Origin of the sequence: uncultured Rothia sp. (genome assembly GCF_963544205.1) — a bacterium.
Taxonomy (GTDB): Bacteria; Actinomycetota; Actinomycetes; order Actinomycetales; family Micrococcaceae; genus Rothia.
Genome location: NZ_CAUUDY010000002.1, coordinates 1 through 115,343, shown reverse-complemented (window position 1 = coordinate 115,343; position 115,343 = coordinate 1). Strand labels below are relative to the sequence as shown.

Annotated in this window: 83 protein-coding genes, 5 tRNA genes and 1 other RNA gene; 52 read left to right on the top strand and 37 right to left on the bottom strand. The window is 59.5% G+C overall.

The genetic code is table 11. The features are described from left to right. Positions 1-91 precede the first annotated feature (91 nt). Positions 92-1,558 (bottom strand): NCS2 family permease, encoded by a 1,467-nt coding sequence (locus tag RWZ58_RS02425; protein WP_314657133.1) that lies wholly within the window; start codon positions 1,556-1,558, stop codon positions 92-94. Between the two features lie 348 nt (positions 1,559-1,906). Here RWZ58_RS02425 and RWZ58_RS02420 point away from each other — a divergent pair, with 348 nt between their 5' ends. The 3 genes from RWZ58_RS02420 to RWZ58_RS02410 all read left to right on the top strand — a co-directional run bounded on the left by RWZ58_RS02420 (position 1,907) and on the right by RWZ58_RS02410 (position 4,578). Continuing rightward, positions 1,907-2,296 carry a DUF2218 domain-containing protein gene (locus RWZ58_RS02420; RefSeq protein WP_314657131.1) on the top strand — a complete coding sequence of 130 codons (390 nt, stop codon included), beginning with the start codon at positions 1,907-1,909 and terminating at the stop codon, positions 2,294-2,296. 358 nt (positions 2,297-2,654) lie between these two features. Further along, entirely contained in the window at positions 2,655-2,816 is a 162-nt protein-coding gene (locus RWZ58_RS02415) for a DUF1440 domain-containing protein (RefSeq protein ID WP_399549382.1), read from the top strand. Between the two features lie 358 nt (positions 2,817-3,174). After that, on the top strand, positions 3,175-4,578 hold the full coding sequence (locus RWZ58_RS02410; RefSeq protein WP_314657129.1) for an FAD-dependent oxidoreductase: 1,404 nt from the start codon (positions 3,175-3,177) through the stop codon (positions 4,576-4,578). Between the two features lie 351 nt (positions 4,579-4,929). Here RWZ58_RS02410 and RWZ58_RS02405 read toward each other — a convergent pair whose 3' ends face one another. Continuing rightward, positions 4,930-5,511 (bottom strand): hypothetical protein, encoded by a 582-nt coding sequence (locus RWZ58_RS02405; protein WP_070691791.1) that lies wholly within the window; start codon positions 5,509-5,511, stop codon positions 4,930-4,932. Positions 5,512-6,527: 1,016 nt separating this feature from the next. On the opposite strand from RWZ58_RS02405, the gene RWZ58_RS02400 reads away from it, so the two are divergent. The 7 genes from RWZ58_RS02400 (at position 6,528) to RWZ58_RS02370 (ending at position 10,475) form a co-directional block, all read left to right on the top strand. Beyond that, positions 6,528-6,600 (top strand) — tRNA-Glu (locus RWZ58_RS02400). A 67-nt stretch (positions 6,601-6,667) separates the two neighbouring features. Continuing rightward, a tRNA-Asp gene (locus RWZ58_RS02395) sits at positions 6,668-6,741 on the top strand. A 73-nt stretch (positions 6,742-6,814) separates the two neighbouring features. Continuing rightward, a tRNA-Phe gene (locus tag RWZ58_RS02390) sits at positions 6,815-6,887 on the top strand. Positions 6,888-7,078: 191 nt separating this feature from the next. Continuing rightward, complete coding sequence (locus RWZ58_RS02385) at positions 7,079-8,026, top strand: ATP-binding cassette domain-containing protein (RefSeq protein ID WP_314657126.1); 948 nt, start codon at positions 7,079-7,081, stop codon at positions 8,024-8,026. Beyond that, entirely contained in the window at positions 8,023-8,802 is a 780-nt protein-coding gene (locus RWZ58_RS02380) for an ABC transporter permease subunit (protein ID WP_314657124.1), read from the top strand. The genes RWZ58_RS02385 and RWZ58_RS02380 overlap by 4 nt, the downstream gene beginning before the upstream one ends. 3 nt (positions 8,803-8,805) lie before the next feature. Further along, positions 8,806-9,504 (top strand): ABC transporter permease subunit, encoded by a 699-nt coding sequence (locus RWZ58_RS02375; RefSeq protein WP_314657122.1) that lies wholly within the window; start codon positions 8,806-8,808, stop codon positions 9,502-9,504. 5 nt (positions 9,505-9,509) lie between these two features. Further along, a complete protein-coding gene (locus tag RWZ58_RS02370) occupies positions 9,510-10,475 on the top strand; it encodes an ABC transporter substrate-binding protein (RefSeq protein ID WP_314657217.1) in 966 nt (321 codons plus the stop codon). A 144-nt stretch (positions 10,476-10,619) separates the two neighbouring features. On the opposite strand, the gene RWZ58_RS02365 is transcribed toward RWZ58_RS02370, so the two are convergent. Next, a complete protein-coding gene (locus RWZ58_RS02365; RefSeq protein ID WP_314657120.1) occupies positions 10,620-12,440 on the bottom strand; it encodes an alpha,alpha-phosphotrehalase in 1,821 nt (606 codons plus the stop codon). 414 nt (positions 12,441-12,854) lie between these two features. Between RWZ58_RS02365 and ilvD the strand changes: the two genes are divergently transcribed. Together ilvD and RWZ58_RS02355 are read left to right on the top strand one after the other, a co-directional pair. Beyond that, positions 12,855-14,699, top strand: a complete 1,845-nt coding sequence (gene ilvD, locus RWZ58_RS02360; RefSeq protein ID WP_311654996.1) for a dihydroxy-acid dehydratase — start codon at positions 12,855-12,857, stop codon at positions 14,697-14,699. A gap of 254 nt (positions 14,700-14,953) precedes the next feature. Beyond that, positions 14,954-15,988: a 2-oxoglutarate dehydrogenase gene (locus RWZ58_RS02355; protein WP_314657118.1), complete on the top strand. Its 1,035-nt coding sequence runs from the start codon at positions 14,954-14,956 to the stop codon at positions 15,986-15,988. 130 nt (positions 15,989-16,118) lie between these two features. Here RWZ58_RS02355 and RWZ58_RS02350 read toward each other — a convergent pair whose 3' ends face one another. Next, complete coding sequence (locus RWZ58_RS02350) at positions 16,119-16,397, bottom strand: putative quinol monooxygenase (RefSeq protein ID WP_005509231.1); 279 nt, start codon at positions 16,395-16,397, stop codon at positions 16,119-16,121. A gap of 294 nt (positions 16,398-16,691) precedes the next feature. Here RWZ58_RS02350 and RWZ58_RS02345 point away from each other — a divergent pair, with 294 nt between their 5' ends. Together RWZ58_RS02345 and RWZ58_RS02340 are read left to right on the top strand one after the other, a co-directional pair. Continuing rightward, positions 16,692-17,888: an RNase H family protein gene (locus RWZ58_RS02345; RefSeq protein ID WP_314657115.1), complete on the top strand. Its 1,197-nt coding sequence runs from the start codon at positions 16,692-16,694 to the stop codon at positions 17,886-17,888. 236 nt (positions 17,889-18,124) lie between these two features. Continuing rightward, positions 18,125-19,225, top strand: coding sequence for an ElyC/SanA/YdcF family protein (locus RWZ58_RS02340; RefSeq protein ID WP_314657113.1), 1,101 nt, complete (start codon positions 18,125-18,127; stop codon positions 19,223-19,225). 142 nt (positions 19,226-19,367) lie between these two features. Here RWZ58_RS02340 and RWZ58_RS02335 read toward each other — a convergent pair whose 3' ends face one another. Continuing rightward, entirely contained in the window at positions 19,368-19,925 is a 558-nt protein-coding gene (locus RWZ58_RS02335) for a hypothetical protein (RefSeq protein ID WP_314657110.1), read from the bottom strand. Positions 19,926-19,985: 60 nt separating this feature from the next. Further along, positions 19,986-21,464 (bottom strand): cardiolipin synthase, encoded by a 1,479-nt coding sequence (gene cls / locus RWZ58_RS02330; RefSeq protein WP_314657109.1) that lies wholly within the window; start codon positions 21,462-21,464, stop codon positions 19,986-19,988. A 164-nt stretch (positions 21,465-21,628) separates the two neighbouring features. Here cls and RWZ58_RS02325 point away from each other — a divergent pair, with 164 nt between their 5' ends. The 11 genes from RWZ58_RS02325 to RWZ58_RS02275 all read left to right on the top strand — a co-directional run bounded on the left by RWZ58_RS02325 (position 21,629) and on the right by RWZ58_RS02275 (position 41,303). Then, positions 21,629-22,300 (top strand): TetR/AcrR family transcriptional regulator, encoded by a 672-nt coding sequence (locus tag RWZ58_RS02325; RefSeq protein ID WP_294642553.1) that lies wholly within the window; start codon positions 21,629-21,631, stop codon positions 22,298-22,300. A gap of 123 nt (positions 22,301-22,423) precedes the next feature. Next, positions 22,424-24,151 (top strand): MDR family MFS transporter, encoded by a 1,728-nt coding sequence (locus RWZ58_RS02320; protein WP_314657108.1) that lies wholly within the window; start codon positions 22,424-22,426, stop codon positions 24,149-24,151. 529 nt (positions 24,152-24,680) lie between these two features. Next, the gene (locus RWZ58_RS02315; RefSeq protein WP_314657107.1) at positions 24,681-25,676 is read left to right on the top strand and encodes an ABC transporter permease; all 996 of its coding nucleotides are present in this window, start codon (positions 24,681-24,683) and stop codon (positions 25,674-25,676) included. Continuing rightward, positions 25,673-26,650: an ABC transporter permease gene (locus RWZ58_RS02310; RefSeq protein ID WP_314657105.1), complete on the top strand. Its 978-nt coding sequence runs from the start codon at positions 25,673-25,675 to the stop codon at positions 26,648-26,650. The genes RWZ58_RS02315 and RWZ58_RS02310 overlap by 4 nt, the downstream gene beginning before the upstream one ends. Next, the gene (locus tag RWZ58_RS02305; protein WP_314657104.1) at positions 26,650-28,743 is read left to right on the top strand and encodes an ABC transporter ATP-binding protein; all 2,094 of its coding nucleotides are present in this window, start codon (positions 26,650-26,652) and stop codon (positions 28,741-28,743) included. Before RWZ58_RS02310 ends, RWZ58_RS02305 begins: the two co-directional genes overlap by 1 nt. Before the next feature lie 430 nt (positions 28,744-29,173). Continuing rightward, positions 29,174-30,874 carry an ABC transporter family substrate-binding protein gene (locus tag RWZ58_RS02300; RefSeq protein ID WP_303970200.1) on the top strand — a complete coding sequence of 567 codons (1,701 nt, stop codon included), beginning with the start codon at positions 29,174-29,176 and terminating at the stop codon, positions 30,872-30,874. Between the two features lie 369 nt (positions 30,875-31,243). Next, the gene (locus RWZ58_RS02295; protein ID WP_303970201.1) at positions 31,244-32,977 is read left to right on the top strand and encodes an ABC transporter family substrate-binding protein; all 1,734 of its coding nucleotides are present in this window, start codon (positions 31,244-31,246) and stop codon (positions 32,975-32,977) included. A 406-nt stretch (positions 32,978-33,383) separates the two neighbouring features. Then, positions 33,384-35,084: an ABC transporter family substrate-binding protein gene (locus tag RWZ58_RS02290; RefSeq protein WP_303970203.1), complete on the top strand. Its 1,701-nt coding sequence runs from the start codon at positions 33,384-33,386 to the stop codon at positions 35,082-35,084. A 440-nt stretch (positions 35,085-35,524) separates the two neighbouring features. Next, a complete protein-coding gene (locus RWZ58_RS02285; protein ID WP_314657103.1) occupies positions 35,525-37,234 on the top strand; it encodes an ABC transporter family substrate-binding protein in 1,710 nt (569 codons plus the stop codon). Positions 37,235-37,641: 407 nt separating this feature from the next. Next, positions 37,642-39,342 (top strand): ABC transporter family substrate-binding protein, encoded by a 1,701-nt coding sequence (locus tag RWZ58_RS02280; protein ID WP_314657102.1) that lies wholly within the window; start codon positions 37,642-37,644, stop codon positions 39,340-39,342. 257 nt (positions 39,343-39,599) lie between these two features. After that, complete coding sequence (locus RWZ58_RS02275; protein WP_314657101.1) at positions 39,600-41,303, top strand: ABC transporter family substrate-binding protein; 1,704 nt, start codon at positions 39,600-39,602, stop codon at positions 41,301-41,303. Between the two features lie 175 nt (positions 41,304-41,478). Here the strand turns inward: RWZ58_RS02275 and RWZ58_RS02270 are convergent, their stop codons facing one another. The 7 genes from RWZ58_RS02270 to RWZ58_RS02240 form a co-directional block, all read right to left on the bottom strand. Next, positions 41,479-42,507: a dihydrodipicolinate synthase gene (locus tag RWZ58_RS02270; protein WP_314657099.1), complete on the bottom strand. Its 1,029-nt coding sequence runs from the start codon at positions 42,505-42,507 to the stop codon at positions 41,479-41,481. Between the two features lie 180 nt (positions 42,508-42,687). Next, positions 42,688-44,763, bottom strand: coding sequence for a glucose PTS transporter subunit IIA (locus RWZ58_RS02265; RefSeq protein ID WP_314657097.1), 2,076 nt, complete (start codon positions 44,761-44,763; stop codon positions 42,688-42,690). Between the two features lie 520 nt (positions 44,764-45,283). Further along, positions 45,284-47,842, bottom strand: coding sequence for an HAD-IC family P-type ATPase (locus RWZ58_RS02260; RefSeq protein ID WP_314657096.1), 2,559 nt, complete (start codon positions 47,840-47,842; stop codon positions 45,284-45,286). A gap of 241 nt (positions 47,843-48,083) precedes the next feature. Then, complete coding sequence (locus tag RWZ58_RS02255; protein WP_314657094.1) at positions 48,084-48,854, bottom strand: heme ABC transporter ATP-binding protein; 771 nt, start codon at positions 48,852-48,854, stop codon at positions 48,084-48,086. After that, complete coding sequence (locus RWZ58_RS02250; RefSeq protein ID WP_294642527.1) at positions 48,851-49,930, bottom strand: iron ABC transporter permease; 1,080 nt, start codon at positions 49,928-49,930, stop codon at positions 48,851-48,853. The genes RWZ58_RS02255 and RWZ58_RS02250 overlap by 4 nt, the downstream gene beginning before the upstream one ends. After that, entirely contained in the window at positions 49,930-51,093 is a 1,164-nt protein-coding gene (locus RWZ58_RS02245) for an ABC transporter substrate-binding protein (protein WP_314657092.1), read from the bottom strand. Before RWZ58_RS02245 ends, RWZ58_RS02250 begins: the two co-directional genes overlap by 1 nt. Positions 51,094-51,280: 187 nt before the next feature. Further along, positions 51,281-53,611 (bottom strand): HtaA domain-containing protein, encoded by a 2,331-nt coding sequence (locus RWZ58_RS02240; protein ID WP_303983413.1) that lies wholly within the window; start codon positions 53,609-53,611, stop codon positions 51,281-51,283. 237 nt (positions 53,612-53,848) lie between these two features. On the opposite strand from RWZ58_RS02240, the gene RWZ58_RS02235 reads away from it, so the two are divergent. Beyond that, a complete protein-coding gene (locus tag RWZ58_RS02235; protein WP_294639674.1) occupies positions 53,849-54,511 on the top strand; it encodes a heme oxygenase (biliverdin-producing) in 663 nt (220 codons plus the stop codon). A 124-nt stretch (positions 54,512-54,635) separates the two neighbouring features. Here RWZ58_RS02235 and purL read toward each other — a convergent pair whose 3' ends face one another. The 8 genes from purL to RWZ58_RS02195 all read right to left on the bottom strand — a co-directional run bounded on the left by purL (position 54,636) and on the right by RWZ58_RS02195 (position 65,581). Next, positions 54,636-56,954, bottom strand: a complete 2,319-nt coding sequence (gene purL / locus RWZ58_RS02230; protein ID WP_303983409.1) for a phosphoribosylformylglycinamidine synthase subunit PurL — start codon at positions 56,952-56,954, stop codon at positions 54,636-54,638. Between the two features lie 25 nt (positions 56,955-56,979). After that, positions 56,980-57,792: a phosphoribosylformylglycinamidine synthase subunit PurQ gene (gene purQ / locus RWZ58_RS02225; protein WP_303983406.1), complete on the bottom strand. Its 813-nt coding sequence runs from the start codon at positions 57,790-57,792 to the stop codon at positions 56,980-56,982. Between the two features lie 5 nt (positions 57,793-57,797). Beyond that, a complete protein-coding gene (purS, locus tag RWZ58_RS02220; RefSeq protein WP_005507194.1) occupies positions 57,798-58,049 on the bottom strand; it encodes a phosphoribosylformylglycinamidine synthase subunit PurS in 252 nt (83 codons plus the stop codon). A gap of 122 nt (positions 58,050-58,171) precedes the next feature. Next, a complete protein-coding gene (locus RWZ58_RS02215; protein ID WP_314657090.1) occupies positions 58,172-59,122 on the bottom strand; it encodes a 3-methyladenine DNA glycosylase in 951 nt (316 codons plus the stop codon). Between the two features lie 52 nt (positions 59,123-59,174). Beyond that, entirely contained in the window at positions 59,175-59,636 is a 462-nt protein-coding gene (locus RWZ58_RS02210; RefSeq protein WP_314657089.1) for an excisionase family DNA-binding protein, read from the bottom strand. Positions 59,637-59,864: 228 nt separating this feature from the next. After that, positions 59,865-61,160 carry an aspartate kinase gene (locus RWZ58_RS02205; protein ID WP_314657088.1) on the bottom strand — a complete coding sequence of 432 codons (1,296 nt, stop codon included), beginning with the start codon at positions 61,158-61,160 and terminating at the stop codon, positions 59,865-59,867. A 188-nt stretch (positions 61,161-61,348) separates the two neighbouring features. Next, the gene (gene recR / locus RWZ58_RS02200) at positions 61,349-62,449 is read right to left on the bottom strand and encodes a recombination mediator RecR (protein WP_314657085.1); all 1,101 of its coding nucleotides are present in this window, start codon (positions 62,447-62,449) and stop codon (positions 61,349-61,351) included. Between the two features lie 180 nt (positions 62,450-62,629). After that, on the bottom strand, positions 62,630-65,581 hold the full coding sequence (locus tag RWZ58_RS02195; protein WP_314657082.1) for a DNA polymerase III subunit gamma and tau: 2,952 nt from the start codon (positions 65,579-65,581) through the stop codon (positions 62,630-62,632). 204 nt (positions 65,582-65,785) lie between these two features. Here RWZ58_RS02195 and ffs point away from each other — a divergent pair. The 3 genes from ffs to RWZ58_RS02180 all read left to right on the top strand — a co-directional run bounded on the left by ffs (position 65,786) and on the right by RWZ58_RS02180 (position 66,737). Next, positions 65,786-65,882: signal recognition particle sRNA small type (gene ffs, locus RWZ58_RS02190), an RNA gene on the top strand. 323 nt (positions 65,883-66,205) lie between these two features. After that, positions 66,206-66,294 (top strand) — tRNA-Ser (locus RWZ58_RS02185). Between the two features lie 119 nt (positions 66,295-66,413). Beyond that, positions 66,414-66,737, top strand: coding sequence for a type II toxin-antitoxin system VapB family antitoxin (locus tag RWZ58_RS02180; RefSeq protein WP_005507186.1), 324 nt, complete (start codon positions 66,414-66,416; stop codon positions 66,735-66,737). 110 nt (positions 66,738-66,847) lie between these two features. Here RWZ58_RS02180 and RWZ58_RS02175 read toward each other — a convergent pair whose 3' ends face one another. Next, positions 66,848-67,543 (bottom strand): TetR/AcrR family transcriptional regulator, encoded by a 696-nt coding sequence (locus RWZ58_RS02175; protein WP_005509262.1) that lies wholly within the window; start codon positions 67,541-67,543, stop codon positions 66,848-66,850. A 123-nt stretch (positions 67,544-67,666) separates the two neighbouring features. Beyond that, positions 67,667-68,755, bottom strand: a complete 1,089-nt coding sequence (locus RWZ58_RS02170) for a hypothetical protein (protein ID WP_314657080.1) — start codon at positions 68,753-68,755, stop codon at positions 67,667-67,669. 291 nt (positions 68,756-69,046) lie between these two features. Between RWZ58_RS02170 and RWZ58_RS02165 the strand changes: the two genes are divergently transcribed. The 6 genes from RWZ58_RS02165 to RWZ58_RS02140 all read left to right on the top strand — a co-directional run bounded on the left by RWZ58_RS02165 (position 69,047) and on the right by RWZ58_RS02140 (position 76,089). After that, positions 69,047-69,775: a queuosine precursor transporter gene (locus RWZ58_RS02165; RefSeq protein ID WP_314389812.1), complete on the top strand. Its 729-nt coding sequence runs from the start codon at positions 69,047-69,049 to the stop codon at positions 69,773-69,775. Positions 69,776-69,882: 107 nt separating this feature from the next. Continuing rightward, entirely contained in the window at positions 69,883-71,337 is a 1,455-nt protein-coding gene (locus RWZ58_RS02160) for an amino acid permease (RefSeq protein ID WP_314657079.1), read from the top strand. A gap of 234 nt (positions 71,338-71,571) precedes the next feature. Further along, on the top strand, positions 71,572-73,077 hold the full coding sequence (locus RWZ58_RS02155) for an amino acid permease (RefSeq protein WP_314657078.1): 1,506 nt from the start codon (positions 71,572-71,574) through the stop codon (positions 73,075-73,077). 361 nt (positions 73,078-73,438) lie between these two features. Further along, a complete protein-coding gene (locus RWZ58_RS02150) occupies positions 73,439-73,972 on the top strand; it encodes a thioesterase family protein (RefSeq protein ID WP_314657077.1) in 534 nt (177 codons plus the stop codon). 105 nt (positions 73,973-74,077) lie between these two features. Next, complete coding sequence (locus RWZ58_RS02145; RefSeq protein WP_314657075.1) at positions 74,078-75,199, top strand: phosphoglycerol transferase; 1,122 nt, start codon at positions 74,078-74,080, stop codon at positions 75,197-75,199. A 188-nt stretch (positions 75,200-75,387) separates the two neighbouring features. After that, entirely contained in the window at positions 75,388-76,089 is a 702-nt protein-coding gene (locus RWZ58_RS02140; RefSeq protein ID WP_298699425.1) for a hypothetical protein, read from the top strand. Between the two features lie 118 nt (positions 76,090-76,207). Here RWZ58_RS02140 and RWZ58_RS02135 read toward each other — a convergent pair whose 3' ends face one another. The 5 genes from RWZ58_RS02135 to RWZ58_RS02115 all read right to left on the bottom strand — a co-directional run bounded on the left by RWZ58_RS02135 (position 76,208) and on the right by RWZ58_RS02115 (position 81,783). Further along, positions 76,208-76,717, bottom strand: a complete 510-nt coding sequence (locus tag RWZ58_RS02135) for an SRPBCC domain-containing protein (protein ID WP_314657073.1) — start codon at positions 76,715-76,717, stop codon at positions 76,208-76,210. A 32-nt stretch (positions 76,718-76,749) separates the two neighbouring features. Next, a complete protein-coding gene (gene tgt, locus RWZ58_RS02130) occupies positions 76,750-78,060 on the bottom strand; it encodes a tRNA guanosine(34) transglycosylase Tgt (protein ID WP_044150805.1) in 1,311 nt (436 codons plus the stop codon). A gap of 124 nt (positions 78,061-78,184) precedes the next feature. After that, positions 78,185-79,123: a Dyp-type peroxidase gene (locus tag RWZ58_RS02125; protein ID WP_314657071.1), complete on the bottom strand. Its 939-nt coding sequence runs from the start codon at positions 79,121-79,123 to the stop codon at positions 78,185-78,187. A gap of 127 nt (positions 79,124-79,250) precedes the next feature. After that, positions 79,251-80,513 (bottom strand): glycoside hydrolase family 76 protein, encoded by a 1,263-nt coding sequence (locus RWZ58_RS02120; RefSeq protein WP_314657070.1) that lies wholly within the window; start codon positions 80,511-80,513, stop codon positions 79,251-79,253. 163 nt (positions 80,514-80,676) lie between these two features. After that, positions 80,677-81,783 (bottom strand): pseudouridine synthase, encoded by a 1,107-nt coding sequence (locus RWZ58_RS02115; RefSeq protein WP_314657069.1) that lies wholly within the window; start codon positions 81,781-81,783, stop codon positions 80,677-80,679. Between the two features lie 608 nt (positions 81,784-82,391). On the opposite strand from RWZ58_RS02115, the gene RWZ58_RS02110 reads away from it, so the two are divergent. Next, positions 82,392-82,976: a TetR/AcrR family transcriptional regulator gene (locus tag RWZ58_RS02110; RefSeq protein WP_303973533.1), complete on the top strand. Its 585-nt coding sequence runs from the start codon at positions 82,392-82,394 to the stop codon at positions 82,974-82,976. Between the two features lie 290 nt (positions 82,977-83,266). On the opposite strand, the gene RWZ58_RS02105 is transcribed toward RWZ58_RS02110, so the two are convergent. After that, positions 83,267-88,750, bottom strand: coding sequence for a DEAD/DEAH box helicase (locus RWZ58_RS02105; RefSeq protein ID WP_314657068.1), 5,484 nt, complete (start codon positions 88,748-88,750; stop codon positions 83,267-83,269). 136 nt (positions 88,751-88,886) lie between these two features. Here RWZ58_RS02105 and RWZ58_RS02100 point away from each other — a divergent pair, with 136 nt between their 5' ends. Next, a complete protein-coding gene (locus RWZ58_RS02100; RefSeq protein ID WP_314657067.1) occupies positions 88,887-89,474 on the top strand; it encodes a malonic semialdehyde reductase in 588 nt (195 codons plus the stop codon). Between the two features lie 136 nt (positions 89,475-89,610). Here the strand turns inward: RWZ58_RS02100 and RWZ58_RS02095 are convergent, their stop codons facing one another. The 5 genes from RWZ58_RS02095 to RWZ58_RS02075 form a co-directional block, all read right to left on the bottom strand. Continuing rightward, positions 89,611-90,564: a DUF4232 domain-containing protein gene (locus RWZ58_RS02095; RefSeq protein ID WP_314657065.1), complete on the bottom strand. Its 954-nt coding sequence runs from the start codon at positions 90,562-90,564 to the stop codon at positions 89,611-89,613. A gap of 2 nt (positions 90,565-90,566) precedes the next feature. Continuing rightward, on the bottom strand, positions 90,567-90,887 hold the full coding sequence (locus RWZ58_RS02090; protein WP_005509285.1) for a 2Fe-2S iron-sulfur cluster-binding protein: 321 nt from the start codon (positions 90,885-90,887) through the stop codon (positions 90,567-90,569). A gap of 290 nt (positions 90,888-91,177) precedes the next feature. Next, complete coding sequence (locus RWZ58_RS02085; RefSeq protein ID WP_314657063.1) at positions 91,178-92,437, bottom strand: cell wall biosynthesis glycosyltransferase; 1,260 nt, start codon at positions 92,435-92,437, stop codon at positions 91,178-91,180. Beyond that, positions 92,437-94,071 (bottom strand): DNA repair protein, encoded by a 1,635-nt coding sequence (locus RWZ58_RS02080; RefSeq protein WP_314657061.1) that lies wholly within the window; start codon positions 94,069-94,071, stop codon positions 92,437-92,439. The genes RWZ58_RS02085 and RWZ58_RS02080 overlap by 1 nt, the downstream gene beginning before the upstream one ends. Before the next feature lie 326 nt (positions 94,072-94,397). Further along, a tRNA-Arg gene (locus RWZ58_RS02075) sits at positions 94,398-94,473 on the bottom strand. A gap of 500 nt (positions 94,474-94,973) precedes the next feature. On the opposite strand from RWZ58_RS02075, the gene RWZ58_RS02070 reads away from it, so the two are divergent. The 3 genes from RWZ58_RS02070 to RWZ58_RS02060 all read left to right on the top strand — a co-directional run bounded on the left by RWZ58_RS02070 (position 94,974) and on the right by RWZ58_RS02060 (position 99,462). After that, positions 94,974-96,824, top strand: a complete 1,851-nt coding sequence (locus tag RWZ58_RS02070; protein ID WP_314657060.1) for a phosphoenolpyruvate carboxykinase (GTP) — start codon at positions 94,974-94,976, stop codon at positions 96,822-96,824. Positions 96,825-97,198: 374 nt separating this feature from the next. After that, positions 97,199-97,669, top strand: a complete 471-nt coding sequence (locus RWZ58_RS02065) for an Rrf2 family transcriptional regulator (protein WP_049327323.1) — start codon at positions 97,199-97,201, stop codon at positions 97,667-97,669. A gap of 611 nt (positions 97,670-98,280) precedes the next feature. Continuing rightward, positions 98,281-99,462, top strand: a complete 1,182-nt coding sequence (locus tag RWZ58_RS02060) for an FAD-binding oxidoreductase (protein WP_314657058.1) — start codon at positions 98,281-98,283, stop codon at positions 99,460-99,462. Between the two features lie 155 nt (positions 99,463-99,617). Here RWZ58_RS02060 and RWZ58_RS02055 read toward each other — a convergent pair whose 3' ends face one another. Further along, entirely contained in the window at positions 99,618-101,024 is a 1,407-nt protein-coding gene (locus RWZ58_RS02055; protein WP_314657057.1) for a phosphomannomutase/phosphoglucomutase, read from the bottom strand. 137 nt (positions 101,025-101,161) lie between these two features. Here RWZ58_RS02055 and manA point away from each other — a divergent pair, with 137 nt between their 5' ends. From manA to RWZ58_RS02040, 3 genes are all read left to right on the top strand, one after another. Continuing rightward, a complete protein-coding gene (gene manA / locus RWZ58_RS02050) occupies positions 101,162-102,349 on the top strand; it encodes a mannose-6-phosphate isomerase, class I (RefSeq protein WP_314657055.1) in 1,188 nt (395 codons plus the stop codon). A 282-nt stretch (positions 102,350-102,631) separates the two neighbouring features. Next, on the top strand, positions 102,632-102,901 hold the full coding sequence (locus RWZ58_RS02045; RefSeq protein WP_294641240.1) for an ACT domain-containing protein: 270 nt from the start codon (positions 102,632-102,634) through the stop codon (positions 102,899-102,901). A gap of 9 nt (positions 102,902-102,910) precedes the next feature. Beyond that, positions 102,911-104,266 (top strand): PFL family protein, encoded by a 1,356-nt coding sequence (locus RWZ58_RS02040; protein WP_314657054.1) that lies wholly within the window; start codon positions 102,911-102,913, stop codon positions 104,264-104,266. Positions 104,267-104,380: 114 nt separating this feature from the next. Here the strand turns inward: RWZ58_RS02040 and RWZ58_RS02035 are convergent, their stop codons facing one another. Further along, positions 104,381-105,520 carry a DNA polymerase III subunit delta' gene (locus RWZ58_RS02035; protein ID WP_314657052.1) on the bottom strand — a complete coding sequence of 380 codons (1,140 nt, stop codon included), beginning with the start codon at positions 105,518-105,520 and terminating at the stop codon, positions 104,381-104,383. Next, positions 105,517-106,233 (bottom strand): dTMP kinase, encoded by a 717-nt coding sequence (gene tmk / locus RWZ58_RS02030; protein ID WP_314657050.1) that lies wholly within the window; start codon positions 106,231-106,233, stop codon positions 105,517-105,519. Before tmk ends, RWZ58_RS02035 begins: the two co-directional genes overlap by 4 nt. A gap of 160 nt (positions 106,234-106,393) precedes the next feature. On the opposite strand from tmk, the gene RWZ58_RS02025 reads away from it, so the two are divergent. The 9 genes from RWZ58_RS02025 (at position 106,394) to rlmB (ending at position 114,879) form a co-directional block, all read left to right on the top strand. After that, the gene (locus tag RWZ58_RS02025; RefSeq protein ID WP_314657049.1) at positions 106,394-107,596 is read left to right on the top strand and encodes an aminotransferase class I/II-fold pyridoxal phosphate-dependent enzyme; all 1,203 of its coding nucleotides are present in this window, start codon (positions 106,394-106,396) and stop codon (positions 107,594-107,596) included. A gap of 48 nt (positions 107,597-107,644) precedes the next feature. Next, positions 107,645-107,962 carry a DUF2516 family protein gene (locus tag RWZ58_RS02020; protein WP_314657047.1) on the top strand — a complete coding sequence of 106 codons (318 nt, stop codon included), beginning with the start codon at positions 107,645-107,647 and terminating at the stop codon, positions 107,960-107,962. Between the two features lie 220 nt (positions 107,963-108,182). Then, entirely contained in the window at positions 108,183-108,920 is a 738-nt protein-coding gene (locus tag RWZ58_RS02015; RefSeq protein ID WP_294642459.1) for a phosphoglyceromutase, read from the top strand. A gap of 194 nt (positions 108,921-109,114) precedes the next feature. Further along, positions 109,115-110,242, top strand: coding sequence for a cell wall metabolism sensor histidine kinase WalK (locus tag RWZ58_RS02010; RefSeq protein ID WP_070833235.1), 1,128 nt, complete (start codon positions 109,115-109,117; stop codon positions 110,240-110,242). Positions 110,243-110,283: 41 nt separating this feature from the next. Further along, positions 110,284-110,967 (top strand): response regulator transcription factor, encoded by a 684-nt coding sequence (locus RWZ58_RS02005; RefSeq protein ID WP_005507150.1) that lies wholly within the window; start codon positions 110,284-110,286, stop codon positions 110,965-110,967. A 15-nt stretch (positions 110,968-110,982) separates the two neighbouring features. Further along, a complete protein-coding gene (gene ispD / locus RWZ58_RS02000) occupies positions 110,983-111,726 on the top strand; it encodes a 2-C-methyl-D-erythritol 4-phosphate cytidylyltransferase (protein ID WP_314657046.1) in 744 nt (247 codons plus the stop codon). Between the two features lie 88 nt (positions 111,727-111,814). After that, on the top strand, positions 111,815-112,297 hold the full coding sequence (ispF, locus tag RWZ58_RS01995; protein WP_049354501.1) for a 2-C-methyl-D-erythritol 2,4-cyclodiphosphate synthase: 483 nt from the start codon (positions 111,815-111,817) through the stop codon (positions 112,295-112,297). A gap of 82 nt (positions 112,298-112,379) precedes the next feature. Continuing rightward, positions 112,380-113,798, top strand: coding sequence for a cysteine--tRNA ligase (cysS, locus tag RWZ58_RS01990; protein ID WP_314657044.1), 1,419 nt, complete (start codon positions 112,380-112,382; stop codon positions 113,796-113,798). A 94-nt stretch (positions 113,799-113,892) separates the two neighbouring features. Further along, the gene (rlmB, locus tag RWZ58_RS01985) at positions 113,893-114,879 is read left to right on the top strand and encodes a 23S rRNA (guanosine(2251)-2'-O)-methyltransferase RlmB (RefSeq protein ID WP_070593018.1); all 987 of its coding nucleotides are present in this window, start codon (positions 113,893-113,895) and stop codon (positions 114,877-114,879) included. Positions 114,880-115,343: the final 464 nt, after the last annotated feature.

Sequence of the window (115,343 nt, the reverse complement as noted above, 5' to 3'; positions counted from 1 at the left end):
TCAGGGCGGGGTACCGGCAGCCCGAAGGTGCCGGTACCCCGCCCTGCCGGTGCCCGCGCCTCCACGTGGGAGGGTGAGGCACCCGATGTATTTAGTGCATCCAGCCGGTAATCAGGCCGTTAGCGAAGAAGATGAGGAACACTGCGGAAACCACGTACATGAGCCAGTGAACTTCCTTGCCGCGACCCTGCACCAGGCGGATGAAGACGTAGGACAGGAAGCCTGCGCCGATACCGTCCGCGATGGAGTAGGACAGGGGCATGAAGATGATGGTCATGAACGCGGGGATACCGAGGCCCCAGTCGTTCCAGTCGATGTTCACTGCCTGGCGGATCATCAGGAAGCCAACGAACACCATTGCGGGTGCAACAGCTTCGAAGGGCACGATGGTGACCAGCGGGGTCAGGAAGATCGCGGCGAGGAACAGTGCGCCGGTGACGACGTTCGCGAAGCCGGTGCGTGCGCCCGCGCCGATACCGGTTGCGGATTCCACGAAGATCTGGCTTGCGGAGGAGGAGGTGCCACCGCCGGCTACGGAGCCGAGGGCGTCCACGAGCAGGACCTTGTCGACGTTCTCGATCTGGCCGTCCTTGATGGTGCCTGCTTCGGTTGCGAGACCGACGGAGGTGCCCATTGCGTCGAAGAACGCGGAGATGAGGATGGTGAAGATCAGCAGAACGGCAGCCATGCCGCCGAGGGTGCCGAAGGCTGCGAACAGGTCAGCGGAGCCGAACAGGGAGAAGTTGGGCAGCTTGCTGGTGTTGGAGTCCCAGACGGGGACGTTCAGGGACCAGCCGGTGGGGGATACCTGCGAGCTGCCGGAGGGCACGACCTTCTCCAGGATGATGGAGAGGGCGGTGGAGGCGAGCACGCCGTAGAGGATTGCACCCTTTACGTTGCGGATGAACAGCGCAATGGTGAGGAACAGGCCGAAGAGGAAGACGAGGGTGGGCCAGCCGAGCAGGTGGCCGCTCACGCCGAAGGAGACGGGCACGGTGGTGCCTGCTGCGTCGGGCATGCGGCGGATGATACCCGCGTTGACGAGGCCGATGAAGGCAATGAAGAAGCCGATACCGACGACGATTGCGACCTTGAGCGATTCGGGGACCGCGTTGAACACTGCGGTGCGGAAGCCGGTCAGCACGAGGATGGTCATCAGCACACCAGCCCAGACGACGAGGCCCATGATGGCGGGCCAGGTCAGGTTGGGGGTGGAGGCGATGGTGGTTGCCAGCAGTGCGTTCACGCCGAGGCCTGCTGCCATGGCGAAGGGCTGCTTGGCGATGACGCCCATGAGGATGGTCATGACGCCTGCGACCAGTGCGGTCATTGCTGCGACCTGCGGTACGCCGAGCGCGTTGCCGGATGCGTCCTTGCCGAGGCCGATGATGAGGGGGTTCAGCACGACAATGTAGCTCATCGCGAAGAAGGTGGCGAGGCCGCCTCGGAATTCTGCTGCGATGGTGGAGCCACGTTCGCTGATTTTGAAGTAACGGTCCAGTGCGCCCTTGGCTTCTGCCTTGGGGTTCTGGGGAGCCGCGGTGTTCTCAGAAGACATTCGTGAAAATCCGTAGATACTCTTAGTAGGGGCGGGCGCCGGGGTTCCGGACCCGCATAAAAAAGTGCCACTTCCCGGTGTGTTGGGGAGGTGACACTGTTGTTACCGAAATATTCTACGTTTAAAGTTTCTCTAAGCGTTAATCCAGGAAATTCCCAGCTTTCGTGCGGCGGGTCTGTCTTGGACGGCGTTATAGGCGGTAATTATCTCTCACCCTGCGCGAACAACGAGGACATATTAAGTTAGTGAACCCTAACTGCCTGTTATATTCGAGGTGAAATATTGTGTCGCCGGATGCAGGGTCTCAGTGTGGTGAGCCTTTTCGGCATAGATGAGAAGGAGTCCACCGTGACTGAAACTCCGCAGGAAAACACTGCTGCCCCCACTGAAAACCAGTCTGCCGAGAACTACCCCGCTGCAGAATCCCTGCCGGTACGCCAGCGCGCCGTCGTAGCAACCGACCGACCCGCCCGCTACATCAAGCAGCTCGGCTCGCACATGGGCCGCAAGCTCGGCACCGCAGAACTGCCCGACGGACTGCGCCTCACCTTCAACCGCGACGGCATTTTCCGCGGCTACGGTGACCTGCGCGCCACCGACGGCGCACTCATCATGGAGGTGCGCGCCGATAGCGACGAGCAGGCGGTTCACCTGGCGGGTGTGCTGGATCGCCACCTGGTCCGCTTCGGTGAGCGCGACGAGCTGACCGTGAACTTTGAGGCGGTACCCGCCTCCTAACGACCGCCCGCAGTCTTCGTTTCGGGTCGCACACGAATGCTTTATGAGCCCCCGGTACGGTGAGTTTTTCTCGCCGTGCCGGGGGCTTTTGCGCGCTCAGGTGGCTTTAGGGGGAGTGGTATTGAGACGCTTTCAAGCTATACATGAGGCAATGTGACATTTTGTGTGAAATCTGTCAGTAAAAATTTTGTGGACTGCATAGAAAATAAAAACACTAGTCAGACTGCTATAAAAATAAAGGTATTTTTGGCTTTAAGTGGGTTTATGTGAGAAAACCCTAGGAATAATAGTGGGATTGCGGTAGGGTTGAGGCACCACACACACCATATATACAGCTCAGGAGCATCATGCCCCCCCAATGGGCATTGTGCCCGCCCCCTGGAACCAGCCCTTCGGTGAGCACTTCTCCGAATTCTTCGGCCACATCATCTGGCTCTGGTCCATCGAACTGGTTCGCCGCGACCTGCGTAACCGCATCACCGGTGAGCCGGACGCCGAGTACCCCGTCGAGGCGCGCTAAGCTTCGACTCTACTAAGCTTCGGCCCTTCAACTCCTCGCCCGCACGCGGTTGAGGTAGCAAAAACCCACGCGGATGCGTGTTCCACACCCTGCCCCGCCCTCCTGCACCTCGGAGGGCGGGGCAGTTTTTATGCCCGCCGCGTGCGCAGGGTTCCGGAACCGACCGTGCTGCCCCTCCCGGATTAGGTGACATCCCCGGATTAGGTGACAGAAAATTGTCCTATTTAGTGGGCGAAGACATATAAGCCCCCGAACACCCGTCAATCCCCGGTAAAATAGGCAGGAAGTGAACACTAAGCTCACCGCCTGTTCGCGCCGCACCGGGCGCCTGACGGTGAACTTCGAAAGGAAGATTTTCGTGTCTGAAGCAGCACGCCCCCTGCGCGTCGCCGTTATTGGTGCAGGTCCCGCCGGTATTTACACCGCCGACATCCTCACCAAGTCTGAAGAGGTCCGCACCGGCGCCGTCGAGGTCGCCATCGACATCTTCGACCGCTACCCCGCCCCCTTCGGCCTGATCCGCTACGGTGTGGCACCGGATCACCCCCGTATTAAGGGCATCATCACCGCACTGCACAAGGTCCTGGACCGCGGTGACATCCGTTTCTTCGGCAACGTCGAATACGGCAAGGACCTGACCCTCGCCGACCTGCGCGAACACTACGACGCCATCATCTTCGCAACCGGCGCGATTTTCGATGCACCCCTGAACATTAAGGGCATCGACCTGGACGGCTCCTACGGCGCAGCAGACTTCGTCTCCTGGTACGACGGCCACCCCGACTACCCCCGCACCTGGCCGCTCGAAGCTGAGCAGGTTGCAGTGCTCGGTAACGGTAACGTCGCCCTGGACGTCTCCCGCATCCTCTCCAAGCACGCTGACGACCTGCTCGTCACCGAAATCCCCGACAACGTCTACCAGGGTCTGAAGGCTTCCCCCGTGACCGACGTGCACGTCTTCGGTCGCCGCGGCCCCGCACAGATGAAGTTCACCCCGCTCGAGCTGCGCGAACTCGCACACTCCCGCGACGTGGACATCGTCCTGTACGAAGAGGACTTCCAGTTCGACGCTGCTTCCGAGGAAGCAATGGAGAAGAACGCCCAGACCAAGGTCATGATGAAGACCCTGCGCGGCTGGCTGGAAGACCAGAAGAACAACGAGCAGACCGCATCCCGCCGCCTGCACCTGCACTTCCTGCAGTCCCCGCACGAAATTCTGGGTGAGGACGGCAAGGTTGTGGGTCTGCGCATGGAGCGCAACAAGCTCGACGGCAAGGGCGGCATCATCGGCACCGGCGAGTACGTGGACTACCCCGTACAGGCTGTCTACCGTGCAATCGGCTACTTCGGTTCCGAACTGCCCAAAATCGGTTACGACGACAAGCGCGGCGTCATCACCAACGTTGAGGGTCGCGTCGTGGACGAGAACGGCGAGGTCGTTCCCGGCCTGTACGCATCCGGTTGGATCAAGCGCGGCCCCGTCGGCCTGATTGGCTCCACCAAGTCCGACGCACTGGAAACCATCACCCACCTGCTTGAGGACCGCGAGAACCTCTACACCGCACCCGAGCCGGACGCAGAAACCTTCAGCGCATACCTGGACTCCAAGGGCATCAAGTACACCACCTGGGAAGGCTGGCACCGCCTGGACGACCACGAGAAGGCACTGGGCGCAGCATCCAAGGACGCAGCCGGTGAGCCTCGCGCCCGCGTGAAGGTTGTGGACCGCGACGAGATGATCAACATCTCCCGCGGTGAGTAATCTTCTAGTACGTAGAACATAGAAATCGACCCCGTACCGTGAGCCGGTGCGGGGTCGATTTTTGTCTATATATAAGAAGGTATATAAGGAGGCGGGGGAGCGGCTGGGAGGAAACTCGAGAAGCGCTCGCCCAAAAGAAGAGTTAAAGAAACCCACCCCGCACCATGAGGTCATGCGGGGTGGGTTGGGTAGGTGCCGAAGACACTCGAGGACATACCCTCCGGCTACCCGGACGCGCAGCGAGCCCATGCAGTGACTCCACGTGCGGCGCATCCCTTAACGGGGTCTAGAAAGCTAAAGAAACACCAAGATTAGCTCTCTAAACACGCGCATAGCCGTACGGTGTGTAGACTATGCACACTTTTTGAGGACGTCTTCAATGCCCAGAATGGCCTTGAGTACGGTTTCAGTTTCAGTACCCAGCTTCTTGCGGGCTTCACCAGAAATGACAGCCTTCACGATGTTCTTGAAGGTCTTCCACTGCTTGAAGGCGTTAACGAGTGCCTTAATAAGCTTGTAAATGGCGATGCCCAGCTGAATGACAAACTTTGCAATACTGACAACGCAAGCGATAACACCAACGGGGGAGAGCGCTGCGTGGGCACGTCCATCAGACTTGCGGACAGCGGCCTTGGCGCTTGCAATCTGACGGCCTGCGTCAGTGCCCTGGACGGTGGTCAGGTTGCCCAGTGCGCTCTCAATGCCGCTATTGACGCGGTTGGAGGATCCAGGCTTCGCATACTTCAAACGGGCAGGTACCTGCTCCAGGCGGCGCAGAATCAGCTTGAGCTGCTGGTCGGCAGTCATTGCCTTCTGCGGATGTGCCATCTGCTGCGCCTGCGCTGCGGGTGCAACTGCACAGCCGAGAGCGATGGTTGCGGTGCCTACGCCCAGTGCACGGAATGCCGTGCGACGGTTCATCGTTGCGGACACTGGATCCCCCCTTGGATCTCTATGCGGTTTATCGGTGCTGTAATGTGCGGTGACTTTACGTCTGGGGCTCCGGAAATGGCCCCGTGCAAGGTCCGGAAGTGACCTCACGTCCTCTATAGTACGGTGCTCAAAGAGGGGGCTTCAAGCCATTTCAGGGGGTATTTTCAGCTGGCTTTTATCAGTCCTTGTCAATCGCTAGAGGTTTATCAAATCTTTATATTTCTGTGTCGTCATAATTCCGTATTTACCTGCACGGAGAGAAAAATACGCATCTGACAAGCCGGTTTATTGTATTCCCTGGAGTGAATATTTTCATTTAGGTGCACTCTCTGGGGTATTTGCTTTACGGGGCACCTTTTTGATGGCTTCGTGGGGGCTAAGGCGGGCCTTGCTAAAGGTTGCATTGTAAGCTCTTTGCAAGGGGTGCTCTGAGTGGGGGGGGGTACTCCTTTTCAAGTTTCTGCACCGCGGGTAGTGCCTGCTTGCGCCCCCTTACCGTGCCTTTTATAGAGGTGCCCATAAATTGGTGAAAATTCTTCGGAGATATTTTGGGGTGTTTTAGGCTGCCGCGAGGTGACCTAAGGGGCTGGATGTGGGCACTCGGAATTCTTTTGAGAAGCTGCCTAGGTGTCTTCGGGCTCTCATTGGACTTTCCTTGGGCTCTCCCCGGAGCACTTTCGGAACAAAAATTTGGAAGATTCTGTGGCAAATCTGCAGAAATCAGGGCGGATATGAGGGCTTCTTTGAAGCTCTTATGGGTGCCCAAAAGTCGCTAAAACCCCTCCAAAAGCCCCTGATTTGGGTTGTTGTGAAGAAATTTTAAAATTTTTTGAAGTTTTTCTGAATCCTCATTGACAAGCTTAAACACGTATGTGCCAGGCTATAAATGGTCGAAAATGGGGGTCAAAATCGGGCAAAATCGAACAAAACGGTTTGCGCACCTCCTCAGACCTGTCATAGACTAGTGGAGGTTCGAACGACGGGATGAAGAAAACGGAACCTGTTCGATCGACTAGGCCCCCATCGTCTAGCGGCCTAGGACGCCGCCCTTTCACGGCGGTAGCACGGGTTCAAATCCCGTTGGGGGTACTTGCAAATCCTCAGATTTGCAAAGCCATGTTGAAGAAGCAGATTATACCCCTGCCGAATCCAACAAGGCCCCGTAGCGCAGTTGGTTAGCGCGCCGCCCTGTCACGGCGGAGGTCGCGGGTTCAAGTCCCGTCGGGGTCGCTCTGGCCGCGTAAGTTCAGATGATTGTTCATCCGAAGACGCGGTCATTGCGTATCTAAAAGTAAATACGCAAGGCTCTGTAGCTCAGTTGGTAGAGCGTACGACTGAAAATCGTAAGGTCACCGGATCGACGCCGGTCGGAGCCACGAAATCCGCCTCCAGGCTTCTACAGTGGGGCGGGTTTTGTTTTTAAAAAAAACTTTGCGGTTGCAGATACTGCAAGCCCGTCGAAAAGGCGGCATCTTGGGAATAAAACCCCGAGGTGCCGCCTTTTTGTATACAGTATTGTATACAGAGGCACCTGCCCTATAGTCACTGCAGAAAGCACCACCGACCCATGACCGCCCAAAATTCAGCCGCCCAAAATTCAACTCACCCGCACCAAGAGGACTCGCCTCAGATTCCCTGGGCAAAGAATTCTGCCGCTGACAGCAACCCGGCAGGCGGAATTCGCTTCGAGAACATCACCAAGAGCTACCCGAGCCGGACCGGCGAACCCACCACGGTATTGCAGAACCTGAATCTGCACATCCCCGCCGGGCAGATTACCGTGTTCGTTGGACCCTCCGGATGCGGTAAAACCACTAGTCTGCGCATGATTAACCGCATGGTAGAGCCCAATAGCGGCACCATCACCATTGACGGCGTGAACGTGCACGAGAAGAACCCTTACGAGCTGCGCCGCGGCATCGGCTACGTCATGCAGCAGGGCGGGCTCATGCCGCACCGCACCGTCACGCAGAATATTGCCACCGTGCCGCGTCTGCTCGGCGCCTCCCGCAAAGAGGCGCAGGCTCGCGCCCTCGAACTGCTTGAGGTCGTCGGTCTGGATTCTTCGTACGCCAAGCGCTACCCCGCCCAGCTCTCGGGTGGCCAGGTGCAGCGCGTGGGCGTGGCGCGTGCTCTCGCCGCCGATGCGCCCATCCTGCTCATGGACGAACCCTTCTCCGCTGTGGACCCGGTCGTGCGCACCGACCTGCAGCGCGAGCTGCTGCGCCTGCAGGCTCGCCTCGCCAAGACGATTGTGTTCGTCACCCACGATATTGACGAGGCGCTCTTGCTGGGAGATCGCATTGCCGTCTTCGCGGAGGGCGGTCGCCTCGCCCAGTTCGGCACTCCCGAAGAGATTCTCTACAGCCCCGCAGATGATTTTGTGTGCTCCTTCGTGAGTCGCTCCGTTGCCGGTCTGCTGGATGAACAGACGGTGCGCCAGGCGCGCGCACGCCGACTTGCAGACTTCCGAGAAGCACAGGATAGCGCGGTGGAAGGTGAGAAAAGCGAATGAGCCTTCTAGAAAATACTGTGCTCGCGGCGCCGCCTCTCGCCGTGCAGCCCCTAGTGGCATCACCCCTGGCGGCAAGTGACATGCACTGGGAGTGGGTCGCCACCAATAGTCAGCGCATCCTCGAACTGACCCTCAGCCACCTCTACCAGGGCGTTGTGCCCGTCGCGATTGGCACCCTCGTCGCGCTGCCGGTCGCCTACTACGCGAGCCGCCGCCGCGACCGCGGTTCCGAACGCCGCCTCGGTGCGCGAACCCTCATGCACCTCTCCTCGCTGCTGTACACCATCCCCTCCATCGCACTGTTCGTGCTGATGCCGCTCATCCTGGGAACCTCGATTATTTCCCCGCTGAACGTGCTTGTCGCCCTGAGTGTCTACTCCTTTTCTCTGATGGTGCGCTCCGGCGCGGATGCCTTCGACTCCGTTCCCGATAGCGTGCACGAATCCGCCCGGGCCCTCGGATACACGCCCCGACAGGCGCTGATGGAGCTCTACCTGCCCCTCGCGGCGCCCGTCATCATGGCGGGAATCCGCGTGGCAACCGTCGCGAATATTGCGATGGTGTCCGTAGGTGCCCTCATCGGTGTGCCCTCGCTCGGCACGCTCTTCACCGACGGGCTCGCGCGCAATATCCCTTCGGAAATCCTGGCTGGCGTGATTCTCAGTCTGCTGCTGGCGCTGGTCCTCGACCTGCTCCTTATCCTTCTGACCAGGCTCTTTACCCCCTGGCAAGCAGGAACACCCATCCGCCACCGAAGCCCCGAGAGGAGGGCATAAACCGTGAACGTCATAGAACGAACCCTCGTCTACCTCATGGACGGCGCCAACTGGCAGGGAAGCACCGGAATCCTCGTGCGTCTGCTTGAACACGTGGGTGTTACCGCCCTCGCCACCGCCTGCGCGGCACTCATTGTGGTGCCCCTCGGCCTCTGGGCTGGGCACCACCGCCCGGGTTACGGCACCAACCGCGGCCGTAGCAATCTGCTCATGAGCACCGTTGCCGCCACCCGCGCGCTGCCCGCGCTCGGTCTGCTCACCATCCTGGCACTCTGGCTGGGCGTCTCGACCCTGCCCTCCCTGATCGTGCTCATTATTATTGCGGCAGCGCCCCTGCTCGCCGGAGTTCTTGAAGGCCTTGCCGCCGTACCCGAAGACCTCGTGGACGCCGCCCGCGCCCAGGGTCTCACCGAATGGCAGATTCTGACCCGCCTCGAAATCCCGCTTGCCGCCAACATGATGCTCGGCGGGCTCCGCTCCGCACTCGTGCAGGTCATCGCAACCGCGACCATCGTCGCCTACCTCAGCGGCGGAACCCTCGGCAGGTACCTCTTTGACGGGCTCGCCGTGCGTGACTACCCGCGCATGCTTGTCGCAACCCTGCTCGTAGCGCTTCTCGCTTTCGCCGTGGACGCGCTCATGGGCATCATTCAGCGCGCACTCACTCCCGCGGGGCTCACCATCAACCGGAAGAAGGCATGAACCCGATGAATCAGGCACCTAAAACCTTCTCGCGCCGCACTGTTTCTCGTCGCACTGCCCTCACCGCCGCCGGAGCGCTCGGCATGGCGGGTATCCTCAGCGCCTGCGGGCTCAGCGGCGACAAAGTCTTCAGTGGCGAACACGAAGGAATCATCGTCGGCTCAGCCGCCTTCGCCGAGTCCCAGATTCTCGCTGAAATCTACGCTGGAGCCCTTGCGCGGGCGGGATTTAACGTCCGCACCCAGCTGAGTATCGGCGCCCGCGAAGCGTACCTGGGGGCACTCGCCTCCGGTGCGGTGGACGTTATCCCGGATTACTCCGGCAATCTGCTGCTCTACCTGGATCCGAAGGCAACCGCTTCGACCGCCGAGCAGATTCTGCAGGCGCTACCCGCCGCACTCGGCACCCTTAAGACGGGCGACTCAGTGGCTGAAATTCGCGCCCTGAAGGCTTCCGAGGCTGAGGATAAGGATTCGCTCGTGGTCACCGAGCAGACCGCCCAAAAGTACGGTCTGCGTAGCATCGAGGACCTTGCCTCCCGCTGTACCAACCTGAAGCTCGGCGCCGCCCCGGAGTTCGCCGAGCGCGCCTACGGCATCCCCGGTCTGAAGGAGAAGTACGGATGCGTTCCCGCCGAGTTCGTGCCCCTCTCGGACGGCGGCGGCGCGCTGACCGTCAAGGCCCTACTGGATGACACCGTGCAGGTGGTTGACCTCTACTCGACCACCCCCGCGATTGAGCAGAACAAGCTGGTGGTGCTGGAGGATCCGAAGAACATGATTCTGGCTCAGCAGGTGCTGCCCATCATTAATACGTCGCGAGTACCCGACTCCGCGGCAGAGGTTCTGAACCGTGTCTCGGCGAAGCTGACCACCGCCGATCTGCGTACCCTGAACGACCGTGTTTCGGGTACTTCTAAGCAGGAGCCCGCGCAGGCTGCGGCTACCTGGTTGGATGAGCACGGCTTCTAGCATTCCGCCTGACATTCCACATAAATTCCTCTAAAGGAATGGGTATAAATAAAACCGACCTGGGAATATTCTAGAAATAGAATATTCCCAGGTCGGTTTATATCACCCCATCCCACGCATCAGGGGAGGGGCGTACAGTAGCTTCTAGCCGTCAATCAGCAGCGCCAGCGCCTCGTAGGGACGCAGGCTCAGCGTCGCTGCCTCCGCCGAATCAGACACAGCAGAATCCGCCGCAGCAGACTCAACCGCAGAATTCTTGTAATTACACACCAGCACGCGACCGGAACGAACGAACTCAGCCGGAACCTCAACCTCGGTCGGCTCACCGTAGAAGTTCGTCAGCACCAGCAGACGCTGCGCCGGGCGGCCGTTCTCAGCGCCAGTCTCGGCAGGCAGCTCGCGCAGGTACGCGAACACCCGCTCGTGCTCCAACGCGTAGGGGGCGTACGAGCCGTACGCAATCACCGGGTACTGCTTACGCAGCGCAATCAGGTTGCGGTAGTAGGGCAGAATCACGCCGTCGCGTTCCTCATCCTCCACCGAAATGCCCGCGCCGGTTGCCGCATCACGCACCGGGCCGGGAGCCAGCCACGGCGACTTGGAGCCGAAGCCGGCAGTCACCGGATCCGCGGTCCACTGCATCGGCACACGCGAATTATCGCGAGCCTTCGACGCCACAATCTCCAGCGCCTGCTGCTCACTCAGGCCGCGCTCACGCAGCATTGCGTAGGCGTTGTGCGCCTCCACATCCACGTACTGCTCAATCGAGGAGTAGACCGGGTCAATCATGCCGATTTCCTCGCCCTGGTACACGTACGGGGTGCCGCGCAGCAGGTGAATCACGGTCGCCAGCATGGTCGTGGACTCGGCGCGGTAACGCTCAACATCACCAAAACGGTTCAGGGCGCGCGGCTGATCGTGGTTATTCCAAAACAGTGCGTTCCAGCCGCCGCCAGCCTGCATGCCCAGCGCCCAGTCGTTCAGAATCTGCTTCAACTCGGCAAAACGGAACGGAACCTTCGACCACTTCTCGCCATTCTCGTAGTCCACCTTCAGGTGGTGGAAGCTGAACACCATATCCAGCTCGTGGTTTGCCGGGTTGGAGTAGCCCACGCAGTTTTCGATGCTGGTCGAGGACATTTCGCCCACGGTCACGGTGTCATCATATTGACCGAAGGAGGCGCGGTTCAGCTGCTGAATGCGGGTGTGCACAATCGGGGTGTCGGTGTATTGTGCCTTGTCCACGGTGCCTTCGGGGGCGTCGAGTAGTTCCTCACCCTTGCCGATGACGTTAATGACGTCGAAACGGAAGCCGCGCACGCCCTTCTCGTACCAGAAGTTCACAACCTTAAACAGTTCGTCGCGCACAACCGGGTTGTACCAGTTCACGTCCGCCTGGGTGCGGTCGTACAGGTGCATGTAGAACAGGGGAGTGCCCTGCTCATCCGTGTACTCGCCGAAGCGGGACCAGCAGGGGCCGCCGAACTTCGACTCCCAGTTGGTCGGTTCGCGCAGCCGACCGTCCTCGGTGTACTTGCCGGGGCGAATGTAGAAGTAGTCCCAGTACTCGCGTTCACCGGCGAGGGCGCGCTGGAACCATTCGTGCTCGGTCGAAATATGGTTGAGGACCATATCGAACATGACGCCCACACCGTGCTCGGCGAGGGCGGCTATCATCTCTTCGACATCCTCCATGGTGCCCAGGTCGGGGTTGATGGCGTAGTAGTCGGAGATGTCGTAGCCGTTGTCGTTCTGCGGGGAGGCGAAGAACGGGTTGAACCACACCATGTCCACGCCCAGGGAGGCAATGTAGGGTACCTTCTCGATCACGCCGCGCAGATCGCCGTAGGCGCCGCCGGCGGAAGAGTAGAAGGACTTGGGGTACACCTGGTAGATGACGGAGGACGCGAAGTCCTTGCCGCCTGCCGGGGTGAGTGTGAGCGATGCGGTGGGTGCCTGTGTCATGGAAACCTTCTGAAACGTGAACTGGGTTCAGTGCCTATGAAAGCGTGTATAGATCAGTGTGTTGGGAACGAACCGCGCCGGTGCTACGTGTGCTGCTACGTATGCACAGCGAGGCCCGTACGCGGCAGGCACAGCAGCCCGCCGCCTCCCGGTGCGTTCGCCGACTGAATATCGCCGCCCGCAACCTGGGCTCATTCCAGATTAGGGGGCATAATGGGGTGATGTCCCCCATCTACCCCAAAGGGGGCAATTCTGCCGCAGATCCGGCACAACCCCGTGGCCTCAACCCTCCCACCGATAGGCGGTTGCAGGCTCGTGCGCGTTTCGATGCATGAAACCAAAGTGACCCTGAGCTGAAGAGCGTTGGACGCCGCGCGTAAAATCAGTACTTGCATCACTACGGAAGGTAAAACAATGCCAGAACTGCGTTCACGTACTTCAACTCACGGCCGTAACATGGCTGGTGCCCGCGCCCTGTGGCGTGCCACCGGCATGGGCGATGACGACTTCGGTAAGCCCATTATTGCTATCGCGAACTCCTTCACCCAGTTCGTGCCCGGTCACGTGCACCTGAAGGACATGGGTGAGCTGGTCGCCGGCGCGATTCGTGAGGCTGGCGGCGTCGCCAAGGAATTTAACACCATCGCTGTTGATGACGGTATCGCGATGGGTCACGACGGTATGCTCTACTCGCTGCCTTCCCGCGATCTGATTGCTGACTCGGTCGAGTACATGGTCAACGCGCACCGTGCCGACGCGCTGGTCTGCATCTCTAACTGTGACAAGATCACCCCCGGTATGCTTCTGGCGGCTATGCGCCTGAACATCCCCACCATCTTTGTCTCTGGCGGCCCCATGGAGTCCGGTGAGGGCATTGAGGGTATTGTTGAGCACCGCCTCGACCTCATTGATGCCATGGTGATGGCTGTTGATGACAGCGTCAGTGACGCTGCGCTCGCTCAGGTTGAGAAGAATGCATGCCCGACCTGCGGTTCGTGTGCGGGTATGTTCACCGCGAACTCCATGAACTGCCTGAATGAGGCGATTGGTCTGGCGCTGCCCGGTAACGGCACCACCCTGGCTACTCAGGTTGCTCGTAAGGAGCTGTTCCTGGACGCTGGCCGCCGCATCGTTGAGCTGGCTAAGCGCTACTACGAGCAGGATGACGAGTCGGTTCTGCCCCGCTCCATTGCGACCAAGGAGGCGTTCGAGAACGCTATGGCGCTGGATGTGGCGATGGGCGGTTCGACCAACACCGTGCTGCACACCCTGGCGATTGCTCACGAGGCGGGCGCTGACTTCACCCTGAAGGATATTGACCGTATTTCGCGTCAGGTTCCCTGCCTGGCGAAGGTCGCCCCGAACTCCACCAAGTACCACATTGAGCACGTGCACCGTGCCGGCGGTATTCCCGCCCTGCTGGGTGAGCTGAACCGTGCCGGCCTGCTGCACAAGAACGTTCATTCTGTTCACGCTGATTCGCTGGACGAGTGGCTGGACGAGTGGGATATCCGCAGCGGCAAGGCGAGCGAGAAGGCGAAGGATCTGTTCCTCGCAGCTCCCGGCGGCGTGCGCACCACCCACGCGTTCTCCACCGCGAACAAGTACGAGTCCCACGAGACTGACGCTGAGAACGGCTGCATCCGCGCCGTGGAGCACGCGTACACCAAGGACGGCGGCCTGGCGGTCCTGTACGGCAACATCGCCCAGGACGGCGCAATCATCAAGTCCGCTGGTATTGATGAGGAGCTGTTCCACTTCAAGGGTCGCGCCTTCGTGGTCGAGTCTCAGGACGAGGCTGTGTACGAGATCCTGTCGAAGAACGTGAAGGAAGGCGACGTTGTCGTCATCCAGTACGAGGGCCCGAAGGGTGGCCCCGGTATGCAGGAAATGCTGTACCCGACCTCCTACCTGAAGGGTCTGGGCCTGGGCAAGAAGTGTGCACTGATTACTGACGGTCGTTTCTCGGGTGGTACCTCGGGTATTTCGATTGGTCACGTCTCCCCGGAGGCGGCTGCTGGCGGCGCTATCGGCCTGGTGCAGACCGGCGACGAGATTGAGATTGACGTGAACAACCGCATCCTGCGTGTAAACGTTTCGGATGAGGAGCTGGCTGCTCGCCGCGAGGCGAAGGGTGCTGCACCGTGGCGTCCGACGAAGCCGCGTGAGCGTCAGGTCTCGAACGCTCTGAAGGTGTACGGCATGTTGGCTGCTTCGGCTGATAAGGGCGGCGTGCGCATCCTGCCCGAGGACGCATAAGCCCCTCACATATTTTCTGAGAATTTAATATTCTTGCCCCTGTGGGCTGGCGCCCCGTTCCGCGGTTTTCTGCGGGGCGGGGCGCTGTTCTTTGTCCGCATCTTTGTCCACCGTCGTGGGATACCCGGTGCGGCGTATTGCCTTGTCAACGGCGTTGCAGTAGGGTGTAAGAGGGTATTTCAGGTACCCGATTCACCGACTCAGCACAACCACTCAAACACAACGCAATTCGCAACCTTCACGAGGACGCATTCATGGTTACCCTGCCCGCGCGCGCACAGCGTGCCTTTACTCGTCGTGCCCTGACGGCTCTTGCCTGCATCGGCGCGCTCGCTTTGAGTTCCTGCTCGGCACAGCCGCAGGCTGATGATTCTGAGACCGCCCCGATGAAGGTGGCGACTTCTTCCGCGGCTGTTGACGCGAAGACCCTGTTCCACGCGGCGGACGGCTCCTGGAAGCCGAATACTGTGCAGATCTCTGCCGGTCTGGATTCCCCGGCAACGTACGATTCGGTGGCGACCCCTACGAATGAGCCGAGCACCGACGCCGAGTACGAGGCGGCTTACGCTACCGCGAGCGGCTCCGCGACCACCATTGATGCGGGTACCCGCTGCGGCGTGACTAGCCTGCTGGGTGGTTCCGCCGGCATTTACGTGTATGACGGTTCGGACTGTGCGAAGGCTCAGGAAGCGGTACGCCTCTTCAACAGCCGCAAGAACCAGGACGGTGCGGCGAGCGTGGAGTGGTACCAGTGCGCTACGAAGGTGCAGGGCCGCGACTACATTACGGGTGCCTGCTTCACTCAGGGTGGTAGCGCTGAGAAGCCTCGCCTGGCGCTGATTCCGGCGCAGACCCGCATGCTGTCGGGTACGCTGACCTTCACTGCAGCTTATGGCGGCGGCACTTTCGGTCAGGGCGATTCGGCGAAGACCGTTGAGGCGCTGCGTTTCACCACCCCGGATTCTAAGGTGGCGTGTTCGATTAAGCCTGAGGGCGTGGACTGCCAGGCGCTGGTGGGCGTGACCCTGGAGGGCTGGGATGCCGCCTCCGGTAAGGCGCAGCAGCGTGTGCATATGGCGCAGGGTCAGGCGCCCGAGGTGAGCCTGGTCGGTCAGAGCTCCACCCCGGAGCCGGTGAATACCGAGGGTATTGTTGCTCTGCCTGCCGGTCAGGTGGTGACCGCGTACGGTTACACCTGCAAGTCGGTGAATACCGGTAAGGTGCATTGCGTGAGCGCGACGAATGGTTTCACGCTTGACTCGGTGGAGGTTGGCGTAGAGCGCCGCTAAACAGGGCGCGCCGATAAGCCGAGAGCGCCGATAGTGGCCGCGCTCGCCTCCAAGGCTGATATACGAATATACGAAGGTGCCCGGCACCCCTCAAGCAGGGGGTGCCGGGCACCTCGGTCTTTAACGTCGCTTAGCGGAAGTTGACGATGCGAACATCCAGCTCGGAGGAGAGCAGCGGCTCCCATGCGGCAACAGCCTTCTGGAAGTGCTCGGTGCCCATGTGCTTTTCGAGCAGCGCCTGGGACTCCCAGCGCTCGATGAATGCGAAGTCGGTGTCGGAGACGGCGCCAAAATCGTAGCTGACGTTGCCTTCGTCCTGGCGGCTTGCGGTCACGAGCGGTTCGATGGTCTTGAGGAATTCTTCGACGTGCTCGGGCTTGACGGATACTCCGGCGTAAACACCAATCATGGGGCTCTCCTTATCGGATGGTGCGGCGGTTGCCGCGTCGTATATGACTCTTTTACCGTACACCTTCCCCCGCGCCTGAATGAGGTATGCGCGGGGGTTTCTCGCGCTGTGTTCTCGCGCTGTGTTTTGTGCTGTGCCGGCGTGTGAGAGGAGTTGCGGTTATTCCATTCGCTGACTGTAAAAAAGGTGTTTTATATTTGCGTGTCTCTTTCTGTTCGACCTATAAAAGAATGAGGACGATACACCGCACGAATGGAAGGAGAAGCGGTATGGCACGCATGGGGGGTGACACTCATGGGATTTTCACCGGCGCACATCAAACGATGTACCCTGACCTGGGAGGCACCCGACTATAGCGCTTCGTACCCTGCCGGGTACACGGATCAGGGCGTTGCTGTGATTGCGGTGGCTCAGGAGCATCGTAAGGCACAGGGTTTTTGTTATTCTGCCTTGTCGACGGTAGTTTTTATTTCAAAGCAGGACGGCACCCGCACCGTGGTGAATGAGGAGCAGATGCTCTCTACCCACGTCCATTCCCTCATGGAGTGTTGCGATGAGGTGCATCCGCGTCTGCTGGGTCGCGCCGTGCTCTCGGCGTGGGATGTGGTTCCGGAGCAGTACCGCCAGAACCTGGTGACGATTGCTGCGGATCGTAAGAATTTGAAGCAGCTTTTCCGTGACTGTGACCAGTTGAAAGCGATCATGGAATACCGCGCCTTTGAGAAGGTGCTGGACCCGTACGATAACCATTCTTTGGGTGAAGTGCATGTGAAGCTTGCCGGTACGCCCGCGTATGAGCGGGTGCAGGCTGAGGTGTGCGCTGCACGTATCGCTGTGGATGAGATGGTGGAGGAGGCGCTGACCCCTCGACCGCTGGATCAGCTGCAGGACTATAGCGTTTTCACGGATTGTTCGTTCCGTTCGACTCACAATAAGAAGTATCAGCGTGGCGGCCGTATGGGTATTGCCGGCGTGAGTGAGGACGGCTTCTATTTTCATGCCCACTATGATGGCGTGAATATTATGACCGGTGAGCTGTCTGCAATGTTGGCGGCTTATACGGTGTTCCATAGCGGTTCGCGCCGCCTGATTATTCATACGGATTCTTTGGGTGCGCTGACGTTTGTGTTGCGTTTGGCGCATAGCCGTTGGGCTTTTGAGACCTGGGCTTCTGAGGGTATTCAGGATGAGCGTGTGGTGGCTCAGATGAGCGCTTTGACGGAGGATATCCGTGAGAAGCGTGTGCTGGTGAAGCATGTTCCGGGCCATACGGGCCACGGTTTGCAGGAGAGTAGCGATTCTGTGTCGAAGATGCATCGCCATTTTCCGGGGCAGATTGTGGATAAGCGCCACCAGAGCGAATTTAATCAGCGTTGCGAGTCGATTATTACTGCTTTGGCGGGTTGTGCGAAGGCTGTTCGTCTGCTTGCACCGGAATGGTTGCAGATTAAACCTTCTTCAATCCACACGGGAAACCGTTTATGGCGCTAAACTAGTCCAGGGTAGAAATGAACGCGCGATACATTCGCCGCATACGAGGGTATGCGATGTCGGAGGTGTCGCGTGTTTCTTTTTGCCCTTTTCGCCTTTTTGCGACTGTGCGCTTATACCTGCGCTTCTACCCAAGGCAGGTTTAGGGTGGTGGGGATAGAGGCGGGATAGAATTGTGTGAAGAATTCTGATTCTCCCGATTTTTAGCGGGCACATACTATTTTTGGGACCCTTTTATGTCTTTTCTTCCTCCTCCCGACTCGTCTCCCTTTAATCCGCTGGTGATGCTGTATGTGCTGACGGCGCTGTGCCTTCTCGGTTTTATTGGCCTCTACCTGCGGGAACGCCGTAGCGTGTTCGTGGGCTGGTTGCTGATTGCTACCGTGGGGTTGCTGGGTATGAGCCTGGGCGTGACGGCTATTGTGTCGGAGAACCAGATTTTGCTGGTGCTGGCGTTCTTCATTGATATCATTCCGGCGATTCTTTTGATTTTTACGCCTCTGGGCTTGACCGGTCTTTTCCTTTATAGCGGTGTGCGCCTTATTATTCGTGAGGGTTTTTCGCTCACTAATTCTTTGGCGTTGGCGGCCGGTGTTGCTCTTATTGTGGGACCGTTCTTTGCTCCCGGCCCGGCGGAGAACGTTCCGTTGGGCGGCGTGTGGGGCGCTATTTATTTCTATCTTTCGCTAGTGCTGACCTATTTCACCATCTACGCGGTGGGCTTTACTGTGGCGGCAGCGTTGAACCTGGTGAATTTCCGTCGGGAAGCTGACTATGTGGTGGTGCTTGGTTCGGGTCTCATTGGTGACCAGGTGACTCCGCTGCTTGCGGGTCGTATCGACCGCGGCATTGAAATTTACCGTAAGAACCCCGGCTCGAAGCTGATTATGTCTGGCGGTCAGGGGCCGGATGAAGAAATCCCCGAGGGAGTGGCGATGACTCGCTACGCTGTATCCCGCGGTATTCCCGAGGCGGACATTATTGTGGAGGACCGTGCGGCGAACACCCGCGAGAACCTGCTCTTCTCTTACGCCCTGATGCCGGAGGTTGCCGAGGGCAAAACCCCGAAAGTTGCTGTGGCAACAACCAGCTACCACCTGTTCCGCGCATTGCTGCTGGCGCGTTCGCTGGGCCTGGAATGTTGGGGCGCGGGGGCTCGTACGAAGGTGTATTTTGCGGTGAATGCTTTTATTCGCGAGTTTATCGGCTACTTGAGCATGACGCGCCGCCGCCACATCATCACCTTGAGCCTGTGCACGGTTCTCTACATTGCATCGGAGTTCTTCGTGTGGTGGATGTACTCCTTCGGTTTGGTGGGCCCGGGCGAACCGATGTAGCATCCAGCTGCGGCTCTAACGGGCTGCCCCGTTCTAATATGCGGTGCCGCTTTGGCTTGTGGCCCCGTGCATGCTGCACCGGTGCGAGGGAAATGAAAGCCCCTGAGTGTTGATTCAATCGAACTCAGGGGGAGCTTTGAGGTTATTTACCAGCGTGAGTGAACGCGTACTTCAGAATGTCAAGAGTAATAATGGCGAGGGTGAACCATACTGCGCTTCGGACAGTACGCCAGCAGATTGGTTCACCGCGGTATCGTGCAATGACGAAGTTGAGGGTAAAAATACGCCACACCACGGTTGCCAGACAGAGAATAATTGTGAGATCGAAGATGATGTCATAGTTGCCACCAGATGGCAGAAGCATGGCCACAACCAGTAATACTACGGGGTATATGGTGGTGCCAAGAATGGGGCTTGCGTTGCGTAGTGCATGCTTAACAAACTCACGAGGAGGGGTGCCGCCATGCAGCACCCGGTACTCCTGCATTTCTGAGATGACGTGGGCAACGTAGGTAGTCAGACCGGTACCCGTAATGTAGAGGATTGCGGTGCCGTCAAGGATAGCATTCGCGTCGTAGATGGTCAGCAGCGCCGCCAGCACCAAGAAATTACCGTAGGTGTACGCGGAGACTTGGTGGGCTACATCGTGCGCATCGAGTTCAACGAATTTGCGGTGTGCTTTACGGAATAGAAGGGGCAATCGATAGTCCTTTGACGAGTGCGGGGATGAAAACTCAGCCCCGAGTGTGTGAAAAATAGTTTAGAGGAGCGATGACCACAATCGGCAGAGGTTCTCAATCACCTTGATGCGGCGCGGACGCTCAGCCCACTGGGTGTACAGCAGCTCGGTGCAGACCCGCTCGTATTCGGCGCATACTTCATCGAGCATCGCGACCATGCCGCGGTCAATAACGAACGTTGACACCTCCATATTCAGCGAGAAGGAACGCGGGTCCATATTGGACGAGCCAATGAACGCGATTTCGTCGTCGACCATCATGAACTTGGAGTGCAACACGGTCGGGCTGGGGTACTGCAGAATACGCACACCCGCCTGCAGCAGCTGCTCGTAGTAGGAACGCTGCGCCATATTCGGCAGGAACTGGTCACCCTTCTCGCACACAATCACGGTGGTTTCAATACCGGAGTATGCGGCGTTCGTCAGTGCCTGCAGCAGGGTCTCTTCGGGCACGAAGTAGGGCGAGCAGATGGTGATACGCTGCTCGGCATTGTAGATCAAGTAGTTGATGAGGCGCAGGTTGTTTTCCGTCTCGAAACCGGGGCCGGAGGGAACAACCTGGGCGCGCATCCCATCCTTGTAGTAGGGGATGGCGGTGTCAATTTCTGCCAGGATCAGCTGGTTCGTTTCGGAGTACCAGTCGGAGACGAAAACGGCGTTGAGCTCTTCAACGATGGGGCCGGTGCAGGAGAAGGTCAGGTCCTTCCACTCCAGGCCCTTCTTGATGTTTTCGGGCATGTCGTAGGAGCGGTGAATAGCGTTCTGCGAACCGGAGAACGCGACGCGGCCGTCCACGACAAGGATCTTGCGGTGGTTACGCAGGTCGGGGCGCTGCCACTTGAGCTTCCACGGTTTGAGCGGCAGCATGAGGCGCCACTGCATACCCGAGTCGTTGAGCATTTTCACGAGCTTCTTGTAGGACGGGTATTTGCGGGAGCCGATGTGGTCGATGAGTACGCGTACCTGTACACCGCGTTTGTGGGCGGCGAAGAGGGCGTCCCAGAGGACTGCGCTCGCTTCGTCGTAGGCGGTGATGTAGAACTCGAAGTGTACGTATTTGGTGGCGCGGTCGACTTCTTCCGCCATGGCGACCATCGCCTCGTGGTTGTCGGTGTGGAGGGTGAACTGGTTGCCGCCGACGAGGGGGAGCGAGCCGAGTGTGTAGTTGAGCTGGCTGGCTACCTTAGCGGGGTCGGAAAGGTCGTCGGTGCGGGCGAGGAAGGGCTTGTTCTCGGTGGCTTCGCGGATCATGTCGTTCATGGCGTGTTGGCGTGCGCGGCGGTAGGCGGGCAGGCGCGAGGAGCCGAAGACGAGGAATGCGAAGAATCCGGCGTAGGGGATGAAGAAGATAGCCATGAGCCAACCGAGGGCGACCACGGGCTTGCGATTGTAGGGCAGCCAGAAGAGAGCGATAAGTCGAATGAGGATATCGGCGATGCCGAGCGCGAGGCGCAGCCAGTCGGGCAGGAAGTCGAGGTAGGTGGGGGCAAACAAATTCACCTGTCTATTATGCCGGTATTTTGTGTGGGGCTTGGGGGAGTGGGTTTGCGGCGTCGGATGCTGGTATTCCGTTGGGATGCTCTGCCGTTTAGCTGGTTTTGCTGTGAGCCTTAACGCTAAAAATGCACTTGAGCATTGTGTGCAGTGATGAAATAATTGCAGTTATGCAGAAAAAGGAACAGAGCCTTCGAGAACGCCGCCGCGAACAAACCTGGACGGCAATCCACGAAGCAGCCCTCAAACGCGTCCGCGAACACGGGATGCGCGGAACCACCGTTGAAGAAATCGCCCAGGAGGCAGGCGTCTCCCCGCGCACCTTCTTCAACTACTTCCCCTCCAAAGAGGACGCCGTCCTGGGTCTGCGCGAACCGGTGGTCAGCGAGGAAATCCTCGAAACGGACCGAGCCCACGAGGACGACAACACGATCATTCGTGTGACCCACCTTCTGTGGCAGGTCATTTTCCAGAGCTTCCACTACGCCAAGGGCAAGGACCCCCGAGCTCCCTATCAAGAGTTCCCCGAGTCCGCGAAACGAATGAAAATGCACTACATGAAGTGCGAGCAGGTACTGACCGAGTACCTCAACACCATCGACTGGGTGGCTTTTGATGCGGCCGGTCGCCGCGGCCCCTTCCCGCGCCGCACTCCGGCTGACCCGCTGACCGATCACTTCCGGGAGCGTTCCCGCGCGAAGGTGCAGCTGGCATCGGCGGTACTTCGCCAACTGGAATTCGCCCGCAACTTGGAAAACGAAGAGGAAGTCGCCCGCTCTATCCGTCAGACGGTGAAGACCTTCCAGTTCCTGCTTTTTGAGCAGAATAGGCCCGCAATCTAGCGGCGATTCACAGCCGTGGGATATACCCGGCTATACACGGCTACAGAAACCCGCTGGAACCAGACCAAAGAACCTGGCGGGCACTCGCAACAGACACATATTGAACGTAACTAAGGATTATCGATGAGTACAGAGGAAAAGAAGCTACCTCAGCCGCCAGTCGGCGAGGCTAAGCAGGAAAGTAAAAACCGCATCCGCGCCATGTTCCTAGGCCTGGTCATTGTGATGCTTATGTCCTCGCTGAACCAGACCATTCTGGCGCCGTCGCTGCCCACGATTGTGGGTGAGCTTCACGGCGTGGAGCACATGAGCTGGGTGATTACCATTTTCATCCTGCTTTCGACGATTACGATGCCGGTCTACGGCAAGCTATCGGACCAGTTCGGACGCAAGCCCTTCCTGATTTTTGCGATTGTCGCCTTCATGGCGGGTTCGATTGTCGGCGCGCTCGCGCAGAACATGAACTGGCTGATTTTCGCTCGTGCCCTGCAGGGTCTGGGCGGTGGCGGTCTGATGATTCTGTCGCAGGCTGTGATTGCTGATGTTATTCCTCCCCGCGACCGCGGCCGCTACATGGGTATTATCGGTGGCGTTTTTGCGTTCTCCTCGGTGGCTGGTCCGCTGATTGGTGGCTGGATTACTGAGGGCCCGGGTTGGCGTTGGGCGTTCTGGCTGAACCTGCCGCTGGCTATCCTGTCGATTCTTGCGGTGATTTTCTTGCTCCCGCACCGCCCGTTCCGTGACCGTGAGAAGCACAGCATCGACTACCTCGGTTCGCTGATTCTGATGGCGGGCACAAGTGCGCTGGTGCTTGCCACGATTTGGGGCGGTAACCAGTACGAGTGGACGTCGCCGCAGATTATTGGTCTGCTGGTCTTCTCGGTGGTCGCTGCGCTGGTGTTTATCCCGGTGGAGAACCGTGCGGCTGAGCCGGTCATGCCCATGTACCTGTTCAAGAACCGTAACTTCCTGCTGACCCTGGGTGCTTCGCTGGCACTGGGTGTGGCGATGTTCGGTGCTGTGGAGTACATCCCGACCTACCTGCAGATGGCGCTGGGTGTGAGCGCTACGGTTGCTGGTCTGCTGATGATTCCGATGATGGGCGTCATGCTGGTGGTGTCGATTGTGACGGGCCGCGTGGTGTCGAAGAGCGGTCGCTATAAGCGTTACGTGACGAGCGGTACCGCGATTGTGGCGCTGGGCCTGTTCCTGCTGTCGACCGTGAACGTTGATACCCCGACCTGGCTGTTCTGTACTTACCTTGCGGTGATGGGCGCCGGTCTGGGCATGTCCATGCAGTTCCTAACCCTGATTGTTCAGAATGCGTTCCCGGTGAGCGTGGTGGGTACCGCGACGGCGTCGAATAACTTCTTCCGTCAGGTGGGTGCTACCGTGGGTGCCTCGCTGGTGGGTGGCCTGTTCACCTCGCGTCTGACCTCGCTGATTTCTGAGCGTATGCCGCAGCAGGCGTTGCAGTCTTCGGGTAGCCACGCGTCGTCGTCTCTGACTCCTGAGCTGGTGGCGTCTTTGCCGGAGCCGGTGCACGGCATCATCGTGAATGCGTATAACGATGCGTTGATTCCGCTGTTCCTGTACCTGGTTCCGCTGGGTCTGGTGTCTACGCTGCTTCTGTTCTTCATTCGTGAGGATGCGCTGGCGACGACCCTGGAGACTGAGCCGGCTGTTGATATTGCCCGCGCGGCGACCGGCGCGATCCCGGTGATTACTCCGGAGATGGCGGCGAAGGACGCGCAGGCGCTGAAGAGCATGCAGGGTTCTGCCCGCACTCGTATTGATGAGTCGTTGAGCCCGGAGGCTTCGCCTGATTCGGCACCTAACGCTAAGAGCTAAGTTCTTTGAGGTAGAAGACGTGGAGGCGTTGTCCTCCTATATAACCCTATATAAGCGGCGCCCCGGTGCGAGTCGTGTGCTCGTGCCGGGGCGCCGTTTTTGGCTGTGTTGCCTTAAATAGCGCGTTTAAGAGGTGTGCCTTAGTCTCTGCTTTAGGGTCTTGAACTGTTGGCTTAGTCTTCTAAGTGGTGGGTTTACGTGGTGTTTTGCCTTGTTAAAACGCTTATCGAAAAGGTTATTACGTCCCTATCTGGGTTTAATTGTTTCGGATGTAAAATTTTCGTAAAAATTGTTAATCCGCCCCTTTTCCCCGGTATTCCGGGGCATTTTTTTATTCAGCACTTTTTTAGCTTGCGTACAGGCTGTTCTAAGGGGTGAAAGTCCCCAATGTGGGTTTGGTGGAAGTGTTGCAGGCTATATAAGATAAAGTAACTATGCTCCTAGTGACAGTCATCACGAAGCAGTGCACTGGGACAGCATGACACACATGCCTTAACACCGACATCTACACAAGGAGGGGAACCGTCCCATGTTTAGGTACATCCTCCAGCGATCGCTGACGTACCTCGTCATGGTCTTTATTACGACCACGATGGGTTACTTTGCCGCGGTTACTGCTCTGAAGCCTGCTCTGCTGGAGCAGGAAAAGGTTCCGAAGCCTAGCCCCGAGCAGGTGAACCGTAACTTCGCGTCCCTGGGCCTCGACCCCGAAATGAACCCCTGGGATCGCTACGTTCAGTGGCTGACCAATGTGGTCACCAAGTTCGATTGGGGCCGTAGCCCCAACGGCGCATACATCAACCAGGAATTTGGCCAGCGCGTGTGGGTCTCCACCCGACTGCTGCTGGTGGCTACCATCCTCTCGATTGTGATTGGTATTGCCCTGGGTGTGTACTCGGCTGCTCGCCAGTACAAGTTCTCTGACCGTGTTATCACCGGTTACTCCTACCTGGTCTACATCATTCCTGCTCCTGTTGCGTACTTCGTGGTGCAGCAGGGCGCGACCACTATCAACAACATCGCCGTTGCTAATGGTGGAGAGAAGATTTTCTATGTGACCGGTATTTCAACTCCGGGCCTGACGGGTTTCTGGGAAGTCACCATCGATATGGCGGCGCACTACATCGTGCCGACCTTCTGTATGACCATCTTTGGTTGGGCTGGCTACCAGATTGCACAGCGTCAGTACCTGCTCGATAACGTGAACGCCGACTTCGTGCGTACCGCTCGTGCTAAGGGTCTGACCCGCAACCAGGCGATTACTCGCCACGCACTGCGCGTCTCCTTCATCCCCGTGGCACAGTCCATTGCGTACCAGATTCCGCTGATTTTTGCGGGTGCATTCTTCGCCGAGACCGTCTTTGCATGGCCCGGTATCGGTAAGTGGTCGATTGACTCCATTTCCTCGCAGGACGTGAACGCTGCGACCGTGACCCTCGCGTACGGTTCTGCACTGTTCGCTGTCGGTGCGATCATCGCTGATATCGCTACCACCATCGTCGACCCCCGAGTGAGGATCTCATGAGCCAGGTAACTGCAACTTCCTCCGTACCGGTGGTACAGGAGAACGGTGACTTCAAGGTCATCAACAAGAGCGTTATTATTCTGCGCCGCTTCCTGCGTAACAAGGCTGCAGTCTTCGGCCTGTCCGTGTTCATCGGCATGGGTCTGTTCGGCCTGTTCGGTAAGTACCTGACCAAGTACAAGCCCAACGACATTGACTACATGGCGTTGGGTGAAGGCCCCTCGGCTGACCACTGGTTCGGTACCACCATCGCGGGTAACGACGTGTTCGCCATGATGGTTGAGGCCGTCTGGACCTCTCTCGAAATTGGTGTGATCGTTGGTTTCGTCACCGTGCTCATCTCCGCAGTCTACGGCTGTGTGATGGCGTACTTCGGTGGCTGGATCGACAAGATCATGCTGTTCATCCTCGAGACCCTGATCATGGTTCCCTCGCTGCTGATTCTGGCTATTCTGATCAACGGTCAGGTTGGTAAGCAGATTCAGAAGAGCGTCCCCACCTGGATTCTGCTCTCCGCTGTGCTGATTACCTTCGGCTGGATGGGTAGCGCCCGTGTTATCCGTGCAATGGCACAGTCCCTCATCAACCGTGACTTCGTGAAGGCTGCACGCTACATGGGTGTGCACCCCTTCAAGATTGTGATGCGCCACCTGGTTCCGAACATCGGCTCCCTGCTGGTTCTGAACTTCACCAGCGGCATCATGAACGCTGTGCTCTCTGAGGTTGCTTACTCCTTCATCGGCATCGGTATTAAGTACCCCAACTACTCGCTGGGTTCGCTGATTTCGGATGCTTCGCAGCAGATTAACACTCTGCCGCACATGTTCTGGTTCCCGGTTCTGTTCTTCTTCCTGCTGGTTGGTCCGCTGGCCCTCATGAACGACGGTCTGCGTGACGCATTCGACCCGACTTCGATGTCGGTCGGTAAGATCAAGAAGTCCAAGAAGAACGAGAAGAAGGAGGCGAAGAACTAATGAGTACCTCTCCCGTTCTGAGCGTTAAGGACCTCAACGTCCGCTTCAATACTGAGAATGGCGTCGTGCACGCTGTTCGCGGTGTGAACTTTGACCTGCACCCCGGTAAGACCCTGGGTATTGTGGGTGAGTCCGGTTCCGGTAAGTCCGTTGCCTCCATGGCGATTATGGGCCTGCACCCGACCACCGCTGACATCACCGGCTCGATTAAGTACAACGGTACTGAGCTGCTGGGTCTGAGCGATAAGGAAATGTGCGCCTACCGCGGCAAGCACATCTCTATGGTCTTCCAGGATCCGCTGTCCTCCCTGACCCCCGTGTACACCATTGGTGATCAGATTGCCGAGGTGCTCAAGGTCCACAACAAGGGCATGAGCAAGCAGGCTATCAAGGACCGCTCCATCGAGCTGATGCGCATGGTGGGTATCCCTTCGCCGGCTGACCGCCTGCGTTCCTTCCCGCATGAGTTCTCCGGTGGTATGCGTCAGCGCATCATGATTGCTATGGCGATTGCGAATGACCCCCGCGTGCTCATCGCTGATGAGCCCACCACCGCATTGGATGTGACCATTCAGGCGCAGGTGCTGGAGGTTATGCAGAAGGCTCAGGAAGAGACCGGCGCAGCGACCATCATGATTACCCACGACCTGGGTGTTGTGGCTGGCATGGCTGACGACATTCTGGTGATGTACGCCGGTAAGCCGGTGGAGATTGCGAAGGCAGAGGACCTGTACAAGCATCCCTCCCACCCGTACACCATCGGTCTGCTGGGTGCGGTCCCGCGTGTGGACCGTTCCGAGAAGGTCTCCCTGGTTCCGATTGAGGGTACCCCTCCGAACCTGATTAACCCGGTGACCGCGTGCTCCTTCCGCCCGCGTTGCCCCATCGCTAAGAGCGGTGGCCAGTGCTGCCAGGACTCCAACGGCGAGCCCGATCTGCAGCTGCTGGAAGGCGTCGGCGAGGGTCACTACTCCTCCTGCACCATCTCTCAGGATCTGGTCGGCAAGACCGCTGACGAGCTGTACCCGGTTCCGGAACCCCCGGTATCGAAGTACGACGGTATTCCGCGTGAGGAGCGTGCCCCCGTCCTGGAGGTCCGCAACGTCAAGAAGCACTTCCCGCTCATGAAGGGTGCGCTGATTAAGCGCCGCGTGGGCACTGTGAAGGCTGTGAACGGCCTGTCCTTCGACATTCGCGAAGGCGAGTGCTTCTCCATCGTGGGTGAGTCCGGTTGTGGTAAGACCACCACGCTGCTGGAAATCATGGAGTTCAACAAGAACACCGACGGTGAGATTCTGATTAACGGAACCTCCACCAAGGACGGCAAGTCCGCAGGTGAGATTCTTGAGCTGCGTAAGAACCAGCAGATGGTGTTCCAGGACCCCACCGGTGCTCTGGATCCGCGCTTCACCGTTTACGAGGTGCTTGCTGAGCCCCTGGAAAACCAGGGCATGAACAAGGCAGACATCAAGAAGCGCGTCATCGAACTGATGCACATTGTGGGTCTGCAGCCTGACCATGTGAACCGCTTCCCGAACCAGTTCTCTGGCGGTCAGCGTCAGCGTATCGGTATTGCTCGTGCGCTGGCTGTGAACCCCAAGCTGGTGGTTCTGGATGAGCCGGTGTCCGCACTGGACGTGTCCGTGCAGGCTGGCGTGATTAACCTGCTGGAGGAGCTGCGTGCAAACCTGGGCCTGAGCTACCTGATGGTTGCTCACGACCTCGCGGTGATTCGCCACGCATCCGACCGCGTTGCAGTGATGTACCTGGGTCGTATTGTTGAGATTGGTGACGTCGACCAGGTGTTCGACAACCCGATTCACCCGTACACCCGTGCACTGCTCTCGGCAATTCCGGTTCCGGATCCCGAGGTTGAGGCAAACCGCCACCGCATTATGCTTGAGGGCGACCTGCCCACTCCGGTGAACGCGCCTAAGGGCTGTGGCTTCTCGAGCCGCTGCCCGGTCTTCAAGCTCCTGCCTGAGGACAAGAAGCGTCGTTGCCTGGAGGAGATGCCGGAACTGACCCACGTTGAGGGTGAGGATCACGGTTATGCTTGCTACTTCCCGGAGGCTGAGGCCGCTACGGTGTAGCTCTAGAGTCGGCTGAATAAGTCGCATGTGTGCCGAGGGGCGAATATTCGTTGAATATTCGCCCCTCGGGTTTTTTATGCCCGGTATCGGCGGGCTTGTACGTTGTTCGAGATTGTCACCTAGTGAGACAGCGTGAGCCTCAGAATGTGGCGCTAGGCACTGAAATGCTCCAGGAAACATGCAAAACTGCACTGACTAGGTATAACCTTTCTCACCATTCAAGATATGAATATTTATGGGCGGGCTTTCCTGCGGGCTGTAAGCCATAATTAAGCCATGGGCGCGCCGCTAGGGGCGTACCCGAAGGAACACATTCATAGACCGGCACTAATTCATCACTCACCGCACCCTTTGGGCGGCGCATGAGCAGGGAATCCTTGACGCTTTCCTGCAGGATTATTGAGGGTCAAACGTATAAGAGGACACTCTCATGGAGAAGAATTTCATCCTGAACCGTCGTACCGTTCTCGGTGGCGCTGCAGCACTGGGTACCGTGGGCGTACTGGCTGCGTGCGGCTCGTCCAAGGACTCCAAGGCAACCACCCAGGGTGCAACCGTGGGCACCGATGCCAAGGAGCTTTATGACCTTGGTGAGGCAGCTGTATCTGAGCTGAAGGATGGCGGCACTCTGCGCCTGGCTATTCCCGGTATTGGTCCGGACTTCAACCTTTTCAGCGCGGACGGCAACTCCCTGTACACCCAGACTGCTATGAGCCCCGTGGCTTACGCAGGCCTGTGGCAGGGTGACCCCATGGGTAAGCGCACTCTGGCTCCCGATTTTGCGAAGAGCTTCGATGTCGCCGAAGAAAACGGTCTGCCCGTTGTCTCCATTGAGCTGAACCCCCAGGCTAAGTTCAACGACGGTACCCCCATTGACTACAAGGCTCTGCAGGCTACCTGGGAGGTCCTCAAGAGCACCGATGGCGGCTACAAGATTGGTACCAGCGGCATCTACAGCAGCATTGCTTCCGTGGAGCGCGACGGTGATGACTTCAAGGTGAAGGTAACTTTCTCCGCACCTTACTACCCGCTGGACACCCTCTTCGCTGGCATTATGCACCCGGCTCTGCTGGACAAGGAACTCTTCAACACTGGTTTCGTTGACAAGCCGCACCCCGAGTACTGGGTTGGCCCCTTCACCATTGCTGAAGGTGGCTGGAACTCCACCGAGAAGACCCTGACCCTGACCCGCAATGAGAAGTGGTGGGGCGAGAAGCCCGTTCTGGAGCGTATTGTCTTCCGCCAGATGGATACCGCTGCTGAGCGCGCGGCATTCAAGAACGATGAGCTTGACGCGATTGGCGCTACCACCGCTTCTGCATACAAGGAACTCAAGGAAGTTGCTAACACTGAGATTCGTCGCGGTGCTCGCCTCTTCGCCGGCGGTCTGACCATGAACCCCGCCCGTATGCAGGATGTTGCTCTGCGTCGCGCTGTGGTTGTTGGTCTGAACCGTGAGGCTCTCGCTAAGGTTCGTTTCCAGGGTCTGGACTACGAAGAGAAGCTCCCCAACTCGGTTATTCACATGCCCTTCACCGAGTACTACCAGGACGACTACCCGACCCCGAACAACGATGCTGCTGCAGCATCCAAGATTCTGGAAGAGGCAGGCTACACCAAGAACGGCGAGTTCTACGAGAAGGACGGCAAGCAGGCTAGCTTCAAGTTCTCCATCTTCGGTGAGGACCCCACCGCCAAGGCTGTCGGTCAGACTCTGGTTCAGCAGCTGAAGTCCGTCGGTATTAATGCTGAGCTCGACTCCCGTGCTGTGAGCGAGTTCAACAAGACCATGGCATCCAAGGATTACGACGCAACCTCCTCCGGTTTCGCTCCGAACTCCCCGGATGCTACCGAGGCTACCGAGCAGTTCTACATGCGCCGTAAGCCTGAGGAAGCTGGTTCCGACGAGATCAATGAGATGATCGCAAAGATGAAGCTCATTGCTGACGACAAGGAACGCAACCAGGCTTGCAACGAGATTGAGAAGAAGCACCTTGCTGAGTTTGCAGTGCTGATTCCGCTCATCAACGGCCCCGAGTACAAGTTCGTGAAGAAGGGCCTGCGCAACTACGGCGTGTCCCTCTTCCAGGGCACCGGCATTCACTGGGAGAAGGTTGGTTGGGCTAAGTAAGTCCTCATCCCTTAGCCTACTAGGTGATTAGCCTCGAGCTATTGAAAGTGTCCACCCGGATCATCCGGGTGGACACTTTTTGCGTTTCTGGAGGGATTGCTTGGGGTGCTTCTGTATGCCGATGCAGCTGAACTAGAGTATAGCTATCCGGTGTAAAACCGAAAAATTCTTGTAAATACCGGGTATTCATAGTATGAATATTCAAAAAACACGATAAATATTAAGAAATATTGTGAAAATGCTTGGTTTTTACTCCTGGGGCGCGCTACAGTAGAGTCATACAAAGTTATGCAGTGTCATGCATAAATAATCATCACTTCGGGAATATGGGGTATACCCGCCCGCTCACAACAGAAGGAAACCACTCCCATGACCACCAAGACCGCATACACTGCGAGCAGCCACGAAGCGACCAAGAACAGCTTCAGCCGCCGCGCGCTCATTGGCGGCTCCGCGGCTCTGGGAGCTGTAGGCCTGCTCAGCGCCTGCGGTAACGGCAGCGCAAGCTCCGAAAAGACCAAGGCAGCTGGCTCCGGCGCCAACATTGAAGACCTATACAACATCAACGCTCAGGACGTAAACAGCCTCAAGAAGGGTGGCACCCTGCGCCTGCCCGCCGGTGCCATCGGCCCGAACTTCAACTTCCACACCCAGAGCGGTAACACCACCGATAACGTCAACGTTATGAGCACCATCAGCCAGGCGGGCCTGTGGAACCTCGACTTTGACGGTACCTACAAGCTGAACACCGACTTCGCTGTCTCCTTCGAGCACAGCAAGAAGGACGACAAGATTCAGGTTGCGATTAAGCTCAATCCCAAGGCTGTCTTCACTGATGGAACTCCCATCACCTACAAGGCGCTCCAGTCCACTTGGAACGTCTTCAAGAGCCTGGATAACGGTTACAACATTGTTGCCCCCGGTATCTACGAATTCGTTGAATCCGTCGAAAAGGGTGAAGATGACTACAGTGCGACCGTCACCTTCTCTAAGCCCTACTACCCGCTGCAGAGTCTCTTCTCCGTGATTCTGCACCCCGCGCTGGAGGATGTTGAGCTCTTCAATAACGGCTTTGTGGATGCGCCCCACCCCGAGTACTGGGCGGGCCCCTTCACTCTGGCAGACAAGGGTTGGGATTCCACCGCGAAGACCTTCAGCGTCGTGCCCAACGAGAAGTGGTGGGGCACCAAGCCCCTGCTGGACAAGATCGTCTTTACTCAGATGGAGTCCAGCGCTTCGCGTGCAGCCTTCAAGAACGACGAGATTGACGCTATCGGCGCGAACACCTCCTCCATTTACGCCGAGGTGAAGAATGTGGCAGGTACCGAACTGCGTAAGGGTACCCGCCTCTACGCCGGTGGTCTGGATATTAACCCCCGCCGCGTGAAGGATGCCGCCCTGCGTAAGGCAATCTTTGCCGGCACCAACCGTGAGTCGCTTGCGAAGATTCAGTTCCAGGGCCTGCCCTACGAGGAAACCATCCCCGGTTCGATGATTCACATGCCCTTCTCGCCCTACTACCAGGACTCCTACCCGACCCCGAATAATAGTGTTTCGGAGGCGCAGAAGATTCTGGAAGCTGCCGGCTACACCAAGAGCGGCGACTACTACGAGAAGGACGGCACGAAGGCCGGCTGTGCCGTGGTGGTTTTCGGCGATGATCCGACCACCAAGGGTAAGGCTCAGACCTTCACTCAGCAGATGAAGGACGTCGGTATCGAGATCCGCATCGACCAGCACGCTGATAGCGAGTTCGCCACCGTTCTGGGTAACTGGGACTACGATATTTCCTTCAGTGGCTACTCGGTCTCTAGCCCGGATGCTACCGAAGGTACCAAGCAGTTCTATTACTCCGAGAACAACGAGGGTATCGGTAGCAAGGAAATTGACGACCTGATCGACGCCATGACCCTCATGGAAGACGATAAGGAACGTAACCTCGCCTGCAACGAGATTGAGAAGAAGCACATGACCGAGTTTGCTTTCCTGGGTACCATTACGAACGGTCCTGACTTCGTGATGGTCAAGAAGACCCTGGCTAACTACGGTCCGAGCCTCTACAAGACTACGGACTGGACTGCTGTGGGTTGGATGAACTCCTAATCGGTTCTGCCCTATGAGCGGGTCGAATGTGTATGCGCACATTCGGCCCGCTTTGTTGTGCCCGTTGGTTATTTCTGGAGGCGGGGGAGAGGCTCCTGTGTGGAGGCGTAGGGCTCAGGTAGTGTGCTCTGGCGGTGTGGGTATATGCTCGGGCGTAATAATTAAGAAAAATTTATCGTGTTGTGCACCTGCACAGTTGTATGTGGTGTACACTACTAAAAATATTAAATGTGGCTTAGAACATAGCTTTAGGTCACATTATTTTGCATGGCTTGACCTGCCCGCCCATCACCGCAGATAGCAGGCGCTCCTGCAGACGGACACCCCGCCTCCAGAGCATGCGAGCCACCCACTCTACACTGCAAACACTGCATTAGCGCAGTCCACACCCCACAAGGAGCCCATCATGAGCCCCCAGCCCCTCCCCTCCCTCTCCGGATTCAACCCCATCATGAGCCGCCGCGTACTGTTCGGCGGCGCAACCGCCGTCGCTGCAGCCGGCGTACTGAGCGCATGTGGCTCCTCGTCCTCCAAGACCGAGCACAAGGCAAGCGAAACCCCGTTCTATGAAATCAACGAGCAGGATGCCTCGAAGCTCAAGCAGGGCGGTACCCTGAACCTGAGCACTTACTCCCTTGGTCCGGACTTCAACCGCTTCTCCCAGAACGGCTCGAGCACCTCCGTCTCCGAAACTATGGGCGTTATCGCCGGTGCCGGCATCTGGCGCAGCACCTTCAAGGGCGAAGATGAGCTCGACCCCAACTACTGCCTCGGATTCGAAGCTAAGGAAGTAGACGGCAAGATCACCGCAGAGGTTCGCCTGAACCCCAAGGCAGTCTTCAACGACGGCACCCCCATCGACATTGACGCCCTCAAGGCAACCTGGCAGATCCAGCGTGACCCCGACGGTGAATACAAGATTGCCGCAGCAGGTATCTACGAGTTCATCGAAAGCGTCGAAGCAATCGATGGCGACCGCTACCACGCACGCGTTGTCCTCAAGACCGCACACAACCCCGTCAAGGGTCTGCTCTTCGGCGGAATCCTGCACCCGGCAATGCTCGACGTAAACCTCTTCAACGAAGGCTTCGTGGACAACCCCCACCCCGAGCTCGGTTGCGGCCCCTTCACCCTGGCACCCAACGGCTGGAACTCCTCCGAGAAGACCTTCACCGCTGTCCCCAACGACAAGTGGTGGGGTGAGAAGCCCAAGCTGGACCGCATTGTCGTGCGTGAGATGGCAGATGCCGCAGCACGCGCCGCGTACAAGAACGGCGAGCTGGACGTCGTCGAGTCACGTACCCTCAGCGCCTACAACGAGATGAAGGACGTTGCGAACTCTGAAATCCGCCGCGGTCGCCGCCTCTTCGCCGGCGGCATGAACCTGAACGCAGAGCACATCACCGATGTTGCTGTGCGTAAGGCAATCTTCCTGGGTATCGACCGCGGTGCTCTGGCAAAGATTCGCTTCCAGGGTCTGCCCTACGAAGAAGAAGTTCCCGGCTCGATGCTTCTGTTGGGTTCCTCTCAGTACTACCGCGACAACTACCCGGCACGTAACCCGGAGGAAGCACGCAAGGTCCTGGAGAAGGCAGGCTACACCAAGTCCGGCGACTTCTACGCGAAGGACGGCAAGACCATCACCCTGAAGCTGACCACCTTTGGTGATGATGCCACCACCAAGGGCCAGGCACAGACTTTCATTCAGAGCATGAAGGAAGTCGGCATTAACTTCGAGCTCGATTCGCGTGCACAGTCCGAATTCTCGAAGGTTGTTGGTAACCGCGAGTACGACGTGAGCATTTCGGGCTTTGGCGTGAGCTCCGAGCCGACCAGTGCTGCCGAGTACTTCTACCACTCCAAGAACTGGAACGGCGTCGGCACCCCCGAAATCGACGCTATGGTCGACGAGATGGTCACCATCCTCGATGACGCTAAGCGCGCCGAGAAGTGCAACGAAATTGAGAAGAAGCACATGAACGAGGTTTGCCTCTTCATCCCCTTCCTCAACGGTCCGGACTTCAAGGCATGCCGCCCGAAGCTCGCTAACTACGGTGCATTCCTCTTCAAGACCACCGACTGGTCTACCGTCGGCTGGATGGCATAAGCCGCAGTTTTAAGCTCCCCGTCCCCATACGTTTTCGCAGTGTCGTATAGGGGTGGGGAGCTTTTTCTTTTGAGTCCTATTTGCCCTTGGGAGTGCTGAAATGGCGGTTTTAGCTCGTAATGATTCTCAAGGAAGTGCCGTCGACGCGTTCGCATGCTGATCGAACACAATATTTTATTTTTAGTTTTTATGCATGTGATCCCTGTAATGACGCGGGCTGAAGATACCGTATGCACCATTTTTATACGCCGTACGGTTTGTGTGGAGGTTGGAATGTGGTCTGCGCCGCTTCTTTTGGGGGTATACTGTGTTTCAATCACAAACAATGTGGGGGCTCTCACAAGGGTGATCGGCAGAGGCTTCGTCGCCACTGCACACAAGGCGCACAACATCGTGTGCCACATGAAGTACACCCGAGCCCTCCGGCACGAGGAGAACACATGACTCATCTGCGTATTAACCGCCGTACCCTGCTCACTGGCACTGTTGCCCTGGGTACCGTTGGCCTGCTGGCTGCATGCGGTGGCGGTTCGGACAAGAAGATTAGCGGTAAGGCTGCTTCGAGCACCGAGGAAATCGTCAAGAACCTCGAAATCAACAAGCAGGACCGTTCCTCCCTCAAGCAGGGTGGCGAGTTCCGCGGTAGCGTCTCCGCAATCGGTCCGAACTTCAACATCCTGACCCAGAGCGGCTACACCACCGAAAACCTGACCGCATTCGGCGGCGCCTGCAACATCCCCTCCGCTATCGGCTTCACCTCCCTGAGCCCCGCTGGCGACTACAGCCTCAATGACGACTACGTCTCCGATTACAAGGCAGAGACCGTCGACGGCGTTCAGACCATTACCTTCAAGCTCAACCCGAAGGCTGTCTTCAACGACGGCACCCCCGTTGATATTGAGGCAATCCGCGCCGCATGGACCGTCTACCGCAACCCCGATGACGGCTACAACGTTATCGCCGCTCCCTTCTGGCAGCAGGTAGCATCCATCGACCCCGTGGATGGCGATAAGACCCGCGTCAAGATCGTCATGTCCAAGCCCCTGTACCCCGCTGAGACCCTCGGCCTGCTCGGTCTGCACCCCGCACTGACCGACAAGGAGCTCTTCAATAACGGCTTCGTGAACAAGCCCATGGATCAGTACTGGTCCGGCCCCTTCAAGCTGGGCGAGTGGAACTCTTCGGGTAAGACCCTCACCCTCGTACCCAACGACAAGTGGTGGGGCGAGAAGCCTCTGCTGGACCGCATCATCTGGCGCGAAATGGGCGACGAGGCAGAGCGTGCAGCATTCAAGAACGGCGAGCTGGACAGCATCGGCTTCGCCGGTCTGGCAACCTACAACGCCGTCAAGGATCAGCCCGGTGTTCAGATTCGCTCCGGCCAGAGCGTCGGCGTGATCAACCTGCAGTTCAACCCGACCCGCGTGACCGACACCGCCCTGCGCCGTGCAGTCTTCGCCGCGGTTAACCGCTCCCAGCTGGCTAAGGTCAAGTTCGGCCAGATCAACTGGGATGAGCCGCTGACCGGCTCCCTGATTGCTATGCCCTTCCAGAAGGGCTACCAGGACGCTATGCCCACCAACCCCGGCCCCGAGGCTGCGGCAAAGATCCTGGAGGCAGCAGGCTACTCCAAGAACGGCGACTACTACGCTAAGGACGGCAAGACCGCGGGCTTCTCCATCACCTACTTCGGTTCGGATGCAACCTCCCTGGCTCAGTTCCAGAACCTCGAGCAGCAGCTCAAGGCAGCTGGCATTAAGCTCGAGCAGGACAACCAGCCGCAGTCCCAGTTCAACTCGGTGATGGGCTCCAAGCAGTACGACTGCGCCTTCTCCGGTTGGGGTATTGGTGCTGACCCCGCAGACAGCGTTCAGTACTTCTACACCAGCGAAATCAACGAGGGCGTGGGTGATCCCGAGCTGGATAAGTACATTGCGTCCATCTACGAGAAGGAATCTCACGATGAGCAGCTGAAGATGGCTGCTGAGGCTGAGAAGCAGCACATGGAGAAGGTTGCTATTTACTTCCCCTACGCTAACGGCCCCAGCTACGCAGCTGTGAAGGAGAAGCTGGCTAACTACGGTCCTTCCCTCTTTGCGACCAGCTACACCGACCCCAAGCGCTGGGTCAATGTGGGTTGGCAGAACTAAAGCCACAGGCTAATTTTCTGGATTCTTTTTCGGTAGTTTCTGAATTTTCGGAGGCGCCGGCATAGGCTCCGGAAGGGTAAAGTCCCGCGGTATTCCGCCTTAGAGGTGGGGTTTCGCGGGACTTTTTTGTTTCCCGGGGCTGGGTACTTGAGATTGGGGGAAGAAAAGTTTCTGCTGAAATATTTCCTTGAAAAAGGTTCCCTGGGTCACATTGAGTGGGAATTGTGTGTATACTAATCCCAATACAAATGTGTGTTCCATCATAGATATGCATCACGAGTCTGTGGGGTGGGTTGTGTTCCCCCACCCTCAGCTTGTCGAGATGGCGCCACATTTCAACACTCATCCCGGGCCGGGAGCGCACGGTACCCCACATGCGCATCCCAGCCCTCAGACAAGGACAGACTATGACCACTTTCACCCTCAACCGCCGTACCCTGCTCACCGGCACCGTCGCCCTGGGCACCGTCGGCTTGCTCGCAGCTTGCGGCGGCAACTCCTCCAAGACCGAAACCAACGCGCTCTCCGCTGGTGACGACCTCTCCAAGGCAGTCTCCTACAACGAGAAGGATCGCTCCGCCCTCAAGGACGGCGGCGATCTGCGACTGAGTGCAGACGGCATCGGCCCGAACTTCAACATCCTCAACACCAACGGCTACACCGCCGGCAACCTGAACATTCAGGCGGCCATCAACTCCGCATTCACCGGCGGCTTCTACGCAGACTTCCGCGGCGAATCGCACATGAACGAGGACTACGTCACCGAATACAAGGCGCAGACCGTTGACGGCGTGCAGACCGTGACCTTCAAGATCAACCCCAAGGCAGCCTTCAACGACGGCACCCCCATCGACGTGAACGCCGTCAAGAGCTACCAGACCATCTACACCGCTGCGGCATCCGGTTCGGACTACCAGATCACCCCCTCGCCCATCTGGGAGCAGGTCGCAAGCGTCGAGGCAGTGGACGGTGATACCCGCCACGTGAAGGTCACCATGTCCAAGCCCTGGTACCCCATCGAAGGCAGCTTCACCTCGTTCCTGCACCCGGCATTCGCAGACCCCAAGTTCTTCAACGACGGCCTGAACGACAAGCCCCTCGACCAGTACTGGGCAGGCCCCTTCAAGGTGGGCGAGTGGAACTCCTCCTCCAAGGTGCTCACCGTCGTCCGTAACGACAAGTGGTGGGGCAAGAAGCCCGCCCTCGAGCGCATCACCTGGCGTGAAATGAGCTCCCAGGCAGAGCAGGCTGCCTACAAGAACGGCGAAATCGACTACGTGGACGCCAGCACCCTCAGCTCCTACAACGAGCTCTCCGGCGTGGCGAACACCGACATCCGCAAGGGTAGCGCCCTTGGCGTGGGCAACTACGAGATCAACCCCGAGAAGGTGCCGCTGCCCGTCCGCCGCGCATTCGTTGCAGCTCTCAACCGCGAGCAGCTGCAGAAGTTGCGCTACGACAAGCTCGGCTGGAAGGAAACCCTGCCCGGTTCCATGTGCTTGCTGCCCATGCAGGAAGGCTACCAGGACAACTACCCGACCAAGATTGGCAAGGATGTTGCCACCAAGATTCTTGAGGATGCGGGCTACACCAAGTCCGGTGACTACTACACCAAGGACGGCGCTAAGGCCTCCTACCCGGTCATCACCTTCGGTAGCGACCCGGTCGTCAGCTCCACCGCGCAGTTCCTGGTCCAGCAGATGAAGGAGATCGGCATCGAGCTGACCATCGAGAACCACGGTGCCTCCGAAATGTCGAGCATCATCTCCTCGAAGAACTTCGCGATTAAGACCGGCGGCTACGGCATCACCACCTCCCCGGTGGATGCGGCGAACTACTTCTACATCTCCGAGACCAACAACGGTCACGGTAAGGATCTGGACTCGCTGGCAGCCACCATGATGTCCACCGAGGACCCGAAGGAACAGCTCAAGATCATGAACGAGCTGGAGAAGCGCCACCTGGACGAGGTCGCCATCTACGTGCCCACCCACAACGGCCCCAACTTCAAGGCGTGCCGTAAGGGCCTGGCGAACTATGGCCCGATGCTCTTCGGTCTGCCCTACTACAACCCGAACGTGTGGATCAACGTCGGTTGGGAGAAGTAAAAATCTAAGCGTTGAGCACTGCTCACACACTCCATAAGGGGTAAAAGCGTTACAGCGGCGTGTTACAGAAGGATTAAAACCTTCTGGAGCACGCCGCTTTCCCGTTCCTCAGAGATTTGCACGGATATACTTAAAACAAATGCGGGCATTCTGCCCGTGACCCCGGCAGAGACTGTCCTCCCGCCGGGTTGGAGCGTTGGTTGTGCACCGTTCGCGCGCCGCCTCCACAACACTGCGAATACTCTAGGAGAAATTCCATGAAGAGCATGTCTGTCTCTCGCCGTACCCTCCTGACCGGCACCGTTGCCCTCGGCACCGTCGGTCTACTGGCTGCCTGCGGCAGCTCCAAGGAAAAGGTGGGCGGTACCGCCGCTAACAACGCTGAAGACATTCTGAAGAACCTTCAGATCAACAAGCAGGACCGCTCCTCCCTCAAGCAGGGCGGTACCCTGACTCTCGCGGCTACCGCACTGGGCCCCAACTTCAACCTGCAGACCCAGAGCGGCTACACCTCCAGCAACCTGGACGCACTGGCACCCTGCAACATCCCCGCAGTCATGGGTTTCTACACCATGAGCCCCGACGGCGAAGGTACCCTCAATCCCGAGTTCTGCACCGAGCACAAGACCGAGACCGTCAACGGCGTGCAGACCGCAACCTTCAAGATCAACCCCAAGGCGGCTTTCAACGACGGCACCCCGCTGGACGTGAACGCTGTTCGCGCCATGTGGAAGGTCTACAGCGCAGTCACCGACAACCCCTACCACATCACCGATAACCAGATGTGGCAGCAGGTTGAGAGCATCGAGGCTGTTGACGGCGACAACTACCATGTCAAGGTCACCATGAAGACCCCGTACTACCCCTCCGAGGGTCTGTGCGCCTTCGCAATCCACCCCGCTCTGGAAGACGTCAACCTCTTCAACGAAGGCTTCGTTGACAAGCCCCTCGACCAGTACTGGGCAGGCCCCTTCAAGATTGGCGAGTGGAACTCCTCCCAGAAGGTGCTCACCCTGGTCAAGAACGACAAGTGGTGGGGCGAGAAGCCGATCCTGGACCGCATCATCTGGCGTCAGATGGACTCCGAAGCAATCCGTGCAAGCTTCAAGAACGGCGAACTGGACGCCTTCACCTTCGTTGGCGCAACCAGCTACAACGCTGTGAAGGGCCAGGCAGGCACCGAGATTCGCCAGAGCCAGAACACCAATGTCAACATCATTCAGCTGAACCCCAAGCGCATTGAGGACCTGGCACTGCGCCGCGCAATCCTCGCAGCCGTGGACCGCGAGCAGATTGCTAAGGCATACTTCTCGCAGCTCGGCTGGACCGAGCCGCTGCCCGGCTCCATCATCGCAATGCCGTTCCAGAAGGGCTACCAGAACAACTACGCTGGTGGCACCGGTGCACAGGCAGCTGGCAAGATTCTGGAGGCCGCAGGCTACTCCAAGTCCGGCGACTACTACGCTAAGGACGGCAAGGTTGCTGGCTTCGCCCTGACCTCCTTCGGTTCCGAGGCTGTCTACCAGGCTGTCTACCAGATCCTGGAGCAGCAGCTGAAGTCCGCAGGTATTCGCCTGAGCGCTGACAACCAGCCGCAGTCGAACTCCAACTCCGTGCTCGGCCAGAAGAGCTACGAGGCAATCTTCACCGGTTGGGGCGTTCTGCCCGACCTGGCTTCCTCGGCACCCTACTTCTTCACCACCGAGGTGTTCGGAGTCGGTGACCCCGAGGTCGACAAGCTCATTGAGAAGCTGCAGAACACCGAGAAGGAAGACGAGCGCATCAAGATCGCTAACGAGGCGGAGAAGCTCTACTACGAGAAGGTCGCAGTGTACCTGCCCTACGCAAACGGCCCGATGTACGCCGCTGCTAAGGCTAAGATTGCGAACTACGGTCCGTCCCTGTTCAAGCAGAGCTACACCAGCGCTGACTACTGGGTCAACGTTGGCTGGCAGGAGTAAAACAGACGGGAGTAATACCGTTTTCGGTAATGCTCTAGTCGTCCTGTAGGACTCGAAATCCCGGGTACTCTCACGAGAGAGTGCCCGGGATTTTTCTGTTCCCTTTGTTCTGTGCCCTTTAGCGGGATATGTAATTACAAAAACTGGGGGAGGGGAGTGCCGCCCTAACCGGTTGCTACCACTCGCCCAGGTACAGGGCGCGCTCCTGCAGGTACCTCAACATCTTCGGGTTCTGCTGCAGATAGAAGATGCGGTAAATGCCGCCTCCAACGACGATAAACGCCAGCGGGAAACCCAAAATGACGAGCACGCGGCTCATATTGGCGGACAGATCAAAGGGATCACCGCTGGTTGCGACCAGCATAATCCACAGAGAATAGCCCACGCAGGCGAGCAGAGTGCCCCACATGCCGCGCACGAGCCAGCTCACCAGCGTCACCGCAATGACCCACGCCAACGCTAAGGTGAACTGGTGCCGCTCCGCCTGAGCCCAGGGAAGCGCCCCCACGTAAATAATGGCGGGGATGCCCAGGTACCCGGGGATGTTCAGCGAGGCAAGAATGTTCACGCAGAAATAGCCCAAGAAAATAGCGCTCAACGACGAGGACAGAAACAGGTGCAGGGGAATCATGCCGTCGCCGCTATAGACGGCGGTGGGGCCCGCGTACACGGTTTCAAACATGAGGGTCAGCGGAGTCATCATGTACTCAATCCAGACGACCAGGGCGAAAGCGCCGAAAATGCCGAGAGCCTGCATCAGGGCAATCAACCGTGAACGCGCATCCCGAGGAATCGTGAAGCTCTGACCCTTCGCCTTGACGCCGCAAAGATGAACGACAGCCACCATTGCCGCGACGCACAGCACCCAGCGCACGAGAACGCCCGGCAGGTCAGGAAGACCACCGTAAGCCCCCGTGGAGGGATCACCCCAGGCTCCGGGGAGTAGCGTAATGGCGTGAGCACCCTCGGGGAGGTTTGCGGAGGGAGCAAGCCGGTGCGGCTCATAGATAACCCACCACAGAAGGTACGCGGGAACCAGTGCGGAGAGCTTACGCAGCAGAACCGGGAACGGCGCGGACTCATAGACGAGCGCCTCAAGATTGAGCCGGCGCATCAGCCGCCGAAAAGGAGGAAGAGCGCGCAACTCTTTTTGCTGCTCTTCCCACACCTCGGTATCCCATGCCCTAGTATCAGAAGACATCATCGTACTCCCTATCATGTGAGAACTTCCTTGTTGAGCTTATTCCTACACTAGCAGAAATACCCCCCCGGCTAGTGGGTAACCCCAGGCTAAGCCCTACCCGAATATCAGGGCATAAGAAAGGGGCCCCACCATTATGGTGGGGCCCCCTTTAGAGCCATAGTTAGAGCCTTAGAAAGCGAACTACTTAGTGGTCACCTTCAGGACAGTGCTCAGGTTCTGGTGAGCAACGCCCGGCAGACCCTTCACCTCAGCGAACTTGCGGGTGTTGGTCACAATCACCGGGGTAATCAGCGGGTAACCCGCCTCCTTGATGACCTCGGGATCGAACTCAATCAGAGCGTCGCCAGCAGCAACAACATCGCCCTTAGCAACCTTCACGCTGAAGCCCTTACCGTCCAGGTTCACGGTATCCAGACCAACGTGAATCAGCAGCTCAATGCCGTTCTCCAGCTTCAGACCAACAGCGTGGCCCGAGGGGTAAGTCGCAGCAACCTTACCGGCTGCGGGAGCAACAACAGTGGTACCGGTCGGCTCAATAGCCACACCCTCGCCCAGCTTGCCAGCAGCGAAGATCGGGTCCGGAACATCAGACAGAGCAACAGCAGTACCCTCAATCGGAGCGTGCAGCTCAATGACCTCACCAGCTGCAGCAGACTCAGAAGCAGCGGCAGCGGCGGGGGCAGCAGCGGCAGCCGGAGCAGCCTTCTCAGCAGGAGCCTCAGTCTTGGGGGTAGCCTCAGCAGCCTCAGCCTCACGCTCAGCAGCGTGCTTCACAGCATCAGCCTTCGACTCGTAACCGAAAATCAGAACACCGGTCATAGCGCCGAAGAACGCAATAGCCAGACCAATCACGTACAGGTACGAGGGCTGCATAGCCGGAATCGACAGCAGCGAAGTGAACGCGAACGCGTAGGACTTAACACCCAGGAAGGAAATGGTAGCGCCACCAAGCACAGCGGGAACCAGAATAATCGGAATTACGCGCTTGTAACGCAGCACCACACCGTACATCGACGGCTCAGAAATACCACCGAGCAGACCAGACATCGACGCACCGATAGCGGTCTGACGCAGCTCACGGTCATGCTTCGCGCGGATAGCCACACCGGTGACCAGACCGAACACTGCAAAGTTGTACGCACCCATCGGGGACTGAATGAAGTCAGTACCCATGGTCTGCAGGTTGTTAATCATGACAGCGTTCAGCGGCCAGTGCAGACCCAGCGGAACCATGAACAGGTACAGACCAGCAATCAGCGCACCAACCAGAGCCGGGGCAACATCGTTAATCATCTTCAGGAAGTCAGAGATGCCCATAGCCACACCGATACCGATGGGGCCCACCAGGAACACAGTCAGCGGAACCAGGATCATCACCGAAATCATCGGCACGAACACCATCTGCAGCATCGAAGGAATAACCTTCTTCAGGAAGCGCTCAAGCGGAGCCAGCAGGGCAACAGCCAGCAGCGGGGGGAAAACCTGACCGGTGTAGCTGAATGCGTACAGCGGCAGATCCAGACCGAAGAACGGAACGTTCAGAACCTTGGTGGCGGGGTCAGCCAGAGCAGTCAGATCGGTGAAGGTGCCGGTCATCAGCGCAGCGGGGATAGCCGCACCAACCCACATGTTCGCGCCCAGACGCTTAGCAGCGGTAGCACCCAGCATGATGGGCATGAAGTTCAGAACAGACAGCGAAGCAGCCTTCAGGATGTACCAGAAAGCAAACTGATGCATCCACTGGTTGTTCAGAGCGGTAGCAGCTTCCTTATCAGCCACGCGAGCACCGTTAATGATGTCGATGTTCACGCTCTGACCGGTCAAGTCAGTGTACTGGCCGAAGAAGCCCAGCTGCTGCAGGAACACGATGAGGGTCAGAATCATCGAGGTACCCAGCAGCGCCCACAGCAGAGGACGGAAGGAGTCAGACAGAACGTCGAAGACATTGGTGATCCAGCCGGCCTTCTTGCCTCCAGCCTCAACCTTGGTGTCACCCTCAGCGTGGCCTGCCATAGAAGGCAGTGCGTTAATCTCGTTGTAAACGGCCTCAACGCGGTCACCCAGCACCACCTGGGTCTGGCCGGACTGCTCAATCACAGTGAGCACGCCGGGCAGGCCCTCAATCTTCTTGTTCTGCACTGCATCATTCGACACAGGAGTAACACGAAGGCGGGTTGCACAGTGAGTAATGTGCGCGATGTTCTCGGGGCCACCCAGGCCGTCAAGAATCTTCTCGCCAAGTTCGCGGTTATTCACGATACTTCCTTAGATATGCGGTCAAAGTCTACTCAACGTTGCTACAGGAGGCTGCGCTCGCTGAGGAAAACCCAGAAGCGGGAAACACCCCAGAAAACACAAAAGACCCGAGTCTCTCGACCACCGGAAGCACTACACTTTGTGCCCACTATGGAGCTTCGGTACAGCAAATAGAGGGGATTCTCGGCAGATACAAACTGCCGTCCCATACGGTGTTGAGTAACTCAGGTCTTGCCTGCCAAACCAGTAACAACCCTGAAGAAGGTTTCCCTTCTCAAAATAGTTCCCTGTAACTCTAAGGGTTTTCCCAGGTTAAGAGCAAGGTGAGAGAGAAAAGCTATCAGAAGCTGTTAAATGTTTCACTCAAGTGATAGCTGAGACATGCTCTCGGTGCTACTTGTGGGAGCCTCCCGGCAGGGCTCCGGCGCACTCCGGAGGGGTCACTTGCGAAGACGCGAAAGGGCCCCGCATCCACAGGATACGGGGCCCACACGCCACCGAAGCAGCTACCTCCAGCTAACTACTTAGCCGGGAAGAAATTCAGCGGAGCAACCTCCAGCTCAGGGTAATGACGCTTCTGCCAACGGCGGTTACGATGCGCATTCACCTCAATCAGAGCCGCACCCAGGGCGCCAGCACCAATCGCAGTCCACAGCAGATGCGGAAGCACCGTAACGAACTGGTGGTACTCCACCAGAACCGGCACGAACAGCGCCGCGAAGAACACAGCCAGCAACGCACCAAACAGCAGAACACGAGCACGGTTGAACGGGCGAGCCACCGCAGCCAAGTTCCACAGACCCATCATCACCAGAGTGATGAACGAAGCCGTCTGAATCTGGCGGATATCCTCAACGCCCATGCCACGAGCCGTGAACGTCACCGCCAACAGCATCGCAACCACAATAATCGAGTTCGGAATCGTGTAATTCAGCACGCGACGCAAGAAGCCCGGCACATAACGGCGCGAATTCGGCAGCAGAGTCAACGCGAAGGACGACGCGCCCACAATCAAGAAGTCAGCGGTCGAGTACTGACGCGGCAAGAACGGGAAGGTCAAACCGAAGAGGCTGAACAGAACACCCAACAGAATCGCGAAACCGGTCTTCGTCAGGAACAGGTTCGCCACCATCTCAATGTTCGTAATGACCTGACGGCCCTGCTCCAGGGCAGCCGGCAGAGACGAGAACTTACCGTCCAGCAGAACCAGACGAGAAACAGCCTTCGTCGCAGGAGCAGCGTTACCCATCGCAATACCCAAGCTTGCATGCTTGAGCGCCAGAGCGTCATTAATACCGTCACCGGTCATCGCCACCACATGGCCGCGCTCCTTCAGAGCAATCACCATGTTCTTCTTCTGCTCGGGCGAGACTCGACCGAAAATATTGTGAGTAGCCGCAGCCTCAGCAAGCTCCGGACCATCCTCAGGCAGAGTCGACGCATCAACCGCACCCGCGGAAGTATCCATGCCCGCAGTCTTCGCAGCCGCAGCCACAGTGAACGGGTTATCGCCCGAGAAGACCTTCAACGTCACGCCCTGACGGTGGAAATACTCCACAATCTCAGGCGCATCCGCACGCACATTCTCACGGAAAATCACGAACAGAACCGGGGTAGCATCCGACGGGATCTTCTGGATCGGCTCATCCTTCTCATTGCGGACCACCGCAGCAGCATGCGCCAAAACCATCGTGCGCAGACCCAACGCCGCCAGTTCGGCCGCACGCTCACGCTCAGCGGTGCCCTTGGCGAGAAGCGCCTCCGGAGCACCCAGAAGCCACGCACCCGAATCCTTAAACTCAATCGCGCTAAAACGCAGAGCCGAAGAGAACGGCACAATACCGCTCACAGTAGCCGAGGAAGCATCCGGGAAACCACCGGTCAGAGCCGCAGCGGTCGGGTTCGCGTTCTCGTCGTGACCGAACCACGCCAGCGCCTCATTCCAGCCGGCAGGCAGAGAAGCACGCCAGGAAGTGTGCTCCGCCGAGTCAGCGTCGGGGCCCTCAGCCTCGGCAACGGTGTCCAGCGGGCGCACCGAATCAAAAATCACGCCACCCTCAGTGAGAGTACCGGTCTTATCGAAGCAGACCACGTCCACACGAGCCAGAACCTCAACCGCAGGCTGCTCCTGCACCAGGATGTTGTGCTTACGACCCAACGCCACAGCGGCCGCCGCAAACGCCAGAGTAGTCATCAGCGCCAGACCCTGCGGAATCATCGAAGCAACCGAAGACACAACAGCAATAGAAACCTGCTCCCACAGGTGGTTCTGCTGCACGGTCTCCAGGCCGCCAGCAGCCTGAATCTGGCCCCACGACACCACAGGAATAATGACCGCAAGACCCACCGTAATCCAGCGGACCACACGGTTCAGCGCATCACGTAGCTCAGACTGAATACGCGAGAACTGGCGCGCCTCGTCAGAAATCTTGCTTGCACGAGAATTCGCACCCACATGCGACAGCAGGACGCGGCCGGTACCGCCCAGCACGCTCGACGCCGACAGCACCATATCGCCGGGGCGCTTAGCAATCGGGTCGTTCTCACCGGTCAGCAGGGACTCATCCAGCTCCAAAGAATCGGAGGTGAGCACAATAGCGTCCGCGGGAACCTGATCGCCGCGCTTAAGGATGACAACGTCACCCTCAACCAGCTGCTCCATCGGAACCTCAACGCTCTTACCGTCACGCACAGCGGTCGCGGGGGAGCGGTCCAGCAGAGAGATGCGGTCCAGTTCAAGCTTCGCCTTGTACTCCTGCACAAAACCAATCACCACGTTAGCGATAACAGCCGCCAGGAAGAGCAAATCAGCCCAACGCTGGTACATGATCACCACAGCACCACAGGCCCCCAACACAAAGTTGAAGACCGTGAACAGGTGCGCACGCATAATGCTCCACAACGTGCGAGAAGACTTATTGTTCTGGGTATTGACCCTACCCTCAGCAGTCAGGCGAGCAACATCATCGCTACTCAAACCGTGCTGGGCAATATCGAAAGATCCGCTATGCGGTGTTTCAGAATATTCGGGAATGTAGCCGGCAACGGCAGCCGTTGCCGTTTTCTGCTGAGGATCCATGCAGGGGTCTCTTTCTCGAATGGATGGAATGCTGAACTGAATAGAGTTCAGTATTGCGGACACTACCTTTCAGTGTATCCGTGCAAGCGGGGATAAAGATAATCTCCGCCCTGTAATGAGCTGATAGTTACAGTCATTCCAGAACGGAGATTTAATATATGCGAATATTGGCATATTTTGAGGTAGAAAGTGTTTGCGGAGCGGTTCGCTAACGCACTGACAGAATCAGCGCGCTAGCAGGTCAGCGCTTTGGCAGAATCAACAAACGATTCGTCACCGGATGCCTCAACACCTCAATCGGATGCTGATACACCTCAGACAACAACTCCGCCGAACACACCTGCTCAGGGGTGCCCGAAGCCACCACCTCGCCACCACGCAACAACACCATACGGTCAGAATACGCAGCCGCCACATCCAGGTCATGAAGCACCGTCAACACCGCGGCACCCTCAGCAGCCAACTCACGGCTCACCCGCAATGTCTGCTCCTGATGCGTAATATCCAACGCCGCAGTCGGCTCATCCAAAAGAATCAGCGGAGTCTGCTGAGCGAACACACGCGCCAAATGCGCGCGGCCACTCTCACCACCGGACAGGGTCGTAATATCGCGATCCGACAAATGAGTCACCGACGTACGCTCCATCATCGAAGTGACCACGGCATCATCCTCTTCAGCGCGCTCCGTACCCTTCCACGGGGTGCGGCCCATCTGAACCACCTCATGCACCGTGTACGAAAACGCCACATTCAACTTCTGCAACAGCATCGCACGCTGACGAGCCACCTGACGGGCAGGAATCGAACCCAGAGGAGCGCCAACCAGCAGAATCTCACCGCTACTCGGGGCAATATCACCAGCAATCACACCCAATAGAGTGGACTTACCGGCACCATTGGGGCCAATCAGCGACACAACCTCGCCCGCAGCAACAGACAGAGACACATCATTCAGAATCTGACGCCCACCAGCGTTAAAAGACACGCCAGAAAGGCTCAACAACTCACTCACGAAGCACCTCCGCCCTGACCCAAGGAACGACGCAACAACACAAAGAACGTCGGGCCGCCCACCAAAGCCGTAAAAATACCAATCGGCAAATCAGCAAAAGGCACCAGCGTACGCGCACCCAAATCAGACAGCGCAATCAACAGCGCGCCACCCAATGCCGAAGCCGGCAACAGCACACGATTCGACGGACCCAAAATCATGCGCAACAGGTGCGGAATAATCAGGCCAATAAATGCAATAATGCCCGCATACGCCACCGCAGCACCGGTCAACAGAGCCGTCGCCGCAATAGACACCGCGCGTAGGCGCTCCACGTTCACACCCGAATGCTGCGCCGCACGCTCACCCAACGCCAGAACATCCAGCGAAGAAGCCATCACGAAACAAGCCACCAAGCCGATGAGAATAACCGGCCACACGCTCGCCACGGCCTTCCACGTGGCGCCGTTCAGTGAACCCATCTGCCAGAATACAATCTGATCGCGGCTCGTCGTATCAGCAATGAACATGAGGAACGCGATAATCGCATTCGCCACCGCGGTCACCGCAATACCCGTCAAAATCATTGACAGGACCTTTGCGCGACCCGAAGAACGCGACAGGAAATACACCAGCGCAGTAGCCGCCAACGCACCCACAAACGCGAACGCAGGAGTCGTGAAAATGCCGAAGAACTGCAGGTTCAACACAATCGACAAACACGCGCCAACCGCCGCACCCGACGAAACACCAATCACGCCCGGCTCAGCCAGCGGGTTACCAAACACCGACTGCATGACCGCGCCGGAAGTACCCAAAGCGGCACCCACCAGCACGCCCAATAGCACACGCGGGAAACGGATATTCCACAGGGTGCTATCCGCCAGCTGCATTGCAGGGTTCTCCGGTGCAAGACCCAGATGGCGGCCCACAGAAGCAACCACCTGATCAATCGGGATGTTGTACTGACCCAAACCCGCCGACAGCACCATCACGGCGCACAGCGCCACCGCCAAAAACGTAAAGGTCAGACCGGCACGACGCCGACGCGACGCACGATAATCCTTCGCGCCCGCCGCACTCTTCACAGCTGCCACTACTGGGCTCCCGCAGGAGTCGAGTACGCAGCCTTAGCCAGTGACAGCAACACAGCCGGAGTATTCGGACCGTAGGACAGAATCTGGCCGTCGCCCATATCGATAATGCGCTTATTCTTACCGGCAGTCGTCTCACCCACACCCGGGCGAGCCAAGAAACCATCCAAACCGCCGGTGGACTTAATGCCGCCGCTCATGGTCAGAATGACGTCCGGGTTCAGCTTCACCAGCGCCTCGCTGGTCGCCGGAATAATGTTCGTCGCGTTCTGCTCAGACGCCACGTCCTTGCCGCCAATAGCCTGAATCAAATCGTCAGCGCCAGAGCCCTTGCCGAGCACGAAGAACACGCCAGCGGTACCGCGCACGTACAGGAACGCGAACGACACCTGCTGATTGCCCTTCGGGGCAACCTCCTTGAGCACCTGCAGGGCGTAATCAAGGTCCTTCTGCACGCGGGCTGCAACCTGCTCGCCAGCCTCCGGAACGCCCAGTGCCTGCGCAACAGCCTTGAGCTGGGGAATGATCTTATCCATGCGACGCTCATGGTCGAAGACCACCACGGTCACGCCCGCAGCGCGCAGCTGGTCCACAATCTCAATCGGGCCGTTGCTCTTATCCCACAGCACCAGGTCCGGGGAGGTCGCCAGAATCGCCTCAGCATTCAGGTCGTGACCATTCTGGGTGACCAGCGGAAGATGAGCCAGCGACTGTTCGGTCGAGGAGGTGACGCGACCCACCAGGCGGCCGCCCAGACCCAATGCAATCATCTGCTGAGCCAGAGTGCCGTACAGGTCCAGCGCCAGTACACGGTCAGCGGACTTAACGGTCACCTCGGTGCCGTTGAAATCCTTGAACGTCACCGGGAAAACGGGAGTGGGGGTATCGACCATCGGCTGAATTTCGGGGGTATCTGCCGCGCTATTGGGGCCGCGCAGAGCCTTCTGATCAGGGGCAATAGAAGAACGCAGCTGATCTGCCAGGTTCTCCAAAACGGTGCGGGTGCTCTGCTCATCCACCACAGCCTGCGAGGTGTTCGAAGAAGCAGAGGGGTTCTGAGTACCCACGCCGCAAGAGCTCAACAGGAACGCGGAGGTGATGGAGAACGCCGCATACTTCATTGCATCGCGGCGGTTCAGGGCAGAAGAAGAAAGAGAAGAAAACATCGTCGTCTCACAGAGAAAAAGGGAGCTAGAAAAACTGGGGTAGGTGCCGGGGCAAAATCTGGCACCTGAAGCGGGGGTGCAGTGAAGATCTGCACCCCCGCGCGGGCGGCGTCGGCTCACCCGTGAGCCTCAATGGTTGAGCCTCATGGACGAGCCGACGGTCTGGGCCTCCTCAGAAAGGAAGCCGTTATGCCTTCTTGCGGCGGCGAGTGTACACGACGGTACCCGCACCGGCTACAACAGCGATGAAGCCAGCAACCAGGGTGCCCTCAACACCGGAGGCACCGGTGGACGCCAGAGGCTTGCCGGTGACCGGGTCGCAACCCTCACCCTCGTAGACGGTTTCGGACACGGTCTTGGTGGTGGTCTTCGCGCCGTTAATCGCCGCGGAGAAGCTCAGCGGAGCCATGTCCTTACCCGCCTCGTAGAAGCCAGCGAACGCCTTCGCGCCCTCAGCGGTCAGGGTGGTTGCTGCACCGTTGACGCTCACAGCCTCAGCGGAGCTCTGCAGACCGGACAGATCCACCTTCAGCAGTGCCACCTCACCGTAGTTAGTTGCCTTGCCGGAGGGGTCATTGCTGGTCATGGTCGCGTAGAGAGTGCCGGTATTGCCGTTAATCTCAAGGCGCGGGTTCGCAATGGTGGTGTCCAGGACGCCGTGGTGGCCGGTGAAACGAACCGAACCGCTGAAGGAGATGGAACCCTTACCACCCTTGAAGGTGCCGGTGCCGTTAGACCAGTTGAATGCATCCGAAGAGTAGGAGGTGCCGTTCAGCTCCCAGCTACCGTTCGCGATGCCGCCGCGCACGTAGTTGCGGAAGGAATCACGCACGCCCCAGCCGAGGTTTGCGCTCTTAATGGTGCCGTCGGATGCGCCCTGCTCCTGCACCTCGCGGGTGCGGGTGACGGGTACGCAGACCGGCTGTGCCGGGTTGTTGCTGACCGAGCCGTTCGAGGAGGAACCGCCGTTAGAAACGCTGCCGGAGGTGCCTGCCGAACCGCCAGAACCGGAGTTGCCGGTGGAGTTCGAGGAGCCGTTGTCGGAAGAGTTGTTCTCAGAACCCTTGTTCTCGGAGGAGTTGCTCTCAGAGGACTTGTTATCAGAGACGCGCGGAACCTCAACGGTGTTCTCCGCGGTCTGCTCGCTGAGCTTCACGGAGAAGCTCAGCGGTGCCATGGCGTTGTCGGAGCCGCGGTACTGGCCCGCGAAGAGAACCTCGGAGCCTTCATCGGTGAGCGCGACTGCCGCGTTCTGTGCCGAGAAAACGCCGTCCTTCACGCCCGCACCGGAGAGGTCCACCTCGGCGATAGCCAGACCGGTCTTGGAGACGGACTTGCCGTCGCGGGTCAGCGCGTCAACATCAGCGACCAGGGTGCCCTTGCCGTTGACGACGACCAGGCGCATGTTCTTGATGGTGCTCTTGAGCTGACCGTTGTGGCCGGTGAACTCTGCGGTGCCCGCAAAGTTGATCTGGCCGGTCTTGGTTTCGGGGTTGTACACGCCGGATGCCTGAGTGTACTTCAGACCGCCTGCTGCGGTCTTCTCCAGACCGTCAACGTTCACTGAGCCGTGCGCGAAGCTGGTCAGGTACTTCAGGAAGGACTCGCGGATATCCCAGCTGAGGGTGCCGGACTCGACGACGTTGCCGGTGACCTTCTCTTCACGCTTGGGTTCGGTGGTTGCGGCGGGGGAGGAGGGGGCTGCGCTCGGTGCTGCAGAGGTGGGAGCTGCGCTCGGTGCTGCAGAAGTGGGCTCGGCGGGCTTGGGCGCCTCGCTGGTCGGCGCTGCAGTCGGCTCGGCGCTGGGCTCAGTGGAAGGTGCGGGGGCGGGTGCTTCCTTGGTCACGATGGTTGCGGAGAAGCCGAGCGCATCCAGCTCCTGACCTGCCTTGTAGAAGCCCGCGAAGGCGCCGGTTGCCTCTTCGGAGAGCTTGACGCGGGTGCCGTTTTCTTCGTCAACGCTGGGCAGGGTGATGATGTTACCCTCAACCTTCAGGCCGGAGGCGTTGAAGGTACCGATGGTCATGTTCTTGGTTTCGACCAGGTCGTTGGGGGTGGTGTTGCCGTTGTAGGGGCGCGACTGAACATTGGCGCGCACGGTGCCCACGCCGTCCTTAATGGTGACGGAGAGGTCGGAGATGATGACTTCCAGCAGACCGTGGTGTGCGGTGTAGTGAATCGAGGAGCCGGTGAAGGTGACCGAGTATTCGCCGTTGGCTACGGTGCCTTCGGCGGAGGTGAAGTGGTAGGAGCCGTCTTCGTTGGTGGTGACGCCGGTCAGTTCCTGGGAGCCCTGGGAGAAGGCACCGTTGATGTAGGAGCGGAAGGACTTCTTCAGGCCCCAGTTGACGGTGACGTCCTGCAGGCTCTGCTCTGAGGCTGCGGTTACCTCACCGGCGCTGATGTGGGAGTTGGTTTCAGCTGCGAAGGCTGCGGGTACGCCGGCGACGCCGCTGAGGCCGATGGTTGCTGAAGCCAAGAACGCCCAAGTGCGCTTGGTGAGAGAGGGGGTAGACATTCGGTGTCTCCTTGAATTTTGTGATTGTGGTGTTCGTATCAAGTCTAGCCCTATTAGCCTATGTTTGTGTAACTTAATGCCTAGGGTGACTTGTTCATAAGGTTTACCTTAGCAAATTTTTTATGAGAACTATTGCCAAAACCGGTTTTTGGTGACAATATGTCATTAACAGGTTTTGGTGACATGGTGTCACTAAAACATTTATTGTTCACCCACAAGCCACTTTAGGAACTCACCATGACTATTACCGCCCCCGCAACCACCCAGGAACGCTTCTCCGCACGCCTGAAGGAAAGCACCAAGCACGTCCACGACAACGCCGAACACTCCACCTTCATGGAAGACCTCATGGGCGGCTCCCTCAACACCGAGGCATACCTGCGCCTCATCAACCAGTACGTGCACATCTACGAAGCACTCGAGGCAGTCTCCGAACACTACCGCGCAGAAACCAGCCCCATCACCGAACCCTTCACCCACCCCGGCCTCGACCGCGCAGAATACATCCGTGCAGACATCCGCGCACTCGGCCAGGACGGCGACATCGACGCGCCCCTGCCCGCAACCGCAGAATACGTAGAGCGTATCCGCGCCACCATCAACTCCCCCGAACGCTACCTCGCACACCACTACCTGCGCTACCTCGGCGACCTCTCCGGCGGCCAGGCAGTCGCAGCGCTCGTCACCCGCCACTACGGCATCCCCGCAGAAGCACTGAGCATGTACCGCTTCACCGAACTGCCCAAGCCCAAGGTCTTCAAGGACGGCTACCGCGAACTGCTCGACAACGCACCCCTGACCGACGAACAGCGCGAAGCCCTCATCGAAGAATGCATCGAAGGCTTCCGCATCAACGCCTCCCTGTTCGCACAGCTGGGCCGCAAGGTCGCCGAGGCATAAACACCGAACGCCTCAACGCACAACCTCTCACCGCTCAATGCACAAGCCTGCGGGCATAACAAAAGGGGCGGATGCTTTCACAAGCATCCGCCCCTTTCGGCGTTAGTCTCAAACTAGTCGAAGACTAGCCTTTCGCAACCTCACCGAAGTAAGAAGCGAGAGTACCCTCGTGAGCTGCACGCAACTCATCCAGGTCAATGGAAACCTCATCCTGGAAGTCCAGAGCGTTCGACGCAGCATCCACCACACCAATACGTGCGAAGGGGAACTGGCGAGCGGTGCACATATCCTTGAAGCGCACCTCCTCAGAACGCGGAACCGAAACCACAACGCGGCCCAGGGACTCCGAGAACAGCAGGGTGAACAGGTCCAGACCGTCACGCTCAGCAACCTCACCCAGACCAATGCGGGCACCGGTGTTGAAACGCAGGCAAGCCTCCGACAAAGCAGCAGCCAGACCACCAGCAGACACGTCGTGTGCGGCATCAATCATGCCGTCACGAGACATGTTCACCAGCATGTCACCCAGCTGACGCTCCAGAGCCAGATCAACCTTCGGCGGCTGACCGCCCAAGTGACCCTTGAAGCGAGCCCACTCGGAGCCGTCCAGCTCATCGCGGGTGGTACCCAGCAGGTAAATAGCCTGACCGTCATGCTCAGGAGCCCAACCCGAAGGGGTGCGGCGGGTGACGTCATCCATAACGCCCATCATCGCAACCACGGGGGTCGGGTTAATAGCCTTGCCACCGGTCTGGTTGTACAGGGACACGTTACCGCCGGTCACCGGAACACCCAGCTCCATGCAGCCGTCAGCCAGGCCGCGAACAGCCTCAGCGAACTGCCACATGACGTCCGGATCCTCGGGAGAACCGAAGTTCAGGCAGTCAGACACAGCCACGGGGCGTGCACCAACGGTCGCAACGTTACGGTACGCCTCAGCCAAGGACGCGCGAGCACCCTCGTACGGATCCAGGTAGGTGAAACGCGGGGAGGCGTCGGTCGCCAGAGCAACACCGAGGTTGGTGTTCTCGTCCACGCGCACCACGCCGCCATCGTCCGGCATGGACAGGGCGGTGTTGCCCTGAACGTAGCGGTCGTACTGGTTGGTAATCCAGGACTTGGAGCACATGTTCGGGGACGCCATGAACGCCTTGATTGCCTCGCCCAGCTCCTTGCCACGCGGGCGGGAGTCGTCAGCAGCCGAACCGGTGAAGTGGTTAGCCTGAACGTCATCCTGCCACTCGGGGCGTGCGTAAGGACGCTCGTAGGTGGGGCCGTCATGTGCAACGGTGCGGGGGTCAACGTCCACGATGACCTCGCCGTCCCACTCGATGACCAGGCGGCCAGAGTCGGTCACCTCACCGAGGAAGGAGTACTCCACGCCCCACTTGTTCATGATCGCTTCGAAGCGCTCCACGTTCTCGGGGGAGACAACAGCCATCATGCGTTCCTGAGACTCAGACATCAGAATCTCGCCCGGGGTCAGGGTGGGGTCACGCAGCAGAACCTTGGTCAGGTCGACGTGCATGCCGCCCTCACCGTTAGAAGCCAGCTCGCTGGTTGCGCAGGAAATACCCGCAGCACCCAGGTCCTGAATACCCTCAACCACGGAGCCCTTGAACAGCTCCAGGCAGCACTCAATCAGAACCTTCTCAGCGAAGGGGTCGCCCACCTGAACGGCAGGACGCTTCGAGGGCTTGGTGTCGTCGAAGGACTCCGAAGCCAGCACCGACGCACCGCCGATGCCGTCGCCACCGGTGCGTGCACCGAAGAGGACAACCTTGTTGCCCACGCCCGATGCGTTCGCCAGGCGGATGTCCTCGTGGCGCATAATGCCCACAGCCAGTGCGTTGACCAGCGGGTTTGCCTGGTAGCAGGAGTCGAACTCAACCTCGCCGCCGATGTTCGGCAGGCCCAGGGAGTTACCGTAACCACCAATACCGGCAACCACGCCGCCAATAACGCGGGCGGTGTCCGGGTGATCAATCGCGCCGAAACGCAGCGGATCCATCACAGCAATCGGGCGTGCACCCATCGAAATAATGTCACGCACAATACCGCCCACACCGGTAGCAGCACCCTGGTAGGGCTCCACGTACGAGGGGTGGTTGTGGGACTCAATCTTGAAGGTAACAGCCCAGCCGTCACCAATATCGGTCACACCGGCGTTCTCACCGATACCGACCATCAGGTCCTTCTTCATCTCATCGGTGACCTTCGCACCGAACTGCTTCAGATGAACCTTAGAAGACTTGTAGGAGCAGTGCTCGGACCACATGACCGAGTACATTGCCAGCTCAGCCGCGGTAGGACGGCGACCAAGAATCTCCTTAATGTCCTCGAACTCGTTCTCCTTCAGGCCCAGTTCAGCCCAGGGGAGTTCGGTGTCCGGGGTTGCCGCCGCGTGCTCGACGGTGTCGAGGTTAAACTGCTTTTCGCTCATAACTTCTTAGAATCCTTGTCGTGCGTTAGCGGGCGTTAATCAGGTTGGCAAGAACCGAGGTGAACACGCCGAGACCATCGGCGCCACCGCGCAGAGAAACCTCACCAAAACCAGAAGAGGAAGGACCGAAGCCGGGCTCCACAGCGTGCTCCGGGTGCGGCATCAGGCCGACCACGTTACCGCGCTCATTGCTGATACCAGCAATGTCGTTACGGGAACCGTTCGGGTTGAAACCAACGTAGCGGAACACCACGCGGCCCTCAGCCTCCAGCGCCTCCAGGGTCTTCGGGTCAGCAACATACTGACCGTCCTGGTTCTTCAGAGGAACAACAATCTCCTGGCCTGCAGCGTAGTCGCTCGTCCAGGAGGTGGAGTTATTCTCAATGCGCAGAACCTGGTCACGGCAAATGAACTTGCGGTGATCGTTCTTGATCATCGAACCGGGCAGCAGGTGAGACTCAGTCAGAATCTGGAAACCATTGCAAATACCCAGAACAGGCAGGGGCGAAGAACCGGAGGTACCGGCAGCGTTAGCGGCATCAATCACCGAACGCATCACGGGAGCCTTCGCAGCAATAGCGCCGGCACGCAGGTAGTCACCGTAGGAGAAACCGCCAGGAATGATGACGGCATCAACGTTCTTCAGGTCAGCGTCGTCGTGCCACAGCTCAACGACGGTACCACCAGCCAGACGGACAGCACGCGCAGCGTCACGGTCATCCAGGGTGCCGGGGAAAGTCACCACGCCAACGCGTGCGTCAGCGAAAGCGGGGTTCGGGGAGTAGCTAGAGAAGTCGCCAACCAGGGGGACTTCAGTAGGTGCGAGGGACTCTGCCATAGGTCTTAGTCCTCCAGAACCGAAACGTTCACAACGTCTTCGATGACGGGGTTCGACAGCAGCTCTTCAGCAGCCTTGCGGGCAGCTGCGAGGTGCTCCTCAGTAGCCTCACCCTCGACGGTCAGCTCGAAGCGCTTACCCTGGCGAACATCCACGAAGGAATCAACGCCGATACGGGGCAGTTCGTGAGAAATAGCCTTACCCTGCGGGTCAAGAATTTCGGGCTTGAGCATAACATCAACAACAATACGGGCCATGTGTGGGCACTCCTTGGGTGCGTGGGTTCTGTATGAGCCGTATCTCATCTTACCGTACTAACGACCGTAACGGGGGTATGCGTTCGGTTGGTGGATACCCTAAGAGGCTCGAATCACGTCTTTTACGCCTCGAGGGGCGGAAGATAGCGCTCGCACACCGCAAGCAGGCGCTCACGCAACTCAATGGAACGCTCCGACAGCTCACGCTGAATGCGTACGTACTCAGCCTTACCCTCGGTCGTCTCCACCGGAATCGGCTCGTACCCCCAGTCACGAATATCGTAGGGGGCGGCGCGCATATCCAGTTCACGCGCATCCCACGCCAGGTCAAAACAATCCATGACCAGGGTTGAATCAACCAGCGGCAGCAGCTTATACGCCCACTTGTACACGTCCATGTTCGCGTGCAGGCACGCCGGCTGCTCCAGCACGCGCTGCGTCTCGCGGGTCGGCTGCAACTCGTTCAACGGTGCCGCCTGCGGCATGAAGAAACGGAACGCGTCAAAGTGCGAGCAGCGGATGCGGTGGCTCTCCACCACGCGGTCCGTACCGTCCGCGCCCAGGCGCAGTTGTAGGTAATCGTGGCGGATATTGTTCTCCACCGACTTGTACGCCATCGCCCACTCGTGCATGCCGAAGCAGCCGAACTGCCCCTTCTTCGCCGCCGTGTTACGCAGAATCTCGTGGGTGAAGGCGAGGGCGGTAGCGCGGCGCTCCACGAAGTCGGTGACGTCCACGGTGACGGCGGAGGCGGCATCCGCCTGGGCACGCGCCACCTGCGGAGTGCAGCCGGCCTCGAGGAGTTCCTGCTCGGTTGCGGGTCGGTAGAAACGCCAGGAGGCGCGCTCGGGCGCATCCAGCAGAATGACGCCGGCGCCGGGGTGCCAGCGCTTAAACTGGCCGGGCTTGAGAGTGTAGTAGGTGAACAGGAAGTCCTCTACAGGGTGCACCTCGTGGCGGGCACGACGCTGCGCAAACGGGTCAGCGTAGCGGCCGGCACGCACCTCATGCGCCGCCGCCGCGGCGCGCCACTCGGAGCCATCCATCACCTGGGAAAACACAACACTACTCATGCTTCTAGCCTAAACGATGCCGTAACAAGGTAGGGCAGAAAGTAAAACTACTTTATTCAGTGAAGGTGTCAACAAGATCGTGTTCATCCTCGAGTTCCCAGAGCTCTTTGAGAGCTTGCTCCTTCTGAGCAACGGTCTTCTTGAGAAGTCCCTTACGGAAAGCATCAGCATCCTCGGTGCGGATACGGAAGTGGCTACCCACCTTATGCGCTGGGAGGTCACCAGAGCGAATAGCCTTCATGAGTGTCGGGCGTGAAATACCGATACGCTGCGCCGCAATCGTCGTCGTCAAATCGTGAGGGACAACCTGAACATCGATACTTTGCCCATTAGCCAGGGCATGCAGGACGTGCTGAATGACCTGGTTGAGGGCATCGCCAAACTGCTGGCTTTCTCGACCCGAAACGGTCAGCTCAATGGTGGTTTCTTCAGAGTTCTTAAGGATTTCCCGTGCCTCTGCGCGAGCCTGATTGAGGGTATCTTCCTCCAGGGGGTTGGTTAGGGTGGTGGTCATTATCTTCTCCTCGGGGTTGGGCGAATAAGCATCCGAAGGCACCGCGCCGGTGGGGTGCATATCATTCGGTGAGAGGCTCATCCACGGTTGATACAACCATACCCCTATCTGAAATAACTGTAAAGTGTTTCAGATATTTCACTTGTGCACCGATAAAAGGGAGGGGCGGCGCCGGATCAAACCAGCACCGCCCCTCCCGAAGCGTACAGCTCACAAACGACCTAAACCCTAGCGGCCAGTACCACCGTAAACAGTAGCCTCACCCTCGGCATCCAGACCGAATGCAGTGTGCACCGCGCGAACAGCCTCATCCAGCTTGCTCAGCTCAGTAATCACCGAAATACGAATCTCAGAGGTCGAAATCATGTCAATGTTCACGCCCGCAGCAGACAGCGCCTCAAAGAAAGTGAACGAAACACCCGGGTTGGTCTTCATACCCGCGCCAACCAGCGACAGCTTACCAACGGACTCGTTGTAAATAACCTCCTGGAAGCCCAGCTCAGCCTTAGCATTCTCCAGAGCCTTCAGCGCGGTCGGGCCCTGCGCCTGATCCAGAGTGAAGGAAATATCGGTCACGCCCGGGCGGTCAGTGGGAACGTTCTGAACAATCATGTCCAGGTTCACCTTCGCCTCGTTCAGCAGGCCGAACACCTTCGCTGCCGAACCGGGAACATCCGGAACACCAACAACGGTAATCTTTGCGCGGGTGCGATCGTGCGCAACACCAGAAATCAGGGGCTGTTCCAAGGGAATCTCCTTCAGATGGGTGGGGGTCAGTTCCGCGGACTCCTCCGGGATCACAATGGTGCCTTCAAGGTTCGAGAACGAAGAACGCACGTGAAGCTTCAAATTAAAACGACGAGCATACTCGACACTGCGCAGGTGCAGAATCTTCGCACCATTCGCCGCCATCTCCAGCATTTCCTCGCTAGTGACGGTATCCAGCTTATGCGCGGTCGGCACGATGCGCGGGTCGGCGGTGAACACGCCGTCCACATCCGAGTAAATCTCGCACACATCAGCCTTCAGAGCAGCCGCCAACGCAACAGCGGTCGTATCGGAACCGCCGCGGCCCAGAGTGGTAATGTCGCCGCTCTGACGGTTCATGCCCTGGAAACCAGCCACAATCGCAATGTTGCCAGCCTCAATCGACTCACGGATACGGTCCGGGTTGACCTCCACCAGGCGCGCAGAACCGTGCACGCCGTCAGTAATCATGCCAGCCTGAGAACCAGTGAAAGACTGGGCCTTAGCGCCCAGGTCGTTAATAGCCATCGACAGGATGGCAGTCGAAATGCGTTCACCGGCAGTCAGCAGCATGTCCAGCTCACGGGAAGGAGTGACATTGCTGGTGACCTCTGCGGCAAGGTCGAGCAGCTCATCGGTGGTGTCACCCATAGCGGACACCACGACGACCACATCGTTACCTGCCTTCTGAGTGTCCACGACGCGGCGGGCAACGCGCTTGACGCCCTCCGCATCCGCTACGGAGGAACCGCCGAACTTTTGGACGATCAGGCTCATAGATATCTCCAGGTCAGTTACTTTGTGTGCTACCGGCAGACGCCGGCTCCTCACCTATAGTAGACGGCGTTCAGTGCAAGCGGCGAACTGCGCCCCCGTATGTATTGCCCCGTGAAATATTACGTAGTATTACGCGGTAGTGATGCGGGGTGTGGAGGCGGGTACAACAAGCCAGCAAAGGCGAGTTTTTAGGTCCACGGGTTCACATAGGTGACACCCGGCAGCGGCGGAACATCCGGCTTCGGGGTGCGCAACGGGGCGTTCTGAATCGAGCGGATCTTCTCCTCGTAGTCGGGGGTGCGGAACACCTCCGGAGCATCCTCCGGCTGCTCGGACGCGGGCGCCTCTGCGGGGTCGGAGGCGGCGCTCGCCGGAGCCTCCTCGGCGGAGTCTTCACCCAGGTCAGGGGCGGATTCTGCGGCGGGTTCAGTATCGGCAGAAGAGTCCTCAGCCTCCTGCAGAACCTGCTCAATCAGTTGCTCATCCACTGTACCTTGCACGCCGGCGGGCGCCGCCGGGGCGGAAACGGCAGAATCCTCAGCATCCAGGTCATCAAACATGCTTGAATTCCAGCGGCGACGACTCTGCTTCGCCTCCTGAGCCTGAACCTGAGCCGCCTGCTCACGCTCCTGCTCCTCCTCGCGGCTCACGCGCTCAAAATCCTCGGCGGCAGTATGCGCCACCGCCGTGCCCTCGCTAATGACGCGGCGACCCTCCAACGCACGGCCCAGGGTAATCTCGTCCGCGTACTCCAGATCGCCACCGACCGGAAGACCCGACGCCAGGCGCGACAGACGCACACCCAGCGGCACGAGCATACGCGAGAGGTATGTTGCGGTCGCCTCACCCTCAAGGTTCGGGTCCATCGCCAGAATAATCTCCTGGATGCGCTCATCCGCCAGGCGGGACACCAACTCACGAATACGCAGCTGCTCCGGGCCCACACCCGCCAGCGGGTTAATGGCGCCGCCAAGCACATGGTAGCGGCCGGTGAAAGAACGGGTACGCTCAATCGCCACCACGTCCTTCGACTCTTCGACCACACACAGCACGGACGGGTCGCGGCGCTCATCACGACAGATCGTGCACAGTTTCGTCTCGGAGACGTTACCGCACTCCTCGCAGAAGCTCACGCTGGTCTTCACCGTGGAAATCGCGTTGGCTAGGCGCGCCATATCGGCGGCATCCGCATTCAGAATGTGAAAAGCAATGCGCTGAGCCGACTTGGGGCCCACACCCGGCAGGCGGCCGAGCTCGTCAATGAGGTTTTGAACTGCTCCCTCGTACATGGCTTCTCCTTCAGATGCAGTGTGTTGTGCTGGTGCGCTGTTCTTGGGCGACGTTATGAGTATGCACCCAACCCCTGACAGTTTAGGGGCGTTTCGCGTAGCGAGTATGCGGCTGGAATGAGTGCGCCCGCCATCGGTGCGATGGCGGGCGCGGCACCTACCCGGTGTTAGATTCCCGGATTAGGGCTGGTGCAGGGGACGTTCGTCAATGACGGTGCCACCAATAATTTTTTCGATAGCGCGCAGACCGATGAAGGTGCTGTTTTCGACCTTCTCGTCATCCTCAGAGACGTAGTCCTCATCGGATGCGGCGCGTGCCGGGCGAGCCGGTGCCGCCGGTGCGCTCGGCGCGGTAGGAGTCGGTACGGTAGGCGCGTTAGAAGCCGGCGCTGCGGGCTTCTCCTCGCTTGCCGGGGCATTATCAGCAGGGGCCGCCTGCGGTGCCTCCGCCAACGGACCCGCCGCTAGGGGGCCTGCAGGGGCAACCGGTGCCGTCTGCGGGGGAGCAGCGAGCGGACCTGCAGGGTCAACCGGGGTTGCCGAATCCTGCGGTGCCTCCGCCAACGGACCTGCCGGGGTAACCGGAGCAGCGAGCGGACCAGCCGGTGCTACAGGCTCAGCAGGCAACGCGGGCGTTGCGGGTGCAGTGGGTGCAGTGGGTGCCTCATCCGGTTCAGCGTAGGCAGGCTCATCCTCAAAAGGGGGCTCCTCCTCATACGGAGGTTCCTCCGCGTGAGGAGGCTCCTGCGCGAACGGGGGCTCCTGCGCATACTGGGGATTTGGGGCATGCTGGGGTTCCTGTGCTTGCTGGGGTTCCGGGGCGCTCTCCTGCTGCGGAACTCCGCTACCGGATGCGGCAAAGGAATCACGCTCACCAAAACCACCCGCCGGAGCAACCGGAACCTGCTGAGCTGCCGGAACTTGTTGACCCGTCGGAACCTGCGGAGCAACCGGGGGCTCAGGCGCAAGCGGACCAGCCGGGGCTTCCTGAACCGGTGCCTGCACTGCCGCCTGGGCAACCTGCTGAGGTGCCTCCTCGGGGGCACTCTGCGGAATCGGGGCAACCTCCCACGCGCCCAGGGGGGCATCCACGCTCGTGGACTCGGGGGTGTTTGCGCCGGTCAGCGGCTGACCGTGGCGACGCCACGCATCCTCACCGCCGCGCGGACCATCAGCCAGCGGTGCCGGCTGAGTGGGCTGCTGAGGTGCCTGCTGAACAGGCGGCTGAGGTGCCTGCGCTACAGGCGCCGCCGCCGGAGCTGCGGGCTGTACCGGGGTAGGCTGCGCTACAGACGCCGCCGCCGGGGCGGGCTTAGCCTGCTCGCCGGGCTTTGCCACCTGAGCATGAATGGTCACCTGACGGCGCAGGAACTCACTCACGCGGGCGGTCAGCTCGGGCACAAAGCCCTTGACCGCGCGCAGAGTCGCAATGTCGGCGCTCACGTACAGGGTTGCGCCGTCCATGCGGGCGGGGCGAACCTTCATCAGCTGCTCCGCCGCACCGGGAACGCTCATTCGGTTAAGAATGGCGCGCCAATTACCCTGAACCGCCGCCAGCGGATCGTTCGGGTCAAGCTTCAGAGGCGCGGAGGGGGTACCCGCCGCAGCTGCTGCAGGAGAAGCCGGGACATTCGGTGCCGCCGGAGCATGAGGTGCCGCCGGGGTGTTACCCGCTAGGGGAGCACCAGCCGCAGGCGCGGACTCCTGCGCGGTCGGTGCCAGAGGTGCAACACTAAGGGGCGCACCCGCCAGCGGGGGAGCACCCGCGCTGGCCTGCTGAGAACTGCCCTGCTGAGAGCCGCTCTGCTGAGGGGCTGCCTGCTCCTGAGAAGTCTGGGGTGCAGACACCTGGGTCTTAGGAGCCAGGCCAGCCGCCGCCATACCCGCCGCGCGAGCCGCAGACATGCCACCCTGCGCCGGACCAGAACCAGCAGGAGCCGAACCAGCAGCACCAGAAGCCACGCGACGCTCCAAAACCTGCAGGCGAGAAGCCAACGCCGCAACCTCCGCGCCACCGGCAGAACCCTCCACCGCAGGCAGAAGCAGACGCGCACACAACAACTCCAGCTGAAGCTGCGGATTCGCCGCACCCGTCATACCATTCAGAGTCTCATTGACCGTGCCCGCGGCAACCGTCAGCTCACGCTCACCCAGAGCCTGCGCCTGCTGACCCAGGCGCTCCAACTGGTCCTGCGGAACACCCTGCAAAATCTGACCTGCAGCCTGCGGAACAGCCTTCACCACAATCAAATCACGCAGACGCTCCAGCAGATCCTCCACAAAACGGCGAGGATCCTGACCGGTCGCCACCACACGAGACACCGCACCAAAGAGAGCCGGCGCATCCTTCGCACCCAACGCCTCAATGACCTCATCCAGAAGCTGCGCGTGGGTATAACCCAGCAGCGCCACCGCACGGTCATACTCAATACCGTTCTGCGACGACGCACCAGCCATCAGCTGATCAAGAATCGACAGCGAATCACGCACCGAACCGCCGCCAGCACGAATCACCAGCTGCAGCACGCCAGGCTCAACGGCCACCTGCTCCTGATCGCACAGACCCTGCAGGAACGGCAGAAGAACCTCCGGCGGAACCAGACGGAACGGGTAATGGTGAGTGCGCGAACGAATCGTACCCAGCACCTTATTCGGTTCAGTCGTCGCGAAGATAAACTTCACGTGCTCCGGCGGTTCCTCCACAATCTTCAGCAGCGCATTGAAACCCTCACGGGTCACCATATGCGCCTCGTCAATAATGAAGATCTTGTAACGGTCACGCACCGGCGCCAAAGTTGCGCGTTCACGCAGGTCACGGGCATGATCCACACCGCCGTGGCTCGCCGCATCCATCTCAATCACGTCAAGAGAACCGCCACCATCACGCGAGAGCTCACGGCACGAATCGCACACGCCACACGGAGTAGGAGTCGGACCCTGCGCACAGTTCAAGCAGCGCGCCAAAATACGCGCCGACGTGGTCTTACCGCAACCACGCGGACCCGAAAACAGGTACGCGTGATTCACACGGTTCTTCTCCAAGGCGACCATAAGAGGTTCGGTCACGTGCTCCTGCCCGATAACCTCAGCAAAGGTTTCGGGGCGATAACGACGATAAAGGGCAGTGCTCACGGCAACCTCTTCAACTCGGGGGTGCGGATAGGACAATCCCTACCATTTTAGACGCTTTACCCCCGGCCCGAGTGGCCAACAGTCACCGGTGAACACACACCACCACGACACCCGCTACGGATGCCCACCCGGGTAGCATGTACGCCCACAGAAATACCGCGGACGCACCGAATTCCCAAGAACCCAAAAATCCGGTACACTGGTTCTTGCCTCTTACGTGGCGTTATCTTGGAAAACTCCCCCAGGACCGGAAGGTAGCAAGGGTATTCGAGCTATGACGGGTGCGTAAGGGGTTTTTCTATGCCTAAAATCAGGCACCTGGGTAGTTCGCACCCGTCATATCCGTCTCACTGTCGTTCGATGGCTTCAACCCAGGATTTATATCCTCGCTCGCTCGGAATCCTGGGTTTCAGCGGTTGCGTAAGGGGTTTTTCTATGCCCAAAATCAGGCACCTGGGTAGTTCGCGCCCGTCATATGCACTACGTGCCCGCTCCGCCCGAAAATAGGAGCACAAGCGCCCGCGAGTGTGCTTTCTGTTACTTTTGCTGCATAGGGCTTGCGCGCCCGGCAAAAGCGTAGTAAAGTTTTATTCGTTGCCTGCGCAATGCGTAGAAAACATAGCTGGAGGATTCGCCTAGCGGCCTATGGCGCACGCCTGGAACGCGTGTTGGGTTAACAGCCCTCGGGGGTTCAAATCCCCCATCCTCCGCCACCGATCCCCGGTCTTAGATTCTAAGACCGGGGATTTTTTATACCCTTGGTACTATTTCTTCAGAACCCCCACGGTTCCACGCGCCGCCGAGGCACCCCATACCTGCAGAAAGCACCACCATGATCTTCAAAAAAGTAGGCGACAGCCGCCCCTACCCGCAGCACGGCATGACCCACGCCGACTGGGGAGGAATCCCGCCGCAGCAGGTACGCCTCGACACCCTCATCACCACCCAGAAGACCCTCAACCTCGAAACCCTACTCGCGGAAGACTCCACCTTCTACGGCGACCTCTTCCCGCACGTCGTCAAATGGGGTGGCGAACTCTACCTCGAAGACGGCGTGCACCGCGCGCTCCGAAACGCGCTGCACCGCCGCGCCGTCATGTACGCACGCGTGCTGGACCTGGACTCTATCTCCCCGGCGCTGCTGCCCGGCGCGTAAAAACCCACCCGAATATAGAAAAAGCCGCGGACCGATGCAAAGAAGCATCAGGTCCGCGGCATTCTTATGAACGTATAACTGCTACGTATTTGTTGCTTAGGGCGCCATGCTTAGGATGCGACCTTCAGGCCCGCCTCCTGCACCGGGGACTGCTCCGGCAGGGACTCCTCGGAGTCCAGACGAACAGGGTTGCCCTCGGCATCAAAACGTGCGCCCAAGCCCATCTGAATAAAACGGATGGTATTCAGAATCTGGCGCTCGCGGGTCTCCTCATCCGGTGCGTCCTCGGCGCGGCCAGCGCTCGAAGAGAGCGAACCGTGCACGAGCATCGCCAGTTCGCGAATATCGTTCTTGGGAATGTAGTTCTCGGCAATGGCGGCAGAGAGAATATGCGCCAGCACCATCTGCAGCTCGTGCACGTGCTTGCCGAGCTTCGCGTAGGACTCGGGGGAAAGCATGGAGCGCATTGCCGGGCCCGGGGGCAGGTGGCGGCGCGCCAGGTCGTTGATCTGCAGGCGAATGTACACGGCGAGCTGGTCGATCGGGTTTTCGATGCCCTCCAGGCCGACGCGCAGTTCGTTGAGGAAGCGTTCGGTCTCGTCCAGGGCGTAGGCGACCAGCAGTTCGCCCATGTCGGCAAAGTAGTTGTAGACCGCGGTGCGACCGATACCGGCGTTCTTGGCGACGTCGGTCATGGTTAGGCCGGAGAGTCCGCGGTTGTAGAGAATCTCGCCGAAGGAGTTGAGGATGGCGCGCTTGGTGTTTTCGCGCTGGGCGGCGTTGGTTGCTGCAGAAATACGAGGCATAGTGACACTCTACCCCAAATCGTCAGCAAATGACGAATTTATCGAATGTGTCACCAAGAAATTTGCGCAATCCATGCGAATTTTCACGTTTATGACAAAACAACCTGTGACAAAACACAGCCCCTACAGGAACCCCAAACGCGTAGCCGCCGCCAAATCAGCACCCACCAGCGACGCAATCGGATACCCCGTATGGCCACGCCCCGGAGTCACCTGCAGCAGAGTCCGCGCACCCAAACTTTCGTAGAACGCGCTACCCTCCTGCGCCGCAATACGCGCCGACCAGCTCCCCTCGGCACTCGTCGCCATGCGCCGGCGACCAGACGGCGAACGCCCATCCAGCACGCCCACATGCCAGCTCATCAGCAGACGCTCATGCGAAGAAGGATTCAGCGCAGCCTGCTCACGCACCCGTGCGGGCACGCCGTCAGCGCCGCCGCCGCCGATGAAGGTGGCGCCGCCTCCGCGAATCCAACCAATATCGTGCGAGAGCAGCTCGTAGCTGAGGAACTCCGCGCCGCCCGAATATCCGGCAAGCCAGACGCGGCTCATGTCCACCCCGTACGCCAGGGCAATCTCCTCAATGAGGGCGCGAACCATCCTGCCGTTCGAGCGGGCACGAACCCACCAGTTATAGGTCAGCGGAGGCGCATAAGAATCACCATCGGTCAGACGCGGCTCCCGCAGGCTACCCGGCGACAGCACCGGCACCGACAGCATATTGAACTCAGCCGCCACCTGCGCCAGCTCGGCACGCAGGGGGGAAGTTCGGCGCAACAGGCGGCTACCGGCACGCGAGAGATGATCACCATCAAAATAGAACAGCACACCGGGCGCAGACTCAGAATCGGTCAGAAGATACAGGTTATCGACCCGATAGTAGATATTGCGCCCGCGATGCGTAAACGATCGGTAACCGAGCAGCTCAGACGAAGCCAGAAGCACTGGCTCTAGCAGGGAAGCTCCGGTGCGCACAGCCTGCGCCGCATAGGTGAACAGCGGATGCAGACGCGGAATATGGGCGCTGAGCCTACGCTGATTGCGGTGCCGCCTCTTCTGCGCTCGACGTGCAGAACGCCGTAGCGAACGCCGTATCGAGGCGCGTAGAGCACGCCCCGTACCCGCTTCCAGCAGGGATGCCACCTGTCCGGTACGGTGAGCGCCGCTACGGTAAACTCCGCTGCGGTGAACTCTGCGGCTCAGTCTCTTCATACCTCCATTGTAAATGTGCGGGTTCTGCCGCTACCGGGATGAGATGGTGCTGCAGGTATCCCACACCGGGTAACCGGGTGCATGCGGCGTCCACACTCTTGAAAGGCGTCCACACTCTTGAAAGAGGCGCAGAAACCTGCCGCCGCCACAGCATATAGGTACTATTAGATAGGCTCGGGTGGCAGGCGAGCCGGTGAGTAGCGCCCTGCATAGCGTGCTCACCCACCATGCGTGAGGGCGGTGTCCTCGCGTCAAGAAACACATCGCATGAAGAAAGACATGGGGAAAGTAATGGCTAAACCCGTTAGCGAATCTAAGGCTCAGACGAGCACCGTCAAGGTGCCCTGGGCTGGTCGCCGCGGCTACTTTGATCTGCTGCTGGGCGCGTCCTGCGTCATCCTGATCATTTCGAATATTGGTGCAACCAAGGGTGTGGAGTTCGGTCCGCTGCCCTTCGAACTGCCCCTCATCGGTAACACCATCGTCACCGATGGTGGTTTCTTCCTTTTCCCTCTCGCCTACGTTATTGGTGACCTTCTTTCTGAGGTGTACGGCTTCAAGCGTGCCCGCCGCGCGATTGTGGCGTCCTTCAGCTCGGCTGCTTTTGCCGCCCTGTGCTTCCTGCTGATTGTGCACCTGCCGCCGGCAAGCTTCTACACCGGTCAGGATTCGTTCGCGCAGGTTCTCGGCCCGGTCTGGCAGATTTTTGCGGGTTCCCTGCTCGGCTACCTCTTCGGTCAGACCCTGAACGCATGGGTCATGGTGGCGATGAAGAAGGCGTGCAAGGGCCGTTTCCTGTGGCTGCGCATGATTGTCTCCACCCTGGTTGGTGAGCTGCTCGACACCCTCATCTTCTGCTCGATCGCCGCACCGGTACTCGGCATCGACACCCCGGAAGCGTTCATCAACTACGTGCTGATTGGCTATATCTATAAGTGCCTGGTCGAGGTGCTCCTCATGCCGATCAGCTACCCGATTATTGGTTGGTTCAAGCGTCACGAACTGGAGTACGTGGCATAAGCTAACTTCCTTACAGCTGATGTGCAGAGCCGCCCGGCCTAACGCCTGGGCGGCATTGCCTTTTCAGATTTGTTCAATACACAGCATGTCTAAGAAAGAGATACGTTATGTCTAAACTGCAGGGGAACACCCCCGAGCAGTCGGAGAAGAACGACTCGTTGAATCGTTCCCTCTCCCACGGCCAGTTGACCATGATTGCAATGGGCTTGGCGCTGGGTACGGGCCTGTTCCTGGGCTCCTCCTCCGCCATTAAAATTGCGGGCCCCGGCGCAATCCTCTCTTACGCTATTGGTTCGATGATTGCGGCAACCATTGCTGCGTGTGCGGGCGAAATGTCCGTGCGTCACCCCGTCCAGGGCGGTTTCGGCACCATTGCCAGCCGATACCTGAACCCCTTTAGCGGCTACCTGACTCGCTGGGCGTATTGGGCATGCACCGTGCCGCTAGCTGGCGCTGAGCTGGTAGCGGTTGGCCACTACATGGCGTACTGGTTCCCGGACGTTCCCCTGGCTGTGTTCGTTGCCCTCTTCGGTGCGATTATTCTGGTGCTGAACCTGGTGAGCGTGAAGTCCTTCGGCGCCCTGGAGTTCCTGCTCTCGTCGATTAAGGTTTCTGCCGTCATCGTGTTCATGGTGATTGGTGTGCTGCTGGTGTTCGTGGGTCTGCCCGGCCACGCTGCGGCGGGTACCGCAAACCTCATGAACGACGGCGGCTTCCTGCCGAACGGCCCGGCATCCATCTGGATTTCGATGGCTGTTGTCATGTTCTCCTTCGGCGGTGTGGAAATGATTTCCCTCTCCGCAGCGGAGGCGAAGGACCCGGCACGCTCGGTCGCAACCAGCGTGAAGGCAATGATTTGGCGCCTGTCCACCTTCTACGTGGTGTCCATGGCGATTATTCTCTGCCTGGTGCCCTGGCAGACCGCCGCACAGAACTCGGAGCTGACCGAGTCGCCGTTCGTGCTCGTCTTCTCTGAGCTGGGCATCCCCTTCGCCGCGGACATCATGAACTTCGTGGTGCTGGTGGCTGCGCTCTCGGGCGCGAACGCCTCCCTGTACGCGGCAACCCGCCTGCTGCACGCCCTGGGCTCTGACCGTATGGCTCCCGCAGTGGCTGCCCGCACCTCCTCGCGCGGTGTGCCGGTCGTGGCTCTGCTGATTTCCTTCACCGGCGTTGTTGTGGCGACCGTGATGGCTGTTGCCAAGATCGGCGACATCTTCGCCCTGCTCATGGCGCTGGTGACCCTGTGCATCCTGATTGTGTGGATCATGATTCTGCTGACCTACCAGGCGTACAAGAAGGACCAGAAGAACGCATCCTCCTTCACCGTGCTGGGTGGCCGCGTCACCGCTGGTCTGGCTCTGGCGGGTGTTCTGGCGACCCTGGCGGCAATGTTCATGCTGCCCGGCTCGGGTGTTCAGGAATCCATCATGGTCGGCATCATCTTCTTCGTGCTGATTTCTATTGGCTACGCCATTTCCTCGAAGGTTCAGGGCGGTTATGAGCGCCCCGACCTGGACGCTATGCACGCCGACGAGGACACCAACGCGGCACAGCACTAAATAACGTGAAAGCCTCGCGAGGCTAAAATATGAAAGGCGCCGGATGGGGGAGCACCCCTGCCCGGTGCCTTTCGCTTTCTGCAGGTTCCGGCAGCGCCGTTCTGAACGGCTCGGGCCTGCCCGTAGAATAGTTAACTATTCGCACCTGTCACCGAGGATATGAGGCCGCGGGCGCCGGGTGCGAGCACACATTGCACATCACGCCCCTAAGGCGTACTGACGGAAGGCACCTTCGTGTCCCACAACGACGATACCCGCAGCCACGCTGCAGCGGGGACCGCCGGATCGCGCACCCTGAAGCGTTCTCTGTCCCACGGACAGATGACCATGATTGTGATGGGTTCGGCGCTTGGTACGGGCCTCTTCTTGGGTTCGGGCACCGCTATTGCGATGGCTGGTCCCGCGGTCATTCTCACTTACGCTATTGGTTCTGCGCTCGCTTCGGTGATTGGTGCGGCAACCGGTGAAATGGCGGTTCGCTACCCTGTCCGCGGCGGTTTCGGCACTATTGCTACCCGCTACCTGGGCCCGTTCGCGGGCTTTTTGACTCGCATCGCCTACTGGACGGCGACTGTTCTGATTGCCGGTGTTGAGCTGGTGTCGGTGGCGACCTACCTGAACTATTGGTGGCCGCAGCTACCCCTGTGGACCGGTATTGCGGTGTTTGGTGTGGCGCTGATTGTGCTGAACCTGACGAGCGTGAAGTCCTTCGGCATGCTGGAGTTCTTCCTCTCCTCCATTAAGGTCATTTCGATTGTTGCCTTCCTGCTGGTGGGCCTGTGCCTGATTTTCTTCGGTCTGCCCGGCCACGCCGCGGTGGGTACCGCAAACCTCTTCAACGATGGTGGTTTCATGCCGAACGGCCCGCAGTCGGTGTGGCTGTCGCTGGCCGTTGTGATGTTCTCCTTCGGCGGTATTGAGATGATTTCGATTTCTGCCGCGGAGGCGAAGGACCCCTCCCGCTCGGTGCGTTCCTCGGCTAAGGCGATGATGGTTCGTCTGGCGACCTTCTACGTGCTGGCGGTCCTGATTGTTGTGGCTATTATTCCGTGGCGTTCGGCGTCGGGTCTGGGCGATGCGGTGGAGGCTTCCCCGTTCGTTCTGGTCTTTGAGCAGTTGGGCGTGCACGGTGTGGCGCACTTCGTGAACTTTGTGGTGCTGATTGCGGCGCTGTCGAGTGCGAACGCGAACCTGTACGCGGGTGCGCGTCTGATGCACTCGCTGGCGGTTGACGGTATGGCGCCTCGCCAGCTGGCTCAGGTGAATCGTGCGGGCGTTCCGGCTCGTGCGGTATGGCTGTCGACCAGCGGTATGGTCATTGCTATTCTGCTGGCGCTGTACAGCCCGAAGGAAGCGTTCCTTTCCATGATTTTCGTGATTATGGTGTGCGCGCTGACCGTGTGGGTTTTGATTCTGTTCGCCTACATTGTGTACAAGCGTGTTGAGCCGGCGACCGATGGTTTCCGCCTGTGGGGTGGCCAGTTCACTGCCGCGGTCGGTGTTCTGCTGCTCTTCGCGGTGTGGGTTGCGCTCTTCATGGTGCGCGGCTCCATGATTCCGGCGATTGTGGGCGTGGGCTACTTTGTGGTGCTGAGCCTGCTGTACTTTGCTCGTATTCGCCACACGCACGTGATTGATGAGCAGACCTTCGTGGAGGCTCAGCAGGCAACCGGCGAGTACGACGCGATGAAGTACGACGCCGATCATGCGCTGGAGACCGCGGCGAAGCTGGGTCGTTAGGAACTGCGGTTCTGTGTTCGGGGATTTTACCCCCTGAAATCCTGAGTAGGGTAGTTCGCGGCTAGTGCGGGTAATAAACGAAAAATACGGAAAATTTCTGGAATTCCTCGTAATAAAACCGTAAAAATGCCGTGGGCTCTCAGGGCAGGTCTATCATAGACAGTGAACCGTATGATCTTGTATGCGTTCAAATGTCTGTGTGTTGGATGAGGCTCGAAAGCATCGTAGCTTTCGAGCCTCATCATTTTAATTTCTGAGCATATTTTTAGAGCATTAACCCTGATTATTGTGTTCATTTGTTTTATATTGTGAACCTGTGTGAATGGCACGCTCATAGCGCGGGGCGAGTAGAGTTAAAACCATGCAAAGCCACGAAAACACTACCGAAAAGACCACCACCGCAAAAACCTCGGCCCCCGCCTCCGCAACCGGCAACACCGACGAACTGCTGGTGCACGTTCCCGCCCGCTGGGGCGACATGGACGCCTACGGCCACGTCAACAACGTTGCCATCCTCTCCCTCATGGAAGAAGCCCGTGTGGCGCTCTTCGGCCCGCCTCCCTCCTCCGGTCAGAAGCCTACTGTGGCACCGCAGCCTCCCATTCCGCTTTTCGAGCTGGTCACCGAGGGCGTGCAGGCGCTCATTGCCGAACACGGCATCCGCTACCTGGCTCAGCTGCCCTACACCGGTGAGCCCGTACCCGTGCGCCTGAGCGTGGAGAAGGTCAGTGCCGCCTCCGTGCGTATTGGCTACTCGATTCTCTCCCCGGTGGACGGCCGCGAATGCGTTCGTGCCTTCACCGTGTTGGCGTTCTGGGATTCCGTGGCGGGGCGTCTGACTCGTCTGAGCCCCGAGCAGCGCGAACTGCTGAGCTCCTACCTGCCGCAGAAGTAGAGGCTGGCGCTCTGCTGTAATAAACCGGTCTTGAACGGGGTTAAGCGTATGCTTTAAATACCTTCTGCAAAGGGTGCAAAAGGTTCATTCCCGGGAGAGATAACGATGTCGTTTCACCACACTCAGGCTGACCCCGCCGGTTGGGGTCGCCGCACGATGCGCGCCACCGGATGCGCCGCCGCCCTGCTCCTTGCCCTGACCGGCTGCTTCGGCGGTTCTCAGAGCGAAAACTCCTCGTCGACCCCCAGCCCCTCCGGCACGGCTAACCACTCGCAGTACCCGCTTCCTTCCTCCACGGCGTCCCCGTCGCCGACGAAGAAGACCGAGCCGACCATCACCGAGACTCAGGCGCCCGCCCCCGCAGAGAGTGCTGAGGCGAAGGCATCCGAGTCCTCCGCACCTGCTGAGGCGAAGGAAACCCCCACCGCGGCAGCGACTCCCACCGGTGACACTCCTCGCGCGCCCGAAAAGGTGGAGGCTGAACGCGCCTCCGCCGGCGAGCGCTGCGGGCACATCGGGCGCAAGGGCTACTTGAAGACCGGCGCGGAAATCATGGTGTTGCGCGGTACTGTGGACTGCGCTCACGCGCTGGACGTGCTGACCGAGTACGTCACCACTCCGCGTGCTGACGACAACCTGACTCAGCATCAGGTTGCGAAGGTTCAGGACGCCACCTGCTACTGGAACCCGCAGTACGAGATGGCGGAGAACCGTCGTGAGGACCGCGGTGCCCCCGAATGTACTATTGGCGAGGATGTCGCCTTCGTGGCTCGCCTGCAGAATCCGGACGCTCCCGACATTCCGTTCCTCATGGATCCTGCCCGGTACGATTCTGGTGCCGGTTACTATCGTTTCAAGAGCTACGATGAGCGCACCCTCTGCGAGCTGAACCCCGCTGAGTCGACTCTGACCTGTGAGCGTCGTCTGGGCGGTCAGCTCACCGATGGTAACGGCGCGGTGGGTCGTACCTTCTCGGCACCGGTGCGCATCACCCGCATGAATTTTGCTACGGGTGCCTACGATGAGCACGTGGAGGATGTCGCCCCCGCGACCCTGCATGCCGAGAGCACGACTGCGAATACGCTCATGTTGCGCCCGAATAATGTGACGACATTCCCTGCGGCTTCCGGCAAGCAGATCACCTGCTACGGCGAGCCGGAGGATGGCATGATGACCTGCCACGATGGCGGAACCTACTCGGTTCCGATTGGTGGCGGTCAGCTCTAAAACGGAGCACGCGGGCATAATGGTTTGTCGATAGCTCAGGAGGGGCTCCCCGCAATACCGGGGAGCCCCTCCTGCTGTGTTTTTAGGGAGCTACCCTGCGGGTTCCTAAGATGCCGTATAGCTAGCTCACAGGTAGCGTCTTTAGAATACTGGTTAGGAACCCGAACCGATGACGCAGAAAGGTCACCATGCATCCGGCACAGAAGCACTCTACCCAGACTTCTTCTACTACCCTCCGCACCGCTAAGCGCTACAGCCCCGTGGCGCTCGGTGCCACGCTCCTGCTGGCCCTGTCGGCGTGCTCCGGAGGCGCCACCACCGCCTCCCCGAGCGCTACCGCGACCCCGAGCCCGAGCGCTACGAGCGCGAAGGCGACCCCTTCGCCCACCCGCACCGCAACGGTCACTGAAAGCACCCCGACTGCCGGTACTGTGCACACCTCCACCGCGGCGGCTACCGTGAGCCCCGGAACTATCACCACCGCAAGCCCCGCAACGACTGCTCAGGCGAGCGCGGCGGCGAGCTCCTCCGCATCGGCGAAGGCCGGTTCGAACGCTTCGGCGAGCGCGTCGAGCACCGCTAGCCTGTCCAGTTCGGATGTTCAGTCTGCGGGCGGTAGTTGCGGCAGCATGGACGCTACCGGCTACCTGAAGCACAACGCGACGGTTCAGGTGACCTCCGGCGCGGTGGATTGCCTGTTTGCGCGTGAGCTGATCCGCCAGTTTGTGGTGCAGAACCCCGCGGAGGTGACCGATAAGGCGAATGGTGAGCGTACCGTCATGTCGGCGCGCTGCTACTGGAAGCCTGGTGACGGTGCGGATCGTGCGACCCCCGAGTGCGTGTCCCTGGATGGTGGTAGCACTGTCATTACCGTGAAGCTGACTAACTAGCCTGCGGCTCAACCCCGCAAGGTTTAGGCGTTAAACGCAAGCGCCGCGTTGACGAATGATTCGTCAACGCGGCGCTTTGCTGTCTCGAGGCTATCTCGAGGAGTCGGCACGGCGAGGTTTAGAGCTCCCCGCGGGCACGGGCGGCGAGTACATCGTCCAGGCGGGCGAAGGTCGAACGCCAGGTGGTGCGCACCTCCTCGTGGACCGAGGCGGGCATGGGACCAATCTCAATGACGATGCGGGTACCGGAGCCCACGCCGTCGGTAGTAATCACGGTTTCGGGGAAGAAACGGTGACGCTGGTACACCAGCACGCTGCCGGGGTTACCCAGGTGGTCGGGCAGCTGCTCGGCGTACTCGATCTCCTTGAACGGTTCAATGCTCAGGAATCGGCTCTGCAGAATGCAGGACACCGAGGGGTCGACCTCGTTAATCATGGACAGGCGCTGCATGCCGCCGACGACGGGCTCCACGACCACGTCGGTGGGTCGCACGTGCCAGCCGGCGGGGCCGTACCAGCGGACCAGCAGTTCGGGGTCCAGGTAGGCGCCGAAGACGTCCTCGACCGGTGCGGCGATCTCGTGGTCGAAGACGAGAAGCTCCTCATCGGGAACATGAGTGATGCTCATAGGGTTCTCCTTACGCGGGTTGAAGAGCGGGTTTAGGGCTTCTTGCCGGAGTAGTAGTTGCCGAGGAATTCGTCACGGTACTCGAAGTAGGTGCCGTCCTTGATGGCCTCGCGGGCGTCGTCCACCATGCGCACGATGAAGCGCTCATTGTGGATGGAGGCGAGGGTCGCCGCCAGACGCTCGTCCGCCTTGAAGAGGTGACGCAGGTAGGCGCGGGTGTAGTGGGTGCAGGTGTAGCAGTCGCAGCCCTCGTAGATGGGCGAGAAGTCCGCCTTGAAGCGCGCGTTGGTGATGTTGTAGCGGCCGGTGGGGGAGTAGACGGCTGCGTTGCGTGCCACGCGGGTGGGGGAGACGCAGTCGAAGGTGTCCACACCGTTCTCGATGCCGACGAAGATGTCGTCGGGTTCGGAGATGCCGAGCAGGTGGCGGGGCTTGGATTCGGGTAGCTCTTCGGCGCACCAGCGCACGATGGTGCCGAGGTTTTCCTTCTCAAGCGCGCCACCGATGCCGAAGCCGTCGAAGGGCATGGAGCCGAGGTCCTGGCATGCCTTGCGGCGCAGGTCCTCGTACTGGGCGCCCTGAATCACGCCGAACAGCGCCTGGTAGGGCTTGCCCACGCGCTCTGCGGTCAGGCGCTGGTGCTCAGCGATGCAGCGCAGCGCCCACAGGCGGGTGCGTTCGAGTGCCTCCTCCTGGTAGCCGCGGGAGTTGTAGAGGGTGGTCAGCTCGTCGAAAGCAAACATGACGTCGGCACCAATCTGGTGCTGCACCTGCATGGACACCTCGGGGGTGAAGCGGTGAATCGAGCCGTCAATGTGCGACTTGAAGTTCACGCCGTCGTCGTCAATGTGGGCGAGGCGCTCCTTGCCCTTCGCCACGTCGTCGTCGCCGAGGGGGCGGCCGTCGGCGCCCTTAGCGTCCGCGACGGTGCCCATGTCGATGACCTTCTTGAAGCCCGAGCCCAGGCTCATGACCTGGAAGCCACCGGAGTCAGTGAAGGTGGGGCCGTCCCAGTTCATGAAGGCACCCAGGCCGCCTGCCGCGTCGAGAATTTCGGGGCCGGGCTGCAGGTACAGGTGGTAAGCGTTGGAGAGCAGAGCCTGAGCGCCGAGCTCCTTCATGGATTCGGGCAGGACCGCCTTGACGGTTGCCTTGGTGCCCACGGGGGTGAAGGCAGGGGTCTGAATCTGTCCGTGCGGGGTGGTGATGACACCGGTGCGTCCGCGGAACTGTCCGCCGTTGGCTTCTACACGTTCAGCGCTGGGGGAGGCGGTGTCCGCCAGGCGGCTGGTGATGGTGAAGCCAAAGTCCTCGGTGGGGAAAGAATTATCTAGAACGCTCATTCTTCTCTCGATTGTTTGCTTTCCGTCTGAATGTCTACACCCTAGCCTACCGGAAAACCCCGCCTCCTTTGCCGGAGGCGGGGTTCGCAAGAAGCTAACCGGGTGCAGCTGGGTTCAGCCAAGCTTAGCCGGCGAAGTCACCGAGCATATCCACGGTCGGCACGAAGAAGAGGGTGCCGGTCACCGCGGTGCTGAAATCTAGCAGGCGGTCGTAGTTGGCGCCGTCCACTCCCATGAACATGTTCATGAGCATCTTCCGGACGGTCGAGAAGGTGCTGGCGTAGCAGATGAAGTAGGTGCCCAGTTCGTTGTTACCCACGGTGCCGAAGGGCATGTTGTCGCGAATAACCTTGAAGTCGTCACCGATATTGGCGATAGCGGAGTGCGAGTTGGCGGGCTTTTCGTCCTCGTCCATCTCAATGTCGTCGTGCTTGGAGCGGCCAATGACCTTCTCCTGCTCGGAGACGGGCAGGCTGTTCCAAGCGGTCATGTCGTGAATGTACTTCTGCACGAACTGGTAGCTGCCGCCCTTGTACGCGGGGTCATCGTCGCCGATGAGGCCGAAGTATTCGCGTGCCGCGGGGGTCTGCGGGTTCTCGGTGCCGTCCACGAAACCGATGATGGAGCGGCCGTCCCAGTAGCGGAAGCCGTGCACCTCCTCGAGCACCTCAGCAATATCGCGCAGAGCCGCGGTAATAGCGGACGCCATATCGTAGGCAACAGACGGCTGAGTCGCGCGGATGTGGAAGTGCAAATCGCCGGGAGTGGACACAGCGGTGTGCTTGGGGCCCCTAATCTCCTCGAACTCCACGAGCTCCTGCGGCAGCGGCGTGGGAAGATCCAGGGTCAGCCACGCGCTGTGGCTGATGCCCAGAACGACGTTAGCGTTCTCGGGCGAGTAGCGGTTCGCGGCGGTGTGGTTGAGGTTAATGACGAGCCCGCAGAGGTTCTGGAACCCCTCAACGAGCGCATCCTGCGAGACGCCCTCCTTGAACTTCCACACCATGAAAATGGTGTTGGAGTTCGGGCTGGCGGTGACCTGTTGTGATTCTGAAGCAAGCATAAAATTCACCGTACGCCCGTGTACACGCCCCCGCAATGAACCCAGCCCTAACCTTCTGCGCTGCTGAGAGAAGGCTAGGGCTGGTATCAACGCTATGGAATATAAAAGCCGTGTTTAGAAGCTGTGCTTAGAAACCGTGGGAGGCGAGATCACGGGCATGCGCCAGACGCGCCGCCGTCTCAAAAATAGTCCACGCCTGCACCTGAGTGGACAGCTCCACCGGCGCGCCGGGCTTCACAACCTTGCTCATCGGCTCGGTGAAACGCGGGGAGAACTGCACGAGCGCCTTACCGCGAATCTCGTTCGGATCAATGCCGTACTCGTTCATCGGCAGGTCGGGGTCGAACTCGCGGCGGCCCTCCCACAGGGCGCGTGCGGTCGAGTACACCAGGGTTGAGGCGAGCGCTCGCGCCTCATCGCTGAGCAGCGGCGAGGATGCCGCCATGCCCAGGTAGCGTACGAGAATGCCGGTGAACAGGCCGCCGTCGCCGTCGCCGTGCGAGATGAGGATGCGGCGGCGCGCACCGGAGAGGAACTCCACCTCTTCGGTCATGTGTTTGACGATGCCGACGATGAGGCGCTCGGCGCGCTCGGCAGGATCCACCTCGCAGGGCACACCGGATGCCGCCAAACTCAGCAGCGCACCCAGGGCGGTTCCCTGGTTGTAGGTGAATTCGCCGCGCTCGTACTCGTACTCGTCGCCGCGCACGTTCACGCCGTCAATATAGAGCGAACGTTCTGCATCCCAGAGAGTTTCGTTCATCCAGTCCATCAGCGCTGCGGCAGTCTTCGGGTCGCCCGCACGCACATACGCCAGAGCAGTCGGCGCGGTCGCCGCAGCATTCACAAAATCACGCTTGGACTTGCGCCAACTCATGCCACCCACCGGGGAGAAACCCTTCGCCAACTGCTCAAAGAGGGCCGCGCCAGCATCCTGGGCGGCAACATCATTCGCGCCGGTCAGCTCAATGCAGAAGGAGTTCATGCGGCCCACCGCGAGGGTCAGCCACGCCATATCGTCAAAGTAGTCGTTCGCGAAGCGGCCATAGTTGCGCACGTTAATGCCGCGCAACAGCGCGCGGGCACGGTGCAGCTCCTCCTGGGCGGCAGTAATATCGCCTTCGCGCAGGTGACGCTGACCGGCATCAATCACACAGTCCAGCAGGTGCGCCTGCCACCAGTAGTGCCAAGCGTTCAGGCGCTGGCTCAGCGGGCGCGGGTCGGGCACTTGCACCGAACCAATGAGGGCGCCGGGAACGCCAAGAATACGGTGCACGAAGGTGTCGGTGACGCTGGCGGCTGCGGCAGCGGCATGCGATGAGGTGCGCTCGGCGTACTCGCTTATCGACTCCAGAGACTGCGCGTTGTGGGAAGACGGCTGGGAATTCATGGACCCTCTGTAGTTGCGGTGAAGTATTACGTCTGAAATTATCCCACTTTTTGCCCTCTGAGCGCCCGGATGCTGTGGGCAGGCTCTCGGGTGTGATCCCTTTTCGAGAGCCCGCCAAGAAGATGCACCGCAGGGAACGGGGTGAACGCTACTCAAAAACCGCTTAGGCGGCGGCAACCAGCGAACGCCCGCTGAACAGATCCACCTGCTCACCGGTGATGGGGTGCTCAAAATGCAGGCTATACGCCAGTAGCTGCAGCGGGTACTCGGGGCGGTCGGGTGCGTCGGGGAGCACCTGCGGGTAGAGTACATCGCCCAGAATGGGGGAGCCCAGCATGTTCAGGTGCGCCCGCAACTGGTGCGTTTTGCCGGTGTGAGGCGCCAAATCATAGAGCGCCCATTCTCTATTCGGTTCCGCACGCCAACCCTCGACCGCCTGCGCGCTCGGGGTGAAAGTCCGCAGAATCTTCGCGGTCGTCAGCGTATTCGGCTCCACGCCCCGCGCCGAGCACTGCTCCTCAGAAAGCTGCTGAACCTGCAGCTGATCACGAATCTTCTGAATATGCGAACGCACCTGCAGACCCTCCGCACTCAACGCCTGCTCGGTGGCGGCGGGGTCAGCCGGTACCGGCGCCACGGCACGGTAGGTCTTCGACACCTGACGGTGCTGAAACATCATCTGGAAGGGGCGGCGCGCCTCCACCGTCTTGGCAAAGAGCAGCACACCGGCGGTTGGGCGGTCCAGGCGGTGAATCGGAATCAGGAGCGGGTTCTGCTCGCGCACCCGCAGCTTGGTCAGCGCAGTCTGCGCAATATAGGACCCGCGCGGGGTCGTCGGCAGAAAATGCGGCTTATCAATCGCCAGCACGTACTCGTCCTCGTAGAGCACCGGCATATCGGAGGGTAGCTCCGGCTCATCGGCAAGCTCGCGGAAGTACCAGATGCGCTCGCCGGGCATATACGGGCTATCGCTGGTCAGCACCGTGCCGTCATCCAGGCGCACCTCGCCGGTATCAAAGCGGGCGTGAATAATCTGCGGGTCGTTCGGGTAGAAGCGCGCAATCAGATAATCCGCAATGGTTGCCGGGGTGGTGCTGTTCGGGAAGAGCTCGGAGGGGAGCTCCTCGGGTAGCGGCAGGATCAGCTGAATCGGGTCAATGCCGTTCTTCTGGGCCAGGGGAGGGGCCAGGAGGCGTCGGTGCGTACGGCGTGCAGGCTTCGCCTGGTAGTTTGTGCTGGGCTGCGTGCGGGTGGTGTTCTGTGCGGGCATGGCTCTACTCTACCGCCTGGGCTCTAGCAGCTGGGTAGGGCAGGATTGGGGCTGAACATATGTGAGCCGAACTGGCTGCGCTGATCTGTGTGCGGGTGGGGCTGCGTGCGGGTGGGGGCGGGGGGAAATATTACCGTGGGTTTGGTGTGGGGTTGCGAAATTTAGATTTGTCTGACACTCATGAATGCTTGTGTGAATGTGTGGGCGAGAAAACGAAAACTTCACAAATTTTTGAAATTATTGGACATTTAATTTAAAAAAACTGCATTAATTTTACAAAAAACAGCGTTTAAGTGCGATATTTTCGAAAATGCTGTCAAATCAGGAATCAATAACCCTCAATTTAGACCCTGTGGTTTTTCTAATTATAAAAGATGTAAAGCAAGTAAAGACCTGCTAACCTGGGCATCCTACGTCATAAACGCCTTAATAAAAGCTGGAAACAGCCTTAAAGCGGTACGATTAAGACACAGAAGTTCGAAATGTCGGACGAAGGGGTCGAAATGGGACAGAAACAGCGCAAGGATGCAGAGATTAAAGGAACAGCCCCGATGACAGCGATGCAATCGGACAATTCTAAAACACCGGAAAATAAAGAAGGAGAGGTTATGGAACATTCACAAAAGAATGCAGAGCCTCGCACCGGTGCTTTGCGTATGGAACCGCACGAACGTGAAGAGCAAATTCTGAAAATTGCTGCGGAACATTTTGCTCGCCGCGGCGTGCTGGGCGCCTCCATGAGTGCTATCGCCCGCGATGCCGGCATCACCCGTGCCCTGCTTTACCACTACTTCCCCGGCAAGGACTCCCTGGCTGCCGCCGTCACTCGACGCGAAGCCAAAGCGGTCCTCGAAGCCCTGGGCGAGCATCACGAAAACCCCGAAGAGGCCCTGCGCAATGCCCTGCGCACGTACTTCCTTGTCGTAGCCGGTGTTCCTACCCCCGGTGGGGAGGACTTCCCGAACAACCCCACCGACTACCTCGAATGGATGCTCAAGCGCACCGGCATGCCGATTAATGACCGCACCCGCGTCATTCTCGGTGGTTGGTTGCAGCTTGTCGACTACTTCGCCCTGCATGTCGTGCAGCTTAACCCCCGCGATCAGCGTACCGTTCGCTCCCGTGGGCTCGGGCTCGAAGAAGCTATCGACCTGTGCCTGGGTGCTGTGGACACCCTCACCGGCGGCTACTAGTCACCCCGAGAGGCGACGGATCAACGTAGGACTTCCCGCTCCGATGTTTGGTTATGTGCTCCACGGCAAAGGCGACGTGGACATCCGGGCGGTTATTCCTCCACCACGCCGCTTGCGACGTGGTGGACTCCGGGAACACCACCCGGTTCGTGAGTAGGGAAACATAATGCCCCGTACCCCCTTCAACGAGGGTACGGGGCATTATGATGCTCAGGTTTTGTGATGTTCAGGTTGAGGTTAAGGGAATTAGCTTAACTTGAGGCTGAACCTGAGACCCTGCGCGGAGGGCACTAAATGGAGCGTCGCAACGACAGTCCGCGAACCGTCGCATAAAAACCCTGCGCCTGTAGCGCCGCGCGCAGTGCCTCCACTGGATGCTCCACAACCTCGCTGCCGGAGGCGCTCAAAGTATGGGTACCCAAAAGCTCCACATCGTTGACCTTCTCCACCGAAATCTTCTCCGCACCACCGGCAGACACCAGGCGCGCCAGGGCGGGGGCCGCCGCCTCCAGAAGCACCGGGTCGGTCGTAAATGCCAGCAGGGTCTTCGCTCCGCGCTCCACGTACAGCACCGGGGCGCCGTCCACCAGCACCACGCAGGCGCCCGCCTTATGCGCCGGGCGGTGCTTCACCGTGCCCGCACCCTCGTGAGCAAAGGAGGGAATTGCGGGCCAGCTCAATGCCGCACCGTACGGGTTCGCCGGGTCGGTCGCCGCCAGCAGGGTCACTGTGAACGTGCCGTACACCTGCTCCGTATCGGTACGCTGCGGGGTGTAGGCGCTCGCTCCAAAAGCCTGCGGACCTGCGGGAATACTGAGATTATCGGCGGTGGAACGCAACAGATCCACCGTCGCCGGGGCGGCAAACTGAGCTGCGCCCAAACCCTCAATAAAGTAGCCGCGACGCACCAGCGCCCGATCCTCAGCCGCCGAATAAATCCGGTACAGCTGAGAGAACCCGCCGGCAGAATCCTCCACCTGCAGGCACCCGCGAGTCAGCACACCGTAGCGGTCCAGCAGCAGATCGGCGCGTGCGAGCGCCGCAACCGTCGCTTCCACCGGCTCCTGCAGGAGCGTGTCCACGCGCGAGAAGCGGCCGCTATCCTGCGGGGCAACAGCGGGAGTGGCGGCATGGAAGCCGCCGCGCAGGGAACGCAGGCCGCGCCCCGCACTAGCGCCGTATCCTCTAGTCGGTGCCGAATAGCCGCCGGAACTATAACTGTCAGCACCGTAGCCGCCCGCCATGGCGTTACCCATGGAGGCGCGCGCCGCCGCAATACGACCCGCACCGCGGCGACCCACCCGCGACAGGCGCGCAGGAGCCGCCGGCGTCGGATGCGCACTGCGCACGCCCGCAAGCATCGCCCGAACCGGCGCGAAACTATCGTTCGTCACCGCGCCAGCCCACACCAAGCGCCACAGTGCCGCCGAAACCTCCGCCGCATCCGGGAAGGTCACCACCTGACCGGCGGGCGCAGCCGCACTCATCAGCTGCGCCACCCGCTCACGCAGTGCCGGCACGAACAGACCGCCGTGAGCCAGCGCCTCATAGATGGCGTGCTCGAGTGTGCCCGGAGTCTGCAGAGCCTCCCAGAGCTCGGGATTCTCCGCGTGCAGCAGCTGGTCCGGGTAGTCTTCGCCCAAAGTCAGCGAAGAACTCTCGCTCAAATGTAGGCGAATCCAGCCGTCAGACTTCTGCGCGCTACCGCCACCCAGCTGACCGGCGCCGGTGAAGAACACTCGACCGCTCGCCATGAGCTCGTCCAACATGTGCGGCTGGTAGCCGGGCACGCGCGCCGGAAGAATTAGCGTCTCCAGTGCGGAGGCGGGTACGCGCACACCCGCCAGCTGGTCGATGGCGGTGAGTAGATCCTCCGTAGCGGTGGCAGAGTTTTGAGCGGCGCTATCGAGACTGTTGTCAGCGCTATTCTCTGCCGCAGGACTGAGGGGTGCCACCCTCTCGCCCACCACCGTGGCGGCGCGGCGGGATGGGATGAATGCACCGTAGGCGCTCGCTTCCGGCAGGGTCTGTGCAACCCGCACGGATAAAGAACGAACGTTCTGCCACGAAGGCAGGAAAACGCCATAGACCTGCGCCGATACCGGCTCAATCTCCTCACGTAGCGCCGCCAGCGAGCGGGCACGAATCGTGCGCAAAACCTGCGCATCCACCCACTCAACACCGACCGAACCGGGAGCGCGCAACACTTCGGGCAGGAACTCACCGGAGCTCAAGCGGCGCTGTTGCTGAAGACGCTGCAACACCGGAGTCAGCACGCCCACACCTACCGGAGTCAGGCGCGAAAAATGCTCCGCCGCTTGCTGCGCCGTAAAGGGAATATGGGTGCGTGCGTAGCGAGAAACCAGGTCCTCAAGAGGCTCCGCGACCGGCTCCAAAAGGGCTACGGGAAGCGCCGCGGCGGGCATAATGCCCAGTCCATCGCGCAGGCGCGCGGCGTCTTCAACCACCGCGTAGTACAGCTGCGGCTTGGTGGTCTCCTCTGTGTTCTCCTCGGTGGTCTTGCCGGCATCGGAAGCACCCGCAAACGAGAACGCGCGGCGCGAGCGTACCAGCTCCTCCGCCAGCTCGCGCGCTTGCTCCACGCTGGCGTGCGCGTCGTACTCCTCGCCGTAGTTTTCAGAATCCTCATGCTCAGTGCCGGGTGCCTCAGCCTGCGGGTTGTCGGCACGCAAACGCAGGCTCAACTCCTGCGCGCTCAACGGACCCAGCTGACGTAACAGATCCGCAACACCCTCCACCCCGGAGGCGCGGTAACGCTCACTCGTGCGCTGTAGACGCTGCTGCGTCTGCACCAGCACCGCCGGATCCAGCAGGTCGCGCAGACCGCTCGAACCCAGCAACTCGGCAAGCAACGCCGGGTCCAGCGAGAGCGCGGCGGCGCGGCGTTCGGCGGCGGGCGCGTCGCCGTCATAGAGGTGCTCGGCAACGTACTCAAAGAGCAGGGTGCGCGCAAAAGGCGAAGGGTCGTTCGTCTCAACCTCCAGCATGGACATCGCCCGAGACTGCAACGAACGGTGCACCTGAACCAGCGCCGGAACATCGTACACATCCTGCAGGCACTCGCGAGCTGTCTCCAAAAGCACCGGAAAATCAGGGTACTTACGCGCCACATCCAGCAGCTGCGCCGCACGCTGACGCTGCTGCCACAACGGGGTGCGCTTACCCGGATCACGGCGCGGCAACAGCAGGGCACGCGCCGCATTCTCACGGAACCGAGACGCAAAAAGCGCCGAATCGCCCACGCGTTCGGTGACAATCACCTCCAGCTCATCCGGGTCGAAAAGGAATAGGTCAGCACCGGGCGGCACATCCTCCATGGCGGGCAGACGCAGAATCAGACCGTCATCACTCGCCATGACCGAGGCATCCACCCCGTACCGCTCCTCAATGCGGGCGCGCACAGCCAGCGCCCAGGGCGCGTGCACCCCGTAGCCGAGCGGCGAGTGCAGAACCACACGCCAATCACCCAGCTCGTCGCGGTGCCGCTCCACAATCATGCGGGTGTCGGAGGGCACCGCCCCGGTGGATTCGCGCTGTTCACGCAGGTAGGCGAGCAGATTATCGACCGCCCAGGTGTCCAGCCCGAGCTGTTCGAGCTGCTGGCGGGCGGCGGCGCTATCGGTGGCATCCAGGCTGGAGAGGGCGCGCGTAAACGCACCCGTCTGCACGCCCAATGCGTAGGGGCGGCCCATGCGATCGCCGTGCCAGAAGGGCAGGCGCGCGGGCTGACCGGGCGCGGGGGAGACCCGCACCGCGTCGTGCGTAATTTCTTCGATGCGCCAGCTACTCGCGCCGAGGGTGATGACCTCGCCGGCGCGGGATTCGTACACCATTTCTTCGTCGAGCTCACCCACACGCTTGGGGCCGCGCTCCTCATCGCCGCTGACCAGATAGACGGGGAAGAGACCGCGGTCGGGAATCGTGCCGCCGCTGGTGACTGCGAGGCGCTGCGCACCGGGGCGGCCCTCAATACTGCCGGAGGGGGCTTCCTCGGTGGGGGTGCGGTCCCAGATGATGCGCGGGCGCAGTTCTGCGAACTCGTCGGAGGGGTAGCGTCCGGCGAGCATTTCGAGCACGGAGTCGAAGAGGGCGCGCGGCAGTTCGGCGTAGGGTGCGCTGCGGCGTAGCGCCTCGTACCAGGAGTCCACACTGATGGGGCCCAACGCGCAGGCGGCGACGGTCTGCTGCGCGAGTACGTCCAGGGGGTTGGTGGGGATGGCGAGCGGTTCTAGGGTTCCACTGCGCATGCCGGCGAGGGTGACGGTTGCGCCGAGCAGGTCGCCGCGGTGCTTGGGGTAGAAGAATCCGCGCGAAATTTCGCCCACGCGGTGTCCAGCGCGACCCACGCGCTGCAGTGCGGAGGCGACCGAGGGAGGGGCAGCCACCTGGATTACGAGGTCCACGTGACCCATGTCGATGCCCAACTCCAGGGAGCTGGTGGCGACCACGCAGCGCAGGGTTCCGCCCTTGAGCGCCTCCTCGATGAGGGTGCGCTGTTCCTTGGACACGGAGCCGTGGTGCGCGCGGGCGAGCGGCGGCACCTCGGCGATGTCGCAGATGCCTGCCGCGTAGTCTTCGGGGTCGATTCCCCGCTGTGCGAGGACGCGGCGCAGGTGAATATCGTTGAGTGCCGCAGTGAGCTTTTCTGCTAGTCCGCGCGAGTTAACGAAAACAATCGTAGAACGGTTGTTCTCAATATGGTCGACGATGCGCTCCTGCACGCGCGGCCAAATGGAAGTCTCGGGGCGCTCGCTATCGGGAGTTTCGCGGAGTGATTCTTCCAGGACGGTGAGTGTATTTTTGGGTGCGGCGTTGTCGTCTTCCTGCACCGGGTTTCCCAGTCCAGGGAATACACCAATGGCATCTTCGAGAGTGTAGGGTGCGCTCGCCGGGGTGTTTGCTGCGCTGGGGGTAGGATGCGCTACGCCCTGCGGCGGGTTGCCGGCGCTAGAGCCTGCCTCACCGCCGCGCACCTCCGAGGGCGAGTAGAGCCCCTGCCCGTAGTCGTTGGCGCCTCCGAGCGCCGTCATATCGGGCACGGGTACGCTCAGGCGCAGGTCCCATTCTTTGGTGACCGGGCGGCTCATGATGGTCACCGGCTGAATGCCGCCGAGGAACCGGGCGACCGCCTCCGGGTTTTCGACGGTTGCGGAGAGCCCAATGCGCTGTGCAGGCTTCGTAAGGAGTGCGTCGAGGCGTTCGAGGGAGACTGCCAGGTGTGCGCCGCGTTTGGTGGCGGCGAGGTTGTGAATCTCATCCACGATCACAGTGGTTACGCCCGCGAGGGTGTTGCGGGCGGCGCTGGTGAGCATCAGGTAGAGGGATTCGGGGGTGGTGATGAGAATGTCCGGCGGGTTGCTGATGAGCTGGCGGCGTTCGCGGGCGGGGGTGTCGCCGCTGCGCACGCCCACGCTGATGCTCGGCTCGCCCGTCTCGTTGCCGCTCAGGCGGGTGATTCCGGCGAGGGGTGCGCGCAGGTTGCGTTCAACGTCGGCGCCGAGCGCTTTGAGGGGCGAAATATAAAGGATGCGCGTGTCGCCCGCGGTGCCGGTTTCGTGTTCGCGGTGGAGGGCATCGAGTGCCCAGAGGAAGGCAGCGAGGGTTTTACCGGAGCCGGTGGGGGCGATGATGAGGGTGTTGTTGCCGTTGCGGATGCTCTCCCATGCGCCTTCTTGGGCGGCGGTGGGTGCGCTGAAGGTGGCGCGGAACCAGTCGCGTACGGGTGCGGAGAAGTGGGAGAGTGCGTCGGTCATACTTCAATTATGACGTGTGTTACGGGTTGCTTGATTTGTGGGTGGTGCCGGGGTGATGATGGCTTGACAGGTAATACATCACCCCGTAATGTTTTACTCGTAAAGTAATTAGGAACTTAGAAAAAGGAGCACCACCATGACCCGCCTGAACGAAGAACAGCTCATCAACCTCTTCCACGAGCCGCGCACCGTCTCCTCCTTCACCGAGGAGCCCGTCACCGACGAGCAGCTGCGCCGCATCCAGGAACTGACCTTCTACGGCCCCACCGCCTTCAACAGCCAGCCCCTGCGCATCACCTGGGTCAAGAGCCCCGAAGCACGCGAGCGCCTCGTCGCACACCTGGCAGACGGCAACAAGGCTAAGACTCAGGCGGCACCGGTCACCGCGATTCTCTCCGCAGACGCAAACTGGGTAGAGCACGCTGACACCTTCAACCCCAACGCTGCCGGCTTCATCAAGGGCTTCTACACCACCGAAGAACTCGCCACCCCCGCCGCTGAGTTGAGCGCTCACCTGCAGGCAGGCTACTTCATCACCGCAATCCGCGCCCTCGGCCTGGATGCTGGCCCCATGACCGGCGCAGACTTCGCTGGCATCAAGAAGGAATTCTTCGCGGATAACGCAGAGATCCCCTTCCTGGTCGTCAACCTCGGTCACGGCGAGGCTCCCGCGTACCCGCGCGGTGCACGCTTCAGCCACGATGAGGTTGCTCGCTCCCTCTAGAGCGAGCGGCTACCGCATAGCTAAAGCTAAACCCCAGGTTTAAAGATAGTTCAAGGGCGGTTCCCCGCGATGGGGAACCGCCCTTGAACTATATGCGCACACAACGCGCCAGAGTATTCACATCTGCAACGCCGCGTTAGCGGGCACCAAACTGACCCACCGACAGCTGCGGAACAGACGAGGAACACGCGGTCGTATCCAGCGGAACAATCACGCCACCGGAACCGGAGGGAAGACCCACCAGGAAGCCCTGAACCGGGCGGCTGCCGCAATCGTCACCGAAGCGTGCCGGGTACACCGAACGCAGCACCGCGGTGGTGCTATCGCCGGGGTTGAGGGTCACACCCGCAGGGTTCATGTACTCGTCGGAGGTGGAAGCCTCACGACCAACCCAGGTTCCCGAAGGACCCGCATGGACCACGCGCGGGTAGCCGCGCAGGGTGCAGGGGGAGTTCGAGGAGTTCTGGAAGTACAGGGTGTAGTTTCGAGCGCCGGGGGAGCCATCTCCAATGGCAACCGAAACGTTCAGGTCGTCCAGATCGCACTGGGTCGGTCCCTCAGCGTTGTTGTTGGAGGAGTTAGAGGACTTCTCCGAAGAGCTCGAGGAATTCGAGGAGTTGGAAGAACTCGACGAGTTCGAGGAACCGGAGGAGTTCGAAGAGTTACCCGAAGAGCGAGAACCCGACTGCGAAGACGAGTCTGAGCCCTTCTGGGAGTCCTGCTGAGAATCTGCAGAGTCATCTGAGTTGTTCTGCTCGGAACCCTCGTGGGAGGACTCAGAAGAGTGAGAGTCAGAGTTCTGCTTCGACTCGTGAGTCTCGGTGTGGGAGGAAGACTCGGAGTGCTCAGAGGAAGACCCGTGGTGTTCCGCGTCGGGGGAGTTCACCACGGTAATGGAGCCCGGGGTCACCGAAGGGGTAGCCCCGTCGGAGGCTACTCGAATCGTGCCGGGCTTGACCGAAGCCGAAGCGCTCGGCTGTGCCGAGGTGCCTTCAGCTTCCTGACCGGCCTGGGACGCGCCGCATCCACTGAGCGCGAGCACGCAACAGAGGAGGGTGGTTGATGCGAGTACCTGAGCCGATTTAAACATGATTACATCGCCGCCTGCATTTGGATTTCTGCTCCGTCCATACCGGGGGCGTACTCGACCTGGCAGCACAGGCGAGAGTACTCGTTGGCGACATCGTCGACCATATCGAGCAGGTCCTGTTCAGCTTCGGTGCGCTCACCGGAAGCCTCGAAGTGCTCGGGGTCGATGAAGCCGTGGCAGGTAGCGCAGGATGCGTTACCACCGCAGGTTGCGAGGACCGGCACACCGTTAGCCTGGAGGGTTTCCAGGAGGGTGTGGTGGTCTTCCCACTGAATGTCGTAGTTTACGCCTGCTTCGTCAGTGACCTTAATCGTTACGCCCATGCGTTCTCCTTCTTCTGTAGTGATGCGTTTCTATTGTAGAGGTAGGGGCTGTTATTCACCGTACTTTGTGGCGCATCCCCAACCCTACCGTCACGCATATCACGGGAACGCATATTAATTTTTATGCTGAGTAGCATGTCTGTATTGCCCCCAGTCTACCCCGTATTGCCCTGACAGTGCGGGATATTGGTGCTAATGAATACTGCCCCCAGATGCAAAGACATGCTGGGGGCAGTATAAAGAACCGGTGCACGGGCGCGCTTCAACGGTGACTCAACGGTGACGAAGACCTACTCGGATTCCTTCTCCGCTTCATGCTTCTCTGTGTTCTGTTTCTCGGCATTCTGCTTTTCCGCGCTCGGGGCGTTAGCCCGTCCGGGACCGCGCACAATACCGCGCACGCTATCACGCGGGTCGGCGTAGCGCAGGTCAATACCGAAGGTATTGCGGATCTGACGTGCCGAGTTCAGGTGCCAACGCTGCGAATCCGAGGGAGTCACCGAGGTGACCGCCTTCTGACCCGGAGCCAGCTTCTCGTGGCGGATATCGTAGTGCTTACCACCCATGGTGATGGTGAAGCCGTGCTCCTGCAGTAGCTGCACGAACGCGTCCACATCGTGCGGGATCTTGCGGCCGCGCTGCCTCTTCGTGCCGCTCATCCTCGGCTGCGATTCGAAGGGGTTACGGCTGGGCGCGGTGCCGCGGCTAATACGAATCACCTGCTGGTCGGAGTGCGAGAACTCCACCTGGTAGCCGTTGAGCGAGTACACGGTGCGGCTACTGCCGGGAATCGGGCGGCGGTCCTCAGCCTCATCGAGGATGCGGGCAATATACTCGCCGGTCAGGCCAAGCGACTTGAGCTGAGCCTGAGCATCGGAGGAGAGCTGGTAGCCTCCCGCGAGAGCCTGCAACGGGCGTAGCGCGAGCACCTCGGCGGTCAGGGGGTTAAGCACCACCTGGTAGCCTTCCTCCTCGTGCGTATAGAGGGTAACTTCGCGGCCGTAACGGTTCTCCTGCGCGCTTTCCTGAACCACCGTGCTTGCGGGCGATTCGATGATGTCCAGCAGCAGCTCGTAGGTGAGGCCGTGGCGCATCATATAGTCCATCACGCCGGGGAGCACACCGTAGATGCGGCGGCGCGGCGGCACGTCGCCGTAGAACTCCTTCTCGATGCGCGCGGCAATACGCTGGTTCTCCAGCGGCACCTCGGTCAGCGGGATAAGGCGCTGATTGGAGGGGCGAATCTTGGCGCGTGCGGCGGCGGGCTTGGGCGCCTGACGGTAGGCATCCACCAGTGCCTGCTGCTGCTCCACGAATTCCTGGGCGATGAGCGGCAGGAGGGTGAAGTAGAGCTCTGCCGCTTCGGGCTTGAGAGCGCCGTTCTCATCGAGCAGGGAAGCACCATCCTTAGAGAGCAGATTCCACGGCTTATCGCCTGCCGTGCTCTCTTCGGAGTCGTGGTTGTCCCGGTAGCTATAGGTTGCGAGGGAGGCAAGCTCCTGCAGGCGAACGTACACCTCAAGAGGAACGGTAATCTGCTTAGCGGACATTATTTCTCCTCCTCGGTGGTGTTTTCCGCCTGGGTGGCTTTATCTTCTGCCTGCTTCGCCAGGGTGTTGCTGAGCTCTTCGAGCTGCACCTTACGCAGGGCCTCCGCGTGCAGGTTATGAAAGTCTGGGGTCTTCGCCAGAGCCAGCACAGTCCGCTCATCCGGCGAGATTGCGATTTCCAGACCCTGCGCCGCATAGATGCGGGTCCAGCCGTCAGCCATACGCACGCTCTCGGGGCTGCTCAGCGCCTGAAGCATCAGGTCGAAAACGAACGGAGGGTTCTTCTTCAGGAAGGTGCGGGCGCGCTCGCTGAACTCGAGCTCCAGGGCGTTGAGCGAAGTGTATTCGCCCTGTGCCAGGGAGGTTTGTGTCGCCTCGTTGTAGTCGGCGTCGTATTCGTCAATGACGGTAATGACTTCGGCGGAGGCGGTGTTCACGTCAACGCGGTAGTCATCGTGCGTGAAGCGGATGGTCCAGTCGTTGATGCGTTCCGCTTCGCCCTCGCGCAGGATGGTGCGCACGAGCTCTTCGCTGATGTTTTCGCGTTCGAGGCGCTCACGCAAGCTCGGGCGCAGGTGGTAGCTGCGTTCGCGATCCTCGGCGGTAATGGCGCGAGGTGCCGCGGGCGCGCTCGGGGTGGGAGCTGCGGGCTTCGGCGCACCCGGTTTCGGGGCGGTCGGCTTGGGGCCTGAAGTCGTAGGCACTGCGGGTGCGCTCGGCAACGACTGGGTGAGCACCGGCTGCTCTTCCACAGATACCTGCTCGATAGCCTCTGCCTGCTGGGCAGCTTCCGCGGCGGCGGCTTCGGCTGCCTGCTGACGGGCGCGCAGACCCTCCAGATACTCTTCGATGCGCGGCGGTCGGTAAGTGAGCGTGGACTTGCGGAACATGCCGGGGGATGGTGCACCGGGAGTCGGCACTGCAGGCTTCGCCACGGCGGGCCTGGGGACAGTGGGCTTGGGCGCAGTCGGCATGGGAACAGCGGGCTTGGGTGCCACAGACGTTGCGGCGGCAATCGTTGCCGGGCTGGGCGCCGCTGCAGTCTTTTCTGCGTTCGCTTCCACGGGTGCCTCTTCCGGCACGCTGGGAGCCTGGCTCGGCGCCTGCGCAGCACGGGCGGCAAAGAGTGCGGGGGAGAGGGTCGGCTTCGGTGCTGCAAGCTTGGGAGCAGTGGGCTTGGGAGCCGCGGGCTTCGGAGTATCTGCTGCGCTAACTTCAGCATCCTCAGCTACTGCAGGTTCGGCAGAAATAGTTTCAACCTCAGCCTTAGTCGTAGAGTCTGCGGTCGTCGCTTCGGCTACCTGCAGGTCGTTCTGCTCCTCGTCAACAGGCTCATCGTCGCCGCGACGCAGGGCGGCAACGAGTTCCTGACGGGAGGTATAAGGAATGATTTCCTCGGGCGAATCAATATATCGGGGGAAATTCTCGTAAAGAATCTTCGCCGCAGCCTCAAAGAGTTTCTCTGCGGACGCGTTGGCGGCGGGTGCGCAGGGGCAAAGGAGCTCCTGGCGCTGCGCGTCATAGAGGGACCAGTGGGCGCATCGTTCGGTGGGCGGGAAATAGTCTAGCGTTCCCAAATCAGCTATATCGATGAGCGCACCTATCAGGGACTGCGGAATGGATAGCTGTGCCATAGTGCTCCTTCGTGTTGTCTGCTCTCCAACCTATGTGTGGAGGGTCCTCTTTCCATCGTAGGCGTTTTTCGACGGGTGTGCCCCGGAGCACGTCATCTTGGAGCGTAAATCTGTGGATTCACAGGTTGAGGTGCACTTTTGGTGCGGAAGCGGAAGCGCCAGTTGGTGGGCTCCCTTGCTACACCTCTATATAGGTATCTCTGCATGCCGCAGCTTCTACATGCCTGTAGTTTCTGTATGCCGCGCCGTCTGCCGAGTGGGTGGCGCTTTCTGCGCAAACTTCTGGGAACACAAAAAATCCCCGGTTCCGAAGAACCGGGGATCGTTGGTGCGCCCGAAGGGATTCGAACCCCCAACCTTCTGATCCGTAGTCAGATGCTCTATCCGTTGAGCTACAGGCGCATGTTCCTCGCTTCGGATTTCTTCAACCCATCGCGGCAACAGGTACTACTATACGGATGTCCTCGAGGGCGTGCAAGCCGAAAATCTCGAAATCTGTCCAAAATCCCCTCCGAAGAAGCCGGAAATACCCCGTTTTACCGCGGAATTCCGGGGTTTTTGTGGTCACAAAATTTTTTCAAAATATTTTTATTACGCACCAAAACCTACCCCGAAGGCACCCAAAAATACCCCTCTGCACCCTTCAGGAACATCCAGAAGTCCCTCAAAAAATCTTTTCACCCCAAAAGAATGTGATGCGCGGAACGTAAGAAATAGCGTCATAGAGGGGTGTTCGGGTCATTAATGCGTTATTCTGTAAGCATCACGAGGAAGTGGCTTCTGTCCAAGCGTGCATATTCACCATTGTTTGCACGCTTGTAGTGTTTAACTGCTTCTTTGTTACCGCAGACCTAACCGGATCAACGTAGTATCCGGGCCACCGAATGAAGGGGAAAACGTCAATGGCTGACACCTCAACTCGTACTCTCTCTGCTGAGCTCGAAAAGGAGCTGCAGAGCGCACCCACTACCCACCAGGGCCTTCTGGATTGGGTTCGCGAAGTTGCGGCCCTGACCCAGCCCGAACACATCTACTGGGTCGACGGCACCCAGGAAGAATACGACCGCCTGGCACAGGAACTGGTCGACGCTGGCACCTTTGTTCGCCTCAGCGATCACGAATTCCCGAACTCTTACGCAGCTTTCTCCGATCCCGATGACGTGGCACGTGTCGAGGAGCGCACCTTCATTTGCTCCGAGACCGAAGAAGGCGCAGGCCCGACCAACAACTGGCGCGACCCTGTTGAGATGAAGCAGACCCTGACCGGCCTGTTCGAGGGTTCCATGCGCGGCCGCACCATGTACGTCATTCCCTTCGTCATGGGCTCCCTGAAGGCTAAGAACCCCAAGATTGCTGTTGAGCTGAGCGACTCCGCATACGTTGTCTGCTCCATGCGCATTATGGCAACCATTGGTAAGGACGTTCTTGCCAAGCTGAATGAGACCAACGGCTTCTTCGTCAAGGCTCTGCACTCTGTCGGTGCGCCCCTGGAGCCCGGTCAGGAAGACGTTCCCTGGCCCTGCAACCCCGAGAAGTACATCGTCCAGTTCCCCGAGACCCGCGAAATCTGGTCCTTCGGCTCCGGCTACGGTGGTAACGCACTGCTCGGCAAGAAGTGCTACGCACTGCGCATCGCATCCGTTATCGGTCGCGACGAGGGCTGGATGGCAGAGCACATGCTCATCCTGAAGGTCACCAACCCCGAGGGCAAGGTTCGCTACATCTCCGCAGCGTTCCCCTCGGCTTGCGGTAAGACCAACTTCGCAATGATGGAGCCCACCATTGACGGCTGGAAGGCTGAGATGGTCGGCGACGACATCGCATGGATTGAGTTCGACGAGAACCACCAGGCACGCGTGGTCAACCCCGAGGCTGGACTGTTCGGTGTGGCGCCGGGCACTGGTTACTCCACCAACCCGAACGCTATGAAGGCGATTGCCAAGGGCAACACCATCTTCACCAACGTTGCTCTGACCGACGACGGCTCCGTTTGGTGGGAGGGCAAGACCGACGAGGCTCCCGCACACCTGATTGACTGGACTGGCAAGGACTGGACCCCCGAGTCCGGCCGCCCGGCAGCTCACCCGAACTCCCGCTTCTGCACCCCCGCATCCCAGGTCGACATGCTCGCTCCCGAGTACTACGACCCCGAGGGTGTGCCGCTGAGCGCTATCGTTCTGGGCGGTCGCCGCAAGACCACCATCCCGCTGGTTTCCGAGTCCGAGAGCTGGGAGCAGGGCGTGTTCCGCGCTGTCACCCTGTCCTCCGAGACCACTGCGGCTGCTAAGGGCGCTGTCGGCGTGATTCGCCGCGACCCGATGGCTATGTTGCCCTTCATTGGTTACAACGCTGGTGACTACTTCAAGCACTGGATTGACCTGGGCAAGAAGCACGGCGCTGAGAACATGCCGAAGGTCTACTACGTCAACTGGTTCCGCCGCACCCCCGATGGTGGCTTCGCATGGCCCGGCTTCGGCGAGAACTCTCGCGTTGTGAAGTGGATTTTCGACCGCCTGGACGGCAAGGCTGGCGGCGAGGAGACCTTCCTGGGCACCGTTCCCACCAAGGAAGACCTGGACCTGACCGGTCTGGAAATCTCCGAGGACGAGCTGAAGGCTGCTCTGGCTGTCTCGAAGGACGAGTGGGCTGCTGAACTGCCCGGCATCGACGAGTGGCTGGCTAAGTTCGGCGACAAGCTGCCCGCCGAGGTCCGCGAGCAGCGCGACGCTCTGGCAAAGGCCCTGGAGGACTAAGACACTCCGGCTAATACATAAGGTTTAGCGCCTTGAAGGGGCGGAATCTCCCGGTGAGATTCCGCTCCTTCCTTCCGTTTATGGGGGTCGTTTGAATCCCTGTCAGATGGGAACTGATGAGTTGTCTCGCGGAGAGCTGCGAGTGTAAGGCTATGCAGTCTACTTGTTCCTGAGAAATACTCTAAAGACATTGGGAGGGTTACGAGGGGGCGATTGCGGCTGGCCCTGATTTCTTGCACTCTCACTGCACCGATACAATGCCAATGTAAGATTTTGAGCACTCTGAGCCTATGTCTGAGCCCAGGCAGGTTTAGAGCAATAGTTGCCGCCTATGTAGATGTGGCGGTAACACGAGAAGGATAGAAGGAGTATCCATGCGTTTGACAGCATTCTCGGATGTCTCGCTCCGCGTTCTGATGCTCCTGTCTGCCCTGGAGCCCGGTCAGAAGCTTTCCACTCAGAAGATTGCTGAGGGAGTGGACACCCCCTACAATCACGTGGCGAAGGCTGTAGCGTTCCTTGTGAATATGGGGTACCTGGACTCGACTCGCGGTCGTTCCGGTGGCGTTATGCTTTCGGATGCGGGTCGTTCTGCGACCGTCGGCACTATTCTTCGCGCTACTGAGGGTGATATTCCCATGATTGAGTGCGAGGATGAGAACGGCCACTGTCCGCTCGATAAGTTCTGCCGCCTGCGCAATGTGCTGGCGAGGGCACGCGAGGCATTCTATGCTTCTGTGGACTCGGTGGTGATTAGCGAGCTGACTGCCGGTGCGCGCCCTGTTGGCCCGGTGTTTGTTGAGCTGGGCTTTGCGCCTCCGGAGAATGCGCTGCCTGCACGCTAGGCTGGCAGGCTGAAAGAAATACGTGATGCCTGTGGAGCTTCCCGGTTGGGAGGCTCCACAGAGTTTTTAAGGCATTCTTGCGGCTGATGCAGGGTTGCTGGGGGTTTACGCGACGACTTTCTGCGGGAGTTTTGGGGTGTTGCGGTGGCGTTTTTGCTCCCATTTTCGGGAGTGCTGGTGCCTGTATGAATCCTAAATTCGTGCAGGAAATGCAGAATATTGCAAATTTGCTTTTCAAATGCTGAAAATGTGACCATATTCATTTTTGCACCGCCCTGCATACTTTCCGGGGTAAATATATTTTCATCCTGGTATTTTTATGCATGTTTCTGGGCTAGTCACCCGCCGAATATAGAAGCGCGGCTGGAAATATATAGTGTGACGCGCAACTCTCTCTTATGGTCAAAGTGAACCATAAGTCTCACCTAAATGCCTGTACAGCGCCTGGTGCATGACCTGCACTCAGCGCAAACACCCCGCAAAATGCTACGGTAAGGGTGCTTTGTAAACACTCTGTCACCAACTAAGCTGTCCGAGTGAACGCCCCGCATCACCCACATCAAGGGCGTCACCACAACGACCGCGGTGACCACACAGGAAGAAGGCAAGACATGCTCTCTGAGAAGTCCCGCCCCATTATTGAGGCAACGCTGCCCATTATCGCTGAGCGTATCAACGACATCACCCCCGACTTCTACCGTCGAATGTTTGCTGCCCGCCCCGATCTGATGGACGGCATGTTCTCCCGTTCCTCCCAGCTCGAAGGTACCCAGCCCCGCGCTCTCGCAGGCTCCATCGCTGTGTTCGCTTCCTACATTGTTGAGCACCCGGATTCCTACCCCGATGAGGTCCTCTCCCGCGTGGCACACAAGCACGCATCCCTGGGCCTGAAGGAAGAAGAGTACCCCACCGTCTACAAGTATCTCTTCGAGGCAATCGCCGCTAACCTGGGCGACCTGGCTACCCCCGAAATCGTTGAGGCATGGACCGAGGTCTACTGGCTCATGGGCAACGCTCTCATCAAGCTGGAGAAGGGCCTGTACGCTTCCCAGGCAAACGACGTCATGTTCGCACCCTTCAAGCTCGTTGACCGCAAGGAGACCGGCGAGAACGTTGTCGTGCTGACCTTCGAGCCCGCCGACGAGACCCCCATGACCGAGTCCAAGGGCGGCCAGTACATCTCCATCGTCGTTCCTGCACGCGACGGCCTGCGCCAGGCACGCCAGTACACCCTGCTGCCCAGCGAAAAGAACCAGCGCCGCATCGGTGTGAAGCTCGATCCCAACGGTGAGATGACCTCCATCCTGCACGAGCTGGAAGTCGGCGCAGTCGTCGAGATCTCCAACCCCTACGGTGACCTGACCCTGGAAGGCTTCGGCGACCCCGAGGCACCCCTGTACCTCTTCTCCGCAGGTATCGGCACCACCCCCATGCTCAGCTTCCTCTCCGAGCTGGTTGAGAAGGGCTCCGAGCGCCCCGTGACCGTGGTCCACGCAGACCGCCGCCTGGACACCTGGCCCCTGCGCGAAGAGCTCACCGAGCTCGTCAACAAGCTGCCCAACGCACGCCTCGTCTCCTTCATCGAAGGTGAGGGTGGCGACTACACCGGTCGCGTCGACATCTCCAAGCTGGACGTTCCCGCCAACGCTAACGTTTACCTCTGCGGCCCGCTGCCCTTCATGCAGGGCGTACGCTCCGCACTGGTGGAGGCAGGCGTTCCCGGCAAGAACATCAACTACGAGATCTTCGGCCCCGACCAGTGGATGCTCCACGACCAGGCACGCGAGGCGTAAAAACCCCGTAAGCCGGCTCGTCCGCTAGGTTTCTTAAACCCGGCTAGGTTCTTCCTCTTAGACAGAAGAACCTAGCCGGGTTTTTAGAACCCAAAATAAAAATCCCGCCCCGCAGACGAATCTGCGAGGCGGGATTTTTAGTAGTTAGCTAGTGCTTAGCCCTGGCGAACCAGAGCCAGAACCTCGTCGCGGACGCGCTCCATGGTCGCAACATCCGGTGCCTCAAGGTTCAGGCGCAGGAACGGCTCAGTGTTCGAAGGACGCAGGTTGACCCACCAGCCCTCTTCAGTGTTGGTGAAGGTGGTACCGTCGGAGTCCTCAACAACCACGGGAGCGTTAGCGTAGTGTGCACGCACGCGGTCCACAGCGGCAGCCTTGTCTTCAATCTCGGAGTTGATCTCACCGGAAGCAACGTACGGGGAGTACTTCGCGCTGATCTCGGAGAGGGGCTCCTCGCCGCCACCCAGAGCAGCCAGCACGTGCATTGCAGCGAGCATACCGGTGTCTGCGTTGAAGAAGTCCTTGAAGTAGTAGTGAGCGGAGTGCTCGCCACCGAAAACGCCGTTCTCCTTAGCCATAACAGCCTTGATGAAGGAGTGGCCCACGCGGGTCTTCACTGCGCGGCCGCCCAGCTTCTCAACTAGCTCGGGAACAGCCTTCGAGGTAATCAGGTTGTAGATGATGACGGGCTCTTCGTTGCCCTCAGCCTTCGCACGAGCAATCTCGCGCTCAGCAACCAGAGCGGTCACAGCCGAAGGAGTGACGGACTCACCCTTCTCATCGATGACGAAGCAGCGGTCAGCGTCGCCGTCGAATGCCAGACCAATGTCAGCACCGTGCTCAACAACAGCCTTCTGCAGGTCAACCAGGTTAGCAGGCTCCAGCGGGTTAGCCGGGTGGTTCGGGAAGGTACCGTCCAGCTCGAAGTACAGGGGAACGATTTCCAGGGGCAGGCCCGGCAGGATGGTGTCGCCCAGAACAGCGGGAGTGGTCATACCACCCATACCGTTACCAGCGTCAACAACAACCTTCAGGGGACGGATGGAAGACAGGTCAACCAGCTTGCGCAGGTACTCTGCGTAAGGCTTGAGGATGTCCTTCTCAGAAACGGTGCCGACCTTCTCTACGGAAGGAATCTCGCCCGCATCCAGGTACTTCTGAGCCAGGTCGCGGATATCGAACAGACCGGACTCGGAAGACAGAGGAACAGCGCCAGCCTTAGCCATCTTCATGCCGTTGTACTCTGCGGGGTTGTGGCTAGCGGTGAAGGTAACACCGGCAGCGTTCTCAACGCCACATGCGAAGTACAGAACGTCAGTGGAGATCAGGCCGATCTTCTCAACATTTGCACCGCGAGCGGTTGCACCCTGGGCGAATGCATCCATGAATTCGGGGGAGGAGGGGCGCATATCGCCACCGACCAGGATGGTCTGGCCCTCCAGGCCCAGAACGTCTACGAAAGCCGCGCCAGTAGCACGAACAGTCTCTGCGGTAATGGTCTCGCCGACGATGCCACGCACGTCGTACGCTTTGAATGAGTCATGTAGATTAATAGTAGTCACGCCTTTTATTTTAGCGGTAAAGAAGTGTAACTAGCCTCTATAATGGGCAGGTAAAACCTTATAAATTCCGCTGAATGTATGGGTTTTTTATCACGTCACTTGCTTCAAACAACTCACGTCGAGAGGTATTTTCCCCCATGGGTGAGATTTTTTCCCTAAAAAACCAGATTCAGAATTACGCGTGGGGCTCCCGCGAAATTCTCGGACGCATGCGTGGCGTGCCTGTCCCCACCGAACAGCCTGAGGCTGAGGTGTGGGTTGGCGCGCATCCGGCTGCGCCCTCCCGTGCCACTGTTGACGGCACCGAATCCCCGCTCAACGAACTGATTGTGGAGAACCCTTCCCGCTTCCTGCGCCCGGACCGTACCTCCGATTGGTTCCCCTTCCTCTTTAAGATCCTTGCGATTGATGCACCTCTGTCCATTCAGGTGCACCCCACCCCCGAGCAGGCTATCGCCGGCTTCGAGGACGAGCAGGCGCGCGGCATCGCGATTGACGCGCCGCACCGCAACTACAAGGACCGTTACTCCAAGCCCGAAACCGTCATCGCCCTGACCCAGATGCGCGTGCTGACCGGTGTGCGCACCTCCGAGCAGCTGGCAGAATTGGCGAAGGCGTTCAAGGCTGACTGGCTGGCAGAGCGCGTGGAGCTTACCCCCAAGCAGCTGCTGACCGAGATTATTCGCATGCCCGAAGAGACCGCCACTGCGGCTGTTGAGCAGCTTGTCGAGGCGGCAGCAGAGCTGACCGGCTCCGAGAACGCGCTTATCGCCGATGCAGCTGAGCTCGTGCAGATTGTTGCCGGCAAGTACCCCGGTGACCGCGGTCTGCTCGTGGCCTTCGTGATGAACCTGGTGCACCTTGCCCCCGGCGAGTCCGCCTTTACCCCCGACGGCCAGGTGCACGCCTACGTTTCGGGTACCGCCATTGAGCTGATGAACCCCTCCGATAACGTGATGCGTGCCGGCCTGACCGCCAAGCATATCGACACCGAGGAGCTCATTAAGGTGCTCGGCGAGAAGCAGGATGCACCCGTCATTCAGCGCCCCAACCCCGAGGACGGACCCCTGGGCACCTACGCCATGTGGGATGAGCGCATGAGCGTGACCCGTGTTCGCGTTGAAGAGGGCAAGCCGCAGGAGTACACCTTCGAGGGTATTAGCGCCGCACTGAGCGTATCCGGCGAAATCACCATTCATGCGGCAGACGGCAACGGCACCGAAGAGTTCGTGCTGGGCGCCACCGAGTCGGTACTGCACGTGGGTGAGCCCTCCGCGGCAACCCTGAGCGGTAGCGGCGAGCTGTACATCGCTTCTTACGTTTAGGAAATACTTCTAGACAGTTATCACTAGACAGTTATAAGGGGCATCAAAAATAGGTCGCTCCGCTAACGAAGCTAATAAAGAATCCACGTTCTTCCCTGTATTTATTCAGACCGGGGAGGCGTGGATTTTTTATGTCCCGTCAGCGTGAGTAACGGCGGCTTTTTGTGTTCCCCCTGCAGAATGTGTTCTGAGTAACCTATAATTGATCTTATAAATATGCGTATACCTGTGCGTTTATGCACGAATCCCCCAGGTGCGCAGCCAAACCATTAGGAGAACACCGTGAAGATCATCCTCACCGTCACAGGCATTGACCACGAAGGCATCATCGCCGCCGTGACCGCAACCCTCGCCGAACGCAAGGTCAACGTCCTGGACGTCTCCCAGACCATCATGGGCGAATACTTCACCATGATTATGCACTGCTCCTTCGATGAAACCCAGCAGAACCTCATCGACCTGCAGGAAGCCATGGCCGGTGTCGAACACGAACAGAAGGTGCAGATTCGCATCCAGGCAGAATCCATCTTCAAGGCAATGCACACCATCTAGGCGACCACCATGATGAACGACAATATTCTTGAAACTATCCGAATGATCGAGGAGCAGAAGCTCGACATTCGCACCGTCACCATGGGCATCTCCCTGCTCGACTGCGCCGACTCCGACGGCGAAGTAGCCCGCCGCAAGATTTACGACAAGATCACCAGCCGCGCAGCGAACCTCGTCAGCGTCTGCGAAGGCATCGAGGCCGAGCTCGGTATCCCGATTGTCAACAAACGCATCGCGGTCACCCCCATCGCGCTGGTGGCAGGCGCCTCCGGCGATGAGGACTACGTAGAATTCGCCCGCACCCTCGACGCGGCAGCCAAGGCAGTCGGCGTGAACTTCGTCGGTGGCTTCAGCGCCCTCGTCGACAAGGGCATGACCCCCGCCGACGAAAAGCTGATTCGCTCCATCCCGCGAGCGCTCGCAGAAACCGACGTGGTTTGCTCCTCCGTAGACATTGGCTCCTCCCGCGCCGGCATCAACATGAGCGCCGTCAAGCTCATGGGCGAGACCATCCGCGCCACCGCAGACCTGACCGCGGACGCGCACGGTTTCGGCTGCGCCAAGCTCGTCGTCTTCGCAAACGCCGTCAGCGACAACCCCTTCATGGCGGGCGCATTCCACGGCGTGCAGGAGGCAGACACCACCATCTCCGTGGGCGTCTCCGGCCCCGGCGTGGTGCACCGCGCCCTGCAGAAGGTCCGCGGCGAATCCTTCGACACCTGCGCCGAAGAAATCAAGAAGGCAGCCTTCAAGATTACCCGCGTTGGCCAGCTGGTCGGTACCCTCGCCTCCAAGCGTCTGGGCGTACCCTTCAACATTATTGACCTCTCCCTGGCACCCACCGCAGAGATTGGCGACTCGGTCGCGCACATCCTCGAGGAAACGGGTCTGGAAACCGTCGGTACCCATGGCACTGTCGCGGCACTCGCACTGCTCAACGATGCGGTGAAGAAGGGCGGCCTCATGGCGTGCTCGAACGTCGGTGGTCTCTCCGGTTCCTTCATCCCGATCTCTGAGGACATCGGCATGATTGAATCCGCAGCCGCCGGACACATCTCCCTCGACAAGCTCGAAGCAATGACCGCCATCTGCTCCGTTGGCCTGGACATGGTCGCGGTTCCCGGCGATACCCCCGCCTCTACCCTCGCCGCAATGATTGCCGATGAGGCAGCAATCGGCGTGATGAACCACAAGACCACCGCGGTCCGCGTCATCCCGGCGGTTGGCCTGGGCGTAGGCGACATGGTCGAATTTGGCGGCCTGCTCGGTCGAGCACCCGTCATGCCGACCCACACCCCGAGCGCGGAGGCGTTTATCGCCCGTTGCGGCCGTATTCCCTCGCCGGTTCACGGTTTCCGCAACTAAGCTCGATTCCGCAACTAAACTCTAGGGGCACTGAGAACCAATAGAAAAAGGGGAGGCATCGAAGAATATTTCTTCGGTGCCTCCCCTTGTGCTGTATGAGCTACCAAGAAGCTACTAATACACGAAGCGGCTCATCAACGCCTCAAGCGCCAGACGCGCGTTCGCGTTCGTCCGCAGGCGACGCAGAGTCAGCTCAACCGCCTGCACATCTTCCAGTAGCTGCTGGGCGGAACGGCGGGTGCAGAATGCCTCCAGAGGCTCGCGCAAATGCTCATTGACCAGCGGAGCCTGCGCAGACAGAGCCACCGTCAACGCATCACGCAGAACCGTCTGAACCTGAGCCACAGAACGCAATAGCGTATCCGAAGAAACGCGCTTAGCGCGGCGCTTCTGCTGCTCCTCCAGGCGGCGAACCTGCGCTCGCAAGGACGGCGAAACCCGCTCGCTCTCGCGGATACCCAGCAGAGCCAGTAGCTCCTGGCGCTCCTGCTCATCTTTGAGAGCGGAGACGGCCTGGGCGTCCTGGTCGGCTAGGTCGGTGAGTTTCTCAGCGGCGTTGAAAGCCGAAGAAATAGAACGAACATTCAGAATCAGGGAGGTAATCAGCTCCCGACGAGCCATCGCCTGCTCATCGGTCGCCAAACGGTACCCCTCCTGCGCATCGCCCAGAGCCAGGCGCGCCGCACGCTGCGCCAGCGGGTCAGCCACGCCGTGCGCCAGCAGATACTCGTGCACCTGCGCATCGCTCGGAACCGGCAACTGCACCGGACGGCATCGCGAACGAATCGTCACTAGCACGTCAGTGGGGGAGGGCGCCGTCAACAGCCAAATCGTATGCGGCGGCGGTTCCTCAATCGCCTTGAGCAACACATTGGAGGTGCGCTCCGGCATGCGCTCGGTGTCCTCCACCAAAATCACACGCCAACGACCCACGGTCGGGCGGTCCTGAGCCTTCATGACCAGCTCGCGTGCCTCATCAATGCTGATCTGCGTCGACTCAGTACTAAAGTGTGTGAAATCCGCGTGCGAACCGTTCATGACGGTCACACAACCCTTGCACTGGCCGCAGCCGCGGTTCTGCGGGTCGGGCTGCTCGCACAGCAGAGCGGCGGCGAAAACCTTTGCCGCCTCACGGTGAGGCGCGCCGGTCGCTCCGGTAAACAGCCAAGCGTGCGTGGGACGGCTAGCTGCGGCGTCTGCGCGTAGCTGCTGGAGCTTATCGGCGGGAATCAGCAGGGTATCCCAGAGACTCATGCGTCCTCCTGCGGGGTGCGGACCAGCTCGCGGGCGGCAAGCAGAGGCTCAATCACCTCAAGCACGCGCGCGTGCACCTGCTCAATCGTGCCCACACCGTCAATGATGCGGTGCGAGCCGTTAGCGTCCTCGCGGGCAATCTGCTCGAACGCGCCGTGAATACGCGCCTTGAACGCCGTGCCCTCAGCCTCAATACGATCAACGGTGCCGCGCTGGTCCATGCGTTCCTGCTCGGCACTCAGGGGCACGCTCAACAGCAGGGTTGCGTCGGGTACCAGATCGGCGGTGGCCCAGCGGCTCAAATCGACGATGGTCTCAACGCCCAGGTCACGGCCTACGCCCTGGTACGCGGCAGAAGAATCAATATAGCGGTCACACAGTACAATGGCTCCCTCAGCGAGCGCGGGGCGAATCAGCTGGGAGGCGTGCGCCGCGCGGGACGCCGCGAAAATCAGCGCCTCGGTGCGGTCGTCAATAGTGCCCTGACCTGCCTCAAGGACGAGCGCTCGCAGCTTTTCGCCAATCTCGGTGCCGCCGGGTTCGCGGGTGGTGATGACACGGTATCCGCGGTCGCGTAGTGCCTCATTCAGTAGGGTGAGCTGGGTGGTTTTGCCGGCGCCGTCGCCTCCTTCGACCACGATAAAAAGCCCGCGGCGACCGGTCGGGTCGGCGGGAAGATTCTGGGCATCGGGGGTGTAGCTGAGAGTATCCATCACTTCTTAAGGGTACCGGGTCTGCCCAAATCCTCAGTGTGGCTTCGGCGACGGGTCCGAACAGCGTTGAGTGCGCTTACAGGTAAAAAACATGTAAATCCTGTGTACCGTCACCGGCGTGGGCGTGCGTTCTGGGCGTGGGTGTGCCAGGCTTAAAGGCATGAGTGCAGATAACCACGACATGAATTACTCCGCCGAGACCTTCGTCGTCTCCGGCGGCCGCCCGGCACACGAGCATGACGCGCCGGTGAACCCCCCGATCGTTCTTTCTTCCACCTACCGCGGTGTAGACGCCGTCAATATTGAGCAGGACCGCGTGTACGCCCGCTTCTCGAACCCCACCTGGGAGGGCATGGAAGAGGTTGTGGCGAAGCTGGAGAACGCATCCCAGCCGGGTCTGCTGTTCCCCTCCGGCATGGCTGCTGTTGCTGCCGTGATTGACCTGGTTCCGGTTGGTTCCATTGTGCTGATTCCGAAGCACGCGTACATGGCGTCGGTGACCCTGTGCAAGGATTTGGAGCGTCGCGGTATCATTGAGCTCGTTCGCGTGGACATCGAAGACACCGAGAGCGTTATCGCCGCTATGGAGGACGCCGCATCCCGCGCTGGCGTGACCCCCGAGAACGTGAACTACTCGGCACCGAAGGTCCTGGCGTGGCTGGAAAGCCCCACCAACCCGATGCTTGAGGTCGCTGACCTGCCCGCCCTGCTGACTGCTGCCCGCCGCCTGGGTATTGTGACCGCAGTGGACAACACCTTCGCGACCCCGATTCTGCAGCGTCCCCTGGGCTTGGGGGCTGACGTGGTGGTTCACTCCGCAACGAAGTTCCTGGCGGGCCACTCGGATGTGCTGCTGGGCATGACCCTCACCTCGAATGAAGAGCTGTACAAGGCGATGCTGCACCACCGCATCACCAACGGCGCGATCCCCGGTCCCGTGGAGGCGTGGCTTGGTCTGCGCGGCCTGCGTACCCTGGCGTTGCGCGTGGAGCGTGCGGTGCAGAACGCGCAGGTACTGGCTGAGCGTCTGAACGAGCACCCCTTCGTGACCGAGGTACGTTACCCGGGTCTGGAGAGCGACCGCGGCCATGAGGTCGCGAAGAAGCAGATGGATGGTTTCGGTGCGATTCTCTGCGTCACCCTGGATACCGACGCGGCGGGCGCCCGTAACGTTGTGGAGGCGCTGAAGGTCTGGACCCCTGCAACTTCCCTGGGTGGTGTGGAGTCCCTGGTGGAGCGTCGCCGTCGCCACGGTAACGAGCCGGATTCGATTCCTGAGTCCCTGCTGCGCCTGTCGGTGGGTATTGAGAACGTTGATGACCTTTACAATGACTTGGTTGAGGCCTTTAAGGCTGTCCGCTAGGCACTTTGCTAGGGTTGTCTAGAGAAGCTGCTGATTCTAAGGAATACTATGTCTCCTATTCTGTTGGTCTGGTATGTGACCACTTTTGTTGATACGTTGCTGGCTATTGCGGCTGCCGTGGTTGGTGTGCTGGCGTTTGTGCGTGCGTGGATGTCTCCGGCTAATGCTTATGAATTTGCTGGTAAGCGCCCGAAGAACACCTGGCTGGCTTTGACCGGTGGCGCTGCCGCGGTGTCGCTGTTTAGCGTTTTTGCTGCGGTGACTGGTGGCGGTAATAGTGTGCAGATTCTTCAGCTGGTTGCTGCTGTGATTAGCTGCGTGTTCTTGACTGGTGTGTGGCCTTCTGTGGGTCGCCGCCGTTTCTAGCGTTAGCTTGTGCGCTCGCTTTGAGCGATACGTTGTGAGGCCTCGCGTGCCGTCTGTCGGGTTTGTTCCGGTTGGACGGTGTGCGGGGCTTTGCCGCGTCTTGGCGCGGTTTTTACTGTTCCTCTTCTGGTAGAAAAGACCCTTATAAATTTTTGGGAGAATGCATATTTTCTATGCCTTAAGGCATGACAAACCGGCGGGTAAATGAAAAAATAGAGGTATGACTTACAAACTAGTACTCCTGCGCCACGGCCAGTCCGAGTGGAACGAGAAGAACCTGTTCACCGGCTGGGTGGACGTTAACCTGACCGATAAGGGCCGCGCTGAGGCTAAGCGCGGCGGCGAGCTGCTGGCAGAGCGCAACATCCTCCCCGATGTTGTTCACACCTCCCTGCAGCGCCGCGCAATCAACACCGCTAACCTTGCACTGGATGCAGCGGACCGTCTGTGGATTCCCGTCAAGCGCACCTGGCGCCTGAACGAGCGTCACTACGGTGCTCTGCAGGGTAAGAACAAGTCCGAGATTCGCGAGGAATACGGCGACGAGAAGTTCATGACTTGGCGTCGTTCTTACGACGTTCCGCCGCCCCCGCTGGACGACAACGACCCCTACTCGCAGGCACACGACCCCCGCTACGCGAATGTTGAGAACGCTCCCCGCACCGAGTGCCTGAAGGACGTTCTGGGCCGTATGCTTCCCTACTGGGAGTCGGATATCAAGCCCGACCTCGCAGCAGGTAAGACCGTTCTGGTTGCTGCACACGGTAACTCCCTGCGTTCGCTGGTCAAGCACCTCGAGGGTATTTCCGATGAGGACATTGCTGGCCTGAACATCCCCACCGGTATTCCGCTGTACTACGAGCTGGATGAGAACTTCAAGCCCGTCAAGGCTGGCGAGTACCTGGACCCCGAGGCTGCTAAGGACGCTATTGCTGCCGTAGCAAACCAGGGTAAGTAATACCTTCGACAGGGTTTCGCCCCTGTGTTTGTGATGAGCCGCCCACCGGTAAGGTGGGCGGCTCATTGCGTTCTCTGCAAGGTTTCTGCACGGAGAGTTGGTCTGAAGTCGGTCTGAGAAGAGGCGCGCTCGCCTGAGTGCTGGGTATCGGTCACATTTATACTGAGTGGGGTACTCGAATAGAAGGGAAGTACATGGATGCCGGTCTGATCGCCTTTATTGCGGGCATGATAGGTCTGCTGGTGGGCGTCCTGAGCATGAACGCGGTGGCGCGTAGTGAGCGTGAGCAGGAGCGTAGCTTGGTGTCGGCGCCGGCGCTGCGTGATGGTGCCGCTCAGGTGCTTGCTGTGATTGGTCGCGCCTACCTGGTGATTGATGAGGTGGGCGGCGTGGTTCAGGCTTCTCCGGGTGCTTATGCGATGGGTCTGGTGCGTGGCCATACGGTGGCGTCTGATGAGCTGGCGGATATGATTCGCACGGTGCGTCATCGCGGTATTTTTGTGGAACGTAGCTTTGAAATTGACCGCGGTGAGGGCGAGGCGCTGGTCCTGGATGTGCGTGTTGCGTCGCTGGGTGATGAGTACATTCTGGTGCTGGCTGATGACCGCACTGAGATTTCTCGTGTTCAGCGTATGCGTAATGACTTTGTGGCGAATGTGTCGCATGAGTTGAAGACTCCGGTGGGTGCGGTGAGTCTGTTGGCTGAGGCTATTGAGCAGGCGAGTGATGACCCGGAGGCTATTGAGTATTTTGTGGGTCGTCTGCATAAGGAGACTCGCCGCCTCTCTGCGCTGGTGCGTGACATTATTGAGCTTTCGCGTCTGCAGTCGACCGATGTGATTGCGCGTGGTGGTCCGGTGTCGGTTCCTTCTTTGGTGGCTGATGCGGTGGATCGTTCACATATTGTGGCGGAGGAGAAGGACATCCAGATTTCTACCCGCATCGAGGAGGTCCCCGAGGTGTATGGTGACGCCGAGCTGCTCGGTATTGCTGTGCAGAACGTGGTGGAGAATGCGGTGCGGTATTCGCCGGAGCATACGAAGGTGGATATTTGGGTGCATCGTGTGGCTGATCAGCTGCTGGTTGAGGTTTCTGATCAGGGCGTGGGTATCCCTGAGGATGAGCAGAAGCGTATTTTTGAGCGTTTTTACCGGGTTGATCCGGCTCGTTCGCGTCAGACGGGCGGTACCGGTTTGGGCTTGAGCATTGTGAAGCATGTGATGACTCAGCACGGTGGTAGCGTGACGGTTCGTTCGATGCCGCAGGAGGGCTCGACGTTTACGTTGGCGTTGCCGCTGAATGAGGCTCCGGTCGCAGTGTAGTGTTAGCGGTATAGGTTTTATGGAATCGAAGGAAGTTATTGATGTCTAAAATTCTGATTGTTGAGGACGAAGAGGCCCTCTCGGATCCTCTGGCGTTTTTGCTGGGTCGTGAGGGTTTCCAGACGATTGTTGTAGATAACGGTCTGGATGCTCTGCCGGTGTTTGACCGCGAGGGTGCGGACCTGGTGCTGCTGGATGTGATGCTTCCGGGCATGTCCGGTATGGAGGTGTGCCGTAAGCTGCGTGAGGTGTCTTCGGTCCCGATTATCATGCTGACCGCTAAGGATTCTGAGCTGGATAAGGTTCTGGGTCTGGAGCTGGGCGCTGATGATTATGTGACGAAGCCGTATTCTGCGCGTGAGCTGATTGCTCGTATCCGTGCGGTGTTGCGTCGTCGTTCGGCGGAGACTGATTCTGCTACTGAGTCGGTGCTGCAGGGCGGCCCGGTGCGTATGGATATTGACCGCCATGTGGTGACGGTTAATGGTGAAGAGATTTCTATGCCGCTGAAGGAGTTTGAGCTCCTTGAGATTCTGCTGCGCAATGTGGGCCGTGTGATGACTCGCGGCCAGCTGATTGAGCGCGTGTGGGGTGCCGACTATGTTGGCGATACGAAGACCCTGGACGTGCATATTAAGCGTCTGCGTTCGAAGATTGAGCCGGACTCTTCTGCCCCGCAGTATGTGGTGACGGTTCGCGGCTTGGGCTATAAGTTCGAGGCGTAGGCGGGCTAGAGACTGATGACTTCTGCTTCTGCGGCGAATACTGCTGTGATTGTTTTGTCGGCTGGTTCGGGTACTCGCCTGGGTGAGCCGATTCCGAAGGCTGCTGTGCGTGTGCACGATCGTACTCTGCTGGATTATGCGTTGGAGGGTGCGCTCGCTTCGGGTGTTGCTGAGCATGTGGTGGTGACGGTGCCTGCTGATTGTTCGGTGAGTTGCCCGGAGCTTTTGGAGGATGCCCGCCGTGCCGGCGCGCTGATTACCACTGGCGGTGATACTCGTACTGCTTCGGTGGTTGCGGCGTTGGATGCGTTGAAGGATGCGCAGGTTCCGGTGGATTATGTGCTGATTCATGATTGTGCTCGTGCTTTTACTCCGCCGCAGGTGTATCACCGTGTGCTTGAGGGTCTGGGTTCTGAGAGTCCGCAGGGTATTGTGCGTGCGGTGATTCCTGTGTTGCCGGTGGTGGATACGGTGAAGACTGTGGATTCTGCCGGCCTGGTGACGGGTACTCCTTCGCGCGCGCAGATGCGTGCGGTGCAGACTCCTCAGGGTTTTGAGGTCTCTGCCCTGTTGGCGGCGCATGAGCGTAGCCGCTCCCTGCCGCCCGAGGAAGCGGAGCTACTGACTGATGATGCGATGGCTATGGAGGCGGCGGGCGAGCCGGTGCTGACGGTTGCCGGTGACGCGGATGCGTTTAAGGTGACGACTCCGATGGATTTGCGGGTTGCTCGCGCGCTATATGGCGATTCTGCTTCCTAATCCTGCCGCCTAACGCCTCCTATACCTGCCTCTGTAGTGGGGCGGGCACTGCCGCTGAGAAGATTTTGTTCGATTGAAGGGTCCTGTAATGACTGTTATTCCTCGTGTTGGTACCGGTGTTGATGTCCATGCTTTCGGTGAGGAGGGCACTCCTCTGTATATTGCTGGCCTGCATTGGCCGGGTGAGCGTGGTTTGAGCGGCCATTCTGATGGCGATGTGGTGGCTCATGCTGCCGCTGATGCGCTGTTCGCTGCCTCGGGTACGGGGGATTTGGGCTCGAACTTTGGTGTGGACCGCCCGGACATGAAGGGCGCTTCGGGTGTTCGCATTCTTTCTGAGGCGGCGGCGATTGTGCGTGCGGCTGGTTTTGAGATTGGCAATGTGAGCGTTCAGCTGGTGGGTAACCGCCCGAAGTTCTCGCCGCGCCGTGAGGAGGCGAACCGCGTGCTGAGCGAGGCGGCGGGTGCCCCGGTGACGGTGATTGCGACGACTACTGATGGTTTGGGTTTGACGGGCCGCGGTGAGGGCGTGGCTGCTATTGCGACGGCGCTGGTGTATCCGCGTTCGTAGGTGTTTGGTTGCTTTGAACCATTCTGTAACCTATCGCTGATTTACCGACCCGGCGTCTGAACCGACCCCGTAGAATGAGAGTGTGACTATGCGTTTTTATGATTCTGCTTCCGCGACTATTCGCGAGTTTGAGCCCGTCGTGCCCGGTGAGGCGCGTATCTACTATTGCGGTGCTACGGTGCAGGGTGAACCGCACCTGGGCCATATCCGTTCGGCGCTGGTGTTTGACCAGTTGAGCCGTTGGATGCGCTACCGCGGCCTGAAGGTGACGACGGTCCGCAATGTCACTGATATTGATGACAAGATTTTGGCGAAGTCTGCTGATTCTATGGAGCCCGGTTTTGAGGGTGAGTTCCCGAATGAGCAGTGGTGGGCGCTCGCGTACCGTTTTGAGAAGGTTTTTGCTCAGGCGTATGCGGCGTTGGGTATTGACCCGCCGACGTATGAGCCGCGCGCGACCGGCCATATTCCGGAGATGTTTGCTCTGATTCAGCGTCTGATTGATCGCGGCCACGCGTACCCGGCGTTGGATGATTCTGGTGACGTGTATTTTGATGTGCGTTCGTGGGATAAGTACGGCGCACTGACGAATCAGAGCGTTGAGGATATGCAGGATTCTGCGGATGCTGATCCGCGCGGTAAGCGTGACCCTCGCGATTTTGCCCTGTGGAAGGGTTATAAGGAGGGTGAGCCGCTGACTGCTTCGTGGGAGTCTCCGTGGGGTCGCGGCCGTCCGGGCTGGCACTTGGAGTGCTCGGCGATGGCGGGTAAGTACTTGGGTTCGCGTTTCGATATTCACGGTGGCGGCCTGGATCTGCGTTTTCCGCACCATGAGAATGAGCTGGCGCAGTCGACTGCTGCCGGTGATGATTTCGCGAACTTCTGGATGCATAACGGCATGGTCACCTATGAGGGTGAGAAGATGTCGAAGTCTATCGGTAATACGATTTCGCCGGCTCAGATGCTTGAAATGGCTCGTCCGCTGGTGGTTCGCTACTACTTGGGTAGCGCGCATTATCGTTCGGTGCTGGATTACCGCCCGTCGTCTCTGCAGGAGGCGGCAACCGCTATTGAGCGTGTTGAGGCGTTCCTTGCTGCTACTCAGGATTTGCTGAAGCCGGGTCGTGAGGTTCCGGAGGCTTTTGCTGAGGCTATGGATGATGACGTGAACATTCCTCGCGCCCTGGCTGTTCTGCATGAGCAGACTCGTGCGGGTAATGCTGCGCTTGCTGCTGGTGAGGATGCTTCGGATGCGGCTAACGCCGTGATGGCTATGGCTGAGGTTCTGGGTCTGGCGCAGCTGATGAGCTTTAACGCTGAGGGTACTTCGGGTGCTGAGCATGAGGCTTTGGACGCGCTGATTCAGGCTGTGTTGGCGGAGCGTGCGGATGCTCGTGCTCAGAAGGATTGGGCGAAGGCTGATGCGATGCGCGACTTGTTGGCGTCTGCTGGTGTGCAGGTGAAGGACGGCGCGAATGGTTCGACTTGGAGTGTCGGCTAGAGGGTGATGTGCCCCGCGTTTGTGCGCAAGGCTTAGGTCGTGCGGGTTCTCTCGCGTAGACTCGTATTCAAAACTTTGACGAAGGAAGAGAAGAATGGCTAAGGCAGGTTCGCGCCCGGGCGCTACCAGCAAGAAGAAGGGTGCTACTAAGGGCACCGGTGGTCACGGCCGTAAGGCGCTTGAGGGTAAGGGCCCTACTCCGAAGGCTGAGGACCGCGTTTATCACAAGGCGTATAAGATGAAGCGCGCGGCTGAGCGCCGTGCTGCTACCGGTACGAACCGTAAGTTCCAGACTCGTCTGGGCGGTAAGCGTGCTAGCGATGAGCTGGTGACTGGTCGTAACGCGGTGCTGGAGGCTCTGCGTACTGAGATTCCCTCAAAGCACCTGTACATTATGAGCCGCATTGAGGTGGATGACCGCGTCCGCGAGATTATGACTATTGCGAATAAGCGCAATATTCCGATGCTGGAGATTCCGCGTAGCGAGCTGGATCGTTTGACTGATGGTGCGGTGCACCAGGGTGTGGCGATGCAGATTCCTCCGTACAAGTACCCGGATGCTACCGACCTGGTGCTGGATACTATGGAGCGTTGGCACTCGGGTAAGCTGTCGACTCCGCCGCTGTTTGTTGCGCTGGACGGTATTACTGATCCGCGTAACCTGGGTGCGATTATTCGTAGCGTGTCCGCGTTTAGCGGTGATGGCGTGATTATTCCTGAGCGTCGTTCGGCTGCTGTGACTGCTGGTGCGTGGAAGACTAGTGCTGGTGCGGCTGCTCGTATTCCTGTTGCGATGGCGACTAACCTGACTCGCGTGATTCAGCAGGCCAAGGAACAGGGTATTTTCGTGATTGGTCTGGATGGCGGTGGCGATATTGAGCTGCCGGCTCTGGAGCTTGCGAATGAGCCGCTGTGCGTGGTGGTTGGGTCTGAGGGTAAGGGTCTGTCCCGCCTGGTGACTGAGAACTGCGATCAGATTGTGTCGATTCCGATTGACTCGGCAATGGAGTCTTTGAACGCGGCGATGGCTGTGGGCATTACTCTGTACGATGTGTCGCGTCGTCGCGCTACCGCGAACTAGAGTTTTGAAGTTGGCGAGCTACAGCCTGTAGCTCTGTAGCTTGAACCCTGTAGCTTGAATAAGGAGGGCGCCCCCGTGAGGGGGTGCCCTCCTTTTCTATCTCTTCCTATCTTCTGCTCCCTCTATAAGGTGTCCTTTGGATGTGCTCCTGGAGGCTTTCTGAGCTCTTTTGAAGGTTTTTAAACTTTTTTCAAAGAACTTTAGGGAGGCTTATCCTGCGTTGACTAGGGGTTTTAGTACTCTGTTCAAGTCAGAATGAACCTAAACCCCTGTATTTGTGTTCTACTTCACCCTTTTTCGGGTTGCAGGGGTGTTTGGGGGTCTGTATAGTTGTATGAGTCGCCGCGGCGAGGAGGAAAAAACGAAGAGTTTCTTCGGTGTTTCTCCTAGTCGGAAGCGGTTTGACAGGCTTTCAATTGTATAGTGTTTTGGTTTCTTGCTTGAAGGAATTTCGGGTTGCCGGT

Coding starts and splice junctions, on each gene's coding strand:
- RWZ58_RS02105 (WP_314657068.1), bottom strand. CDS start 88,750: ATGACCGACGCACTCTCCCACTTCTCCGCACCCGTACGCGACTGGTTC.
- RWZ58_RS02060 (WP_314657058.1), top strand. CDS start 98,281: ATGCTCTCTGAGAAGTCCCGCCCCATTATTGAGGCAACGCTGCCCATT.
- RWZ58_RS02285 (WP_314657103.1), top strand. CDS start 35,525: ATGACTCATCTGCGTATTAACCGCCGTACCCTGCTCACTGGCACTGTT.
- RWZ58_RS02425 (WP_314657133.1), bottom strand. CDS start 1,558: ATGTCTTCTGAGAACACCGCGGCTCCCCAGAACCCCAAGGCAGAAGCC.
- RWZ58_RS02290 (WP_303970203.1), top strand. CDS start 33,384: ATGAGCCCCCAGCCCCTCCCCTCCCTCTCCGGATTCAACCCCATCATG.
- RWZ58_RS02345 (WP_314657115.1), top strand. CDS start 16,692: ATGGGATTTTCACCGGCGCACATCAAACGATGTACCCTGACCTGGGAG.
- RWZ58_RS02315 (WP_314657107.1), top strand. CDS start 24,681: ATGTTTAGGTACATCCTCCAGCGATCGCTGACGTACCTCGTCATGGTC.
- RWZ58_RS02180 (WP_005507186.1), top strand. CDS start 66,414: ATGATCTTCAAAAAAGTAGGCGACAGCCGCCCCTACCCGCAGCACGGC.
- RWZ58_RS02380 (WP_314657124.1), top strand. CDS start 8,023: ATGAGCCTTCTAGAAAATACTGTGCTCGCGGCGCCGCCTCTCGCCGTG.
- RWZ58_RS02245 (WP_314657092.1), bottom strand. CDS start 51,093: ATGTTTTCTTCTCTTTCTTCTTCTGCCCTGAACCGCCGCGATGCAATG.
- RWZ58_RS02010 (WP_070833235.1), top strand. CDS start 109,115: ATGGATGCCGGTCTGATCGCCTTTATTGCGGGCATGATAGGTCTGCTG.
- RWZ58_RS02095 (WP_314657065.1), bottom strand. CDS start 90,564: ATGTTTAAATCGGCTCAGGTACTCGCATCAACCACCCTCCTCTGTTGC.
- RWZ58_RS02120 (WP_314657070.1), bottom strand. CDS start 80,513: ATGAATTCCCAGCCGTCTTCCCACAACGCGCAGTCTCTGGAGTCGATA.
- ispF (WP_049354501.1), top strand. CDS start 111,815: ATGACTGTTATTCCTCGTGTTGGTACCGGTGTTGATGTCCATGCTTTC.
- RWZ58_RS02110 (WP_303973533.1), top strand. CDS start 82,392: ATGGAACATTCACAAAAGAATGCAGAGCCTCGCACCGGTGCTTTGCGT.
- RWZ58_RS02085 (WP_314657063.1), bottom strand. CDS start 92,437: ATGTCCGCTAAGCAGATTACCGTTCCTCTTGAGGTGTACGTTCGCCTG.
- recR (WP_314657085.1), bottom strand. CDS start 62,449: ATGTACGAGGGAGCAGTTCAAAACCTCATTGACGAGCTCGGCCGCCTG.
- RWZ58_RS02080 (WP_314657061.1), bottom strand. CDS start 94,071: ATGGCACAGCTATCCATTCCGCAGTCCCTGATAGGTGCGCTCATCGAT.
- RWZ58_RS02300 (WP_303970200.1), top strand. CDS start 29,174: ATGGAGAAGAATTTCATCCTGAACCGTCGTACCGTTCTCGGTGGCGCT.
- rlmB (WP_070593018.1), top strand. CDS start 113,893: ATGGCTAAGGCAGGTTCGCGCCCGGGCGCTACCAGCAAGAAGAAGGGT.
- RWZ58_RS02070 (WP_314657060.1), top strand. CDS start 94,974: ATGGCTGACACCTCAACTCGTACTCTCTCTGCTGAGCTCGAAAAGGAG.
- RWZ58_RS02215 (WP_314657090.1), bottom strand. CDS start 59,122: ATGAGTAGTGTTGTGTTTTCCCAGGTGATGGATGGCTCCGAGTGGCGC.
- purQ (WP_303983406.1), bottom strand. CDS start 57,792: ATGGCAGAGTCCCTCGCACCTACTGAAGTCCCCCTGGTTGGCGACTTC.
- RWZ58_RS02275 (WP_314657101.1), top strand. CDS start 39,600: ATGAAGAGCATGTCTGTCTCTCGCCGTACCCTCCTGACCGGCACCGTT.
- ispD (WP_314657046.1), top strand. CDS start 110,983: ATGACTTCTGCTTCTGCGGCGAATACTGCTGTGATTGTTTTGTCGGCT.
- RWZ58_RS02310 (WP_314657105.1), top strand. CDS start 25,673: ATGAGCCAGGTAACTGCAACTTCCTCCGTACCGGTGGTACAGGAGAAC.
- RWZ58_RS02090 (WP_005509285.1), bottom strand. CDS start 90,887: ATGGGCGTAACGATTAAGGTCACTGACGAAGCAGGCGTAAACTACGAC.
- RWZ58_RS02140 (WP_298699425.1), top strand. CDS start 75,388: ATGCATCCGGCACAGAAGCACTCTACCCAGACTTCTTCTACTACCCTC.
- RWZ58_RS02340 (WP_314657113.1), top strand. CDS start 18,125: ATGTCTTTTCTTCCTCCTCCCGACTCGTCTCCCTTTAATCCGCTGGTG.
- RWZ58_RS02355 (WP_314657118.1), top strand. CDS start 14,954: ATGGTTACCCTGCCCGCGCGCGCACAGCGTGCCTTTACTCGTCGTGCC.
- ilvD (WP_311654996.1), top strand. CDS start 12,855: ATGCCAGAACTGCGTTCACGTACTTCAACTCACGGCCGTAACATGGCT.
- RWZ58_RS02260 (WP_314657096.1), bottom strand. CDS start 47,842: ATGGATCCTCAGCAGAAAACGGCAACGGCTGCCGTTGCCGGCTACATT.
- purL (WP_303983409.1), bottom strand. CDS start 56,954: ATGAGCGAAAAGCAGTTTAACCTCGACACCGTCGAGCACGCGGCGGCA.
- RWZ58_RS02150 (WP_314657077.1), top strand. CDS start 73,439: ATGCAAAGCCACGAAAACACTACCGAAAAGACCACCACCGCAAAAACC.
- RWZ58_RS02365 (WP_314657120.1), bottom strand. CDS start 12,440: ATGACACAGGCACCCACCGCATCGCTCACACTCACCCCGGCAGGCGGC.
- RWZ58_RS02015 (WP_294642459.1), top strand. CDS start 108,183: ATGACTTACAAACTAGTACTCCTGCGCCACGGCCAGTCCGAGTGGAAC.
- RWZ58_RS02065 (WP_049327323.1), top strand. CDS start 97,199: ATGCGTTTGACAGCATTCTCGGATGTCTCGCTCCGCGTTCTGATGCTC.
- RWZ58_RS02210 (WP_314657089.1), bottom strand. CDS start 59,636: ATGACCACCACCCTAACCAACCCCCTGGAGGAAGATACCCTCAATCAG.
- tmk (WP_314657050.1), bottom strand. CDS start 106,233: ATGGATACTCTCAGCTACACCCCCGATGCCCAGAATCTTCCCGCCGAC.
- RWZ58_RS02350 (WP_005509231.1), bottom strand. CDS start 16,397: ATGATTGGTGTTTACGCCGGAGTATCCGTCAAGCCCGAGCACGTCGAA.
- RWZ58_RS02205 (WP_314657088.1), bottom strand. CDS start 61,160: ATGAGCCTGATCGTCCAAAAGTTCGGCGGTTCCTCCGTAGCGGATGCG.
- RWZ58_RS02280 (WP_314657102.1), top strand. CDS start 37,642: ATGACCACTTTCACCCTCAACCGCCGTACCCTGCTCACCGGCACCGTC.
- RWZ58_RS02115 (WP_314657069.1), bottom strand. CDS start 81,783: ATGCCCGCACAGAACACCACCCGCACGCAGCCCAGCACAAACTACCAG.
- RWZ58_RS02370 (WP_314657217.1), top strand. CDS start 9,510: ATGAATCAGGCACCTAAAACCTTCTCGCGCCGCACTGTTTCTCGTCGC.
- RWZ58_RS02145 (WP_314657075.1), top strand. CDS start 74,078: ATGTCGTTTCACCACACTCAGGCTGACCCCGCCGGTTGGGGTCGCCGC.
- RWZ58_RS02170 (WP_314657080.1), bottom strand. CDS start 68,755: ATGAAGAGACTGAGCCGCAGAGTTCACCGCAGCGGAGTTTACCGTAGC.
- RWZ58_RS02025 (WP_314657049.1), top strand. CDS start 106,394: ATGAGTGCAGATAACCACGACATGAATTACTCCGCCGAGACCTTCGTC.
- RWZ58_RS02240 (WP_303983413.1), bottom strand. CDS start 53,611: ATGTCTACCCCCTCTCTCACCAAGCGCACTTGGGCGTTCTTGGCTTCA.
- tgt (WP_044150805.1), bottom strand. CDS start 78,060: ATGAGCGTTCTAGATAATTCTTTCCCCACCGAGGACTTTGGCTTCACC.
- RWZ58_RS02385 (WP_314657126.1), top strand. CDS start 7,079: ATGACCGCCCAAAATTCAGCCGCCCAAAATTCAACTCACCCGCACCAA.
- RWZ58_RS02040 (WP_314657054.1), top strand. CDS start 102,911: ATGATGAACGACAATATTCTTGAAACTATCCGAATGATCGAGGAGCAG.
- purS (WP_005507194.1), bottom strand. CDS start 58,049: ATGGCCCGTATTGTTGTTGATGTTATGCTCAAGCCCGAAATTCTTGAC.
- RWZ58_RS02320 (WP_314657108.1), top strand. CDS start 22,424: ATGAGTACAGAGGAAAAGAAGCTACCTCAGCCGCCAGTCGGCGAGGCT.
- RWZ58_RS02005 (WP_005507150.1), top strand. CDS start 110,284: ATGTCTAAAATTCTGATTGTTGAGGACGAAGAGGCCCTCTCGGATCCT.
- RWZ58_RS02100 (WP_314657067.1), top strand. CDS start 88,887: ATGACCCGCCTGAACGAAGAACAGCTCATCAACCTCTTCCACGAGCCG.
- manA (WP_314657055.1), top strand. CDS start 101,162: ATGGGTGAGATTTTTTCCCTAAAAAACCAGATTCAGAATTACGCGTGG.
- RWZ58_RS02135 (WP_314657073.1), bottom strand. CDS start 76,717: ATGAGCATCACTCATGTTCCCGATGAGGAGCTTCTCGTCTTCGACCAC.
- RWZ58_RS02175 (WP_005509262.1), bottom strand. CDS start 67,543: ATGCCTCGTATTTCTGCAGCAACCAACGCCGCCCAGCGCGAAAACACC.
- RWZ58_RS02415 (WP_399549382.1), top strand. CDS start 2,655: ATGGGCATTGTGCCCGCCCCCTGGAACCAGCCCTTCGGTGAGCACTTC.
- RWZ58_RS02295 (WP_303970201.1), top strand. CDS start 31,244: ATGACCACCAAGACCGCATACACTGCGAGCAGCCACGAAGCGACCAAG.
- RWZ58_RS02165 (WP_314389812.1), top strand. CDS start 69,047: ATGGCTAAACCCGTTAGCGAATCTAAGGCTCAGACGAGCACCGTCAAG.
- RWZ58_RS02325 (WP_294642553.1), top strand. CDS start 21,629: ATGCAGAAAAAGGAACAGAGCCTTCGAGAACGCCGCCGCGAACAAACC.
- RWZ58_RS02020 (WP_314657047.1), top strand. CDS start 107,645: ATGTCTCCTATTCTGTTGGTCTGGTATGTGACCACTTTTGTTGATACG.
- RWZ58_RS02160 (WP_314657079.1), top strand. CDS start 69,883: ATGTCTAAACTGCAGGGGAACACCCCCGAGCAGTCGGAGAAGAACGAC.
- RWZ58_RS02270 (WP_314657099.1), bottom strand. CDS start 42,507: ATGATGTCTTCTGATACTAGGGCATGGGATACCGAGGTGTGGGAAGAG.
- RWZ58_RS02305 (WP_314657104.1), top strand. CDS start 26,650: ATGAGTACCTCTCCCGTTCTGAGCGTTAAGGACCTCAACGTCCGCTTC.
- RWZ58_RS02125 (WP_314657071.1), bottom strand. CDS start 79,123: ATGCTTGCTTCAGAATCACAACAGGTCACCGCCAGCCCGAACTCCAAC.
- RWZ58_RS02035 (WP_314657052.1), bottom strand. CDS start 105,520: ATGAGTCTCTGGGATACCCTGCTGATTCCCGCCGATAAGCTCCAGCAG.
- RWZ58_RS02235 (WP_294639674.1), top strand. CDS start 53,849: ATGACTATTACCGCCCCCGCAACCACCCAGGAACGCTTCTCCGCACGC.